The 114,449-nt window shown below is 72.3% G+C and carries 99 protein-coding genes (2 of these 99 only partly in view); 49 read left to right on the forward strand and 50 right to left on the reverse strand.

The annotated features are described in order from the left end of the window. Positions 1-1,008: the 5' portion of an aminotransferase class V-fold PLP-dependent enzyme gene (locus tag ACIBSV_RS03260; protein ID WP_395859184.1), read on the reverse strand. 390 nt of this gene lie to the left of the window's left edge; the window shows 1,008 of its 1,398 coding nt (coding positions 1-1,008); the start codon lies at positions 1,006-1,008; its stop codon lies beyond the left edge, outside the window. A gap of 259 nt (positions 1,009-1,267) precedes the next feature. On the opposite strand from ACIBSV_RS03260, the gene ACIBSV_RS03265 reads away from it, so the two are divergent. After that, the gene (locus tag ACIBSV_RS03265; RefSeq protein ID WP_395859185.1) at positions 1,268-2,290 is read left to right on the forward strand and encodes an ABC transporter substrate-binding protein; all 1,023 of its coding nucleotides are present in this window, start codon (positions 1,268-1,270) and stop codon (positions 2,288-2,290) included. A gap of 48 nt (positions 2,291-2,338) precedes the next feature. Here ACIBSV_RS03265 and ACIBSV_RS03270 read toward each other — a convergent pair whose 3' ends face one another. Both ACIBSV_RS03270 and ACIBSV_RS03275 read right to left on the reverse strand, forming a co-directional pair. Continuing rightward, positions 2,339-6,802 (reverse strand): hypothetical protein, encoded by a 4,464-nt coding sequence (locus ACIBSV_RS03270; RefSeq protein WP_395859186.1) that lies wholly within the window; start codon positions 6,800-6,802, stop codon positions 2,339-2,341. 114 nt (positions 6,803-6,916) lie between these two features. Then, complete coding sequence (locus ACIBSV_RS03275; protein WP_395859187.1) at positions 6,917-7,810, reverse strand: AraC family transcriptional regulator; 894 nt, start codon at positions 7,808-7,810, stop codon at positions 6,917-6,919. Positions 7,811-7,860: 50 nt separating this feature from the next. Here ACIBSV_RS03275 and ACIBSV_RS03280 point away from each other — a divergent pair, with 50 nt between their 5' ends. Then, a complete protein-coding gene (locus tag ACIBSV_RS03280) occupies positions 7,861-8,292 on the forward strand; it encodes a DUF2000 family protein (RefSeq protein ID WP_395859188.1) in 432 nt (143 codons plus the stop codon). Positions 8,293-8,499: 207 nt separating this feature from the next. After that, positions 8,500-9,024 (forward strand): flavin reductase family protein, encoded by a 525-nt coding sequence (locus ACIBSV_RS03285; RefSeq protein WP_395859189.1) that lies wholly within the window; start codon positions 8,500-8,502, stop codon positions 9,022-9,024. 411 nt (positions 9,025-9,435) lie between these two features. Here ACIBSV_RS03285 and ACIBSV_RS03290 read toward each other — a convergent pair whose 3' ends face one another. The 3 genes from ACIBSV_RS03290 to ACIBSV_RS03300 all read right to left on the reverse strand — a co-directional run bounded on the left by ACIBSV_RS03290 (position 9,436) and on the right by ACIBSV_RS03300 (position 12,531). Next, positions 9,436-9,933 (reverse strand): cupin domain-containing protein, encoded by a 498-nt coding sequence (locus tag ACIBSV_RS03290; protein WP_395859190.1) that lies wholly within the window; start codon positions 9,931-9,933, stop codon positions 9,436-9,438. A gap of 418 nt (positions 9,934-10,351) precedes the next feature. Next, the gene (locus ACIBSV_RS03295) at positions 10,352-10,918 is read right to left on the reverse strand and encodes an NADPH-dependent FMN reductase (protein ID WP_395859191.1); all 567 of its coding nucleotides are present in this window, start codon (positions 10,916-10,918) and stop codon (positions 10,352-10,354) included. A 302-nt stretch (positions 10,919-11,220) separates the two neighbouring features. After that, entirely contained in the window at positions 11,221-12,531 is a 1,311-nt protein-coding gene (locus ACIBSV_RS03300) for a WS/DGAT domain-containing protein (RefSeq protein ID WP_395859192.1), read from the reverse strand. A gap of 181 nt (positions 12,532-12,712) precedes the next feature. On the opposite strand from ACIBSV_RS03300, the gene ACIBSV_RS03305 reads away from it, so the two are divergent. The 3 genes from ACIBSV_RS03305 (at position 12,713) to ACIBSV_RS03315 (ending at position 15,355) form a co-directional block, all read left to right on the forward strand. After that, the gene (locus ACIBSV_RS03305; RefSeq protein ID WP_395859193.1) at positions 12,713-13,225 is read left to right on the forward strand and encodes a SigE family RNA polymerase sigma factor; all 513 of its coding nucleotides are present in this window, start codon (positions 12,713-12,715) and stop codon (positions 13,223-13,225) included. Between the two features lie 289 nt (positions 13,226-13,514). Next, entirely contained in the window at positions 13,515-14,438 is a 924-nt protein-coding gene (locus ACIBSV_RS03310; RefSeq protein ID WP_395859194.1) for a hypothetical protein, read from the forward strand. Positions 14,439-14,572: 134 nt separating this feature from the next. Further along, the gene (locus tag ACIBSV_RS03315) at positions 14,573-15,355 is read left to right on the forward strand and encodes a DUF3152 domain-containing protein (protein WP_395859195.1); all 783 of its coding nucleotides are present in this window, start codon (positions 14,573-14,575) and stop codon (positions 15,353-15,355) included. 205 nt (positions 15,356-15,560) lie between these two features. Here the strand turns inward: ACIBSV_RS03315 and ACIBSV_RS03320 are convergent, their stop codons facing one another. Then, the gene (locus ACIBSV_RS03320; protein WP_395859330.1) at positions 15,561-16,091 is read right to left on the reverse strand and encodes a helix-turn-helix domain-containing protein; all 531 of its coding nucleotides are present in this window, start codon (positions 16,089-16,091) and stop codon (positions 15,561-15,563) included. A 124-nt stretch (positions 16,092-16,215) separates the two neighbouring features. Between ACIBSV_RS03320 and ACIBSV_RS03325 the strand changes: the two genes are divergently transcribed. The 4 genes from ACIBSV_RS03325 to ACIBSV_RS03340 all read left to right on the forward strand — a co-directional run bounded on the left by ACIBSV_RS03325 (position 16,216) and on the right by ACIBSV_RS03340 (position 19,424). Then, positions 16,216-16,938 (forward strand): AzlC family ABC transporter permease, encoded by a 723-nt coding sequence (locus tag ACIBSV_RS03325; protein WP_395859196.1) that lies wholly within the window; start codon positions 16,216-16,218, stop codon positions 16,936-16,938. Next, positions 16,938-17,246: an AzlD domain-containing protein gene (locus ACIBSV_RS03330; protein WP_395859197.1), complete on the forward strand. Its 309-nt coding sequence runs from the start codon at positions 16,938-16,940 to the stop codon at positions 17,244-17,246. The genes ACIBSV_RS03325 and ACIBSV_RS03330 overlap by 1 nt, the downstream gene beginning before the upstream one ends. A 38-nt stretch (positions 17,247-17,284) precedes the next feature. Then, entirely contained in the window at positions 17,285-17,947 is a 663-nt protein-coding gene (locus tag ACIBSV_RS03335) for an SDR family oxidoreductase (RefSeq protein ID WP_395859198.1), read from the forward strand. Positions 17,948-18,503: 556 nt separating this feature from the next. Continuing rightward, on the forward strand, positions 18,504-19,424 hold the full coding sequence (locus ACIBSV_RS03340) for a DUF6777 domain-containing protein (protein WP_395859199.1): 921 nt from the start codon (positions 18,504-18,506) through the stop codon (positions 19,422-19,424). 505 nt (positions 19,425-19,929) lie between these two features. Here ACIBSV_RS03340 and ACIBSV_RS03345 read toward each other — a convergent pair. Beyond that, positions 19,930-20,127 carry a hypothetical protein gene (locus ACIBSV_RS03345; RefSeq protein WP_395859200.1) on the reverse strand — a complete coding sequence of 66 codons (198 nt, stop codon included), beginning with the start codon at positions 20,125-20,127 and terminating at the stop codon, positions 19,930-19,932. 257 nt (positions 20,128-20,384) lie between these two features. On the opposite strand from ACIBSV_RS03345, the gene ACIBSV_RS03350 reads away from it, so the two are divergent. After that, entirely contained in the window at positions 20,385-21,986 is a 1,602-nt protein-coding gene (locus ACIBSV_RS03350) for an ABC-F family ATP-binding cassette domain-containing protein (protein WP_395859201.1), read from the forward strand. A gap of 121 nt (positions 21,987-22,107) precedes the next feature. Here the strand turns inward: ACIBSV_RS03350 and ACIBSV_RS03355 are convergent, their stop codons facing one another. The 3 genes from ACIBSV_RS03355 to ACIBSV_RS03365 form a co-directional block, all read right to left on the reverse strand. Then, positions 22,108-22,866, reverse strand: a complete 759-nt coding sequence (locus ACIBSV_RS03355) for a class I SAM-dependent methyltransferase (RefSeq protein WP_395859202.1) — start codon at positions 22,864-22,866, stop codon at positions 22,108-22,110. Between the two features lie 280 nt (positions 22,867-23,146). Next, entirely contained in the window at positions 23,147-23,851 is a 705-nt protein-coding gene (locus ACIBSV_RS03360; protein WP_395859203.1) for a hypothetical protein, read from the reverse strand. A gap of 146 nt (positions 23,852-23,997) precedes the next feature. Beyond that, the gene (locus ACIBSV_RS03365; RefSeq protein ID WP_395859204.1) at positions 23,998-25,983 is read right to left on the reverse strand and encodes an ABC1 kinase family protein; all 1,986 of its coding nucleotides are present in this window, start codon (positions 25,981-25,983) and stop codon (positions 23,998-24,000) included. 188 nt (positions 25,984-26,171) lie between these two features. Between ACIBSV_RS03365 and ACIBSV_RS03370 the strand changes: the two genes are divergently transcribed. Continuing rightward, a complete protein-coding gene (locus ACIBSV_RS03370; protein ID WP_395859205.1) occupies positions 26,172-26,558 on the forward strand; it encodes a hypothetical protein in 387 nt (128 codons plus the stop codon). Positions 26,559-26,692: 134 nt separating this feature from the next. Here ACIBSV_RS03370 and ACIBSV_RS03375 read toward each other — a convergent pair whose 3' ends face one another. The 4 genes from ACIBSV_RS03375 to ACIBSV_RS03390 all read right to left on the reverse strand — a co-directional run bounded on the left by ACIBSV_RS03375 (position 26,693) and on the right by ACIBSV_RS03390 (position 30,748). Beyond that, a complete protein-coding gene (locus ACIBSV_RS03375; protein WP_395859206.1) occupies positions 26,693-26,902 on the reverse strand; it encodes a cold-shock protein in 210 nt (69 codons plus the stop codon). 221 nt (positions 26,903-27,123) lie between these two features. After that, positions 27,124-28,230, reverse strand: coding sequence for a nitric oxide synthase oxygenase (locus ACIBSV_RS03380; RefSeq protein ID WP_395859331.1), 1,107 nt, complete (start codon positions 28,228-28,230; stop codon positions 27,124-27,126). 219 nt (positions 28,231-28,449) lie between these two features. Next, on the reverse strand, positions 28,450-29,622 hold the full coding sequence (locus ACIBSV_RS03385; RefSeq protein WP_395859207.1) for a globin domain-containing protein: 1,173 nt from the start codon (positions 29,620-29,622) through the stop codon (positions 28,450-28,452). Positions 29,623-30,220: 598 nt separating this feature from the next. Beyond that, positions 30,221-30,748, reverse strand: a complete 528-nt coding sequence (locus tag ACIBSV_RS03390; RefSeq protein ID WP_395859208.1) for a gamma carbonic anhydrase family protein — start codon at positions 30,746-30,748, stop codon at positions 30,221-30,223. Between the two features lie 110 nt (positions 30,749-30,858). On the opposite strand from ACIBSV_RS03390, the gene ACIBSV_RS03395 reads away from it, so the two are divergent. Next, positions 30,859-31,245, forward strand: coding sequence for an MmcQ/YjbR family DNA-binding protein (locus ACIBSV_RS03395; protein WP_395859332.1), 387 nt, complete (start codon positions 30,859-30,861; stop codon positions 31,243-31,245). A 710-nt stretch (positions 31,246-31,955) separates the two neighbouring features. Continuing rightward, on the forward strand, positions 31,956-32,654 hold the full coding sequence (locus ACIBSV_RS03400) for an HU family DNA-binding protein (protein ID WP_395859209.1): 699 nt from the start codon (positions 31,956-31,958) through the stop codon (positions 32,652-32,654). A gap of 260 nt (positions 32,655-32,914) precedes the next feature. Here the strand turns inward: ACIBSV_RS03400 and ACIBSV_RS03405 are convergent, their stop codons facing one another. The 6 genes from ACIBSV_RS03405 to ACIBSV_RS03430 form a co-directional block, all read right to left on the reverse strand. Further along, positions 32,915-33,994: a PI-PLC domain-containing protein gene (locus ACIBSV_RS03405; RefSeq protein ID WP_395859210.1), complete on the reverse strand. Its 1,080-nt coding sequence runs from the start codon at positions 33,992-33,994 to the stop codon at positions 32,915-32,917. A 56-nt stretch (positions 33,995-34,050) separates the two neighbouring features. Beyond that, the gene (locus ACIBSV_RS03410; RefSeq protein ID WP_395859211.1) at positions 34,051-35,406 is read right to left on the reverse strand and encodes a lanthionine synthetase C family protein; all 1,356 of its coding nucleotides are present in this window, start codon (positions 35,404-35,406) and stop codon (positions 34,051-34,053) included. Next, the gene (locus ACIBSV_RS03415) at positions 35,399-38,677 is read right to left on the reverse strand and encodes a lantibiotic dehydratase (protein ID WP_395859212.1); all 3,279 of its coding nucleotides are present in this window, start codon (positions 38,675-38,677) and stop codon (positions 35,399-35,401) included. The genes ACIBSV_RS03410 and ACIBSV_RS03415 overlap by 8 nt, the downstream gene beginning before the upstream one ends. A gap of 95 nt (positions 38,678-38,772) precedes the next feature. Beyond that, entirely contained in the window at positions 38,773-38,952 is a 180-nt protein-coding gene (gene lanA, locus ACIBSV_RS03420; RefSeq protein WP_395859213.1) for an SCO0268 family class II lanthipeptide, read from the reverse strand. A gap of 443 nt (positions 38,953-39,395) precedes the next feature. Continuing rightward, the gene (locus ACIBSV_RS03425; RefSeq protein WP_395859333.1) at positions 39,396-40,643 is read right to left on the reverse strand and encodes a cytochrome P450; all 1,248 of its coding nucleotides are present in this window, start codon (positions 40,641-40,643) and stop codon (positions 39,396-39,398) included. A 140-nt stretch (positions 40,644-40,783) separates the two neighbouring features. Next, positions 40,784-42,142 carry a glutamine synthetase family protein gene (locus ACIBSV_RS03430; RefSeq protein ID WP_395859214.1) on the reverse strand — a complete coding sequence of 453 codons (1,359 nt, stop codon included), beginning with the start codon at positions 42,140-42,142 and terminating at the stop codon, positions 40,784-40,786. Positions 42,143-42,393: 251 nt separating this feature from the next. Between ACIBSV_RS03430 and ACIBSV_RS03435 the strand changes: the two genes are divergently transcribed. Next, the gene (locus ACIBSV_RS03435; protein ID WP_395859215.1) at positions 42,394-43,200 is read left to right on the forward strand and encodes an acetoacetate decarboxylase family protein; all 807 of its coding nucleotides are present in this window, start codon (positions 42,394-42,396) and stop codon (positions 43,198-43,200) included. A 97-nt stretch (positions 43,201-43,297) separates the two neighbouring features. On the opposite strand, the gene ACIBSV_RS03440 is transcribed toward ACIBSV_RS03435, so the two are convergent. Further along, positions 43,298-44,758, reverse strand: coding sequence for an APC family permease (locus ACIBSV_RS03440; protein ID WP_395859216.1), 1,461 nt, complete (start codon positions 44,756-44,758; stop codon positions 43,298-43,300). 164 nt (positions 44,759-44,922) lie between these two features. On the opposite strand from ACIBSV_RS03440, the gene ACIBSV_RS03445 reads away from it, so the two are divergent. Then, entirely contained in the window at positions 44,923-45,495 is a 573-nt protein-coding gene (locus ACIBSV_RS03445; RefSeq protein WP_331771316.1) for a MarR family winged helix-turn-helix transcriptional regulator, read from the forward strand. 118 nt (positions 45,496-45,613) lie between these two features. Here ACIBSV_RS03445 and ACIBSV_RS03450 read toward each other — a convergent pair whose 3' ends face one another. Together ACIBSV_RS03450 and ACIBSV_RS03455 are read right to left on the reverse strand one after the other, a co-directional pair. Further along, positions 45,614-46,333, reverse strand: a complete 720-nt coding sequence (locus tag ACIBSV_RS03450) for a gamma-glutamyl-gamma-aminobutyrate hydrolase family protein (protein ID WP_395859217.1) — start codon at positions 46,331-46,333, stop codon at positions 45,614-45,616. A 94-nt stretch (positions 46,334-46,427) separates the two neighbouring features. After that, positions 46,428-47,909: an aldehyde dehydrogenase gene (locus ACIBSV_RS03455; protein ID WP_395859218.1), complete on the reverse strand. Its 1,482-nt coding sequence runs from the start codon at positions 47,907-47,909 to the stop codon at positions 46,428-46,430. A gap of 224 nt (positions 47,910-48,133) precedes the next feature. Here ACIBSV_RS03455 and ACIBSV_RS03460 point away from each other — a divergent pair, with 224 nt between their 5' ends. The 5 genes from ACIBSV_RS03460 (at position 48,134) to ACIBSV_RS03480 (ending at position 52,837) form a co-directional block, all read left to right on the forward strand. Then, a complete protein-coding gene (locus ACIBSV_RS03460) occupies positions 48,134-49,594 on the forward strand; it encodes an aldehyde dehydrogenase (RefSeq protein WP_395859219.1) in 1,461 nt (486 codons plus the stop codon). 2 nt (positions 49,595-49,596) lie between these two features. Then, positions 49,597-50,514 (forward strand): catechol 1,2-dioxygenase, encoded by a 918-nt coding sequence (locus ACIBSV_RS03465; protein WP_395859220.1) that lies wholly within the window; start codon positions 49,597-49,599, stop codon positions 50,512-50,514. Continuing rightward, on the forward strand, positions 50,511-51,365 hold the full coding sequence (locus ACIBSV_RS03470; RefSeq protein ID WP_395859221.1) for a fumarylacetoacetate hydrolase family protein: 855 nt from the start codon (positions 50,511-50,513) through the stop codon (positions 51,363-51,365). The genes ACIBSV_RS03465 and ACIBSV_RS03470 overlap by 4 nt, the downstream gene beginning before the upstream one ends. A 95-nt stretch (positions 51,366-51,460) precedes the next feature. Then, positions 51,461-51,649 (forward strand): ferredoxin, encoded by a 189-nt coding sequence (locus ACIBSV_RS03475; protein WP_395859222.1) that lies wholly within the window; start codon positions 51,461-51,463, stop codon positions 51,647-51,649. Positions 51,650-51,688: 39 nt separating this feature from the next. Then, positions 51,689-52,837, forward strand: coding sequence for an NAD(P)/FAD-dependent oxidoreductase (locus ACIBSV_RS03480; RefSeq protein ID WP_395859334.1), 1,149 nt, complete (start codon positions 51,689-51,691; stop codon positions 52,835-52,837). 173 nt (positions 52,838-53,010) lie between these two features. Here the strand turns inward: ACIBSV_RS03480 and ACIBSV_RS03485 are convergent, their stop codons facing one another. The 7 genes from ACIBSV_RS03485 to ACIBSV_RS03515 form a co-directional block, all read right to left on the reverse strand. Beyond that, positions 53,011-54,261, reverse strand: coding sequence for an MFS transporter (locus ACIBSV_RS03485; RefSeq protein WP_395859223.1), 1,251 nt, complete (start codon positions 54,259-54,261; stop codon positions 53,011-53,013). A gap of 10 nt (positions 54,262-54,271) precedes the next feature. Further along, a complete protein-coding gene (locus tag ACIBSV_RS03490) occupies positions 54,272-54,841 on the reverse strand; it encodes a GNAT family N-acetyltransferase (RefSeq protein WP_395859224.1) in 570 nt (189 codons plus the stop codon). Then, positions 54,838-56,061 carry a type III PLP-dependent enzyme gene (locus ACIBSV_RS03495; protein WP_395859225.1) on the reverse strand — a complete coding sequence of 408 codons (1,224 nt, stop codon included), beginning with the start codon at positions 56,059-56,061 and terminating at the stop codon, positions 54,838-54,840. The genes ACIBSV_RS03490 and ACIBSV_RS03495 overlap by 4 nt, the downstream gene beginning before the upstream one ends. A 37-nt stretch (positions 56,062-56,098) precedes the next feature. Then, a complete protein-coding gene (locus ACIBSV_RS03500; protein ID WP_395859226.1) occupies positions 56,099-57,412 on the reverse strand; it encodes a DUF6271 family protein in 1,314 nt (437 codons plus the stop codon). Beyond that, positions 57,394-58,461 carry a phytanoyl-CoA dioxygenase family protein gene (locus tag ACIBSV_RS03505; protein WP_395859227.1) on the reverse strand — a complete coding sequence of 356 codons (1,068 nt, stop codon included), beginning with the start codon at positions 58,459-58,461 and terminating at the stop codon, positions 57,394-57,396. The genes ACIBSV_RS03500 and ACIBSV_RS03505 overlap by 19 nt, the downstream gene beginning before the upstream one ends. Before the next feature lie 1,212 nt (positions 58,462-59,673). Further along, on the reverse strand, positions 59,674-60,006 hold the full coding sequence (locus ACIBSV_RS03510) for a hypothetical protein (protein WP_395859228.1): 333 nt from the start codon (positions 60,004-60,006) through the stop codon (positions 59,674-59,676). Continuing rightward, positions 59,973-60,365 carry a type 1 glutamine amidotransferase gene (locus ACIBSV_RS03515; protein WP_395859229.1) on the reverse strand — a complete coding sequence of 131 codons (393 nt, stop codon included), beginning with the start codon at positions 60,363-60,365 and terminating at the stop codon, positions 59,973-59,975. The genes ACIBSV_RS03510 and ACIBSV_RS03515 overlap by 34 nt, the downstream gene beginning before the upstream one ends. A 329-nt stretch (positions 60,366-60,694) precedes the next feature. On the opposite strand from ACIBSV_RS03515, the gene ACIBSV_RS03520 reads away from it, so the two are divergent. Then, entirely contained in the window at positions 60,695-62,404 is a 1,710-nt protein-coding gene (locus ACIBSV_RS03520) for an amidohydrolase (protein WP_395859230.1), read from the forward strand. A 274-nt stretch (positions 62,405-62,678) separates the two neighbouring features. Here the strand turns inward: ACIBSV_RS03520 and ACIBSV_RS03525 are convergent, their stop codons facing one another. Beyond that, positions 62,679-62,882, reverse strand: a complete 204-nt coding sequence (locus tag ACIBSV_RS03525; protein ID WP_395859231.1) for a hypothetical protein — start codon at positions 62,880-62,882, stop codon at positions 62,679-62,681. Positions 62,883-63,444: 562 nt separating this feature from the next. On the opposite strand from ACIBSV_RS03525, the gene ACIBSV_RS03530 reads away from it, so the two are divergent. Next, positions 63,445-64,098 carry a DUF6230 family protein gene (locus ACIBSV_RS03530; RefSeq protein WP_395859232.1) on the forward strand — a complete coding sequence of 218 codons (654 nt, stop codon included), beginning with the start codon at positions 63,445-63,447 and terminating at the stop codon, positions 64,096-64,098. A gap of 66 nt (positions 64,099-64,164) precedes the next feature. Continuing rightward, complete coding sequence (locus ACIBSV_RS03535; protein ID WP_395859233.1) at positions 64,165-65,379, forward strand: DUF6114 domain-containing protein; 1,215 nt, start codon at positions 64,165-64,167, stop codon at positions 65,377-65,379. Positions 65,380-65,422: 43 nt separating this feature from the next. Here ACIBSV_RS03535 and ACIBSV_RS03540 read toward each other — a convergent pair whose 3' ends face one another. Then, complete coding sequence (locus tag ACIBSV_RS03540) at positions 65,423-66,367, reverse strand: ribose-phosphate diphosphokinase (RefSeq protein WP_395859234.1); 945 nt, start codon at positions 66,365-66,367, stop codon at positions 65,423-65,425. 173 nt (positions 66,368-66,540) lie between these two features. Between ACIBSV_RS03540 and ACIBSV_RS03545 the strand changes: the two genes are divergently transcribed. Further along, on the forward strand, positions 66,541-66,972 hold the full coding sequence (locus tag ACIBSV_RS03545) for a hypothetical protein (RefSeq protein ID WP_395859235.1): 432 nt from the start codon (positions 66,541-66,543) through the stop codon (positions 66,970-66,972). Between the two features lie 72 nt (positions 66,973-67,044). Here ACIBSV_RS03545 and ACIBSV_RS03550 read toward each other — a convergent pair whose 3' ends face one another. Both ACIBSV_RS03550 and ACIBSV_RS03555 read right to left on the reverse strand, forming a co-directional pair. Further along, positions 67,045-67,359 carry a hypothetical protein gene (locus ACIBSV_RS03550; protein WP_395859236.1) on the reverse strand — a complete coding sequence of 105 codons (315 nt, stop codon included), beginning with the start codon at positions 67,357-67,359 and terminating at the stop codon, positions 67,045-67,047. 222 nt (positions 67,360-67,581) lie between these two features. Continuing rightward, entirely contained in the window at positions 67,582-68,517 is a 936-nt protein-coding gene (locus ACIBSV_RS03555) for a hypothetical protein (RefSeq protein WP_395859237.1), read from the reverse strand. A 235-nt stretch (positions 68,518-68,752) separates the two neighbouring features. Here ACIBSV_RS03555 and ACIBSV_RS03560 point away from each other — a divergent pair, with 235 nt between their 5' ends. Together ACIBSV_RS03560 and ACIBSV_RS03565 are read left to right on the forward strand one after the other, a co-directional pair. Then, a complete protein-coding gene (locus tag ACIBSV_RS03560) occupies positions 68,753-69,424 on the forward strand; it encodes a papain-like cysteine protease family protein (RefSeq protein ID WP_395859238.1) in 672 nt (223 codons plus the stop codon). Between the two features lie 4 nt (positions 69,425-69,428). Further along, positions 69,429-70,241 carry a hypothetical protein gene (locus ACIBSV_RS03565; RefSeq protein ID WP_395859240.1) on the forward strand — a complete coding sequence of 271 codons (813 nt, stop codon included), beginning with the start codon at positions 69,429-69,431 and terminating at the stop codon, positions 70,239-70,241. Positions 70,242-70,438: 197 nt separating this feature from the next. On the opposite strand, the gene argS is transcribed toward ACIBSV_RS03565, so the two are convergent. The 4 genes from argS to ACIBSV_RS03585 form a co-directional block, all read right to left on the reverse strand. Further along, entirely contained in the window at positions 70,439-72,193 is a 1,755-nt protein-coding gene (argS, locus tag ACIBSV_RS03570) for an arginine--tRNA ligase (RefSeq protein ID WP_395859241.1), read from the reverse strand. Between the two features lie 94 nt (positions 72,194-72,287). After that, complete coding sequence (locus tag ACIBSV_RS03575; protein ID WP_395859242.1) at positions 72,288-72,896, reverse strand: TetR family transcriptional regulator C-terminal domain-containing protein; 609 nt, start codon at positions 72,894-72,896, stop codon at positions 72,288-72,290. Between the two features lie 244 nt (positions 72,897-73,140). After that, positions 73,141-74,520 carry a gluconate:H+ symporter gene (locus ACIBSV_RS03580; RefSeq protein WP_395859335.1) on the reverse strand — a complete coding sequence of 460 codons (1,380 nt, stop codon included), beginning with the start codon at positions 74,518-74,520 and terminating at the stop codon, positions 73,141-73,143. Between the two features lie 17 nt (positions 74,521-74,537). Further along, on the reverse strand, positions 74,538-75,062 hold the full coding sequence (locus ACIBSV_RS03585) for a gluconokinase (RefSeq protein ID WP_395859243.1): 525 nt from the start codon (positions 75,060-75,062) through the stop codon (positions 74,538-74,540). A gap of 144 nt (positions 75,063-75,206) precedes the next feature. Here ACIBSV_RS03585 and ACIBSV_RS03590 point away from each other — a divergent pair, with 144 nt between their 5' ends. After that, positions 75,207-75,935: a FadR/GntR family transcriptional regulator gene (locus ACIBSV_RS03590; protein ID WP_395859244.1), complete on the forward strand. Its 729-nt coding sequence runs from the start codon at positions 75,207-75,209 to the stop codon at positions 75,933-75,935. A 231-nt stretch (positions 75,936-76,166) separates the two neighbouring features. Next, positions 76,167-76,757: a lytic polysaccharide monooxygenase gene (locus ACIBSV_RS03595; protein WP_395859245.1), complete on the forward strand. Its 591-nt coding sequence runs from the start codon at positions 76,167-76,169 to the stop codon at positions 76,755-76,757. 82 nt (positions 76,758-76,839) lie between these two features. Here the strand turns inward: ACIBSV_RS03595 and ACIBSV_RS03600 are convergent, their stop codons facing one another. Then, positions 76,840-77,430 (reverse strand): helix-turn-helix domain-containing protein, encoded by a 591-nt coding sequence (locus ACIBSV_RS03600; protein ID WP_395859246.1) that lies wholly within the window; start codon positions 77,428-77,430, stop codon positions 76,840-76,842. Between the two features lie 145 nt (positions 77,431-77,575). Between ACIBSV_RS03600 and ACIBSV_RS03605 the strand changes: the two genes are divergently transcribed. Continuing rightward, entirely contained in the window at positions 77,576-78,232 is a 657-nt protein-coding gene (locus tag ACIBSV_RS03605; RefSeq protein WP_395859247.1) for an SAM-dependent methyltransferase, read from the forward strand. A 212-nt stretch (positions 78,233-78,444) separates the two neighbouring features. Here the strand turns inward: ACIBSV_RS03605 and ACIBSV_RS03610 are convergent, their stop codons facing one another. Beyond that, positions 78,445-80,373 carry a DUF2264 domain-containing protein gene (locus ACIBSV_RS03610; RefSeq protein ID WP_395859248.1) on the reverse strand — a complete coding sequence of 643 codons (1,929 nt, stop codon included), beginning with the start codon at positions 80,371-80,373 and terminating at the stop codon, positions 78,445-78,447. Between the two features lie 205 nt (positions 80,374-80,578). Here ACIBSV_RS03610 and ACIBSV_RS03615 point away from each other — a divergent pair, with 205 nt between their 5' ends. From ACIBSV_RS03615 to ACIBSV_RS03645, 7 genes are all read left to right on the forward strand, one after another. After that, entirely contained in the window at positions 80,579-81,775 is a 1,197-nt protein-coding gene (locus tag ACIBSV_RS03615; RefSeq protein WP_395859249.1) for a substrate-binding domain-containing protein, read from the forward strand. A gap of 119 nt (positions 81,776-81,894) precedes the next feature. Then, positions 81,895-83,229 carry an ABC transporter substrate-binding protein gene (locus ACIBSV_RS03620; protein WP_395859250.1) on the forward strand — a complete coding sequence of 445 codons (1,335 nt, stop codon included), beginning with the start codon at positions 81,895-81,897 and terminating at the stop codon, positions 83,227-83,229. A 134-nt stretch (positions 83,230-83,363) separates the two neighbouring features. Then, positions 83,364-84,269, forward strand: coding sequence for a carbohydrate ABC transporter permease (locus ACIBSV_RS03625; RefSeq protein WP_395859251.1), 906 nt, complete (start codon positions 83,364-83,366; stop codon positions 84,267-84,269). Then, the gene (locus ACIBSV_RS03630) at positions 84,266-85,210 is read left to right on the forward strand and encodes a carbohydrate ABC transporter permease (protein WP_395859252.1); all 945 of its coding nucleotides are present in this window, start codon (positions 84,266-84,268) and stop codon (positions 85,208-85,210) included. The genes ACIBSV_RS03625 and ACIBSV_RS03630 overlap by 4 nt, the downstream gene beginning before the upstream one ends. Positions 85,211-85,287: 77 nt before the next feature. Beyond that, entirely contained in the window at positions 85,288-86,268 is a 981-nt protein-coding gene (locus ACIBSV_RS03635; protein ID WP_395859336.1) for a hydroxyacid dehydrogenase, read from the forward strand. A gap of 515 nt (positions 86,269-86,783) precedes the next feature. Continuing rightward, a complete protein-coding gene (locus tag ACIBSV_RS03640) occupies positions 86,784-88,925 on the forward strand; it encodes a right-handed parallel beta-helix repeat-containing protein (RefSeq protein WP_395859253.1) in 2,142 nt (713 codons plus the stop codon). Further along, complete coding sequence (locus ACIBSV_RS03645; protein ID WP_395859254.1) at positions 88,925-89,797, forward strand: hypothetical protein; 873 nt, start codon at positions 88,925-88,927, stop codon at positions 89,795-89,797. Before ACIBSV_RS03640 ends, ACIBSV_RS03645 begins: the two co-directional genes overlap by 1 nt. A gap of 103 nt (positions 89,798-89,900) precedes the next feature. Here the strand turns inward: ACIBSV_RS03645 and ACIBSV_RS03650 are convergent, their stop codons facing one another. The 7 genes from ACIBSV_RS03650 to ACIBSV_RS03680 all read right to left on the reverse strand — a co-directional run bounded on the left by ACIBSV_RS03650 (position 89,901) and on the right by ACIBSV_RS03680 (position 97,393). Then, the gene (locus ACIBSV_RS03650; protein ID WP_395859255.1) at positions 89,901-90,509 is read right to left on the reverse strand and encodes an isochorismatase family protein; all 609 of its coding nucleotides are present in this window, start codon (positions 90,507-90,509) and stop codon (positions 89,901-89,903) included. Between the two features lie 93 nt (positions 90,510-90,602). Then, positions 90,603-91,679, reverse strand: coding sequence for a serine hydrolase domain-containing protein (locus ACIBSV_RS03655; RefSeq protein ID WP_395859256.1), 1,077 nt, complete (start codon positions 91,677-91,679; stop codon positions 90,603-90,605). A gap of 241 nt (positions 91,680-91,920) precedes the next feature. Then, the gene (locus ACIBSV_RS03660) at positions 91,921-92,109 is read right to left on the reverse strand and encodes a PASTA domain-containing protein (RefSeq protein ID WP_395859257.1); all 189 of its coding nucleotides are present in this window, start codon (positions 92,107-92,109) and stop codon (positions 91,921-91,923) included. 183 nt (positions 92,110-92,292) lie between these two features. Then, positions 92,293-92,814 (reverse strand): MarR family winged helix-turn-helix transcriptional regulator, encoded by a 522-nt coding sequence (locus ACIBSV_RS03665; protein ID WP_395859258.1) that lies wholly within the window; start codon positions 92,812-92,814, stop codon positions 92,293-92,295. Then, entirely contained in the window at positions 92,811-94,313 is a 1,503-nt protein-coding gene (locus ACIBSV_RS03670) for a DHA2 family efflux MFS transporter permease subunit (RefSeq protein WP_395859259.1), read from the reverse strand. Before ACIBSV_RS03670 ends, ACIBSV_RS03665 begins: the two co-directional genes overlap by 4 nt. Positions 94,314-94,679: 366 nt before the next feature. Beyond that, on the reverse strand, positions 94,680-95,558 hold the full coding sequence (locus ACIBSV_RS03675) for a slipin family protein (RefSeq protein ID WP_395859260.1): 879 nt from the start codon (positions 95,556-95,558) through the stop codon (positions 94,680-94,682). A 338-nt stretch (positions 95,559-95,896) separates the two neighbouring features. Continuing rightward, positions 95,897-97,393 (reverse strand): carboxylesterase/lipase family protein, encoded by a 1,497-nt coding sequence (locus ACIBSV_RS03680; RefSeq protein WP_395859261.1) that lies wholly within the window; start codon positions 97,391-97,393, stop codon positions 95,897-95,899. A 308-nt stretch (positions 97,394-97,701) separates the two neighbouring features. Between ACIBSV_RS03680 and ACIBSV_RS03685 the strand changes: the two genes are divergently transcribed. Both ACIBSV_RS03685 and ACIBSV_RS03690 read left to right on the forward strand, forming a co-directional pair. Continuing rightward, positions 97,702-98,955, forward strand: coding sequence for an ROK family protein (locus tag ACIBSV_RS03685; protein ID WP_395859262.1), 1,254 nt, complete (start codon positions 97,702-97,704; stop codon positions 98,953-98,955). A gap of 256 nt (positions 98,956-99,211) precedes the next feature. Continuing rightward, entirely contained in the window at positions 99,212-99,769 is a 558-nt protein-coding gene (locus ACIBSV_RS03690) for a CAP family protein (protein ID WP_395859263.1), read from the forward strand. A 151-nt stretch (positions 99,770-99,920) separates the two neighbouring features. Here ACIBSV_RS03690 and ACIBSV_RS03695 read toward each other — a convergent pair whose 3' ends face one another. Further along, positions 99,921-101,309 carry an MFS transporter gene (locus ACIBSV_RS03695; RefSeq protein WP_395859264.1) on the reverse strand — a complete coding sequence of 463 codons (1,389 nt, stop codon included), beginning with the start codon at positions 101,307-101,309 and terminating at the stop codon, positions 99,921-99,923. 183 nt (positions 101,310-101,492) lie between these two features. Between ACIBSV_RS03695 and ACIBSV_RS03700 the strand changes: the two genes are divergently transcribed. The 5 genes from ACIBSV_RS03700 (at position 101,493) to ACIBSV_RS03720 (ending at position 106,719) form a co-directional block, all read left to right on the forward strand. Then, positions 101,493-102,500 carry a quinone oxidoreductase family protein gene (locus ACIBSV_RS03700; RefSeq protein ID WP_395859265.1) on the forward strand — a complete coding sequence of 336 codons (1,008 nt, stop codon included), beginning with the start codon at positions 101,493-101,495 and terminating at the stop codon, positions 102,498-102,500. Between the two features lie 592 nt (positions 102,501-103,092). After that, positions 103,093-104,178, forward strand: coding sequence for a LuxR C-terminal-related transcriptional regulator (locus ACIBSV_RS03705; RefSeq protein WP_395859266.1), 1,086 nt, complete (start codon positions 103,093-103,095; stop codon positions 104,176-104,178). Positions 104,179-104,277: 99 nt separating this feature from the next. Beyond that, the gene (locus tag ACIBSV_RS03710; protein ID WP_395859267.1) at positions 104,278-104,871 is read left to right on the forward strand and encodes a TetR family transcriptional regulator C-terminal domain-containing protein; all 594 of its coding nucleotides are present in this window, start codon (positions 104,278-104,280) and stop codon (positions 104,869-104,871) included. Between the two features lie 101 nt (positions 104,872-104,972). After that, positions 104,973-105,929: a haloalkane dehalogenase gene (locus ACIBSV_RS03715; RefSeq protein ID WP_395859268.1), complete on the forward strand. Its 957-nt coding sequence runs from the start codon at positions 104,973-104,975 to the stop codon at positions 105,927-105,929. 136 nt (positions 105,930-106,065) lie between these two features. After that, the gene (locus ACIBSV_RS03720; protein ID WP_395859269.1) at positions 106,066-106,719 is read left to right on the forward strand and encodes a hypothetical protein; all 654 of its coding nucleotides are present in this window, start codon (positions 106,066-106,068) and stop codon (positions 106,717-106,719) included. 129 nt (positions 106,720-106,848) lie between these two features. Here ACIBSV_RS03720 and ACIBSV_RS03725 read toward each other — a convergent pair whose 3' ends face one another. Next, positions 106,849-107,010, reverse strand: a complete 162-nt coding sequence (locus tag ACIBSV_RS03725) for a hypothetical protein (protein WP_395859270.1) — start codon at positions 107,008-107,010, stop codon at positions 106,849-106,851. Positions 107,011-107,373: 363 nt separating this feature from the next. Here ACIBSV_RS03725 and ACIBSV_RS03730 point away from each other — a divergent pair, with 363 nt between their 5' ends. The 5 genes from ACIBSV_RS03730 to ACIBSV_RS03750 form a co-directional block, all read left to right on the forward strand. Beyond that, positions 107,374-108,522 carry an AAA family ATPase gene (locus ACIBSV_RS03730; protein WP_395859271.1) on the forward strand — a complete coding sequence of 383 codons (1,149 nt, stop codon included), beginning with the start codon at positions 107,374-107,376 and terminating at the stop codon, positions 108,520-108,522. Then, positions 108,522-109,076, forward strand: a complete 555-nt coding sequence (locus ACIBSV_RS03735; protein WP_395859272.1) for a hypothetical protein — start codon at positions 108,522-108,524, stop codon at positions 109,074-109,076. The genes ACIBSV_RS03730 and ACIBSV_RS03735 overlap by 1 nt, the downstream gene beginning before the upstream one ends. Next, complete coding sequence (locus ACIBSV_RS03740; protein WP_395859273.1) at positions 109,073-110,734, forward strand: hypothetical protein; 1,662 nt, start codon at positions 109,073-109,075, stop codon at positions 110,732-110,734. Before ACIBSV_RS03735 ends, ACIBSV_RS03740 begins: the two co-directional genes overlap by 4 nt. A 140-nt stretch (positions 110,735-110,874) precedes the next feature. After that, positions 110,875-113,766, forward strand: a complete 2,892-nt coding sequence (locus ACIBSV_RS03745; protein ID WP_395859274.1) for a bpX6 domain-containing protein — start codon at positions 110,875-110,877, stop codon at positions 113,764-113,766. A 138-nt stretch (positions 113,767-113,904) separates the two neighbouring features. Then, positions 113,905-114,449: the 5' portion of a chitosanase gene (locus ACIBSV_RS03750; RefSeq protein ID WP_395859275.1), read on the forward strand. 373 nt of this gene lie beyond the right edge of the window; the window shows 545 of its 918 coding nt (coding positions 1-545); the start codon lies at positions 113,905-113,907; its stop codon lies beyond the right edge, outside the window.

Raw genomic sequence — 114,449 nt, forward strand, 5'->3', positions numbered from 1 at the left:
GGGCCCGTACACCCGGACCATCGGCTCGCCCCGATGATGGCGCAACTCGGCCAGCCCGGACAGGAGATGGGCGGTGAGTCGATCGACCCGATCGTGCACGGCCCGCATGCCCACCTCGTCCACCCAGGCCAGGCCCTGCGCGACGTCGGGGATGGCGAGGAAGTTGAGGGTGCCGTCCTCGTAGGCGGATTCGTCGTCGGCCATGCGATGCCAGCCGCCCTGCGCGCTGACCGCCTCGATGGTGCCGCCCGCGAACCACGGCCGGCGCAGTCGGGCGAGCGCGTCCCGGCGGGCGAGCAGACAGCCCACACCGGTCGGGTAGCCGAACACCTTGTACCAGCTCACCGCGACGAACTCCGGCTGTACCGCGCCGAGATCGAGCACATTGGTGGGTGCGTACGCGGCCGCGTCCAAGAGCACGTCGTAGCCGTGCCGGTGGGCGACGTCGATCCATTCCAGCGGGTGCCGGACCCCGGTGAAGTTGCTTTGCGCGGGAAACGCGAGCAGACCTCGGCGATGGGCCAGCGCGGCGCGCAGCGCGTCGCCGTCCAGGCGCAGGTCCGGGCCGCTCAGGCCGATGTACCGGGTGCGCGCGCCGGCGGCGCGGGCGTACTCGCGAATGCCGTTGACCGAGTTGTGGTTGTCGATCGGCAGCACGAAGCGGCTGCCGCGGCGGAACGGGTACGCCTCGCCGACGAGTCGGCACGCACCGGTGGCGTTCGCGGTGAACACGGCGGCATACCGGTCGGGGTCGGCGTTGAAGTGCTCCAGGATCGCCTGGCGGGTGTGTTCCACCAGCGCGGTGGAGGCGACCGAGGCCGGGTGTTCGGAGTGCGGATTGCCGTAGGTGGCGCCGGACATCCGCGCCGCGTGCGCGCGCCACTGGCGGCGTGCGGCCAACCCCGCGCCGGTGTGGTCGAGGTAGACCAGCCCCGCTTCGTCCAGATACCCGTACTCCTCGCGTCGGATCGCGTCGAAGTCCGGACCGAGCACGTCGGCCACCACCACGGCCCCACCTCCCCGGGTGAGCCGAGTCTCGCGCCGCCCGCGAGGCGGCGTCAACGGGTTCCGTCGGGTGGATCGGCGGTCGCGGCCGGTCGGCCGGATGCCCGTTCTCACCCCTGATGGCTGATCCGCGACAAGCATCCCCTAAGGTGACAAGGTAAGGCTTACCTCAGCGGTCGAGCCTGTCCCAACAGTGCGGGCCGATCGCCGCGTCGTCGTGGTGCCCGGCCCGCGTCCCTCACGCGCCAAGGAACCAGGACCCATGCCGATACCTCGCCGCCGGATCGCCGCCGTCGCCGTGACCCTGTCCGCCGCCCTGCTCACCGGGGCCTGCGGCTCGGACTCCTCGGACGGGAACAAGGGCGGCGGCAAGCCCGCCGTGGCGGCCGGCGGCAAGGAGTTCGGCAGCGCCGGCCAGGTGACCACGGGCCTGGGCACGGACGCGGCACCCGGACAGTACCCGCGTACGATCCGCACCGCGATGGGCGACGTGACGCTCAAGGCGCAGCCCAAGCGGGTCGTCGTGCTGGACACCGGCGAACTCGACAACGTCGCGGCACTGGGTGTCCAGCCGGTGGGCATCGCGTTCACCGACGGATCGCAGGAACTTCCGGCGTACCTGGACGGCAAGGCGGGCAAGCCGGCCAAGGTCGGCACGATCAACAACCTCAACCTCGAGGCGATCGAGAACCTCAAGCCGGACCTGATCCTGGGCAGCAAGCTGCGCGCGGAGCAGCAGTACCCGGTGTTGTCCAAGATCGCGCCCACGGTGTTCTCGGTGCGTCCCGGCTACACCTGGAAGGAGAACTTCCTGCTCAACGCGGCGGCCCTGGACAAGACCGCCGATGCCCAAGCGCAGTTGCACGCCTACCAGGTCCGGGCCAAGGCGCTCGGCGACAAGCTGGGCGCCAACAAGCCGACCATCTCGATGGTGCGCTTCATGCCGGGCAAGATCCGGCTGTACGCGAACAAGTCGCTGATCGGCACCGTGCTCCAGGACGTGGGTCTGCCGCGGCCGGCGAACCAGAACATCGACGACCTGGCCGTGGAACTGTCCGAGGAGCGGATCACCGAAGCGGACGCGGACAGGATCTTCGTCGGCACCTACGGCCCGGCGGACAAGACCGCGCAGGCACGGGTGACCGACAACCCGCTGTGGAAGAAGCTCGGCGCGGTGGAGAAGGGCAAGGCCGTCACGGTCCCCGACGACACCTGGTACCTCGGCCTGGGCGTGGTCGCGGCGAACGCGATCCTGGGCGACCTGGAGAAGAACCTGATCGGCTGAGGTCGATCCGCCCGACCCGGATCGGCCGGCACGACCGGTCGATCCGGGTCAGGCGCCCGTCGGGGGATCGCAGAGACGTCCCAGGGGTTCGCGTGCCGCGTGGGCGAGCAGCGCGGCGACTCCCGCGGCCGGCCCCTCGGCCCGGCGCCAGTGTTCGTCGCGTTCGGTGAGCGCCGCGAACAGACGTTGCCAGGACCGTTCCTCGGTGCCCAGCAGGTCCGCGGTCAGCGCGCTGATCTCGGTGTAGGCCGCGTGGACCGCGACCCGTACCGGCTCGGACGGGTCCACGCGTGCCCGGGCGTCGGCGACATAGCGCAGCACACGATCGGCGTGCCCCACCTCGTGCACCAGATCGTGGCCGGTGAGCAACCCCGCCTCGATCAACCGCTCGATCTCGACATGCCACTCGGCGGTGCCGCCTTCGGGCAGCACCCACGCGGCGACGGTACGGGCCACGCGCGGCCCGCGCCGGGCCGCGGCGAACGCCTCGGCGGGGTGCAGGTCGGTGAGCATCGCCAGGACGATCTCGTCGGGCGCGTCCGGTCGGCTCGCGAGCGCGTGCCGGACCCCGGCGGGCCACGGCTCGCGCGCGTGCTCGCGGCCCAGCAGTGCCCAGTCGCGCCGATAGGGCCGGTCCAGGACACGTTCGGCGTCCGCGAGCCGGTCGCACGCGCGCAGCCTCGCCACCAGTCGGGCCGGCGAGGACTCCCGGTCGATCCGCGAGGTCAGCACCGCGACGCCGGCCCCGGCCGAATCACCGGTGTCGGCCAGGGCCTTCGCCGCGACCTTGGCGGCACCGCTGCCCAACAGGCCGCGGTCGATCAGCGCGCGCAGCCGGTGCGGCCCGCCGAAGCGCAACGCGTTGCGCGCCGCGATCAGTTGCTCGAGCAGGGACAACTTCCCGGACATCGCCTCCAGCGCGCGCTCGACGACGTCGGCGTCGGCCGCCTCCACCGTCACCCGCAGCGCGTCCGTTCGATACTTCGAGAACACCCCCGGGGCGAGCAGGCGCCCCCGCAGGGCGGGCGACAGCGGTCGCGTGTCGTCGGCCGCGCGGGCCAGGATCCGACGCCGCTCGGCCGCGTCGCCGGGTCGCCTGGCGTCGCCGTACAGCCGGTCCTCCAGCACCGGATCGCGCCGGTCGAGCAGCCGCCCGCGCACGTGCCGGGTGTGCGGCGAGCGGGCCTCGCCGTCCGCGAGGATCAGCGCGGGGGCGACGTCGGCCAGAGACAGCACGTAGGCGACCAGGTCGTCCGTGACGTGCCGGGTGCGCTCCGCGTCGCGGGCCAGGGCGCTCGGTGACCCGGGTCCGAGCAGCGGGACAAGCGTGCGGAGCACGTGCGCGTCGGCGTAGACGAGCAGGGCCGATCCGGCGCTCGACAGCGTCGCGGGCGCGGCTTCGGGGCGCGGGGCGGGGCCGGCGGCCACCCGGTCGAGCAGTTCGGGCAGCGGCAGGTCGCCGCGCTCCGTGTCCATCGCGGCGACCGCGGCCGACCAGCGGTCGCGATCGTGGCCCAGACGGGCGGCGAGCAGGGCGCGTACGGCCCGGGTGAGCGGTTCGCGGGCGAGTTGGGAGAACTCGCCCGGGCGCGCGGCGCTCAACGCGCGCGCGGGCGTCGTGGCGATCAGGTCGGCCGGTCCGACCAGACCGGCGCGGTATCGCACCGAGGCCGAGGCGGTGTCCCGAAAGCCGATCGGATCACGCCGGGCCAGCCGTTCGCGCGGCAGGTCGGACGGAGCGGCCGCGCACGCCGCGACCAGCCACACCGGGTGGCACAGGTCGGGCACGTCCGCCTCGAGGGTCTCGGCGAACACCGCGAGCACCGCCGGGTCGGTGGGTATCGGCGCGCTCGGCACGATCTCCCGCAGCAGGTGCGCGGCGGCCAGCGCGCAGCCCCGGTCGGGGGTGTTGCGCCGGCCGCGCCTGGTCGGCAGCGTCGGCCCGGCCGGCTCGCGGCCGCGGACGGTCGGCGTGTGGCGCGCGAGGCTGTCCGCGAATTCGGCGATCTCGGCGTCGCTCAGGGCTCGTTGCGCGGCATCCGGTGGCCGGCCTGCCGCCTGCGCGGCGACGGTGATCAGTTCGGCGACGGTGCCCGCGAAGGAGTCGAGCAGCCCGAGGCCGATCACGGTGGCCTCGACGTGGCCCGCCAGGTGGGTGCCGACCAGTTCCGCCAGCCGGGCGCGGACGGGCGCGGCCGCGCCGGGGGCCAGCCTGGGCAGCGCGCGCAGCACCTCGCCGGCCGGCCGGGCGGTGTCCACCAGCAGTACCGGATCCAGCAGTTCGTGCTCGACACAGTCGTTCACCCAGGCCGCGTCGGCGCGACCGAACGCGACGGTGGTCAGCCGGTCGATCGGTTCGCGGTTGAGGTCCTCGGCGGTGGAGCCGCACGAGCGGTTGACCACGGCGAGCCGCAGCAACCGGCCCGGTTCGCCCTCGGCGTGTTCGTGGCGCAGGAGTTCGTCGATCGGCTCGGGCGGGTACGGCGTCCGGCGATGCCCGGCCACCAGGCGCGGCAGATCGTACACGTACGGCTCGTGGACGAGCGTGGCCATCAGCCGGCGGGTGGCGTTGCGTCCTCGCGCGGTGGCGAAGACGCGTGGCAGCGCGTCGGGATCCTCGTACGGAATGCGCAGCGAGCCCAACCTGCCCGGCCCGTCCGGGGCTTCGAGCGCCTCCAGGACGGCGGCGGCCTGGTTCGAGTGGCCCGGCCCGCCGAGCAATCGCACCAGGCGCCGGACCGCCTCGGGCCCGCCGCGCTCCCACACCCGAAGAAACGCGAAGCCGCGCGCGTCGGCGGAGGGGAAGGTGAAGAGCGCGGCGTGCACGAGCTCGGGGTCGCCGCTGACCGCCAGCGGGGTGAGCCGGCGCTGATCCCGGCAGTCCAGCAGTTCGGCACGCAACCGCGGGTCCAACGGCACGAGTTCGGTACGCCCCGGGGTGCGCGGGACCCCGGAGGCGATGCTGCGGCGCAGGGTGAGCGGGGTGTGGTGGTTGCGGTACACGGCCGCGTTCACGAACGGGTCGTCCAGGGCGGTGAGCCGGCCCAGCTCGCGCGGGTCCAGGCAGGCGTTCTGCGCGACCGCCGCGCAGACCCGGGGATCGCGGGTGGCCAGCGCGACGTCGAGGGCGTGCGCGGGCAGCGGCCCCTTGCCCAGCAGGTCGCGCAGCAATTCGTCGCGCAGGAGGGGCAACAGGGTGCGCAGGTCCCCGGGGTCGGCGGCGTAGAGCAGGAATCGGTAGGGCCTGGACAGCGCGGGCGGCACGGTCGATCCGACCTCCGGGATCGATCCGTCGGCGATCTCGGCCAGCAAGTGGGCCAGGGTGCCCCGATGCCGCGACAGGTGCACCCGCAACGTGGCCCAACGACTCGCCGAGCCGCCCAGCCGACGGTGCAGCAGGTCGGTGAGCGGGCGGACGAACGGGAGTTCGGCCAGGGTCGCGACGGCGGTTCGGGCGGGGGTGACGGTGTCCAGGACGAGGGCGGCGTGCCGCTCGTCGGTGCGTCCGGCGGCGCCGGCCGAGGCGGCGATCCGGGCCACCTCGGGATGGCCCGGATGCTGTGCGGCGGCTTCGAGCAGGGCGGCCGAGGGGCGGGCGATCCGGGCCACCGCGGCCGGGTGGGCTCGATAGAGCTCCACGAGCAGGGCGTCCGGGCAGTCCGCGCGCGCGACCAGCGCCGCCGCGGCGGCCTCGGGCAGCGGCTCGGCGCGTTGGGCGTCCAGCAGCCGGCTCCAGTGCGGATCGCGGCGCCAGGTGGGTTCCGGCTCGCCGGCGCGCAGGCCGGCGATCAGCCCGTCGGCGCCCTCGGCGGCGGCCACCGCGGCCTCGAGTTCGTCGGTCCGGCCGCTCTCCAGCGCGCGGGTGGCGACGGCGGCCACGTCGAGCACGGGCGGGGGATGGCCGCCGACCGCCGGGCCGGTGGGCGAGGCAGTGAAGTCCACCTCCGCGAGCAGCCCGGCCAGTCGTGGCGGATCGGCGAACAGGCCCAACAGGCCCCGTAGTTGCTCCGCGGTGGTGAGCCGCGTGGCGCAGGCGCGCAGCGCGTGCTCGATCAGTGCCGGGATCTCGGACACCACGGCTGCGCCGATGAAGTGCGGGTGGTCCGGCGGGTCTTCGGCGCACGCGCGGATCTCCTCCCACAACACGCCGAGCGCGTGCGGATCCGGATGTCGGCCCGGGGCGAGCACCTCGCGGCGCATCCACGGCAGGGCGGTGGCGTGCCGGTACACCAACCGATCCACGACCGGGTCCGGCCGCTCCAGCAGCGCGGCGAGATCGCCGGTGCCCGCCTCCGGGTTGCGCGCCACCGCGCGCCGAACCAGCACGTCGGGATCGCGAACTGCCTTGACCCGTGCGGCGATCGGCAGCGAAGCGTCGGCCAGGTAGGCGGGGTCGCCCTCGCCGAGCCGGTGGCGCAGCCGACCCGCGTCCCCGGGTTCGCCGCTCGCCACCGCGAGTCCGAGCAGCACCTCGGCGGCCGGGTCGTACCGGCGCGCGGCTCCATGCGTCACTGTTCGCTTTCCCCTCGTCGGGCCGACCTGTTCGCCGTCGCCCCTCGTCCCGGGCGGTGTCACGAGGACCACCCCACCACAGCACACCGACGGTTGGCCGCCCCGGGACAAACGCTAGGGGGCGATAGGGGTGCGACGCGAGCGCCGGTCCCGGCGGTCGTGGATCGGTACCGGCCCGGTCGCCTCGTCCTCTTCGCCGGTGACGACCGGGAGCCTCCCGCCGCGGGCGAACCGCCCGGGGCTGGTGCCCAGGACGCGCTTGAAGTGCCGGTTCAGGTGCGACTGGTCGTAGAAGCCGGCGGTCACCGCGACGGTGTGCGGCGGCATTCCGTCGAGCAGGAGCCCGCGGGCGAGATCGACCCGACGTCCGGTCAGGTATTGGTGTGGCCCGATGCCGAACTCCCGGCCGAAGGCCCGCACCAGGTGGGTCGGGTGGGCGTACAACAAGCGGGCGGCCTCCGCGAGGGTGACGCCCTCGACGAATCGATCGTCCAGCAGGTCGCGCAGCCGCCGGGCCAGACCCGGATCACGCACGGCGGGCGGCGCGTCGACCCGACCCACCAGGTGTCCGCGCAGCCGTTCGGCGATGAACGCGAGCCTGCTCTCGGCCTCCAATTCCTCGCCCGGCCGCAGCAGCGAGGTGTGCAGTCGGTGTACCCGCCGGCTCAGCGCGAGGTCGGCGAGCACCGGGTGGTCCACGGCCGGGCCGATCAGCTCGTCGGCCACATGCGAGGAGTCCAGATACAGCACCCGCTTGCGGAACCCGGTCGGCGTGGCCGCGCTCCCGTTGTGCGGGACGTGCGGCGGCAGCAGGCTCACGGTGCTGCGCAGGGCGCCGTGCTCGTGCCGGTCCAGGTCGTACCTGACCATGCCGTCGTCGACGATCAGCAGCGTCCACGCGGCGTGCGTGTGCATCGGATAGGCGTGATCGGTCATGTGCGCGTGCAGGACCTCGCGCACCCCGGCCACCGCCGGCCGCCACGCCACGATCTCCGCGCCGGCAACCATGTCAGGATCGTACAAGACGGCCCCCGACCGGCCCGGACACGATGCCAGGCATGGAAACCGAGCACGAACCCGTTCGTTTCGACACCAGGATCGCCGTGCTGTTGCGCGCCGACCTGGCCCAGTGGCAGCGACTGAACGTCACCGCGTTCCTGGTCAGCGGCCTCGGCACGCGGATCCCGGAGGTGATCGGCGAGCCCTACGCGGACGCCGACGACACCGCCTACCTGCCGATGTTCCGGCAGCCGGTGATGGTCTTCGAGGGCACCAAGGAGGTGTTGACGGCGGCACACACCCGGGCGGTGGGTCGCGAACTGCCCGTCACGGTGTTCACCTCGGATCTCTTCGCCACCGGCAACGACCGGGACAACCGTGCCGCGGTCCGAGCCGTCCGGCGGGCGGATCTGGACCTGGTCGGAATGGCGGTGTACGGCCCGCGCAACGCGGTCGACAAGGTTCTCAAGGGCGCCCGGATGCATCCCTAGCGGATCGGCCGGGAGCGGAGCCGGATGTTCGCGCGGTGGGGCGTAGTGGCGGTGGCGGTGGGCAGTAGCCCCGGGTCGGGAAGCACAACCGATGATCCGACCGGTCGCGACGAGCGCGACCACCGCGCCGGTCGCGAGTGTCGCAACGGTCCGACGGTCGCTACGAGGAGGGTGGATGTGGTGAGCAACCCGCCGAAAGGTCGATCCGTGCCCGAAGAACCCGGTCCCGATGCCGATGCCGACTTCGACTCCTTTGTGGCGGCGCTCGACTACCCGATGTTCATCGTCACGGCGGCCCGGCCGGACACCGGCGAGCGCTCCGGATGCCTGGTCGGCTTCGCCACCCAGTGCGGTATCGACCCGCGGCGGTTCCTGGTCTGCGTGTCCGCCGCGAACCACACCCATGCCGTCGTCGCCGCGGCCGGCGTCATCGCGGTGCACGCGCCCGATTCACGGCAACACCCGCTCGCGGCCCTGTTCGGGGAGGAGACCGGTGATCGCACGGACAAGTTCGCGCACTGTGCGTGGACCGAGGGTCCGTTCGGCGTACCGCTCCTGAACGACTGTCCCCGGCGCTTCGTGGGTCGTGTCCTGGAGGCGATCGATCTGGGCGACCACACCGGCTTCGTCGTGGCGCCCGTCCGGGCTCCGGACCATCCGGCCCCGACCCGGCCCGACCTGCTGACCTTCTCCGACGTCCGGGACTTGGACGCGGGCCATCCCAGGGGCTGATCCGCCGCGGAACCGGGGAAACGAAACGAGGGGAGGGGGGGGGGGGCCCCCCCCCCCCGGCCCCCCCCACACCCCCCCCCACCCCCCCCCCGACCCCCCCCCCCCGCCCGCCCCCCCCGCCGCCGAGGGCCGGCCCCCCCCCCGCGACGGGGCGGGCCCCCCCCCCGGGGCCGCCCCCCCGGGGGGGGGGGGGGGCCCCCCCCCCGGGGGGCCCCCCCCCCCCCCTCCCCTGTGACAACCCCATCGTGCTTCGACGCCCGTTCCGCCACCCCGTGTCGGCGGTTCCGCCCCACCCGTGCTCGCTGCCCGCAGTCCACATCCTGGCGGAGCCCGCCAGGACGAACCATCCGTAGGGCTACTCGGCCGCGAAGCTGAGTACCGAACGTTCGTCCTGAGTACCGGCACGCCGGTTCAGGATCCGGCGAGGGCCTCGCGCCACACCGGGCTGTCCACGTAGTGGTTGTCGAACCGCTCCGAGGTCGCGCGCAGTTCGGCGACGTCGGCCTCGCCGCGGTAGACCCGCTCCAGGAGTCGGTAGTAGTCGAAGCGGTCCATCCCGGGGGTGAACACGACCAGCATCTTCGCCTCGGTGTCCGGGGCCGGTGCGAACGCGTGCGGTGTGCGGGCCGGCACCAGCAGGAAGTCGCCGGTCTCCAGGGTGACGATCTCCTCGCCGAGCAGGATGCGCATGGTGCCCTCGAGGACGTGGAACATCTCGTCGGCCCTGGTGTGGAAGTGGGCCGGTGCGCCGGGGGAACCCTTGTCGAAGGTGGCCAGGTTGGCGGTCGTCCCGGGGGTGTCGGCCAGCAACGTGATCAGGCTGGTGGGACCGTCCTGGACGACCTCCGCCTCCTGGGTGCGGACCAGGATCGAGGCGGGGACGGCGGCGTTCGAGGCGTGTGTGGACATGGTGGCTCCCGGCGTGGCTGGTTGGGTCGATCGAGGAGAACGGCCGGCCGGTCGGTGTGCGTCGAGTGACGTGTGCTTCGGCGCCCGGCCCCGCTGTTCGTTGTTATCAATCTATGGCGTGGTTCGACCCGTCGAATGGTTCACTTCAGCCACGAAACGATGGGTCAATTTCATTTCTCGCGAGCGTGCGTCCCTCGGGAGAGTCCACCCCTGGCGAGCGTGAAGTCGCGCCGACGAGGCAAGGGGTTTCGCCGCCCCGTGACGGCGAAACCCCTCCTCGCGCGCGTCCGACCGCGATGACGGTCCGACGGCGCTCCCCGCGGTCGGATCCCGGCGGCCCGGATGGCGAACAACCTCGGCGGCGGATCGCGGACGCGCCTGCCGGACCCGCCCGGCACGGCCCCGGTCGCGCGATCGCTCACTTGCCGTCGATCTTCTCCGCCAGTGCGGCGAGCAGGTCGCGGAGCAACCCGATGGTGTCCTCGTCGGTCAGGTTGCCCGCGTCGTCGAAGCGCTCGTGCGAGCGGAACGCGATCAACTCGGGCCGCACCACCACGTCGGTGTGCGTCCAGACGAACACCTGACGCAGCGCGAGCTGCGCGCGTACCGAGCCGAAGTTGGTGGGCGCCGCGCCCATGATCGCGGCGGGCTTGTGCAGCAGCGGCAGACCCTCGGTCCGGGACCAGTCGGTGCTCACCCAGTCGATCGCGTTCTTCAGCACGCCGGGGATCGAGTAGTTGAACTCGGGCGTGGCGATCAGCAGACCGTCCGCCTCGGTGATCCGCCGGCGCAACTCGGCGACGGCGGCGGGGCGGTCGTTCGCGTTGTCCTGGTCCAGGTCGTAGGGCGGGATCTCGCGCAGGCCCTCGTAGATCTCGATGTCCATGCCGCCCGGCGCGAACTTCTGCGCGGCACGCAACAACCGCGTGTTGTGCGACGCGGCGCGCAGGCTGCCGGATATCGCCAGGATCTTGACGTCACTCATCGCGAGAGCGCTCCTTCGTGGGTCTTCGATGGTCGGATCGGGGCGCCGTGCGAGGGTCGGACGGGCGCCGCACACCACCGGTGCGGTTCGGACCGCGACGGTACGACCGGCGACCGGGCCGGTCGGCGGTGCTCCCGTTCCCGGGTATGGAAGAAACGTATGTCCCGGACACCCCCGACATGGGTGGCCCGACATGCCACAGAGGGGACCGATCGCGCCGGCGCCGTCGGGATCGATGGTCGTCGTCGTGCGGTGTCGCTCGCGGTCGAACGCCGGCCCGGCCGGTGCCGACCGGGCTCCGCTCAGCGGGCCGCGGTCTGCGCCAGTTCCTCGAACTCGACGCGGATCGCCTCGGCCAACCGATCGGCCGTCACGCCGTGGGTGCGATCGGCGGTGACGCAGACGGTGAAGGCGTCCCCGAGCCCGGTGAAGCCGAAGACCACGCCCTGCGCGCCCATCAGCGGTGGGGCCACGACCAGTTCGATCGCCGGTCGGCCGAGCAGGATCAGCGGTACGTCCGGGCCGGGGATGTTGGTGCAACTCGTGTTCGCGTAGCTCGCCGACATCGTGACCAGCCCGGCGAACCAGCCGACCCGAAGCGGCAGCCGGGCGCTCACCTCGATCGCCGCCCGCGCGATGGCGGCCTGCCCGGTGGCCTTGGCGCGCGTGGTCGCCGCGTGCACCCGGGCCAGTCGCACGCCCGGATCCCGTTCGGCGAGCGGCAGCGGGACCCGGAAGAAGGACACCACGTTGCCGATCCGTGCCGCCTCGCCCGTCGCGCGTAGGTTCACCGGTACCAGCGCGGCGACGCGTCGCGGCAGCGCGGGACCCGCCGGTGCGACCGCGCGCAGCGCCCCGGCGACCGCCGCCAGGTACACGTCGTTGACGGTCGGCCGCCCACCGCCCCGGGTCGCGCGCCGGGCGGCCCGTACCGTCTCCGGGGACACCGTCACCCAGGTCACGTGGCGACCCGCGCCGATCCGGCCGTTGAACGGCAGCCGGGAATTCCGGCGGAGTACGCCGCCGGCCGTCGCCGCGAGCCCGCGTGCGGATGCCCGGCTCGGCGGTACCCGACGCACCGCCGGGCCGGGCCCCGCCGGTTCCGCCGCGGCGTCGGTCCCGGGTCCGGCGCCCATCAGGCGCTCCAGCAGCCGGATCACCGTGACCCCGTCGGCCACCGCGTGATGCATCCGCAACAGCACGGCGAACCCGTCGTGCTCGTGCCCGGACAGCAGGTACATCCGCCATGTGGCGCGAGTGGGCGGGATGCCCTCGGCGAGCAATTGCCCGACGCGCTCGCGCAGCGCGTTCGGGCCGGGCACGACCGGCGCGGCGACCACGTACCGGTCCGGTTCGAAGTCCTCGGAGACGAACCAACGCGGTCGTCCGCGCCGGCGCCCCGGTACGACCGCGCCCGCGCGCAACCGCAGCCGCGGCACGGACCCCCAGCGGTCCCGGACCAGCTCGCGCAGATCGCGCACTTTCGGCGCGGCACCGCGTAAGCGCACCAGGGCGAAGAACCAGGGGTCTCCGGAGTTCCCGAACCACTCGTGCACGACGAACGGCAGGTCGCCCGGCGCCGGATGGGTCGTACGCGGCGGGGTTCGTGGCACGTTCCGAGCCTCCGAGCTGGGTCACGGGCGGGGCCGCCGGCGTCCGGTGACCGGCGTCGAGGCGAGCCGTCGGCCCGGCGAGGAGCGGGCCGTTGCCCATTGTGACGCAGAACACGTGCATCCTCCGCACCCCCCGGCTGCGTATGGATCAGGGACGGAGGCGGCAGGAAAGGAGGTCGGGATGGGCCCACAGGGTCGCGAAGGGTTCACCGAGTTCGCCCGGACCTCGGCGCACCGCCTGTGTCAGACGGCGTATCTGCTGTGCGGTGACTGGCATCTCGCCGAGGACCTCACCCAGATCGCCTTGGAGAAGCTGTACCTGGCCTGGCGTCGGATAGAACACACCGACCAACCGCACGCGTACGCGAAACGTGTGCTCTTGAACGCCTACCTGGATCGCCGACGCCGCCGGAGCTCGACCGAGGTTCCCGGCATCGACGCGCAGGCCCTGGAGCGCCGACCCGACGAGGCGGCCGACGTCGATCTCCCGGACGTTCGGCTCACGCTGATCGACGCACTGATGCGGCTGTCACCGCGTGATCGGGCGGTGGTGGTCCTGCGCTACTGGGAGGACCACAGCGTGGAGGCGGTCGCCGAGATGCTCGGCATGTCCGCCTCCGCGGTCAAGAGCGCGGGCCCGCGCGCACTGGCCCGACTGCGCGGCACGCTCGCGGTCAATCCGCTGGTCGGTTGAGTCGGCCGGCGGGGCCCGAGGGCGGCCGTCGCACACGTCCGCGGACGACCCGCGTCCGGGACGCGCGCGGCAGCCGTCCGTCGAGGACACGCACGGAAGTCATGCACACCGAAGACACGCACCGAAGACACGCACCCCGGTCATGCACCCGGGTCACGCACCGAAGACACACGCGAGACACGCACCCGAGACACGTATCGCGGAACAGGTATCGACGACATGCGTCTGCATCGAAGGCACCCGATGGAGCCGACCGATGAACGATGACCGATCAGCAGAGGAGGTGACCATGACACCGGACAAGGCAGCACCCATACCCGGCGCCACACCCGGCACCTCGCTCGGCGCCGATCTCGAACCCGACCTCGCCGGGGGCCTCGAACCCGACCTCGAACCGGGCTTCGACCCCGATCTGGAACGTGCCTTTCGCCGGCAGCTCCACGACGAACTGGCCCACCAGGGCAACCGCCCGATGGCCGACGTGGTGGCCCGCGCGGCCTCCCGGGGCCGACGGCGCGTGCTGATGCGCGCCGGCGCCGGCATCGTGGCCTCGATGGCCGCGGTGGTGGCGATCGGAGGGGCCGCCGCGGTCGCCCTGGACCGGGCCGGCCCGAAGTCCGAGCGCACGGCCGTACCGGCGTCGCCGGCCGCCCCCCGGCCGAGCCCGTCGCCCGACGGCCGGGTGGACGCCGTTCGCCAGGCGATCGCCCGCGATCTCGGCGACGTACTCACCGCCTTGGTGCCGGGCGGGACGGGATCGACGGTCCGGACCGGGTACGTCCCGGAAACCGGGGTCTCGGCCGAGATGACCATGAACGAGGGCAACGGACCGACCGGGGTGGTGTCCGTGTCACTGCGACCCGGCACGCTGCCGGAGTGCCGATCCGACGGCCCGACCCCGGCCGAGCGCACGGACGAACACGGAATCACGCATTCCATCAAATGCCTGCAACCGGAGCGCAACGGCACGTGGATGGCCTCGGAGAGCCTGCGCACCCCGGACGGCGTCTTCCGGGGGCAAGCGGTGCTGTTGCCGATCGGCCCGACCGTGCTGCGACTGCTCTGGGCCAACGGGCCGCTGGACGGTACGCGCACGGAGGCCGTCAAGGGCAGGATGCCGCTGGCCGACGACCAGGGTGCGGCGATGGCCCGGAACGCGGCCTGGGAACCGGTCGCCCGGCGGCTCCTGGACGCCGGCACGGGTACCGGGTGAGCGGGCGCGGCACCGGACGTCGTGCCAAGCCGCGTCGCGCCGCCCGAAACCGTGGCCGCGCCCGGGCCCACGCCCGGAGCCACTCGGGTCCACGTCCGCGCGGCGTGCGACGGGTGTTGTTCGGGGTGGGCGCGGTGGCCGCCGTACTGTTCCTGCTCACCGCGCTGCCCGGGTTCTCCGGTGGCGGTGGTGCGTCGACCGTCGACGTCGGCGCCACCCCGGCGCCGGTGCCGAGTGGTGGGCCGGCGGCGGTCCCGGCGCCGGAGCAGCCGTCGGCCCAGCGGGACCTGCCGGTGCGGGCGTCCGCGTCACCGGACCCCCTCGCTGGGGCCGGCCTGCGCTTTCCGCTGGAGTCGACGCTGCGGCTCGGCGGAAGGTTCGTCACCGAGCCGGGCAAGAACTCCGGCCCGGCCGGGGCGAAGCGGGTCGACTATCGGGTGGAGATCGAGGAGGGCCTCGCGCTGGACCATGCGCTGTTCGTCGCGATCGTTCAGCAGACCCTCAATGATCCGCGCGGTTGGGCGCGGGACGGGAGGGTGTTCGACCGTACCGACGGCGCGGACGTGTCGTTCGTGGTGCGCCTGTCCAGTCCGGGCACCCTGCACCGGATCTGTTCGCCGATCGTCGGCGACACCAGCGTGTCCAATGTGTCGTGCAACGCGACCGGCACGCCGTGGGTGATGATCAACGGCTGGCGCTGGGCCCAGGGTTCGACCGCGTACGGCGACGACATCCTCGGCTATCGGCAGATGCTGATCAATCACGAGGTCGGGCACCGCCTGGGGCACCAGCACAACACCCGATGCGGGCCGGGCGGCCTGGCGCCGGTGATGATGCAGCAGACCAAGAGCCGCGAGGCGGACAACGGCAAGCTGTGCGTCGCGAATCCGTGGCCCTACCCGGCCGCCGCTGCCTGAGTCCTGCCGGCCGGTCGGCGTATCCACCCGGTTGTCGGCGGTCCCGGGCCTCCCGGGACCGCCGATGGCCGGCCGGCGTCCGGCTCCTCGACGGCCGAGGCGCCGGCGGCGCGTCCATTGCGGGGGCCATCGCCGGCATCGGATGTGCCCGGGCGTCTGACGCGTTCGGGCGTAGGAAGTGTCCGAGCGTCGGATGTGTCCGGTGTCAGATGTGTTCCGAGATCAGGACCGCCGAGGTGTCCGGTGCCAGGGCCTCGAAGACGTGCGGCGCGTCGCCGGGGTAGGCGATGTAGTCGCCGGGCGCGAGTTCGACGGGGGCCTCGACCGGGCCGACCAGGGCGCGGCCGGTGGCGAGCACCACGTGTTCCGTGGTGCCGGCCCCGTGCGGCTCGGACGTACGCGGTTCGCCGGGCTGGGCCACCACGCGGTACACGTCGCGGCGCGCGTTGGGCGGGCTCGTGGCAAGCAGCGTGGCCGCGTAGTCGGCCTGTTCCGAGTGGGTGACCGGTCCGCCGCCGGCGCGGATCACCCGGACGTTCGAGTGCGGCGGGTCCACGAGTCGACTGAACGGTACGCCGAGCGCGACGGCCAGCGCCCACAACGTCTCCACGCTGGGATTGCCGACACCGGCTTCGAGCTGGGACAGCGTGGACTTGGCGATCCGGGCGCGCCTGGCCAGTTCGGTCAATGACACTCCCGCGCGCTCGCGCTCGCGCCGCACGGACGCCGCGATCATCGCGATCGGTCCGGCGGTGGGCTCGGCGGCGGGGTCGGAGGGCAGGTTGCCGGCCACGTGTTCGCTCCAGACGTTGCATTGTTCGGCTTGACGAACGTACATCACTTCGTTCACTGTACCGGACATGCGTTCGTCATATCGAACACTCGATCGGGCCACCCTTCGCGACATCCTCCTCGTCTGCGTCGCCGACGCCGTGGTCGGCGCCTCCTTCGGAGCCATCGCCGTCGCGGGTGGCCTCGCGCCGTGGGTACCGATCGTCATGTCCGTGCTCGTCTTCGCCGGCGGCGCCCAGTTCGCCGCCGTCGGCATCGTGCTCGCCGGTGGCAGCCCGATGGCCGCGGTCCTGGCCGGACTGGTCCTCAACGCCCGGCTGCTGCCCTTCGGCTTCGCCGTCGCGGACGTACTCGACGACCGCCGGCGCGGGTGGACCCGACTTCCGGGCGCGCACCTGATCACCGACGAAACGGTGGCTTTCGCGCTGCGCCACACCGACCCGGCGCTGCGCCGCGCCGCCTTCCGGGTCTGCGGGGTCGGCCTGTTCGTCATCTGGAACCTGTCGGTCGCGGTCGGCGCGCTGGCCGGCACCGGCCTCGGCGACCCCGCCGCGCTGGGTCTGGACGCGGCCTTCCCCGCCGTCCTGCTGGCGCTGGTACTGCCCGCGCTCCGCGACCGCGACACCCGCAACGCGGCGCTCCTCGGCGCGGCCGTCGCGCTCGCCTGCACCCCGTTCCTACCCGCCGGCCTACCGGTCCTGTTCGCGCTCGTCGGCCTGACCCCCTACCTGCGCGCCTCCCGCCCCACCGCCAAGCCCACGTCCACCGACTCGACCCGGGAGCCGTCCTGATGCCGTTGCTCGCCATCGCCCTCCTCGCCGCCGGCACCTACGCCTTCCGCCTGGTCGGCCCGCTCAGCCGAGACCGCCTGCACCTCCCCGACCACACCCACCGCCTGCTCGCGATGGCCGCCGCCGTCCTCCTGATCGCCCTGACCACCACCGGCACCCTCACCGAGACGCAGGACTTCGCCGGCTGGTCCCGCCCGGCCGGCGTCCTGGTCGCGGGCATCCTGGCGATCCGCCGCGCGCCGTTCCCGGTGGTGGTGCTCGCGGCGATCGCCGGCACCGCACTGCTGCGCCTGGCGGGCGTGTCCTGATCCACGAAGGCCCCTCGGACGGGCCTAGCATGATCCACATGCGCATTGTCATCGCGGGTGGACACGGTCGAATCGGTCTGCGGCTGGGGGCGTTGCTCGCCGAGCGCGGCGACGAGGCGGCGGGGCTCATCCGCAACCCGGCGCAACAATCCGACCTGGTCGAACGCGGCATCCGACCCATCGTCTGCGATCTCGAGACGGCCACCGTGGCGGCGGTCGCCGGGCACCTGACCGGCGCCGATGCCGTGGTGTTCGCGGCGGGGGCGGGGCCCGGCAGCGGGATCGCCCGCAAGGACAGCGTGGATCGAGGCGCGGCGACCCTGTGTGCGGACGCGGCCGAACAGGCGGGCGTGCGGCGGTTCGTGGTCGTGTCGGCGATGGGCGCGGACCGCGAACCGCCGGCCGGCACGGACGAGGTATTCGCGGCCTACCTGCGCGCCAAGGGCGCGGCGGACGCGGACGTGCGGTCCCGCGCGAATCTGGACTGGACGATCCTGCGCCCGGGACGTCTCACCGACGACCCGGGCACCGGCCTGGTCACCCTCGCCGAGCACACCGACCGCGGCGCGGTCACCCGCGACGACGTCGCCGCGGTCCTGGCGGCACTCCTGGACGAACCGGCCACAGCCGGCCGCACGTTGGACCTGGTCGAGGGCCCGACCCCGATCCCGGAAGCGATCGCCGCGCTCGTCCGGGGCTGAACCCCGGGCTTCACCCCATCGCCCCACCGACCCGCGCATCCGGGCCTCCGTCCAGCCCGCGCGCCACCGCTGCGCATCGCTGCGCGGCGCAACTCCCCACCCCCAGGCGTTCTTTCGTCCGGCCCACCCGGCCCGCCGCGTTCGCCACGCCCCGGCTCCCGTGAGCGGTCGAATCCCGGGCCTCGCCCCCAACCGCCCGTCGACCCGGGCGTTCGGCTCTTCGCTCAGCCCGCGCCAGTTGCCGCGGCAACCCCCAACTCCCCGCTCCCATAAGCTCCTTCGCTCGGACCACCCGCCCCCGTCGCCTTCGCCCGCCCCGGACCGTCCGCCCCCGCCGGCTCGCCGCGCGCGTGGTGCGGTCGGGTTGTGAAAGATGGGGAATTGGCCCACCGCACGGGGCGATTTGTCGCATCATGAAGGTGAGGGCGGACCGGGAGGTTCCGCGCCGTCGTCTCGGGGGGATGCGATGGAGGCTTGGCCACCGCCTGCGCGAAGGCGAACCGGAGGCGTCGATGGACGGGTTCGCCGTCGCCCCTGGTACGCCGCGCTGGTCGCCGTGTTCACCGCGTGTGCGCTGCTGCTCGGTGCCGCGTCCGGTTGTGCGGACGCGAAGGTGTCGAAGGTGGTCGGGGTCGTGGCGGGCGACCTGGGCGCCGATCCGTTCTTCTCGGTCAACTTCGGGCTGGACGCGCTCGGTCTGCGTCCCAAGGTGTCCGCCGCCAAGCTGTCCGGCGACACCCCCGGTCTGTTCGGCGGCTCCAACAAGGCGCGGATCTGCGACAAGGAGCAGTTGATCCAATTCCTCGGCCTGGCCGCCAACCTGGTGCCCGCGACCCGGTGGATGAAGGTGCTCAAGGTCGCCGGCACACCCGCCATCCGCGCGTTCGTGACGCGGCTCACCCCGGTCGTGCTGCGCACCGACACCCTCGTGCGTAATCACACGCTCAAGAACGGGGCGCTGGTGGCCTTCGACGCGATCCTCCAAGCCGGTACCGCGGTGCTGATCGACGAGCTCGGGCAGCCGGTGGTCAAGTGCAACTGCGGGAATCCGTTGGCCGGGCCGGAGAAGGACGCCGCCCACGTACGTCTCGATACCGCCGACGCCTCCTGGAAGCGGACCGGATCCAAGCCCACGACGGTGAAGAAGGCCAAGCAGCCGGTGAAGACGTTCGTGATCACCGACCCGACCCGGCCGGACCTCGCCGTCGCCCGACCGCCCGGCAGCGCCGGGGACCGGGACGCGCCCACCGCGACCCCGCCGCCGCTGCCCGAGCGAGGCAAGAAGGCGACTCCGAGCGGGTCCACGGGCAGTGCCGGCGTCACCGGCCCGAGCGCGAGCGCGTCGTCGACCTCCACCTCGACCTCCACGGCGACCTCGACCGGCACCCGCCGGCCATCCACGTCGGCAGGCACCGGTGGCAAGTCCGCCAAGCCCGCCAGTCCGGCCGCCGCGTCGGTGGTCCCCGCGCTCCGCTGACGGCAGGGGTGGGCCGACACGCTCCCGTCGGCCCACCCCCGCGCCGCGGATCCCGGACCCGGCCGACGTGCGGGGCGGCACGTCGGCCGGGCCGAGGCCGATCAAGTGGCAGTCCGCTCTGTTCGGCGGCGGGCGCGTTCAGCCGGGCGCGCATGTACGCGTGATCCTTGCGCCGGTTAGCGCCCACTCCCTCGAAGACCCGCGGACTGGTCACGAACGCGATGCCCAGGCCCGCCATCAGTCGCCGCCGGTCCGCGAACGGGACGCCGATCACCCTGCAATGCAGCGCGGCGGAGAACGGATCCGCGTAGCCCGCGCGCAGGTCGGCCGCCGGGCCCTCGGCGATCAGGGCGTCGAGCAGCAGATCGGCCTGATCCGGCCGAAGGCCGGACCGTCGCGTCCGACACGTTCCGTGCCCACGTCGGTGCCGGGCGGCGGTCGCCTCCCGTCGGGAAACGTCCGCCGCCGTCCGGCTCGCGGGTCCGGGTCGGGGCCGGGGCCGGTGTCAGTGCTTGAGGCCGCCCATCAGCGAGGACACCGTGGCGTCGAGGGCCGCGTCGGCGCCGTCGGTCGCCGGCGGCGTGTGGTGCGGGGTGTTCAGGGCGATGTCCGTACCGGGTGCGGCGTTCGCGACCGGCGCGGCGAGCGCGGCGGCCCCCGCGGTCAGCAGAATGCCGGCCAGAATGCGTCGAGTGTGCGTCATACCCTGCTCAACGCGGAGACCGCCCCCGGGCTACGCCCTGTCACCCGCCCGGACCCGTACGCCGGGCCCGACCGGCACGGCCCGCTCGTCGGCCCGGTACACGAAGCGCCCGCCTCCGTACGCGATCAAAAAGGCTTGGACAGCCACCGGGCGTGGGTTGTTAGCCTGACCCCCATGTCTACGCCCCGACTGTCCTAGCAAGAGGACCCGCTTACACGTCACCCGTGTGTCCTCTTGCCATCTCGGAGCGTAATTCCATGATCACCCTTCGCGGTGTCGACGTACGCGTCGGCGCCCGCCTGCTGCTGTCCGACGTCAACTTCCACATCGCCCCCGGCGACCGGATCGGCCTGGTCGGCCGCAATGGCGCGGGCAAGACCACCCTGCTGGACACCGTGGCCGGCAGGGTCCGGCCGGCCGCCGGAACCGTCACCCGTACCGGCTCGCTCGGCCACCTGCCCCAGGACTCCCGCGCGGCCGACCGCACGGTCACCGTCACCGACCGGATCCGATCCGCACGCGGCCTGGACCGGGCGGACCGCGCGTTGCGGGCGGCCGAGACCGCGCCGGCCGACGCGGTCGGCCCGGCCGCGTTGGAGCGGGCGATGCGCGCCTACGTTCGGGCCGAGGCGGAATTCCAGGCGCGCGGCGGGTACGCGGGCGAGGCCGAGGCGGCCCGGGTCGCGGCCGGCCTCGGCCTGCCGGAACGGGTGTTGGACCAACCCGTCGGCACGCTCTCCGGCGGCCAACGGCGCCGCGTCGAACTGGCCCGCATCCTGTTCGCCGACCACGGCACGCTGCTCCTGGACGAGCCGACCAACCACCTCGACGCCGACTCGATCGACTGGCTGCGCGGCTTTCTGCTCGCCCACCGGGGCGGTCTGGTGCTGATCAGCCACGACACTTCGTTGCTTGCCGCCACCGTCAACCGGGTCTTCCACCTCGACCCGCAGCGCGCCGCACTCGATGTGCACAACACCGGGTGGTCCGGCCATCTCGCGCAGCGCGCCGCGGACGAACGCCGGCGGACCCGCGAGCGGGCCAACGCCGAACGCAAGGCCGCGTCCCTGCACGCCCAGGCGGACCGGATGCGCGCCAACGTCGCGACCGCGGTGGCCGCGCGCAACATGGCCCGCCGCGCGGACCGGATGTTGGCCGACCTGGAACCGGCCCGGCACGCCGACCGGCATGCCCGCATCCGGCTGCCCGAACCGGCCCCCTGCGGGCGCATTCCGCTGGGCGCGATCAGCCTGACCAAGTCCTACGGCGACCACCGCGTGTTGACCGGCGTCGACCTGGCCGTCGACCGAGGCAGCCGGCTGGTCGTACTCGGCCTCAACGGTGCCGGCAAGACCACCCTGCTGCGCGTCCTCGCCGGGCACGAGACGCCGGACGGGGGGCGCGTGGTGGCCGGCACCGGGCTGCGCCTGGGCTACTTCGCCCAGGAACACGACACCCTGGACCTCTCCCGTTCGGTCCGCGACAACCTGGCAGCGGCGGCCCCGCACCTGAGCGACGGTGAAGTACGGCAGGTGCTGGGCGGGTTCCTGTTCACCGGGGACGACGCGGACAAGCGGGCCGAGGTGCTCTCCGGCGGCGAGAAGACCCGGCTCGCGTTGGCCGGCCTGGTCCACTCGGGCGCCAACGTGCTGCTGCTCGACGAGCCCACCAACAACCTCGACCCGGCCTCCAGGGACGAGGTGCTCGCGGCGGTCGGCACCTATCCCGGCGCGATCGTGATGGTCACCCACGACCGGGGCGCGATCGAGGCGCTGCGCCCGGATCGGGTGCTGCTGCTCCCGGACGCCGCCGAGGACCTGTGGAGCACGGACTACCTGGACCTGGTCGCGCTCGCCTGACCCACCGGCGGCCGTCCGCGGACGGGTCCGACCCAGCCGGGCCCGTCCGCCGTCCGGCTCCGATCGGCCGGTCGGTTCGGCTCCGACCGGCCGCGACCGACTCCGACCACCTGGGATCCACTCAGCCGGTCCGACGCGCCTCGATCAGAAACCGCGCCGAGTGGGCGACGAACGGGCCGTCCCGTTCGATGAGTTCGTGCAGGTCACGGAGCCGGTCCCGGTGGGCGTCCACGGTGAAGCCGGGCACCATCCAGATCACCTTGCGCAGGAAGTAGACCACCGCGCCGATGTCGAAGAACTCCATCCGCAACCGCTCCGAGCGCAGATCCACGATCTCCAGCCCGACCGCCCGCGCGTCGGCGCTCTCGGTGTCGGGGTGCCGATGTTCGCGGGCCTCGGGCTGCGGCCCGAGGAAGTACTCGACCAGCTCGAACACCGACGCGGGACCGACGTGTTGGGCGAGGTACGTGCCGCCGGGGCGCAGCACGCGGGCGATCTCGGCCCACCACACCGTGGCCGGATGCCGACTGGTGACCAGGTCGAACGCGGCGTCGGCGAACGGCAGCGGTGGCTCGTCCGGATCGGCGACCACGACCGCGCCGAGCGGGTGCAACAACCGGGTGGCCTTGGCCAGGTTCGGCGGCCAGGACTCGGTGGCGACCATCGTCGTCGGCAACTTGGGCGCCCCGGCGAGCACCTCGCCGCCGCCGGTCTGGATGTCCAGCGCCGCCGCCACGCCCCCCAGCCGCTCGCCCATCAGTCGCTGGTAACCCCACGAGGGGCGCGCTTCGGTGGCCCGCCCGTCGAGCCAGGAGAAGTCCCAGCCTTCCACGGAGGCCGACTCGGCCTCGGCCAACAGATCCTCAAAGGTGCGTGACATAGCCGAATCATTACCGTGAAAGATCGAAAACACCAAGAATCGGGCCCCGTCTCCCGGCCCGGCCGGCGGGTCGGCACCGCCTGAGCAAATCCCGTCACAATCAAGGCAGTTCGATCCTCGAAGAAAGCAGCGGCCGGATCGCCGGGCAAGACGGATCACCTCGCCGGCAGGGCTTCCCGACGCGCAGGCCGCCGCCGCGGCGGCCTGCGCGTCGGGCATGGTTTCGATGTTCCGGAGCCGTTGGCCCGTTCCGACCCCGACCCCGACCCGACCGACCCGGCTACCCGACGAACTCGCGATCGCCGTGGTGGATCGTGGCCTTGGACCAGTCGCCACCCAGGGTGCCGACGAAGCGGCGGACCAGGTCGGTGTCCGCGCGGTCCGCGACCAGGATCAGTTTGCCGCCGCGCACGGTGACCGAGCCGCCGAACAGGCGGTCGCGCGCCTCGGGGTCGGCGGCCAGCCCGTCGTGCAGGCGCTGTACGGTCACGCCCGGCACCTCGACCTCGATCGCGTCCGCACGCGGCGAGTCGGCGCGCAGGTACTCGAACGTCAGCACCGACTCCTGCGCGTAGCGCTTGCGCAGCACCTCGGCGATGTGGTGGAGCCGCGCGGCGTCGATGTCGTCGACGTCGAACTCGCGCGAGCGCTCGTAGGTGGTGCTCTGCAGGTCGCCGGACCAGAACACGCCGTCGAGCAGCGAGGACTTCTCCGGGTCGGCGCCATGTGCGCGGACGATCGCCCGCACCTCGCACGCGAACCGGTTCAAGGGGGTGTCCAGCCGGGGATCGTTCGGGTCGCTGATCACCGCGGTGTTGTCGGTGACGAAGATCTCCGCGTCCGGCAGGTGTCGGCGGGTGTGTCCGGGCGAGGCGTCGGCCACGCACGCGGGAGCGTGCGACGTGGCGGCGACCGCGGTCTGGGCGCCGCCGGCGCCTATGGTGATGCCGAACGCGAGGACGAGGGCTGCGGGCCAACGCTTCATCGAGGGTCCCCCTGGGGTGGCCGAGTGGTGTGGGACGGCATGACGCCGAACGAAACGATCATGAAACGGTCAAGCTACCCGAGCGTCTCCGACCGCGGGCGGAAGGTAGCCGACTTCCGTGTCGGAGCCCGCCACCGGCCCCGACGTCATGTTCGCGCGTCCGCGCGTTCCGCCCGGAAGATGCCGAACAACACGCGCAGGACCAGGACGCAGCTCACCACCAGCAGGTTGTAGCCGAACAGTTGGTACAGGCCCACGCTGTCGCCCACCCGCGGCCCGCCCTCGGTGCCCAGCAGCAGCACGGCCATGATCCCGGCCGTCGCGCCGAGCACCGTCAGCAGCGTCCGATGCAGCATGGACGTGAGCACGCGGCGGTCGCGTTCGTCGGCCAACAACCGGACGTTGACCCCCAGCCGACCCTCCTCCAGCGCGCCCGTCACCCGCTCGAAGCGACGCGGAAGGCGGCGCAACACCGGTAGCAGATGCATCAGTTCACTGGCCGCGGCATCGCGCAGACCGGCCGGCTCCAAGCGGTCGGTGACGTGCTTGGTCGCGTAGCCGCGCGCCTCGGCGAAGATGTCGAAGCCAGGTTCGATCCCGGTCAGCGTGCCCTCGACGGTGGCCAACGACCGGAAGACGGCGGCGATCTCCGGTGCCACGGTCAACTCGAACGCGGACACCAGCCGGAACAGGTCGGTGAACATGGCCAGATCCGGCGCCAGGCCCGCGCTGAGATGGCGGGCCATGAACTGGCCCAGCGCGCGTTGCAGCCGCTGCTCGTCCAACTCCGCCGGGCGGGTCACCACCTGGAGCAGCGCGTCGGACATCGCGGCCGGATCGGCGCGGCCGAGCGCGAGCAGCAGTTCCTGGAGTCCGGCCCGCAGTTGCGCGTCGATCCGGCCCACCGAGCCGAAGTCGAGCAGCGCCAACCGGCCGTCGGCGAGCAACATTATGTTGCCCGGGTGCGGGTCGGCGTGGAAGATCCCGTCGAACATGAGCTGCCGCAACAACTCGCCCAACAACATCCGGGCCAACTCGCCCCGATCGACCCCGCGCTCGTCCAGCGTCGCGATGGCGTCGCCCAGCGGTATGCCGTCCAGCCGGTCGAGCACCAGCACCCGTGCGGTGCTCAGCTCGGGATGCAGTCCGGGCAGGATCAGCCGGGCGTCGCGCCGTCCGGCGCCGGCGGCGGTCACCGCGGCGGTGTTGCGCGCCTCGATCCGGAAGTCCAACTCCTCCCGCAGCGCCACCGCGAAGCCGTCGGCGAGCTCGACCAGGCCCAGCGCGCGCCCCCATGTGGTGCGCCGGTCCAGGCTCGTCGCCAGCCGGGCCAGGATGTCCAGATCCCGCTCGACGATCGGTCCGATCCCCGGGCGCTGCACCTTGACCACCACCTCCGCGCCGGAACGCAGCCGGGCGCGATGGACCTGGGCGATCGACGCGGCCGCGAGCGGCTCGGGATCGAACTCGGCGAACACCTCGGTCACCGGCGCGCCCAGTTCGGCGGTCAGAACCCGCTCCACCTCCGCCCAGGGCGCGGGCGCGACGCGGTGCTGGAGCAGCGCGAGCGCGTCCACGAACTCGACCGGCAGCAGGTCGCGGCGGGTGGACAACACCTGGCCGAGCTTGACGAAGGTGACCCCGCCGTCCTGGAGCGCCTCCTGCAACGAGCGGGCCAGGCCGGCCCGCCGGCTCGTGCGATCGGCCCGGCGCCCGCGCAGGTAGGGCCCGAGTCCGTGCCTGGCCGCGATCCGACTGATCTGCGAGTAGCGGCGTCCGCGCGCGAAGCGGCGGCGCAGTCCCCGGACGAACTCGACCGTGCCCGGCCACGATCCGCTCGGGACGAGCGCCTCGGTCACCACGATGAAGGTCATCGCGGCGAGCAGCGCCACACCGAGCGTGATGGTCATGAATACGCCGGGATTGTGCCGTTGGACGCTGCCGCCGAGTGCCCACGACACCACGAGTCCGAGCAGTCCCGCGGCGAGTGTGCGGCGCGTGCCCACCGGCAGCCCGAGCAACCGCCGGGCGCCCCAGGCCAGTCCGAGGGTGAGCAGGAGCGCGGTGATCGCGGTGGCCGGCCACAACACGGCGGGGTTCACATCGGCGTCGGCCGCGCTCAGCACGGGCACCACCGGAAGTGCTCGAGTTCGATGCGTCCGCCGCCGGACGGCGACAATCTTCGCGACATGCCGATGAGACCTTCCCCGAGTGATCACGCAAGTGCGCAGGAGAACCTATCGTCCGGGCGTGAACGCGACGCGAATCCGAGTACGCGTACTCAGGCCGGCCGATCCGGCGCCGACCCAGGATGTGGTCCATGATCAACCGCCGGTCGTATCCGACCCCGCCGCCCCCGGCGTGGCAGCCGCCGTCCCCCTCGCCGGTGCCCGTGCCGGTGCGTCCGCACGGCGCCTGGTACCTCGCGCCGCTCGTGTCGGCCGGGCTGAGCGGACTGTCCGCGGTGGTCGCCGGCGCGGTGTGGTTCGGCGTACGGGTGCGGAAGTCGATGGTCGACACCACCGAGTTCGGTGACGGCGCAACGGTCCCGTCGTACCCGTGGAACGACCGTCAGGGCACGGTCGACCTGTTGTTGTCCCTGTCGGTGCTCACCGCCGCACTCACCGTCGCCGGTTTCGTCGGCCTCACCATCGTCCGCCGCCGGGACCGCCGCGACCCGACCCGGGACACACCCGCCCGCGGCTGAACGCACGCCTGCCGCACCGGCGTCGGACCCGCCCGCGGCGACCCGCGCCGCCGCGGCCCGGAACGTGAACCGGGGCATCTTCGGAACGAGGGCCCGAAGATGCCCCGGTGGTCGACCGATCGACTGGCGCCGTGTCAGCCCTTGAGGACGCTGACATTCTCCGCCTGGGGACCCTTGGGGCCCTGGGTGACGTCGAACTCGACCCGGTCGTTCTCCTCCAACTGCCGGAAGCCGGTGCTCTGGATGGCCGAGAAGTGTACGAATACGTCCGGGCTGCCGTCGTCCTGCTCGATGAAGCCGAAGCCCTTATCCGCATTGAACCACTTCACTTTGCCTGTTGCCATCGATCCATTCCTTCACCTGATGCCACGACGCGCCGTGGGGGACGCGTCGGCCGGAGCCTCATCGCGACCGCGGCCCCCGAGATTTCCCGCCCCGACATCGGCGAAACACCCAAGTGGCGGGCGCCCGGGGGCGGACCGGGCCCTGTGCTCCCGGCTCCGGCGGACCGGGCGGGATGCGCCCGGTCCGCCGGATTCACTCGATCGCCCGACCGGCGGGCGGGTCAGGGGTGCCGGCCCGCCGAGCGGCCGGCGGCCGCCTCGTCGAGCAGGAAGGCCGGGCTATGGGTGGTCTCGTCGTAGTCGTCGTAGTAGCGGTGATAGACCGGCGTCAGGCCGCCGGAGACGGGCGGCACGATCCAACTCCAGTCCGCCGGACACGTGCGGCCCGCCTCCGCCTCGCGTTGCACGTGACGCAGGAAGCGGTCGGACTCGGTGTGGTGGTCGGTGATGGTCGCCCCGGCCGCGTCGAACGAGTGCAGCACGGAACGGTTGAGCTCGATCAAGGCACGGTCCCGCCACAGCGTGCGCTCGCTGGAGGTGTCCAGGCCGAACAGCGCGGCGATCGCCGGGAGCATGTCGTAGCGATCCGCGTCGACCAGGTTGCGGGCACCGATCTCGGTGCCCATGTACCAGCCGTTGAACGGCGCCGCGCTGTAGGAGACGCCGCCTATCTCCAGGCGCATGTTGGAGATCGCCGGGATCGCGTGCCAGCGCAGGCCCAGCGCGGCGAACCCGGGGTGCTCGGGATGGGACAATTCCACCTCGCGGATCGCGTCCGAGGGCAGTGCGTACGCGCGGAGTCCGCCGCCCTCGTCCTCGACGATCAGCGGTAGCGGGTCGAAGTCGGTGCCGGCCCCGTGCCAGCCGAGTTCGCACGCGAGTTCGGTGATGCCCAGGTTGCGGCCGTCGCCCACGAGGCTGCCGTCCGCCCGGCGGTAGCCGGCGTAGCGGATGAGCTGCTCGTTCCAGATCCGCACCTTCGGCCCGGTGGGGGTGTCGGGCGCGAAGACGGTGATCGTGGGCCGGATCCGGCCGCCGCGCCAGGTCTCGCGCAGGTGCCCCGCGCACTGGGCGGCCACCTCGTCCGGGCGACTGACGTGCCGGCGGTCGCGCACGGACAGGCTGTTCCAGTACAACCGGCCGATGCAGCGGGCCGAGTTGCGCCAGGCGACCCGGGCGCCCCAGGTGAGTTCGGCCGAGGTGTGGGTGTAGGTGCCGGTCTCGCGGATCTGCTCGGCGATCTCTCGCCGGCGGGCCTCGGGATCGGTGGGCGAGTTGCTCTCCTGATGGAAGCGGTCCAGGAACGAGAGGGCCTGCGCGAGATCCACGGTGCCGTGCGGACGCGCGGGCTGGGCGGGTGGGGCGGGCGGGGCGGGCGGGGCGGGTACCTCGTGGCGCGGTTCGGGGCACGACGGCTGATCACCGCGGAGCCGGGTGATGCTCTGCTCGGTCAAGGTTCTCCTGGGAACCGGCTCGGTGCGACCACGGGGTCGCGGGAGCCTGTTTCGGATCTGGTGGGGTACGCGTGGGCGTCGGCGGCCGAAGGATCAGCCCGGCACCTCCGCGCCGACCGGGGTGGCCGACTCGGCCGCGACGTCGGTGGCGTACGCCCCGACGACCGGGTCGTGGTGGATCTGTCTGCGGCTCAGGCCGAGCCTGCGCAACACGCGCGCACTGTCCAGCACCATCGCGGGCGGCCCGCTCAGGTACGCGTCGCAGTCGTAGCGAGGCCCGTATTCCTTGACCACGTCGGAGACCCCTCCGCTGATCCCCGCCAAGGTCAGGTCGTCGAGCGCGGGCCGCACCCGCAGCCAGGACACCCGCTGGGACAGCCGCAGCAGGTCTTCGAGCCCGTACAGGCCGCTGTGCGCGCTGGCGCCGTAGAACAGGTCGACGAAACGATCGGTGCCGTAGTAGGCCATTTCCTCGACCATGGCCTTCAGCGGCGCCAGTCCCGTACCGCCCGCCACGCACAACACCGGGTTGGGTGCCAGGTGGTCGACGACCATCTCGCCCATGGCGGCGCCAAGTTTGATCCGATCGCCCGGTTTCGCCTTGTGTACCAGGGCGTTGCTCACCCAACCCGCCGGCACCGAGCGCACGTGGAAGGTGAGCAGGCCCTGCGGGTCGGGCGCGTTGGCGATCGAGTACGCCCGCCATACCCGTGGCCACCACGGGGTTTCCAGGAACGTGTACTGGCCCGCCCGGTAGGGAAACGGTACGTCCGGACGCACCGTGACCACGGCGATGTCGTCGGCGGGCTTCTCGTGTGCGACGATCTCCGCGGCCCAGTGTGGGGGGTTGGTCCGGGCATCCTCGTCGGCCGCGCCGATCATGATGCCCGCCGCGGCGCCGTACGCGCGCACCCAGGCGGACTGCACGGCGTCGTTCCAGGTGTCGCCGCTGAATCGCGCGAGCGCGGCGACCAGGCACTCGCCGACCAGGTCGTAGTGCTCGGCGATGACATCGAACTTGCGATGGTCACGACCGAGTTGGCCGAGGAATCCGCTCAGTGCCGGAGCGTTCTCCAGGTCACCGACGATGCGGATCAGTGCGTGCAGCAGACGGTCGCGCTGGACGTCCATCGCCGGGGGGAACAGGTCGCGCAGCGCGGGTTGCCGCAGGAACAGGAGAGCGTAGAAGTGGGACGTGACATCTGCGGCCTGGGGGGCGACGGCCGCGAGATTTTGTCGGATGAGTTCTGCGTCTTGAGATTCCAAAATCGGCCCATCGGTAGCCCTTCCGCATGAGGGTTGTCCGGCCGGCTCCGTCGAGAGTCCTTCGCGGAACACCGGCGGCCGGAACACGATCATGGGCTCGTCGTACCGGCGTCAAGTCGAAGGCCCGGTTCCGGTTATGGATGAACAGAAGTCTTTGATGCGGTGTTTGGTGATGATTCGCACCCCACTCTCCGCATCCATACGGTCACGTATGGCTGGGACAAATTGCCTGGTGGGAGGCCGAATTCAAGCCGGCACCGAAGCACGGGCGAAAGCCGCGAAGAGGGCCGGATGGGCCGGCGCGCGGCCGGGTCGGTTCGGCGACGGCGGCGGTGAGGCATGGGGGTGTCGGGCGCGGCGCTCGACCCGGATCGAGGATCCGGAGGACGGACGCCCGGGACCTCGGGTTCCGGCGGCGCGCCGACCACCGCCGGCCGGGGCGCCCTTGCGCGCCGGCCGGCGGTGGGGTTGGATGCGGTGTTCCGCGACACGGGTCCGCGCAACACCGGGACGCGGCGCGCGTGCCGACGCGCGAACTCCGCCGAACCCGGCGGGGTTCGGCGCAGCGGGAACGGACGTCGGCGGACCGGAACGCACGTCAGCGCGGGGTGATCTCGCCGTGGGCTTGGGCCAGGAATCGGTATCCGGCACCGTTGACCTTGATGCCGGCGCGCTCGTCCTCGGTGAGTTCGCGCTTGATTTTGGCCGGTACGCCCGCCACCAGCACGCCGGGCGGCACCCGCATGCCCTGAGGGACCACGGCGCCGGCGGCGACCAGGGCGCCCGCGCCGACGTGCGCGCCGTTGAGGACGGTGGAGTTCATCCCGACCAGGACGTCGTCCTCGATCGTGCAGCCGTGCAGCACCGCGTTGTGGCCGACGGACACGCGGGCGCCGATCACGGTCGGGAACTCCGGGTCGCTGTGCACGGTGCAGTTGTCCTGGATGTTGGTGTCCGGGCCCACCACGATCGATTCGGCGTCGCCGCGCAGCACCGCGCCGTACCAGACGCTCGCGCCGACGGCGAGGGTGACGGCACCGATCACCGTCGCGTTCAGGGCCACGAACGCGCCGGGGTCGATCTGCGGTTCCCGATCGCCCACGGCGGCGATCAGCGGGTTCGTCATGGTCCTCCTCCTCGGCGGATGGGCCCCGCTCGGGCCCGTCGCGGTCGCACTTTAGTGCGGTGGACGGGCGCCATACTGGCGGGATGGTCGACAAGCAGGGGTTGCCGATGATGGGCGCGGAACGGCTCCGGGGGATGTGCCTCGGGTTCAACGGGGCCGTGGAGGAGTTTCCGTTCGGGCGCAGTCCCGACCTGTCCACGTTCAAGGTGGGCGGCAAGATCTTCGCGTTCTCGGTGCTGACCGACCCGGAGCCGTTGCGGGTGAGCCTGAAGTGCGACCCGGAACTCGCGATCCGGCTGCGCGCCGAGCATTCGGCGATCGAGGCCGGCTACCACCTGAACAAGCGGCACTGGAACACCGTGACCCTGGACGGCTCGCTGCCGGAGACGCTGGTGCGGGACCTGATCGAGGACTCGTACGACCTCGTGGTCGCCCAACTGCCGAAGCTGCAACGCCTGAAACTGGACTGGCCGGGTCAGCGGCCGGAAGGGGTCTAGGCGACCCCGGGGGAGCCGAAAAGCCCTGCCGGGCGGGCGTGCGCGGCCCACCGAGCGGTGCGGAATCCGGCCGGGATGGTCGATTCGCCCGCCGGGCATCGAAGCGCGCCTTCCGGCGGTCCGGCAAGATATCCGGCGGACCGGTATCGGTGCACGTCAAAGGCCCTTTCGGGCGGTCGAGGAAGGTCCGGCGACGGCCGATTCGAGGGTTGCCCGGCGGTTCCGGAGGACGCGGGACGCGGACGATCGATTGTGGGTCGGATTCGGTGAGTTGCCGGCGGCTCGGAGCGCGGATCAGGGCCACGAACGGCCGTTGCCACGCCGAATGTGCGAAATCCGTTCGGCGGATGCGCGAGTCGGCGCGTATTTCCCGATTACCGCACCCCCCGAAGGCCGCCGCCGGGTCGGGATCACGACCGGTCCGCACCGCCTCGGGCCTTGTGCCACAAGGGGAAACCGCCCCTCGCTCGATCAACATCGGGACCGGGCACCAGGATTTGTGGAGCGTTGCGCGGATCTCCGCACGGGCCCTCGTCGTTGATCCAAGGGGGTGTTTCGAGCACCACTTTGCTGCGGTTCGAAATGCCCCCCGTGTGACGGAGAGTTACAGTCATGGAAATGGGTACTGGCGCAACGGCGTTCGACCCGATCGGTCGGATGGTCCGGCCGATCGAAAGCGATCGGTACCCCCGCACCACGAAAGGCGTCTCATGAACAAGGCACAACTCGTCGAAGCCATCGCCGACAAGCTCGGCGGCCGGGCTGCGGCCGAGGAAGCGGTCGACGCGGTCCTGGACACCATCATCCGTTCGGTCGTCGCCGGGGACCGGGTCTCGGTCACCGGCTTCGGCTCGTTCGAGAAGGTCGAGCGCGCCGCCCGGTACGCCCGTAACCCCCAGACGGGCGAACGGGTTCGGGTCAAGAAGACCTCCGTGCCGCGCTTCCGCCCCGGCCAGGGCTTCAAGGACCTCACCGGCGGCACCAAGAAGCTCACCCGGGGCGAGACCGCGATCAAGAAGGCCTCGCCGGGCACGGTGACCGGTGGTACCACCGTCGCGGGCAAGAAGGCCGCGGCCAAGAAGACGACCGCGAAGAAGGCCACCGCCAAGAAGACGGCCAAGAAGGCGACCACGCGGGCCACCGCGGCCAAGACCGCCGCCCCGGCCCGCAAGACCACGGCGAAGAAGGCCACCCCCAGGGCGGCCGCGAAGACCACGGCCGCCAAGACGACCGCGGCGAAGAAGACCACCGCCAAGAAGACCACCGCGAAGAAGACCACCGCGACGGCGGCGGCGAAGAAGACCACCGCCAAGAAGACCACCGCCAAGCCCACCACGCGCAGCACGCCCGGCCGCAAGACGACCGGGGCCAAGCGCACGACGAGCGCTCGCACCGCCAAGCGCGCCTGAGGACCACCCGGTCGGATGCGATGGTCGGACCGCCCGCGCCGGGCGGTCCGACCGGGGGCGCCGCGACGGAACGCCTCGGGGGTCCCGACGGAGCGTTCCGACGGCGGTTCGACCGGCACCCTCGTGTCGCCGGTCAACGCCGCCGTCGGAGCCCGTGCGCTTCGGCCCGCCCCTCCGCTCCCGCTCGCCCATTCGTGCGGGTCGGGCCCGGGCGTGCGGCCCGGCCCGGTCACCCGTACGGCCCCGACCCGCCGGACCGCTCAGCCCGCGTTCAGCTCCGCGACGATCGATGCCGGCGAACGCCCGCTCCCGTCGGACTGCCGATGGAAGTCCACGGCGACGAAGTTCGGACTCCGGCCCGCGGCCGTCCCGCACTGTTGTGCGATGCGATCACGCAGCTTGGTCCCGTTGTCCAGGGCAGCCGTCCCGATCGTCGGCACATTGCGGAAGTGACTCATCACGAACAACCGACGAAAGCCCGGCTCGGTTCGGTTCAGCGGCACGTCCGACCATCGGCTCGTGCAGGCCAGGTCGTTGCCCAGGTCGCCCAGACTCCAGTAGTTCTGCACGGTCCACTCCTTGTCGTACATCACCCCCAGGCCCTCCTTGCCGGGCTTGTCGGAGAACACCAGCAGCCGCTTGTTCGCGGTGACCAGGTCCGCCACCCTCGGCCAGCCGGTGTCCCGCACCCCGGCGGTGTCCGGCCGGAAGAGCAGCTCCGGCAGCCCGCGCACCCGCTCCAGGGATCGACGCAGCCGATCGGTGTCGACGTAGTCCTCCAGGAACACGGTCACCACTTCCAGCGGATTCGCGTTCAGGAAGTCCACCACGGTCTGCATCGTCGCCGCGAAGCTCTGCCGGGGCAACGCGTAGGTCACCCCCGCGAACGCCTTGCAGTCGCCGTGGCACAGGTACACGTCGCTCGGGTAGCAGTCGCTGCCGAAGCTGATGATGCACAGACCGGTGCTGTGCTCGTACCAGTGCGTGTCGAGCATCAGCCCGCGCACGCCGCGATCCAACTGTCCGCGCACCGACTCGGACTGGTTGACCGAGGACCACCGCGAGTCCTCGTAGTTGGTGAACGAGTTGTGCGTGGTCAGCGAAGTGACCTGATCGAGCCGGTCGTTGCCCCACCGTTGCTCCGCGGCGGTGAGGGTGGCCGCGGTGGCGTGGGTGGTTGTGGCGACGGAGGCCGTGGACGGGACGAGGGCGGCCAGGAGGGCGAGCACGACCACCACGAGCGCGTTCCGGGGCCGGCCCCCGGGGCGGGAGGCGCCGGGGGATCGAGCAGGCCCGCCGGATCCGGGCGGAGCGGCCGATATACCGCTGGAAGAGTCCATGGCAGGGGAACGTACACGGGACCATCCGGCTTTTGACCCCTCTCCGCGCACCGGCGTCACACCACCAGGAGCGCCTGGTCCCAGCCCGCCGTCGTGCGACCCTCGGCGTACGCGTCCAGGGCGAGCACGACCCCCGCGGCACCCTCCAGGAACGCCGGTACGTCCACGCCCTGCGCGGCGCGGGTCATCGTCGAGCGGAAGCCGAAGCGGTACTCGTCACGATATTGGGCGAGCACCAACGCGGCCAACTCGTCCCGGACGGCGGGTAGTCGGGCGTCGTCGAGGTGTTCGGCCAGCAGACCGAGCAGGTGCATCAGTCCGCCCCAGCCGTGGCACAGCGCCGGATCGTCGATGCCCCACTCCGCGATCGGAGTGCCGAGCAGACCGGACACCGAACGCCGGGTGAGTTCGTGCCAGTCGGGCCGGTCGAGGGCGAGCGCCGCCAACTGCACCGCGCGCGACACCCCGGGGACGCCGTAGCACCAGGACGGGCGCTGTGCCGGGGAGTCGGGGTCGGGCTCGGAAGCCCACTGCTCCAGGGTGCGATAGGCCGGCCACCACAGGCCGTCGCCGGCGGGGACCGCGCATCGGGCCAGCAGCGCCACCAGTCGCTCGATCGCGGCGGGTTGCCCCGGCACCCGTACGCCCGCGCGCCAGGTCAGCGCGAGCAGTGCCAGCGGTCCCGCGACGCCGTGCGACAGGCCCAGGTTCAGATGCCCGGCGGGCATCTCGACCTCCTGGCCCAGCTTGGGCGCCGCCAGGGTCCACCAGCGCGGCACCTTGCGACCGCGGTGGAGGATCTCGCCTTCGGCCAGCCCGACCAGGTAGGACAGCACCATCCGCAACTCGTCGCCGTCGGCGTCGCGGGCCAGCAGGTAGCGGCCGATCCCGGTCAGTCCGCGGACGGTCTCGAACTCGCCGTTGGTGGCGAGCGGTGCGGTGCCGCGCGGGCGCGGCAGGGCCGCCCGGACCACCCGGCGCTGGTGCTCGTCCATCCGGGTCAGCGCGCTCACGTACCCGCCGGTCGCCCGGTGTGCGACCAGGGTGGCGAAGGCGACCGACCCCGGACCGGTGAAGATGCCGCCCGCCGGGAAGCGCTCCCGGGCCAGTACGGCCATCGCCCGAGCCAGGTGGGCGTGCGCGCGCTCGGCGTGCCCGGGACCGCGCCGGGTGCTGCCGCTGAAGGCCAGGGAGACGCCGGGGAACCCGCTGGAGAGCGACAGGTCCGTCCACAGCGGCTGCTCGTCGCCGTCGCGGGAGGCGTCGGCCAGCACCTCGGTGTCGGCGGCGACGGCCGCCGGATCGGCCAGCCGGTCGAGCACCCGGGCCACGATCGACCGGGCCCGTTCCGCGTGGCGGGGTTCGGTGCTCGTGCCCACCGCCGTGCCGCCGGCCGCCGTCGGTTCAGCCATCCCGACCGCCCCTCTCCGCGTCGTTCGTGGCACCGGAACCCGTGCTCGCGGAGCCGGTGGCACCCGTGTTCGCGACGCTCGACCGCGTCGCGCCCGCCTTCGTGGCACCGGGCCGCGCCGGCGCGTGCGCGAGCCGTCCCAGGTGGTCGCACGCGATGCCGCGCAGGATCGCGTAACCGCGCTGTTCGCCCGCCCGGTCGATGCCGAGCAGCCGGTTGTGCTGCATGTGCAACAGCCCGAGTACGGCGTTCTCGTGCGCGGCGCCGGCCGGTCGGCGACCCGCGTCGGACAGCACGATCTCCCCGTACGCCCGGCCGTACGGCGGCCGGGACCACAACTCGGCCAGCGCCGGGACGCCCAGGCGCTCACCGACCGCCGCGGCCGTGCGGCCCGGCCGGATCAGCTCCCGGACCAGGGCGCGATGCCGACGGAACGCGCTCTGGTCGGGTTCCTTGGCGAACGCGTACCGCACCCACGAGGGCCAGTCCCAATCGCCCAGGCTCTCCAGGAGCAGTGCGTGGTTGACCGCGATCAGCACCTCGTCCGGCACCGCGAGCGCGCCGCGTGCCCGCAGGCCCAGTTGGGCGAGTACCGACCTGCTGTCCAGCGTGAACAGGCGCTCGGCGGCCGCCAACGCGTCCGGCCCGCCGTAGCGTTCGGTTTCCGGCTCGTACACGTCCAGTGCCATCGTGCGGATCGCGCCCGCCTCGCGCATCGCCCGTACCCGTCGCGCCAGTTCCGGCAACACGTGCTCGGCCAGCGCCGCCGGATCGCCGTGCAGCCGGATCCGGATGTGCGGCTCGGGGTCCAGGTAGCGGATGAAGAACCAGCGGTCGACCCGCTCCCCGACCTCGGCGAGCAGCGCGGGCAGGTGCATCCGGAGCAGCTCGTCGTGCGTGTCCGAGGTCGCGTACAGCTTTGCGAACAACCAGTCCTCGCCAGGCAGACGGTAATCGGCGGCGGCAGGTTCCGCGCCGCGCGAGGGCGTTGCCCGGGCGGTCGCGGTCGGTGTGCCGGCCTCGGGTCGGCGGGTCAGCGGGAGGACCACCTCGGTGCCGTGCCCGTCGGCCCAGCCGAAGCCGCGACCGTCTTCGGTCAGGTCCTCGAACAGGGCGAGCCGGCCCTTGCGCACCTCGTGGCGCAGCAGCGTGCGATGCCAGGACTCACCCAGGTCGAGCCCGTAGACCCGGTCCCAGTGCACCACCTGGACCCGGTCCGGCACACCGTATCGATCGCTCCATTCGCGCAGCGCGCGGTCGAACTCGCGCGGATCCTCGACCGCCGCGCGCATCGCGTGGTCCGGGGTCCAGCGGCGCGGCGCGGCGACGACCCGGCCGAAGCTCACCCGGGGCAGCAGTGGCAGCGCCTCCAGGCCCGCCCAGTCCCAGCCGGTCCAGGTCCGGGACCGGCCGAAGACGATGTCGACCATCAGCCGGACCACCCTGGGCGCCTCGCGATCCAGCGCCAGCATGTGCGGCACCACGGGCATCACGCGTTGGCCGGTCTCGGCCAGGGTCAGCGTCAGGCCGCGGGCGTCGACGCCCACGAGCAACGTGCGCCAGTCCAGACAGTGCGGATCGCGCCGATCGGCGTACACCCCGACCGGGATGTGGTGGGGCAGCAGTTCGGGTACCTGGATCATGTTCAGCGCCCGGGCGGTGTGCGGCCGGAACGTCACCTGGGCGGGCAGCGTGCCGGGGTCCGCCGCGGCGTGCACCAGCCTGGCCAACTCTTCGGTACTGTGCGTGAGTTCGGCGAAGCGGCCGGCCATCGAGCCGGCCACCCACGAGCCCGCGTGCGGGGTGGCGACCAGCTTGAACCGGCCCCGGTCCAGGTCGGCGACGTCGTGCGCGAGCAGTTGGAAGCACAGGTCGAGCGAGTTCGGCGGCGCGGCGGGCTCGCCGTGCTCGGACTGTGCGGTGTCGGCCAGCCGGTCGATCAGCTCCGGGGTGAGCCGCAGTTCACGGTCCTCGCGCAGCAGGGCGTCCTGGACCAGTTCGGCGGTCAGTACGCGTCGGTCGCGGCCGGGCCGGTAGCCGGTGGTGGGCCGGTCGCCCACGGCGAGGCGTTCGCCGTAGCCGGTCGGGAAGCCCAGCCCCCGGTGCGGGTCGACGAGTTCGGCCAGCGGGACGGTGCGGGTGGTGCCGTACCGCTCGACGAAGCGGTTGCGGTAGTCGCGCATGTGTTCGTGGGTGACCCACGCGTCGGACAGTGCCCACATCGCGCCGGCGTAGCTGCCCGCCTCCTCGGCCACGGTCCGGGGCAGGGTGAGTTCGGCGTCCATCCGCAGATCCACCTGGACCGGCGGATGGGCGGCGTCGGTGTGCGGATCGACCAGGGCCATCAACCGGCGCCAGGGCGCGGTGCCCTCGCCGGGGCGGGCCTTCTCGTACTCGCGTACGGCGGTCCGGGTGGCGCGGAACTCCCGGGCCGCGTCCGGCAGGTCCTCGACGGCGCCGTCGATGCGATCGAGCAGCGCGTCGTCCAGGCGGTGCGGGGTGATCGAGCTGAGCAGGAAGCCGTGCCGCAGCAGTTGCGCCACCGAGGCGTCGAGGCGATCGCGCGGTGCGCCGGGGAAGGCCGCGCCGACCCGGTCGAGCAGGGTCTCGTACGGGACGGGGTGGGTCGCGATCGTCCGCAGGTGCGCGACCAGGGGGCTGTGTCGTACCGAGATCTCGCGTTCGGGTCCGGCCAGCATCAGGCGGTCGCCGCGCACCCGGCACAGGTCGTTGAGCATGACGTCGACGCGGCGTCGGACCTCGGGGGCGGCGAGCCAGTCCCGCACCCGCTCGTCGAGTCGACCGGCGTCCAGGCGGACCGCCTTGCTGCCGGGGCCGTGCACGCGCACGTGGGCGGACGCGCCCAGGCGGGCCGCGGTCACGCCCGCGAACAGGCCGAACGGGGTGGGTCGACCGGCCATCCGCAGCGCGTACCGGGTCACCGACAGGGCGGTGCCCGCAAGCCGCTTCGGGCCGGGGTCGATGCCCTCGTCGATCCGGTCCAGGGCGGCGGACAGACTGCCGCTGGCGACCCTGACGGCCTCGCGCAGCAGCGGGTCGGCGGTGATCCGCCGCAGTCCCGCGAGGGTGTGCGCGTCGGCCGTGTCCCGGACCGGCTCGACGCGGTCCGGACCCGGGCCGGTCTCCGCGCGCGGCACACTCGCCATGCGCACGAAGACGAGGCCGGCCGGTTCGTATTCGCTCTCCGGCGCGTCGTGTCGTCCCTCGTTCGGACCGTCGTCGCGCCCAGGATTCCGCTCGGAGTGTCGCACCGTGTTCCGCACCGACCCCATGCCCGTGTGACCGGCTCTCGCCGGAGGTTGACACCCGGGGGCGGGCAGACCCGCCCGCCCCCGGAACTATCAGGTCAGGCGCAGCAGATCGGACAGCGCGACTGCACACCGTACGTGCTCGGCGACGTCCAGCCACCGCCGGCCGAGCCGAAGGCGGACGCCTCGAGCTCGCCGTCCGCGATGCGGACGTCGAGGTCCAGGTCGGCGAAGTCGCGCGTCTCGGTGGTTTCTTCGAGCAGAATCTTGTCGTTCATGACAACTCCCGCGATATCGGTCGCAGTGCTTTGGTGGGCACTGCGATTCGAGGAGATCTGTTTGATCTCGGGGAGGACGCTAAGCGTTGAATAGGCGGCCGAACAAGAACGATTATTGGCCATTCGGACCGGCTGGAAATCTCCCTGTGGAAGCCGCGATCAGGCTCCTACCCTGCAAGGATGTCGGGCGGGCGGAGTCCGTCCGGCTTCTTCACGAGGGGGTCGCCTTCGCCTCGACGAGATCGATCGGTGAATCACCGTTAACCGATTTCGTTGACAGATTCTGCGTCGCGAACATTCCACGCGGCAATTTTTCGGCCCTCGCCGTAGCCTCCCGTTCAATTCGTTCGAATGATCCGCCGGATCGAATCGGAAATGATCTTCGGGGGCGATTCGGCGCCGTTCGGGCCGCGGGGGTCGGCTCCGGGCCCGCGGCTCGGGCGCTAGGCCAGGGTCACCGTCACCGGGAGTTCCTTGATGCCGTTGACGAAGTTGGAGCGGACCCGGCGGACCTCGCCCGCCAGGCGGATGTCGGCGACACGCGGCAGGAGTTCCTCGAACATGACGCGCATCTCCAGGCGGGCGAGCGCGTTGCCGAGACAGAAGTGCGGGCCGCCCTTGCCGAAGGTGACGTGGTCGACGTGGCGGCGGGTGACGTCGAAGTCGTACGGGTTCTCGAACACCGCCTCGTCCCGGTTGCCCGAGGCGAACCACAGCACCACCTTGTCGCCCGCGCGGATCGACTTGCCGCCCAGTTCGGTGTCGCGTGTCGCGGTGCGGCGGAAGTGGTAGACGGGGGAGGCCCAGCGCAGGAACTCCTCGACCGCGTCCGGCATCAGCGCGAGGTTCTCCCGCAGCAGTTCCAACTGCCCCGGGTTGCGCAGCAGCGCGAGCATCGAGTGCGAGATGGCGTGCCGGGTGGTCTCGTTGCCGGCCACGACCAGCAGCAGGAAATAGTTGTCGAAGTCGTGTCCGGACAGCGGGACACCGTCCGAGGGAGCCTGGTTGACCAGTCGGCTGACCAGGTCGGTGCCCGCGCCGCCGCGCCGCTTGGCGGCCAACTCCCGCCCGTACTCGAAGACTTCCAGGGAGGCGGGGCTGCGGAAGGGTAGTTCGCGGTAGCGCTCGCTCTCGCTGCTCTCCAGGAGCACGTCCGCGTAGTCCGGGTCGGTGTTGCCGATGATCCGGTTGCCCCAGTCGATCAGCTTGCCGGTGTCCTCGCCGGGCACGTCCAGCATCTTGGCCAGCACGTTGATCGGGAAGTCGGCGCTGACCTCGTGCACGAAGTCGAAGGTGCCCTTGGCCAGCGCGGTGTCCAGCGTGCGGGCGGTGAGCCCGCGCAGGAACGTGCCGTAGTCGGCGATCGCGCGCGGGGTGAACTGCTTCCGGAGCAGCTTGCGCAGCGCGGTGTGGCGTAGCCCGTCGGTCTCCAGCAGCGAGCGGCGGATGGCGATCTGCGAGTCGTCGACCTCCTCGAGGTTGGTGAACCGCGTGGAGGTGAAGGTGTCCGGGTCGCGGTCGACGGCGACGATGTCCGCGTGCCGGGTCAACGCCCAGAACCCGCTGTTGGGGGCCGGTTCGGGTTGCCAGTGCACGGGGTCCTCGCGGCGCAGCGTGTGGAACATCCGCCACGGGGTTTCGCCGTCCAGGAAACGGTCGTTGTCGGCGAGGTCGATCTCGTCGAGGGGCATCGGCTCGGGGACCGCGGCGGCGGTGGTGGGGGTGCTCACGAAGACTCCTCGCGGGGGGATCGGCGGGGGTGCGGGCGCGGTCGGCGGTCCGCGCGGCGGCGCGGTGCGCGGGGTGCGCCGGTGCGCCGGCGCGGACGGGCTCAGAGGTGGTAGGCGTACTCGGCGAACTCCCAGTCGGTGACGTGCCGGCGAAAACGGGTGTCCTCGTCGCGCTTGTAGGTCAGGAACGCGTCGGCGAAGTCCGCGCCCAGCAGCGCGGTGAGCGCGGTGTCGGCCTCGAACGCGTCCAGCGCCTCGGTCAGCGTCGCGGGCAGGATCGGCGCCTTGGCGCTGTCGTAGCCGTAGCCCCGCAACGGCGGCGGCGGAGTCGTCTTCTCGCGCAGGCCCAGGTGCACGGCGGCGAGCAGACCGGCGACGGCCAGGTACGGATTGGCGCTCGCGTCGCCGAGCCGGACTTCCAGGCGGGTGCCGGTGCCGCGCTCGGGCGGTATCCGCACCATCGCGCTGCGGTTGTCCAGGCCCCAGTCGATCAGCCACGGCGCGAGTGTGTCCGGGCCGAAGCGCTTGTAGGAGTTGACCGTCGGGTTCAGCAGCGCGGCGAGCGCGGGGGCATGCGCCAGGACGCCGCCGATCGCGTGGTGCGCGGCGGAGGACAGGCCGTGCGGGCCGGTCGGGTCGTCGAAGGCGTTGGCGTCGTCCGGGTCCAGGCAACTCAGGTGCAGATGGAAGCCGGAGCCGCCCTCGTCGTTGAAGGGCTTGGCCATGAAGGTGGCCAACCGGCCCTCGCGGCGCGCGAGTTCCTTGATCGAGGCCTTGAAGCGGAAGGCCCGGTCGGCGGCGTCGAGCGCGGTCGAGTGGTCCAGGTTGATCTCGAACTGGCCGGAGCAGTACTCGTGGTTGCCGGTGGTGGCGCCGATGCCCAGCGCGCCCAGGCTGCGCAGCGTGCGCAGCAGGTGTCCGTCCGGATCTCCGCGCCGGCCGGCCACGTACACGTTGCCCGGGGCGTCGCCGTAGCGCCGCCAACCGCCCGGGCGGTCCGGGTCCGGCTCGCACAGGAAGTACTCCAATTCCGGTCCGACCACCGGTCGCAGGCCCACCTCGTCGGCCATCCGGGTCAGCACGTCGCGCAGCAGCGAGCGCGGCGCCTCGGCGGCGAGCCGACCGGTCGCCGGGTCCGTCGTCTCACCCAGGCACCACGCGACTCCGGGCTCCCACGGGATCGCGACCAGCGTGTCCAGGTCCGGGAACACGCAGATGTCCGGTAGGCCCGCGTCGATGCCGCCGGCCACCGGGACGGTCTGGCCTCGCGGGGTGGTGTGGAAGACCGCCCGACAGAAGGCGAGGCCGTGCGCGCACACCGAGGGCAGGTGGTGCACCAGTACGTCGCGCCCGCGATCGGTGCCGATCAGGTCCGGGTAGGCGATCCGGACCACGTCGATGCCCCGCGCCTTCAGGTCGGCGACGACGTCGTGGGCCCGGTCCACTGCTGATGGATTCACCGGTTTCTCCTCGCACGGGACGGGCGGCGGCAGGACGGCCGATTCGTTTGAGCCCAAACCATATGGAGGTCGCCGGTGTCGCACAAGGGGTTGGGGCAAGCCTTTGCGCGTGTGGCGACGGGAGGTGGGCGGGTGTCGGCGGGTGGTCGCGCGCGCGTGACAACGAGCGACCGGAGGCATATCGTACGGACCCAAACGATCAATCGGCTCCGAACCCGTTCCGGGCCGCACCGTGCTTCGAGGGAGTCGCCATGACCGGTGTACACGGTTTCTTCCACCCCAAGACCGGCACGGGCCGGTCCTCGATGATCCCGGCACCGCCGTGGCGGTACTCGGGCGACCTGCTCACCATCGAGTACCGCACCGACCCCGCGCGGGTCGCCGAACTGCTGCCGCCGCAACTGTCGCTCGCCGACGAGGACCCGGGCGCGGTGGCGCTGATCTGGGCCGACTGGCAGTCCTGCTCGACCGCGGGCGCGGAACTGCTCGACCCGGTGCGCGGGCAGTACAAGGAGTGCTTCGCGGTGGTGCGCTGTCGGTACGCGGGGGTGACCTACTCGCGCTGCGTGTACATCTGGGTCGACAAGGACTTCGCCATCGCGCGCGGCCTGCACCAGGGTTATCCGAAGAAGCTCGGTTCGATCCACCAGACCCGGCCGCATCCGTACGGCCCGGCGCCGCGGATCGAGGCGGGCGCGATGTTCGGCGCCACGCTCGCCGCCGCCGACCGGCGGCTGGCCGAGGCCGTGGTGACGTTGCGCGAACCGTCGCCGACCAGCGGCTTCGTCAACGGGCACCCGATGGCGCACCACCGCTGGTTGCCCTCGATCGAACCGGGCAAGGGCCTGGCCCTGGACGAACTCGTGGCCACCGGTGCCGAGTCCGCCGAGGGCGGTGGGGCCTGGGCGGGCGACGCGGAGTTGACCCTGTTCGAGGCGCCCACCGAGGAACTGGCCCGACTGGAGGTGCGCGAGGTGATCGGCGCGTACTACCGCCAGGTCGGCGTGGTCTGGAACGGCGGCACGCTCCTGGCGAGTGGCGGCTCGGGCGCCGCGTAGGGCGCGGTACACGCACGAGGGCCCGAGCACCGGATCGCGGTGCTCGGGCCCTCGTGCGCGCGTGTTCGGCTCCGGCCGCGGGCGGGTGTGGTCGCGGTCAGTTCCGGCCGCGTCCGATGCCCGCGTACACGCCCGGCTTGGCCGCGCGCAGGTACAGCGCGAACAGCGCGCCGACCACGCCCGCGCCGAGCACCAGCGCGGGCAACACCCAGCGCAGCGCCGAGCCGGAGTCCACGCCCAGCAGTACGCCGAAGTTGTCCAGCGCGGCGACGAACACCGCCGCGAGCAGCAGCGCGGATCCGGCCGGCGCGATCAGCCGACTCCACGCGCTCTCGCCGTCGGCGCCGTTGCGCACGAAGAACGCGACCACCGCGAGCGAGGTCAGCACCAGCAACAGCAGTACGCCCAGCGCGCCCAGGTTGGTGAACCAGTTGAACAGCGTCGCCATCGGGTCGCGATCGAGCGCGGCGAACAGGATCACCACGGCGGCGGCGAGCGCGGTCTGGGTGGCGGAGCCCAGGTGCGGCGAGTCGGTGCGCGGGTGGGTGCGGCCCAGCGCGGTGGGCAGCACTCCCTCGCGGCCCAGCGCGAAGAAGTAGCGCGCGACCGCGTTGTGGAAGGACAGCAGCGCCGCGAACAGGCTGGTGATCAGGAACACCTGGGCCAGGTCCGCGAAGCCCGAGCCGATCTGGTCGCCGCCCAGGACGAAGATCAGGTTCGGCCCGTGTTCGGTCGCCGCGTCGACCGCCTTGTCGGTGCCGGCGCCGCTCATCAGGGCCCACGCGGTGATCGCGTACAACACGCCGATCACGCCGACCGACACGTACGTCGCGCGGGCCACGGTGCGCTTGGGGTCCACGCACTCCTCGCCGTAGATCGCGGCGGACTCGAAGCCGGTGAAGGACGCCATCACGAAACAGAACGCCGCGCCCATCGAGCCCGAGGTCAGCGCCTCCCAGGAGAACGGGTGCAGCGAGATGCCGTCCGGCGCCTGGGTGAACGCGCCGATGTCGAAGACGAGCACGGTCACCGTCTCGGCGATCAGCAGCGCGGCCAGCACCCGGGCGTTGAGGTCGATCCGCAGGTAGCCCAGCGCCCCCACGACCACGATGCCGACCAGGACCACCACCCACCACTGCACGTGCCACCCGAGCTTGGCGTCCAGGAAGTCGGCGGTGGTGAAGCCGAACAGGCCGTAGATGCCGATCTGCATCGCGTTGTAGGAGATCAACGCCACGAACGCGGCGCCCAGTCCGGCCGCCCGGCCCAGGCCCTGGGCGACGTACGCGTAGAACGCGCCCGCGCCGGTGATCCGCCGGCTCATCGCGGCGTAGCCGACGCTGAAGATCGCGAGCAGGGCGGCCAGTACGAGGTAGACCGCGGGGATTCCCGAGGTGCCGGTGACCGCGAGGCTCTGCGGGATGCCGCCGGCGGCGACGGTGAGTGGGGCGGAGGCCGCCACCACGAAGAAGACGATGTGCGCGACACCGAGTGAACCGCGTGCGGGGGCGGCCTCGGGGTCGGTGGTGCGGGTCGTCGACGCTTGTCTGGATGCCATGCCCGGCGCCTCCGAGGGGCGGGAACCCATTCGTTTGGGTCCGTACGATCTGCGAGTGCCGCTGATCGTACGGATGCAAACAGGTCCCCACAAGGGCTAGATTTCGGGGTGTGCAAGGCGTAACGGGGCACCCTCGGACGCGAACGACGAAGAAGGCGGAGCACGTGGTCGGCAAGCGGTCCATCACCGAAACGGAGAAGGCCGTCCAGGCGCGCCTGGGCGACATCCCGCTGCGGCGCGAGCAGATGGCCGCGGTGTCGAACATCTACCGCGCGGCAGCCGCGGTGCGCCAACACCTGGAGAACTCGGTGCTGCGCGACGCGGAGTTGACCTGGACCGCGTTCACCGTGCTGTGGGAGGTGTGGATCTGGGGCGAGAGCGAGACCCGACACGTCGCCGAGGAGGCGGGCATCTCCAAGGGCACGCTCACCGGCGTCGCCCGCACGCTGGAGACCCGCGGCCTGCTCACCCGTGCCGCGCACGCCACCGACGGGCGGCTCGTCCTGCTCTCGCTGACCCCCGCCGGCGAGGACCTGATGGCCAGGGTCTTCCCGGCGTTCAACGCCGAGGAGGCCTTCGTCACCGACGACCTCGGCGCCGACGAATGCCTGACGCTCGCCGACTCGCTGCGCCGCATCGTGGCCCGCCTGGAGGCCAAGGGCGAGGAACGCCGCCAGGATCTGCTGGCCGGCAACACCCCCAAACCCCGACGCGGCGGGCGGCGGGCGAAGGGCTGAACCTCGGTCACGGGCCCGCCCCCCGACCAGGGCGGACCCGTGTCCGGGTGAGGTCGTCGGGGGCACGGCCTGTCCTTTGTCGCTCCATTTCGGCCACGCGGTGACCGGTTCGAGACGGCTAAGCCGCGTGCGGGCTCTTTTGGGCGGCGTAGCGGTGGGCCGATTCGGCGAGCGTGTCGAAGAGGGATTGTTGGGGTGGGCTGGTGGGGGCGGTGTCCTCGGGGTGCCATTGGACGGCTACGAACCAGCCGGTGGGGGCGAGGGGTTCGAGGGCCTCGACCGTGCCGTCGGGCGAGCTGCCGGTGATGCGGAGGCCGGGGGCGAGGCGGTCCACGGCCTGGTGGTGGTAGCAGGAGGCGTCGAGTTCGGTGGTGCCGGCGGCGCGGGCGGTGGCCGAGCCCGGGGTGAGGGTCACCGGGTGGATCACGTGGCGGTGGCGGACGGGCATGTCCTGGGTGAGGGTGCCGCCCAGGGCCACGTTGACCACCTGGAGGCCGCGGCACACGGCCAGGGTGGGCAGGCCGACGGCGAGGGCGTACCGGGCGGCGGCGAGGTCGAAGGCGTCCTGGGCGGCGTCGACGTCGTACACCTCGCCGTGCACGGTGTCCGCGCCGTAGCTGCTCGGCGCCAGGTCGCCGCCGCCGGGCAGCAGCAGGCCGTCCGCGCGGGACAGCCTGGACGCGGCCTCCTCCGGTTCGGCCGGATGCATCATGAACGGCTCGCCGCCCGCCGCGTACACCGCCTCGGCCAGCGCCCGGGCGGTCACCTCGGCGGCGTGGCGAAGCGCGGACGTGGTGGCCGCGAACCGGCACGGCAGCGCGATCAACGGACGCAGCACAGCGGTCTCCGCAGCTCTCGGGGACGGTGTGGACAGTGGGGGCGGTGTCGACGGCGGGGACCTCGGGCGCTTCGGGGACGTCGAGGGCGGCCGGTCACAGTGCGATCCAGGTGGTCTTCAGGTCGGTGTACTTCTCCAGCGCGTGCAGCGACTTGTCCCGTCCGTGGCCGGACTGTTTGACCCCGCCGAAGGGCACGTTCAGGCCGCCCTCCTCGTAGCAGTTGACCCATACGGTGCCCGCCCGCACCGCGCGCGAGATCCGGTGCGCGGCGGACAGGTTCGTGGTCCACACGCCCGCCGCGAGGCCGTACTCGCTCGCGTTGGCGAGCCGGATCGCCTCGTCCTCGGTATCGAAGGTCAGCACCGCGAGCACCGGCCCGAACACCTCCTCGCGGGCGAGCGCCATGTCCGGGGCGACCCGGTCGAACACGGTCGGCTCCAGGTAGTGGCCGGCCCGCTCCAACCGCGCCCCACCGGTGCGCAGCCGGGCGCCGGCCGCGTGCGCGCGGGCGATGTGGTCGCGGACCCGGACCAGGTGCTCCGCGCTCACCAGCGCGCCCATCGTGGTGGCCGGGTCGAGCGGGTCGCCGACGCGCAGGGCCCGAGCCCGTTCGACCACCGCGTCCGTCACCCGGTCCGCGATCGAGGAGTGCACGAGCAGGCGGGACGGCGCGGTGCACATCTCGCCCTGGTTGAAGAAGACGCCCCACGCCGCGCTCGCCGCCGCGGCGAGCGGGTCGGCGTCGGGCAGCACGATGTTCGGGGACTTGCCGCCCAGTTCGAGCCAGACCCGTTTGAGGTTGGAGTCGGCCGCGTAGCGCAGGAAGTGTCGGCCGACCGCGGTCGAGCCGGTGAACGCGAGCACGTCGACGTCCGGGTGCAGGCCGAGCGCGCGGCCGGCGGTGGGGCCCTCGCCCGCGACCACGTTGAAGACGCCCGGCGGCAGGCCGGCCTCGGCGGCGAGCCGGCCCAGTCGCAGCGCGGACAGCGGTGATTGCTCGGCGGGCTTGAGCACGACCGTGCAGCCGGCCGCGAGCGCCGGGGCGACCTTCCAGGCGGCCATGGTGAGCGGGAAGTTCCACGGGACGACGGCCGCGACCACGCCGACCGGCTCCCGGGTGACCAGCGCGAGCGCGTCCGAGGCGGTCTGCGGCGCCTCGTCGACCAGTTTGTCGGCGATCTCGCCGTACCAGCGGAAGCAGGCCGCCACCGCGCGCAGTTCGATGGTGTACGCCTCGGTGACCGGCTTGCCCATCTCCAGCGCGATGGTCAGCGCGAGTTCCTCGCGGTGCGCCTCGACGGAGTCCGCGAACCGGATCAGCGCGCGGCCGCGTTCGGCGGGCGCGAGTCGGGGCCAGGCCCCGGTGTCGAAGGCGCGGCGGGCGGCGGCCACGGCCAGGTCCACCTCGCGCTGCCCGGCCCGGGCCACGTCGGCGAGCGGTGATCCGTCGCGCGGCGCGACCACGGGGAACGTGTCGCCGTCGCCGGCGTGGTCGGCGCCGTCGATGTGATGGACGGTCATCGGGCGCAGCCGCGCCGCCCGTTCGAGCCAGTCCTGGTGGGAGAGCCGCAACATGCTGCCCGCTTTCGCCGACGGGATTGTTTGGGGACAAACGATACAACGGAACCCGGGTACGGGGAATGCGAGGCGGGCTCCGCGAGGCCCGAGTGCGGGAGCGCGGAGCCGGCTCTGCGGACTCGGGCCTCGGGGGCGCGGGGCGGGTCCGGGTGCACCCCTTGACCGCCCCGATCGCGAATGGCTAGATTGTTTGGGGTCAAACGACTTGGAGGGTTTTCCACATGACCGAGGTCACCGTTGCGGGCGTCCGCGTCGACACCCGGCACTGGATCGGTGGCGAGCGCGTCGGGTCTTCGGACACCTTCACCGACGTCTCGCCCATCGACGGCACCGTCATCGGCGAGATCGCCCGGGCCGGTCGCGCCGAGGCGGACGCCGCCGTCGCCGCCGCCCGCGCCGCGTTTCCGGCCTGGGCCGCGACCACGCCCGCCGAGCGCGCCCGCCTCCTGCACGCCATCGCCGACGGGGTCGAGGCCCGGCTCGCCGAGCTGGCGATCGTGGAGACCACCGACAACGGCGCGCTGCTGCGCTCGCACCTGCGCGGGGTGATGCCGCGCGTCGCGCACAACTTCCGCTTCTTCGCGGACTGGCTCAGCGGGCAGTTGCGCCACGACGACTTCGACACCCGGGGCCACGACAACCACGTCTCGTGGGACGCCGCCGGGCCGTGCGTACTGATCACGCCGTGGAACGCGCCACTGATGCTGGCCACCTGGAAGATCGCCCCGGCGCTCGCGGCGGGCAACACGGTCGTGCTCAAGGCCGCCGAGTGGACACCGCTGACCGCGTCGCTGCTCGCCGACATCACCGCCGAGGCGGGCCTGCCGGCAGGGGTGTTCAACGTGGTCCAGGGCTACGGCGAGGAAGTCGGCGCCGCGCTGACCGCCCACCCGGACGTGCGCCGGATCAGTTTCACCGGTTCGGTGCCCACCGCCCGCCACATCGGTGCCGCGGCCGCCGCCAATCTGACTCCGGTCGGTCTCGAACTGGGCGGCAAGTCACCGCTGTTGGTCTTCGCCGATGCCGACCTCGAGCTGGCCGTCGAACTCGCGGTCGAGCAGTACGACAACGCCGGCCAGGTCTGCCTGGCCGCCACCCGGCTGCTCGTGGACGCCTCGGTCGCCGCCGAGTTCACTACCCGCTTCCTGGCCAGGGCGCGCACCCTGGTCCAGGGCGACCCGCGCGACCCGGTCACCGACGTCGGCCCCAACATCCACGCCGAACACGTGGACCGGGTGGACGGCTTCGTCCGCCGCGCACTCGACGCCGGCGCCAAGGCCCTGCTCGGCGGGGGGCGCAACACCGAACTCGGCGGCCTGTACTACCGCCCCACCCTGCTCACCGACGTCGCCCAGGACGGCGAGATCGTGCAGGAGGAGGTCTTCGGCCCGGTATTGACCCTGCAGACCTTCACCACCGAGGCCGAGGCGATCAGGCTCGCCAACGACACCCGATTCGGGCTCGCGGCGACGCTGGTGACCGGAGATCGCGAGCGCGCGAAGCGGGTCGGCGCGGAACTCGTCGCCGGGACGTTGTGGGTCAACTGCTTCTTCGTCCGCGACCTGCGCGCCCCGTTCGGCGGCTCCCGGCAATCCGGCGTCGGCCGCGAGGGCGGCACCTGGAGCTTCGACTTCTACTGCGACGTCAAGAACACCGTCACCGCGCCGAACGGGTGGCACTGACCATGGGCGAGATCGTCGGTGCGGGCATCCTGGCCCACTCGCCCACCATCATGCTGCCGCGCGAGGTCCGCCACGAGCTCAACGAGGGCAGGGAGATCAGCCTGGTCCCGGCCCTGGCCGAGCTGCGTGCCGAGGTGTTCGAGCGGCTCGACTACGACACGGTCGTGGTCTTCGACTCGCACTGGGCGACCACCGTCGAGTACGTGATCGCCGCGCAACCGCACCGCAGCGGGCTGTACACCTCCGAGGAACTGCCGCGCGGCATGCGGCAGATCCCCTACGACTTCCCCGGCGATCCGGAACTGGCGCACGCCACCGCCGGCTTCGCCGACCGACACGGCACCTGGATCACCCCGATCGAGGACCCGTACCTGCCGATCCACTACGCCACCGTCAACCTGTGGCACCACCTCGGCGTGCCCGGCAAACGCTGGATGGGCATCGGTTGTTGCCAGACCGCGGACGTCGAGGACAACCTGCGGTTGGGGCGCGCGCTCGCCGACGGCATCGCGGCCACCGACCGCAAGGTGTTGCTGGTGGCCTCCGGCGCCTTCTCGCACACCTTCTGGAACCTGCGCGAACTGCGCGCGCACGAGGCGTCCGACCCGATCCACGTGCGCACACCGCAGGCCCGCGCCGCCGACGAACAGCGGATCGCCTGGATGGAACACGGCGACCACGCGAGCGTGCTCGCCGGCATGCCGGACTTCCTGCGGTACAAGCCCGAGGCCCGCTTCGGGCACTACCTGATGATGCTCGGCGCGCTCGGCGAGGAACGCTGCACCGCGCCCGGCCGGCTGGTCGGCGACTACGAGAACGCCACCGGCACCGGCCAGGCCCACGTCTGGTTCGACCGACCCCTCGACGGCTGGACCGCCTCCGCCGGTCCCACACCCACCAGCCAAGGACACACCACATGAGCCGCACCACCGAGTACCGCCGCATCCTGCTCGACGGCGCGATCGTCGAAGTCTTCCGCGACGGAGGCGAGTTGGTCGCCGCGGACGGCAGACGGACCAAGACCGCCGACGCCCGGCACCTGCCGCCGGTCGAGCCCGGCAAGATCATCGCCGTACACCTCAACCACCGCAGCCGGGTGGCCGAATTCGGCACCTCGCTGCCGTCCGCGCCGACCTACTTCCACAAGCCCACGTCGTCGCTGAACGCCCACGGCGGCGCGATCGTGCGCCCGGACGGCTGCAAATACCTCAACTACGAGGGCGAGATCGCCATCGTGATCGGCCGCACCTGCCGCAACATCGCCCCCGCCGACGCGGGCGCCTTCATCCGCGGCTACACCGTGGCCAACGACTACGGCCTGCACGACTTCCGGGACACCGACGCGGGTTCGATGTTGCGGGTCAAGGGCTCGGACACGCTGTGCCCGTTGGGCCCGGGCCTGGTCGAGGGCTGGGACTTCCGCGGCAAGGCGCTGCGCACCTACGTCAACGGCGAGGTGGTGCAGGAGGGTTCGACCGACGAGATGGAGTGGGACATGCACTACCTCGTCGCCGACATCGCCCGCACGATCACGCTCAGCCCCGGCGACGTGCTGCTGTCGGGTACGCCGGCCGGCTCGCGTCCGGTGCAACCGGGGGACGTCGTCGAGGTCGAGGCGGAAGGACTGGGCCGCCTCACCAACCACATCGTCGCCGGCCCGACCCCGATCCGTACCGACTGCGGCGCCCAGCCCACCGAGTCCGAAGAGGTGCTCTCCACCGCGCTGGGCGGCGACTGGGAGTTCCGCGGCATCCGGGCGCCTCGGCGCTGACCGCGATCGTGCCCGGGCATCTCCCGCGACCCGCCCGCGCACCGTTCCGCATCCCGCCATCCACCTCCGCACCGATCGCAGGAAGGGATTACACCGTGAAGGTCGTCGTCGACATGGACCGCTGTCAGGACCACGGGCAGTGCGTGTTCTCCGCGCCCGAGGTATTCCGGATCAACGCCGCCGGGCGACTGGAGTTCGTCGGCGAACCGGACGAGGCGCTGCGCGACGCGGTCGAAGAGGCCGCCGACGTGTGCCCGCTCCAGGCCATCACGATCGAGGACTGAACCGTGACCGCTGCCCGAGTCGTCGTGGTGGGCGCCTCCATGGGCGGTCTGCGGGCCGCCGAACAACTGCGCGCGGCCGGCTGGACCGGCGGGATCACCGTCGTCGGCGACGAGCCGCACATGCCGTACAACCGGCCGCCGCTGTCCAAGGACGCGCTCGCGGGCGGGGTCTCGCACGCCTCGCTCGCCTTTCGCCTGCGGGCGAGTTGCGCCGACGTGGACTGGTGGCTCGGCCGGGCCGCCGTCGCGGCCGACCTGACCACCCGGCGGATCCGGCTCGCGGACGGCGAGTGGTTGTCGTACGCGGGCCTCGTGGTGGCCACCGGCCTGCGTCCACGCCGGTTGACCTGTCCGGGGCCCCGGGACGGACGGCACGTCGTGCGCACGCTCGACGACGCGCGACACCTGCGCGCGGCACTCGGCCCGGGCCGCCGGGTGGTGGTCGTGGGCGCGGGCTTCATCGGCTGCGAGGTGGCCGCGACCGCGCGCTCGCTCGGCGCCGAGGTGACGGTGGTGGGCCCCGAGGCGGAGCCGATGTACCGCCCGCTCGGCGTCGAGTTGGGCGCGGCGCTGCGCAGGCGGCATCTCGCCCGCGGCGTGCGGTTCGAACTCGGCCGCACCGTACGCGAGTCGACCGGGGATCGGTACGTCGCCGGCGTGCTGCTGGACGACGGCCGGGAACTGCCCGCCGACGTCGTGGTCGAGGCCGTCGGCTCGATCCCGAACACCGAATGGCTGGCCGGAAACGGCCTCGATCTCGACGACGGGGTGCGCTGTGACGCGCTCCTGCGCGTCGAGTCCCGCCCCGACGTGGTCGCCGTGGGCGATGTGGCCCGGTTCGTCAATCCGCGCTACGACGACGTACCGCGCCGGGTCGAGCACTGGAGCATGCCCACCGACAGCGCCAAACGTGCGGCCCGCACGCTCGCCGCCCACCTGGCCCGCACGGACTGCGACCCGACGCCGTTCGCGCCGTTGCCGACGTTCTGGTCGGACCAGTACGACGAGCGCCTCCAGTCGTACGGCGCCCCGGGCCTGGCGGGCACGGACGTGCGCCTGCTGGAGGGCGATTGGGACGGGGATTGCGCGGTCGGCTATCACCGGGACGACGCGCTGGTCGGGGTGGTGGCGCTGGGCGGCAAGGCGGTCGCGCTGGCGACGAAGTACCGCCGGGAGCTGGTCGGTTGACCTACGCCCGGCGGCGCCGCACCCCATGCCGACCACGCGGCATCAAGCACCGGCGTCGGTCACCCGGCAGCAAGCGCCGGCATCAAGTACCGGCGCCGAGCGCCGACTTCAAACGCCGACTTCAAACGCCGACTTCAAACGCCGACTTCAAACGCCGACTTCAAACGCCGACTTCAGGCACCGGCGTCGGTCAACGGCTCGACGTCGGCGACCGGTTCGGCCGGCGCGACTGCCTTGGCGATCGGGTCCTTCTCACCCAGGTCGGTCCAGCGGATCCGCGTGGCGCACACCGAGACCAGCAGCGCCGAGGCGGCCACCGCGCCCATGCCCCACACCAGGCTGCTGCCGCTCGCGATGAAGCCGATCAGCGCCGGTCCGGCCAACAGGCCGGTGGTGCCCATCGCGGCGACCAGAGCCAGCGCGTCCGAGCCCGCCCGGGCCGCCGCGACGTACACGCACGGGGTCACCGCCGCGATGCCCAGGCCGACGCAGGCGAAGCCGATCAGCGCCGGCACCACGCCACCGACCAGCAGTGCGACCGCCAGCCCCACCCCGGCCAGCGCGCTGCCGACCCGGACGATCCGGCCGTCGCCCCACCGGCTGCGCCAGCCGTCGGCGAATACGCGGGCCAGCACCATCATCACCGAGACCACCGCGATGCCCAGCGGCGCCACCTCCGAGGCCGCGTGCGCGACGTCCTTCATGTAAAGCGCGGACCAGTCGTTCATCGCCCCCTCGGTCACCGTGCCGAACGCCATCGCGCAGCCCATCCAGATGGTGATCCGCGACGGCAGGGTCAACCCGCGCCCGCTCCGCTCCGGCGACTCCTGTGGCTCGGCGGACTTCTCCGCGGGTCGATCCTCGGTCAACAGGCCCGACCGGGCGAAGCCCAGGAGCAGCGACAGCAGCACGCAGGCCACCGCGAAGTGCGCGGTCAGGTTCGATGTCACCGCGTTCATCCCGGACGCCAGCAGCGCGGCGCACAACGAGCCGGCGCTGAACGTCGCGTGCAGTTGGGACATCGCGGTGCGCTGATGGGCGACTTCGAGCGCGGCGCCCTGCGCGTTCATGGCGACGTTGAGGCACCCGACGGCCACCCCGTCGCAGCAGATGATCACCAGGGCCACCGGATAGTTCGGTGCCGCGGCCAACGCGAGCAGGAGCAGGCCGAGCACCGAAGCGGACAACAGCGCGAGGAGTCGCGAGCCCAGGCGCTTGGTCAGGATCGCCACGAGCGGGAACGAGGCCGCCGCGCCCGCTCCGCACGCCATCAGCAGCAGGCCGACCTCGGCCTCGCTCAGGTCGAGCCCGGTCTTGAGCGCGGGCAGCCGCGAGGCCCAGGTGGCGTACTGGAGCCCGAGGAAGCAGAACAGGGCCGCGATCGCCACCTGGGCCCGGCGGAAGTCGTCGCGAACGCGAAACATGGGTATGCGCCTACTTCGTCGTGTGGGGACGATCCGCGGCGCGGACCATCGACGGGTGTTGCCTTCTCGATGCGGGGCCCGGGTGCACCGCCGTGGACATGTACACCGCGTGCGCGCCGTAACTCGCGGAAAGCGGGACGTCGGGAACGGCGGCGAAGCCGTTCGCCGCCCAGAACGCCTCGCTGCCGCGGACCGCGATCAGGGAGAGGCGTTCGTACCTCTTGGTCCGCGCCGTCGTCATCAGCCGGTCCAGCAGATCGCGCGCGAAGCCGTTGCCGCGATGACGCTCGGCGACGACGAGATCGTGCAGGTGCAGGTTGCGCGAGTGGAAGACCACGTCCTCCGCGCGGGACAGGTCCGGATACCGGAACATCGGGTACGGCAGGGCCAGCACGTAGCCCGCCGGTCGTCCTTCGACGTCCAGCACGAAGCACGTGGCCGGCGACGAGCGGGCGCGCGACTCCAGCGCGTGCCGCTCCTCGGACAGCGCGCCGTCGGCATACGTGGCGGCCTCCAGCGCGACGATGTGGTCCCAGTCGTCCTCGGTGATGTGTCGGATGCGTGCGCGTGGGCCCGTCACCGCAGACCTTCCAGGACCAGATCGGCGCGCCGGGGCGGATTCCGGCGCCGAACGTTGTCGCGATCGTCGGAGTCGCCGTCGGTCCACGTGTAGGGAAGCGGACCGAAACCGTTGAACCCCAGGGTGGTGTAACTGGTGACGTACGCGCCGCAGGAGACGATCCAGACCGGATCCCCCGAGGCGACCGACTCGGGCACCCGGGTGAGGTTGTCCCGGTGCGGGTAGGCGTCGTCGCTGTCGCAGGTGGGGCCCGCGACGACGGCCGGCACGAACTCCGCGTCGTCGTGCGTGGGAAAGACCAGTCGATACTGCAACTCGTCCATCTCGTAGAGGCCGTTGAACTTCCCGCAGCTCAGGTACAGCCAGTACTGGCGCTGTCCGTCGAGTTGTTCGCGCGCGGACAGCCGGGAGACCCGGGCCCGGATCGCGCCGTTGTCGGCGACGAAGTAGCGTCCGGGCTCCATCAGGAAGTCCAGCGGGGTCGCGGACACCTCGCGCAGGCGCGCGATGCCCTCGCGGATGACCGAGAACATCTTGTCCATCGGGGGGTGCAACGGCCGGCCGTGCCGGTCGAGGTAGCCCAGGGCCGGCAACCCGCCGCCGAGATTGACGTGGTCCGGGAATATCCCGCGCCGATTCAGGTTCGCGAGCACGACCGCGATCCGGTCGCAGGCGTCTCGCCAGGGCTCGGTGGTCATCTGTTGGGAACCGACGTGCACCGACAGGCCGGAGGGGATCAGGCCCAGCGCGTGGGCCTCCTCCATGACGAGCACCGCGTCGGCAGCGGAGCAGCCGAACTTGCGGCTGAGACCCCACAGGGCTCCCTCGCCGCTGGTGGCCAGTCGGCAGAAGACCCGGGCGCCGGGCGCGTGGGCGGCGACGGCCCGCACGTCCTCGAGGCTGTCGGTGGCGAAGTCCCGGACACCGAGCCGATATGCGTCGGCGATGTTCCGGTCGGACTTGATGGTGTTGCCGTAGTGGATGCGATCGATGGGTACGCCGGTGGCGATCGCCTGCTCGATCTCCCGCGGGCTTGCCGCGTCGAAGCCGGCGCCCTTGTCGGCCAGACAGGCGAGCACCTCGTCCACGGGGCAGGCCTTCATCGCGAATCGGACGGAGATGTCGGGCAACTCGCGCAGCAGGGAGTCGTATCGCTCTTCGATGCCGGCGAGGTCGAAGACGATTCGGTCGTCGGTGGAGGCCGCCAGGGCGGCGCGCATACGTGCGTTTACGTGCATGATGTCGGTCCGGGTCCCACTATCGGTGCGGTTCGTGGACGCTCGTGGCCTTGCTCGCGTGGATCAGCGCCGCCCATGCCTCGATCAGCAGCGCGAAGTCTTCGATGTCCGCCTGGGCCTCGTCGAGCAGTCGCGGGCCGCGCTCGGCCAGCGTGTCGGCGAACGCGGCGTATCGGCCGCCCAGCCTTCGGTAGGACCGGTCCAGACTGCGCAGCCGTCGCACATTCTCGGCGTGGTCCAACCGGGCGCTTTCGCGGGCGAGTTCGGCGATCGAGTCGGGACGGACGTGTCCCTCGGCGTCGAGGAGCGCGTCGCCCTTCGTCGCCATCCGGGCGTAGATGAAGTTGAAGTGCAGCATCGACAGGAAGAACTTCGTCAACCGGAGCTGGTAGGCGACGAACCCCGAGTCGGTTCGCCGTTCCGGCGTGTAGAAGTTCACGATGTGGCGGTTGTGCAGGACGCCCGGCAGCGCGGCGTCGTGCACCAGGTGCATGAGGAAGTAGTCGCTGCCGATGGTGTCGGTCGCCGGCGGCAGCGGAACCCGCTCGTACACCTGGTGGTGGAAGCCGATGTTGCACATGTCGATCCGCATCGGGTCGACGATGGTCAGCGTCGAGTGATCCCGGACGAACGGGGCGGTGCCGGCTCCGGTGAAGGATTCCGCGACCAGGGTGCGCTTTTGCTGCTCCGACCACTCGGGCGGGGCCCACAGGCCGACGATGTCGTGGTAGGCCACGGGGTCGATGCGCTGGATCTCGCCGATGTCGACGGAGAGTTCACCGACGAACGAACCGCCCGCCAGGACCACGGGCTTGTCCGCGTGTGCCGGATCCAGCGCGGTCTCGCTCACGCCGGACGCCGCGTCGCCGGCGCGCTTGCCGAGCGATGTCAGCTCGTGGTGGATGGGGAAGACCGGTTCCCCCTCGTGGGTCTGGTAGGTGCTGTCCGAGTCCCGGCGGTGGATCGACGCGCACCCGAGCGCGGCGGCGATCAGGAAGGCGCGGTTGGTGCAGGCGCCGTACGACACGGTGTTCGGCAACATCAGGTCCAGCAGCAGATCCGGTTTGCCGACGCCGGCGCGGTCGATCACCGCGCACAGGAAGTCGCGCTGCCGGGCCTCGTCGAGATGGTGCACGATCACGTTCGCCGACTCGGGCGACGCCTCGACGACTTGGGCGTGAGCCGCGTACGCCCGGGGGTCGGAAGAATCGAGAATCAGCAGGTGCACCTCGACGTCGAAGTGCTGTGCCGCATAGGCGGCTTCCTCGCCGATCGCGGAAATCGTGGCGGCGCACGCCCGGTTGGTGGGCAGGGTCAGGCAGATTTTGCGCATGCCGGCTCTCCGGTCGCCTGTTCGTTGTCGAGTCCGCTCCAGGACCGCAGTCCCAAAAGCTTCTCGCCGAGGTCGTCGAGGGTGGCGGTGCCGTAGCGCAACGATTCGTGCTTCGTCGCGTCGCCGACCAGTGTCTTGTTCCAGTCGGGTGTGCTCAGGTGCCGCCACGACTCGACCCGGGATCGACGCTGCTCGTGGTGGGACTCCAACGCGGGCATCATGGACAGGTACTGGACCGCTCGCACGCCGTTCACCGAGGTGTTTCGGGCCACGCCGTGGGCGAGCAGACCGTTCCAGATCAGCAGGTCGCCGGCTTCGAGTTCCGGTCGGATCACCGGGAACTCGGTGCGGTCGACGGCGGGTCGGATCGGGTCCCGATCCGCGGGCTGTCCGGCCTTCCACTCGCCGAAACGACGGAACAGCTCCGGAGAGCACTGGAATCCGCCGTGGTCGGGTCGGGTGTCGTCGAGCGCGATGATGCCCTGCACCCGCTGCGGCGGTATCTCCAGGGTGGTGTCCACGTCCCAGTGCAACTCGATGTCGAATCCCTGGTCCGTGGGCGCGATGAGGGCCCGATCGCGGTCCCGGATGTTGGGCGGGTTCAGATTGAGCCGATCCAGCGTCACCCACAACTCCTCGCAGTCCCACACGTCCACGAACGCGTCGTAGACGCGCCGGGTCTGCCTGCTGTCCCAGATGAGCTGGTGGTGGTAGGCCTCGACGAAGCCGTAGATGTGCAGTTCCCGGTCCAGGTCGGAGCGGAACTGCCGATCGTCGCGGTACCAGTCCTGCGGTCGGTCCGGGTCGAGCCCTTGGAAGTCCCACGCGAATTCCAGCAGGCGGGCCGCCGCGGCGGCCGGGATGGCCTCCTTGACCACGACGTATCCACAGGTCTGCCAGAAGTCGAAGTCCTCCTCGGACAACACCCGCAACGGCCTCGACTTCTTCAGATCACGCAGCGGTGTCGGCGCCAGGTACGTCTCACCGTCCGCGCTGTAGTAGGGGATATCCGAGGCTGCTCGATACGGATACGGGTCGGGCGTCGGCATCTGACCACTCCAGGGCTCGAAGTTCTTCCGTGTCTGAGCGAATCGACCGCTCTCGGCGGTGGTTCGGGCAGGGGGCATCGCGGCCCGTGCCGAGTACGACCTCGACGTGGTCGCCCTCGTCGTCCGGGCACGACAACGAGCGCCGAGCAGGCGGACGCGCCGGTCCGAGTACGGTGAGCGCAGCTGAGTCGCGGTCTGTGCAAGGGAGTTCGTCCCGGGCGGGCGCGGCCGAGGGCTGCGATCCCGACCGACGGGCGACTCGCCCCGGTCCGACCGAGGGCAGCACACACCGCAACCTCGGCGGGCCGCTCGTGCCGCGGGGAGTCGCCGGCTGTCGCCGGTCGCGGAACGAGCGTCGAGTGAGGCTGCCCGGGTGCTGTGAGAGCTCATCCGTACAGCGGTGAGGGCCGTCGCCCCGAGACGGTGGCGAACGACGGATCGCGATGCGTGGACCCTTCGGTGATCCCCGAGTCCCCCGACCCGCGGTGGAATCTCGCGAAGGGCTGAACGGGCTTTACGGCAAGCAGACTTGGTAAGAAAGCGCACCACCGCGCCCGGTCGGTCGCGCCGCGGAGGTCGTGGTTCTCCGCGATGACCGAGCCGGGATTCCTACCTCCTTGTACTCGGTGCCGCGCACAGGGCGCGCACACCCACAGCGGACGTACGGTCCCGGCCCGCGCTCGCTCGATCAGCGGGCGGCCATGCCGGAACACACACCTCTCCGATCCCCGCTCCACTAGGTTGGTCTAGACCAACTTTCAGTGTCAACCCCCACGTTGATCCTTTTTGCAACCGTCCGCGGACGCGCGGTGACGGACGCGGCGGGCCCGCGCGACGGGGTACGGTGGGCGTGCCCCGAAGTGTCGATCGGGCTTTCCGGGCAAGGCAGTTCGTAGTCGAACCCGGGATGAACGCGGCGGATTCCGCCGGTGTCGGCGGCTCGAACACCGGGTGTCCGGGGCATCGATCCGGTCCGCCGTGCTCCTCGCGCACGGATTCGCGGGCCGCGCCTATCCATCGGCGCGGCAGCGCGTGGCCGAGAGGCCCCGATGCGGCGGCGAGGCCCCCGCGATCCTCGCGAGGTGCCCTCGGATCCTCCGAAGCGGCAGCAGGAGGCACCGGGCCCGAACCGGCCCCTCGGTGCGCGTCTCGATCAGGGCACCCACCGAGGGCGGCCTTCCGAGGGCTCTCGGCCGGCGGGCCGGCCGCGGCTCAGAGCTTGGCCACGTCCGCCGGGAACGCGTCCGCCGGCGCGTCGGCCCGTTCCCGGCCGCCCGCCTCGATCCGGCGCAACTCCGCGACGTTCAAGCCCAGGTCCCGGGCCAGGGCATCACCGCCGCCGTCCAGCCAGGCGCCCACGGTGTCCGGGGTGACCTCGGGGTGGAACTGCACGCCGAGCGAGCGGCCCAGCACGTACGCCTGCGGTCCCGCCGGCGAGCGGGCCATCTCGCGCCCGTCGGGTGGGACGGTGAAGCGGTCGAAGTGCCAGTGGTACCACGGGCAGGCGGAGATCAGGTTCGCTCGTGCGATGAGACGGCGTGCCATCCGTGCTCGAACCTCGGCGCCGGCTCGGCGGTTCCGCCGAGCGCCGCGGCCGGCGCCTGGGCGCCGAAGCAGATGCCCAGGACGGGTACGTCCGCCCGGACCGCCTCGGCCGGCAGCGCGAGTTCGTCGCCGATCCAGGTGCCGATCGCCTCCGTGTCGTACGCCGACCACGGCGCGCCGAGCGACATGACGACGTCGAAGTCCGTCGGGTGGGGGAAGGCGACGCGCACATCGGGGGAGTGGAAGCGTTGCGCGGGGACGACGGCCACCTCGTACGGCGCGAATCCGCGTTCGGCCAGTCGCGCACCGACGTACCCGGCATGCGAGACGTGGTCGTGGCGAATGATCAAGGCGCGCACCGGAACCCGACCTTCCGTCGACACATCACGACAAACCGACCCCACATGATCCGAACAGGACCGAACTCCATCGAACCGAACCCAGTCGTTTCGATGCGTTCGGAGCCCGATCCCCTTCGGGGCTTATTTGAATCCAAACGATAGGTGGGTCGTCCGCCGATCGCAAGGCCGGGTCGTCGTTCGGTGGATCGTGCCCGCCCGGCTCCTCGTTCGGCGTCGAAGAATCCGCTCCCGGGTCTTGTGGTGGGTCGGGGTCCTCCATATCGTTTGGCCTCAAATAATATCGGATGTCGACTCCCCGGTGTGTCGTCGCAACCCAAGGAGCCCGGATGCCGGACCGCGCCGATCTCGTCCTGACCAACGGCCGCGTCCTCACCGTGGACGCCGAGTTCACCGTCGCCGAGGCACTCGCGGTACGCGCCGGCCGGATCGTCGCGGTCGGGTCGGCCGTCGAGATCCGGCCACTGATCGGCCCCGGGACCGAGGTGATCGATCTGGCCGGGCGTACCGCGCTGCCCGGGATCAACGACTCCCACCTGCACGCGTGCGCGTTCGGCGCCACCCGCCCGCCGCTCGCCGTCGACGTGTCGTACCCCGCCGTCGATTCGATCGCCGACATCGCGGTCGCCGTCGCCCGACACGCCGAGGCGCTACCGCCGGACGCGTGGGTGATCGGCAACGGCTGGGACATCGGCTACCTGGCGGAGTGCCGGGCGTCGAGCGCGTTTGACCCCCGATCCCCGCACCGCCGGGACCTGGACGCCGTGGTCGCCGATCGACCGGTCCTGCTCTACGAGTTCAGCGGGCACACCGCGTGGCTGAACACCCGCGCCCTCCAGGTCGCGGGCATCGACCGGAACACGATCGCGCCACCCGGCGGCATCATCGAGGTGGACGCCGCCGGCGAGCCCACCGGGCTGCTCCGAGAGGGCGCCCAGAACCTGGTCAACGCGGCCGTGCCGCCGATGACCCGGGCCGAACGCGAGCGGGCCGTTCGTGCGGCGGTCGCGATCTGCCACGCCGAGGGCATCACCAGCTTCACCGAACCGGGCCTGGGCCCCGGCGGCGGCTCGTTGTTCCTCGGTGCGGCCGGCCCGGAGACCCTCTCGGTCTACGCTGATCTGGCCCGCACCGGCGAACTCGACGCCAGGGTGAGCGTGTTGCTGCTCCCGCTGGCGATGGGCGAGGCAGCCGACATACTGCCCGAGCGCTTGGCCGAGCCGCTCCCGGACGGGATCGCCGACCTCGACCCCCGACTGCTGCGAATCCTGGGCGTCAAGGTCTTCGCCGACGGGATACCGCCGAGCCGTACCGCGTGGATGCGCGAGGAGTACGTCGGCGGCGGCAACGGCTGCCTGTGCATGCACGGCGACTCGGACACCCTGCGGGTGGACGAACTGCGCGCCATCGTCGGGCACGCGCACGCCGCCGGACATCAGATCGGTGTCCACGTCACCGGCGATCGGGCCATCGACGCGCTGGTCGAGGCGTTCGAGGAGGCCGCCCGCGCGCACCCGCGGCGGGACGAGCGCCACTACGTCATCCACGGCGACTTCTGCACGCCGCGCAGTCTGCGTACCCTCGCCGAGCACGGCTGGGGGGTGAACATGAACCCGGCGATCAAATGGACGATCGCCGACCTGATGGACGACGTGGTCGGCCCCGAGCGGTCCGCCTACCAGTGGCCGGTACGCAGCGCCGTGGACGCGGGCATCGCGGTCACCGCGAGCTCGGACGCGCCGATCACCCACCCCGACTGGCGCCGCGGCGTGTCCGCGATGATGCTGCGCGAATCGAAGGCGACCGGTCGGGCCAGCGGTCCCGAGCAGTGTGTGGACCTGGCCACGGCGGTGCGCGCGTACACGATCAACGCCGCGCGTCAGGACTTCGCCGAGGACTGGAAGGGCTCCCTCGAGCCGGGCAAGGTCGCCGACATCTGTGTCCTCGACGGCGACCTGACCATCACCGGCCCGCGCGAGATCGCCGATCTCCCGGTCGCGCTGACCATCTTCGACGGCCGGATCGTGTATGCCGCGTAGGTCGGCGTCGCCCCCGAGGAAGGAATGCCCATGCCCGCCCCACGCCTGATCCTGGTACTCGGCGAGAACTGGACGCCGACCGACCCGCGCGACCTGCCGGCTCTGCCGCGGATCGCGGTCGAGGCCGGAGTTCACGGCGGGCGTGGCCGCGCGCATTTCCGGTTCGGTGTACCGCGAGCTGACCGGCACGCCGCATACGCAGTCCCTGGAACGGCCCGACGCGGTCGGTGCCGCGCGAGGACCTCCTTCCGCGCTGCTGACGCGAGCCCCGCCGCTAGGGCTGGACCGCCAGGTGTGTCGGGGCGACCGGGACGTTGACGGTACGGGTGCCGCCGAGCAGGCCCCGCAGGGTGAAGGCGACCTCGACCTCACCGCCGAACAGCTTGGCCACCACGTAGCCCTCGGCGTCCGCGGGCACCACCTGCCGCAGGCCGCCGTCGAGCAGCCGGGTCGTCCTGACCTTCGTGCCGATCTCCATCGCGTTTCTCCCGCCGTCGGATCGAGGGGCGAACCCAGTACCCCGAAGCCCGGCGAAGAACACGGCGATTGCGCCGAACGGAGGGCCGAGGCGGGGACGGCGGCCGAGCGTGCGGTTCAGCGCGCCCGGCACCGCCGATCGGCACCGGCGGCAAGGCCGGGGAGGCGTTGCGCACCGCCACCGCCGACGGGGAGTTCGTGGTGGTGCTGCCGACCGCGGCGGGCATGATCGGCGCTCTGCTCGTCACCCTCGCCCTGCACCGGCCTCCCACCCCTCGAGAGCGCGGAGAGCACCGCCCCGATCCGCGAGGGGGTACGAAATGGCGGCAAGTTATGCGGAGTTCGTTGACTTTTATTCAAATCGAAGCCTACTCTCGGGCCCGGCACGGTATACGCACAGCGTCGAAGGCAACTCCGCTCCGCCGTCCCACCGCACTCGAGTACGGCCCACTCCATCGCTCCGCCGCGCCGCCCTTCGGCGTCCACCGTGCCGTGCGTGCGTGCGTGCGTGCGCGTCGCCTCGGCGACCCGTGAACGGCCAGGTCCCACGAGAGGGGAACACAGTGTCCGCACGAAACGGCTCGGCCGCACAATCCCACCTCGACACGGTCCCGTCGGCGGAGGCCGACGAGGGTGGCACCGGTTGGCGGCGCGCGGGGGCGCTCGGCATCGTCGGCCTCGGCGCGGTCGGCTTCCTCACCCTGGCCATGGCCCAGGGTGCGTTGGCCGCCTCGTTCGCCGTCTCCGGGGCAAGCTTCCAGGTCAGCTCGGGCAAGCTGACCAGCGCCGGACTGTCGTCGTACGTGAGCACCAACACCTCGCTCGACGGCAAGGGCCACCCGGTCTCGATGCTCGCCATCGGCGATGCCACGCTCAGTGACATCTGCCAGTCGGCCAAGGTCAAGACCCCGCTGGGGGACATCACCTTCAAGCTCACGGCCGGCGGCGACGCGGGTGAGGTGACCGCGAAGAACCTCATCATCGGTGCCGAAGACCTGGTCGGCGACGCCCGGTTCGGGACCGTGGAGATCGGCCGGGACGCCTCCACCCTGGACAAGGTGCCGGGTGCGCAGGGTGAACGCGGCACGTTCGGACTCCAGGCCGGCGACGTCACGGTGGCCGGCGTGCGCTCGCACGCGTGGTCCGCCACCGGCGGCACGTTCAACCTCAAGGGACTGCGGGTCGGGGTGAGCCTCGACGGCCGGGGCTGCTTCTGATCCCACGTCACCGCTCTTGCGAACTGTTCCTCCGATCCCACGTCACCTCCGGAGAACGGAACCGACATGGAGCCGAGATCGTGGTTGGACCGGCATCTGCCGTTTCGGGCCGAGCGCCGGGTGATTCGCCGCTGGCGGCGGACCAGGCCGTTCTGGAGCGGCGTGTACCTGATCGCGGGCGGCCTGGAGATCCTGGCCGTGCCGCTGTCCCCGCTGCCGGTGATGGTCAGCCTGGGCATCGCCGGGATCGCGAGTCTGGCCATCGGCGTGATCCTGATGGTCGCGGGCCTGTTCATGTGGTTCGCGGCGCAGCACCGGCACTTCGTGGGCATCGTCGCGCTGGTCGCCTCGATCGCGTCGTTCGTCGTGGCCAATCTCGGCGGCTTCCTGCTGGGCATGCTGCTCGGCGTGCTCGGCAGCGCGATGGGCTTCGCGTGGCGGCCGGTGCGTGCGGTCGGGGCGACCGAGTCCGTTCGGGAGAAGCCTCGTTCGCGGCCGAGCACACCGCCCGCGCCGGTCGGGTCCGTCACCTCGATCACGCTGCTCGGCGGGCCGGGGCCCGGGCCCGGCTTGGTGCCGGACCCCGCCGCGCGGTCGGACGAGGAGCCGGACGAGGAGCCCGACCGGAGGGCGGATCAGGGGGCGGATCGTCCCGCCCCCGCGAAGGCTCGGCGGCGGTTCAACCGGCGCCGCGCCGGCGGCGCAGCCTCGGCCCTGGCGGTCGCGCTGCCGTTGCTGATCGTCGCGTCCGTACTCGGCCCGGACGGGAACCGGGCCCAGGCGGCCGAGACCGCCTCGAAGCCGTGTACCGCGCGGGACACGGCCGAGGCGTGCGGCGGCACCAGGGCGGCCGCCGCGCCGGCGCCGACGACGACCAGGATCGTCGTCGGCGCCACACCTCCGACCATCACGGCGAGCTTCTTCGCCCCGATCGGCTTCGCCCTCGCCGGCGTGACCACCCTGGAGACCGCGCGCGGGCCGTTGCGGGTGCTCGTGCTGACCATGCGGGCCGCGCACCTGCGCGACTACCGCCTCGCCACCCGCGACGGCGCCGGCCCGAGGATGCGGATCGACACGACCCGGCTGGATCTGGACGGCAACGTACGGATCTACCTCACCCGCCTGCACGGCTGTATCGAGGGCCTGATCTGCCTCGATTTCGCCGCCGACGGGCTGCCGCTCCCACCGATCATCCCGCCGTTCGTCTTCATGACCGACGTGCGCGCCGAGCAGGCCCTCGTCCTCACGGACAAGATCACCACCGACTTGAACCTGACCTGATCCGACCCGACCGACCCCGACCCCACGCCGCCCGAACCGCGTGTCACGGGGTGTCGAACAGGGCGCTGACGCTTTCTCCGTTGTGGATGCGGCGGACCGCCTCGGCGAGGGCGGGGGCGATCGACAACACGTGCAGCTTGTCGGTGTGTTCCTCGGTGGGGATCGGGACCGTGTTGGTGCAGACGATCTCCAGCACGTCGGGCTGATCCGACAGGCGCTTGAGGGCGCCGGCGGCGAACAGCCCGTGGGTGCACGCGACGCGAATCGAGCGGGCGCCCAACTCGCGGAGACGGTCCAGCAGTTCGAGCACGGTACTGCCCTTGGCGATCTCGTCGTCCAGGACGATCACGTCCCGGCCGGCGACCTCGCCGATCACCGCGCTGATCGCCACCCGGTCGTCGGCGAAGCGCTGCTTGGCACCCGCCGCGACCTGGGCGCCGAGCATCCGGGCGAACGCGGCGGCCTCCTTGGCGTTGCCCAGGTCCGGCGAGACCACGGTGGTGTTGGACAGGTCGTGGCGCCGGAAGTGCTCGGCCAGTTCACGCAGCGCGTGCAGATGGTCGACCGGAACCGAGAAGAACCCGTGCACCTGCGGCGAGTGCAACGTCATCGCCAGCACCCGGCTCGCACCGGAGGCGACCATGAGGTCGGCGACCAACCGACCGCCGATCGAGATGCGCGGCGCGTCCTTCTTGTCCGAGCGCGCGTAGGCGTAGTGCGGCATCACCACGGTGATCCGGCCCGCCGACGCACCGCGCGCGGCGTCGCACATCAGCAACAACTCGACCAGGTTCTCCTGCACGGGAGCGACCAGCGGCTGGATCAGGAAGACGTCGTGCTCGCGACAGTTGGCCTGAAGTTGTACCTCCAGACAGTCGTTCGCGAATCTGTTCACCCGGGTCGGACTGAGCGGCACACCCAGGTGCGCGCAGACCTGGGCGGCCAGTTCGGGGTGTGCGCTACCGCTGAACACGGCGATCTCTCGCACGAACCGCTCCTTGTGTCATCGAATCGCCGCACTCGAGTCGGCATTCCGGCCACATGCTAAGGCCCACCCCCCAACCCACCGAACCAACGGCCCCGACGGACCCGACGGACCCGACGACGGACCGATCCCGGCGGGCACACCCACCGGGACGGCCGACGGACCACAATGCCCTCATGAAGACGCTACGAAGGTTGGCGGCGGGGTCGGCGATGGTGGTCGTCGTGCTGGAAGCGCTCTGGGCCCTCGGGTTCGTGTGGTTCATGGGTGACGTCATGGTGTTCGGCTTCGGGCCGGAGGGCGACGGGCCCGACTCGCGCGAGGTCTTCGTGTCGCGGGCCCTGATGTGGACGGTGGCCGCGGGCGCCTGCGTGCAGGCGGCTTGGGTGTGTCGTTCGCTGGTTCGGCGGCTGCGGGTGCACGGCAGCGCCCGCCGGGGCATCGGGGCCGCGATCGTGGCCCACGGCGCGGCGATCGCCGTCTCGGCACTGGCCGGCTCCGGCCTGGTGGCGCCGCTCCTGCTGCCGCCACTGGGCGTCCTGCTGGTCGCGGCCGTGATCACCCGAGGCGGTCGCGATGTGTCCGCGCGATTCGCCGTGCCTGCCTGAGCATCGGGCGCACCGGGCATACGTCTGCTCGACCGCGCGTGGGTTGCGCGTGGCGAGCGGGGGCGGGGCGCTCTACGGCAGTCGGGTGCCGATGCGGAGGATTACGTCGCCCGAGCCGTCGGGGGATGGGTGTGTCGACCAGACCCGTTCGGAGATGGTGGTGCCGCGGGCGGTGGTGTACTCGGCCACCCACAGGGTCGCCCGCTCGTCCGGGTCGATCAGCACCTGCGCGGTCGTTCGCGAACCGTCGGCGAACAGCAGGTCGCCCGGTGCCCTGCCGGCTCGGTGCGGGTCCGTCGTCCCGGGCGTGTGCAGGCGCACCAGCGCGCCGGGATACAGATGTGAGCCCGCGGCCCGCAGGACCGGCCGCTCCGTCGTCTCGCTCACGCGTGTCGTTCCTTCCTTCGGGTGCGCGGATCGCGCGCCGCGGTCGTCGCGTCCCGGCCGTCGAGTGTCCGTCCGGTGGTGGACGGGTGGGGCTGCCCCGGTGGTCGCCGGCGATTTCCCGCCCATCCAACGTCATCCGGTGCGGGATCGCCCCCGGTGGTGCGCCCTTCGGGTGAGCGGGTCCGCGCGGGCGAGTGCCGGGCGCTCGGACGCCGACGGCGATCAGGTCCAGTCCCAGCCGATGCCCAGGATGCCCGGGGCGACGTCCTGTTCGGCGAGGTGGACCACACAGTGTCGGCCGTTGAGGGTCAGGTCGCGCCGTCCGGTACGTGGGGCGCCTGCCGTGGTCCGGGCGAAGCGACGGCAGTGCACCGGTAGGGCGGTGGGATCGAAGCGGACCTGGAGCACGTACTGGCCGCACGGGAAGGTGAAGCCGCGCACGTACTCGTCGCTGGGTCCGCCGGTGCCGTCCTCGAAGCCGTAGCCGAAGACGTAGGTGTCCCCGGAGCGCAGCCGCGCGTCGAACAACAGCTCCGCCACGAGCACGGCCGCGTCCCGGCTCCAACGCACGCGCCCCACACGGCAGTTCTCGGTCGCCCGGACACGCACTCGCTCGGGCGCGCAGCCCCGGTCGCCGATGTGGATGGCGAGATAGCGGTCCACCCCGTCGCGATGCGCGCGCACCACGTGCTGCGAGGCGCGATCCAGGAGTTCACGCCGGGGCCCGACCCGGACCTGTTCGAGCTGGCACACGGTGTGCAGGCCGCCGTCGGCGGGTGATTCCAGGTCGGTCAACAAGGGGCCGAGCGAGCCGGACGCCTCCACCACCGCGCGATAGGACCGCGACGCCGTACGCTCGGCGACCGCCGGCTCCAGCAGCCTGGTCAGCGCGTGCGGCGGCAACTCCAGGACCTCTTCGAGCGCCCGCACCGCGCGCAGCGACTCGGCGCGCTGCGGCCGCCGGGCCCCCTGCTGCCAGTAGCTGAGACTGGTCACCCCCACCTGCACGCCGCGCTGGGCCAACCGGTGCTGCACCCGGTGCAGGGCCAGGCCGCGGGCCGCCAGCGCCGCGCGCAACGCCAGATGGAAGGGACCGACGCGCAGGACCCGCGCCAACTCCGCCTCGGCCGGGTCACCCCGAGTGTCGGTCCGCGGCATCGCTCGCCTCCCTTGTGAACGTTCACGGCGGACCGGCCGGGACCGCCGCTCCCGACCGAGGTGTTCCAGTCGACCGGTCACGAGCCGTTCACAGGCCGGTCCAGGCGTTCACACCACCGCTTCACCCCGCATTGAAGCGTCTTGAAACACACCACGACAACACCCGATGCTCCACCTTGCAGCGTCCGGACGCGCGCCACGCCCCACCCCGTCCCTCCGTTACGGAAGGAACGCCATGACTCGAACGTCCCCACGAACGAGCCCCGTGTCCGGCCGCCGCGCCGGCGCGCTGACCCTCACCGTGTTCGCGCTGCTGTCCGCGCTGTTCGCGGTGCCCTCGGCGGCGTCCGCCTCCGCCGCCGGCTCCTTTGCGCCGGCCGTCCAAGCGCAGAGCCCCACCCCGGAACAGGCCCAACCGCTCGCGCTCGCCACGAAGAAGCTGAACATCACCATGCAGGCCCAGCAGAAGAGCAACTGGTGCTGGGCGGGTGCCGGCAACACGATCGCGACCTGGTACGGCCGCAACTACAGCCAAAACCAGTTCTGCAACGCGGCGTTCGGCCGTTCGCAGAGCACCGAGTGCCCCAACTCGCAGGCGACGCTCGGCAACGTGCAGACGGCACTGCGCTGGGCCGGGATCAACTCCGGCTCCTACGTGAACGGTTGGCTCCAGTACAGCACCGTACAGACCGAGATCAACGCGAACCGGCCGATCGAGACCCGGATCCAGTGGTCCTCGGGCGGCGGGCACATGCACGTCATCCACGGCTTCGACACCGCGCAGAACTGGGTCTACTGGGGCGATCCGTGGCCGGACAACCACCGCTACAACTGGGCCGCGCACAACTGGTACGTGAACAACAACGAGTTCTCCTGGACCCACTCGCTCTACCGGATCGGAGCGTGACGCCATGACCACAGGCGGCATCAAGCGCCTGTTCGCGGCGGGTACCCTCGCGGCGGCGCTGACCCTGACGCTCACCCCCCAGGCCGCGCACGCCGCGTCCGTGCCCGCACCGCCCGCGCCGGACGCGATCAGCGTGGGCGCCGCGCGCGACGTGATCGCCGCGCCCGGCACGCTCGACACGTTGTCCAGGTTCTTCGCCCGGGACGGCGCGCTCGCGGCGGCGGACGCGGCTCCCCGGATCGACGGCGACGTGGTCGCCGTGTACACGCTGGCCCCGGAGTTCGTCGCGGCCCGTCCGGGCGCGCGGCCGGTGCCGATCGCCCGGCAGGAGTTCCTCGCCGCCACCGTGGTGGCCGCCGACGGCCGCAAGGCGTCGGTGTGGACGGTGGACGGCCCGCAGGGCCGACAGGTGGTCAACATCGCGGACGGCGACGACGAGGCGCGCCACATCGCGGCCGGCGCGCGTCTGCTCGCGGGCGGGGTCGTCTTCCGCGAGCCGCAGATCAACGCCTGGTACGTGCAGGGCGGCGACCGGGTGTTGCCGCTGAACGCCGACGCGAAGCGTGCGATCGGCGCCGGCGGGACCACGGTCTCGGCGTACCGGGACCGGGTGCACCGGGCCTACGCGGACAAGCTGCCCGGCTCCGGCTACGACGCCAAGGGTCTCGCGGGCGGCTTCGGGCCGACCGACACCGGTACGGCGCGCACCGACGGCGACCCGTTCGGCGTCGGCCCGACCGCGATCGCCGCGGCCGGTCTGCTCGGCGTCGCCGGCGTGGGCGGCGTGCTGGTCAAGGTCCGGCGCCGCCGCGGCTGATCCCCCTGCCCGGCGGCCCGATCGGGGCCGGGGCCTTCCGGCCGGGCGGGGTCGACGCTCCCTCACGTCGACCCCGCCCGGGAAGGTTCTGCCACGACCGCACGCGCGCCCGCCGAGCACGCGGGCGCGGGTGCGGTCGGCTGCAAACAGGTCGCTGCAAACAGATCGCTGCGCACCGGTCGGCGTCGACCGCTCGGCTACATCCGCTCCGGCGCCTCGATGCCCAGCAGGTCCAGGCCGCGCGCCAGGGTGCGGGCGGTCAGGTCGCACAGGATCAGTCGCGAGTGCCGGATCTCGCCCGTCGAGCGCAACACCGGGCAGTTCTCGTAGAAACCGGTGACCGTGGTCGCCAGTTCGAACAGGTGGAGGGCGAGGCGATGGAAGTCCAGCGATTCGCCGACCTCCGCGATCACGTCGGGGAAGGCCAGGAGGCGCAGGGCCAGGGCCCGTTCGGCCGGCTCCCCGATCACCAGCGGCCCGGTCGCCCGCGGCGCCTCGGCACCGGCCCGACGCAGGATCGAGCGGGCCCGGGCGTGTGCGTACTGGAGGTAGGGCGCGGTGTTGCCGTCGAAGGACAGCATGCGGTCGTAGTCGAAGCGGTAGTCCTTGCGCCGGTCCCCGGACAGGTCGGCGTACTTCACCGCGCCGATGCCGACCGCCCGGGCCACCGCCGCCCGCGCGTCCGCGTCCAGGTCCGGGTTCTTCTCGGCGATCGTGGCGGCGGCCCGGGACACCGCCTCGTCGAGCAGGTCGACCAGCTTGATCGAGGCCCCGGCCCGGGTCCGCAGGATCTTACCGTCGGAGCCCAACACGTAGCCGAATTCGACGTGTTCGATCCGCGCGGGCGCACTCGGCCGGTCCGCGTCGCGCGCGGTCGCATCGTGCCATCCCGCGTCGCGCCCGGTCGTGAAGACCATCTCCAGGTGCCCGCTCTGCGGTGTGCCGACCACGTACAACAGTCGGTCGGCCGCGAGGTCTTGCAACCGGTGCCGCAGGGTGGCCAGATCGGTGGCGGCATAACCGAATCCGCCGTCGCTCTTGCGCACGATCAGCGGCAGCGGTTCGCCGTCGCGATTGACGAAGCCCGCGGGGAAGACACACTGCGCGCCGGCGCTCTCCCGGAGCAGTCCCAGCTCCGCCAACTCCGCTACCAGCGGCGCCAGTCGATCGTTGTAGCGGCTCTCCCCCACGAAGTCGTCCGCGGTCAGCCGGACACCGAGTCGGGCGTAGACCGCCATGAAGTACTTCTTGGACTCGGTCACCAGCACCCGCCACAACCGCAACGTGGTCGGATCGCCCGCCTGCAACGCGACCACCCGCTCCCGGGACCGGACCCGGAACTCCTCGTCTGCGTCGAAGGCACGCCGTGCGGCCTGGTAGAAGCCGGTCAGGTCGCCGACCGACAACTCGTGCGCCGCCTCGGTCTCGCCGATGTCCAGGAGGTGCTCGATCAGCATCCCGAACGGGGTGCCCCAGTCGCCGAGATGGTTGCGGCGCAGCACGGTGTGGCCCTGCCACTCCAGTACCCGCACGGCGGCGTCGCCGATGATCGTCGAGCGCAGGTGGCCGACGTGCATCTCCTTGGCGGTGTTCGGCCCCGAGTAGTCGACGACGATCGTCTCGGGCCGGTCGGTACGCGGCACGCCGAGTCGTTCGTCGGCGGCGATCCCGGCGAGCGACCGGCCGAGCGCGGTCGGCGCGAGGGTGAGGTTCACGAAGCCGGGCCCGCTGATCTCCGCCGCGGAACACAGGTCGTCCAGCGCGGCGTACCGGAGCACCTCGGCCGCGATCTCGCGCGCGTCGCGGCCCAGGCGTCGGCCCAGGGCCAGGGCCCCGTCGCACTGGAAGTCCGCGTGCCGGCTCGGGCGGATCGTCGGATCGGCGGGTGTGCCCGCGACCCGTGCGAACGCCGGGGCCAGCCGCTCGATGAGCAGCTTCTCCGGAGTGGTCATGCGGGGAAGCTAGACGACCCGGGGGTGCGGACTCATGTCATTTTCCGCGCGTGCGGCGGTGGAACGGGCGAGCCGGGTGGTCTGCGGGGTGGATTCAGCGGGCCTCGGGGTTCGGGCCGGGACGGGCGATCCGGTCGAGTTCGGCGTCGAGCGCGCGGGCGGCGGCGGTGCCGGACATGCGCTCGGGGTAGAGCAGCGCGTGCACGCTCAGGCCGTCGATCAGGGCCAGCAATTCGGCCGTGACCCGGTCCACGTCCACGCCGTCGATCAGTTCGCCGTCGTCGCGGGCGTCGCGCAGGACACCGCGGACGATCACGCTCAGGTCCTCGCGCTCACGGCGGTTGTTCGCGGCGATCTTGGGGGAGACCAGGCCGCGGTGCCACATGGCCACCTCGAGGACGGTCTCCTGAAGGCGGTCCTCGTCCAGGGGGAGCAGGTCGATCAGGCCGGCCCGCAGAGCGGCCAGGCCGAAGCGACCGGCGGTGAGGTCGAAGAAGCGCCGGGCGATCCGGCGATGCGACCAGTGCACGGCGGCGAGCAGTACGTCGTCGGGGTCGGTCAGGCCGAGTTCGACGGGCGGAGGATCGAGGGTGGCGGCGACCTCCTCGGGGGTGACCGGCGAGCCGCCTCGGGCCGATACGAGGCGGAACGCGGCGGCGCGTACCCGGTCCTCGTCACGAGCAGCATCCTGGGGACCCGACATGCCGGCAGCTTAGGGCCTGCCCGGCCGATCGTGGCGGACCCGACACCCTTCTCCACGCCGCGCCGGATCGTGCCGGGCGTCGGCGGGGCCGGGCCCGGCGACTCGCGGGGTGCGGGGACCGACCACCGCGTCGCGCGTGGCGCCTTGCGCGACACCACGACGTCGCGCCCCGCGCCGGCTGCGCCCCGCCCGCCGCGCCCGACGCCCCGCGCCGTCTACCGCTCTCCGGGCACGGGTGTGTGCGCTACAACACCAGCGACAACAGCAGCACGAACCCGCCCGCGACCACCGAGATGATCGTCTCCATCAGCGACCAGGTTTTCACCGTCTGGCCCACGCTCATCCCGAAGTACTCCTTGACCAGCCAGAATCCCGCGTCGTTGAGGTGGCTGAAGAACAGCGAGCCCGCGCCCACGGCCAGCACCAGCAGTGCGGTGTGTGTGCTGCTCATGTCCGCCGCGAGGGGTGCCACCAGGCCCGCCGCCGAGATGGTCGCCACCGTCGCGGAACCGGTGGCCAGTCGGATCGCCACCGCGATCAGCCATGCGAGCAGCAGCGGCGAGATGGCCCAGTCCTCGGATATCTCCAGGACCATCCGGCCGACGCCCACATCGATCAGGGTCTGCTTGAAGCCGCCGCCCGCGCCGACGATCAGCAGGATGCCCGCGATCGGCAGCAGTCCCTTCTCCACCGTGCCGGACAGCCGCTCCCGGGTGAATCCGGCGGCCCGGCCGAGGGTGAACATCGCCACGATCACCGCCGAAAGCAGCGCGATCAGCGGTGAGCCGACCACGTCCGCGACCCGCTGGACCCGGTCCGCGGGGTCGTCGACGACGATGTCCACCAGCGCCTTGCCGAGCATCAGCACCACCGGGAGCAGCACGGTGCCCACGGTGACGGCGAAGCCGGGCCGCTGCTGCGGATCCGCCGAGGAACGCTCGGGGGCCAGGCCCTCCGGTGGCGCGATGTCCACCCAGCGCGAGGCGTACCGGCCGAACAGCGGGCCCGCGATGGCCAGCGTCGGGATCGCGACCAGCACGCCGAGCGCGAGCACCACGCCCAGGTCGGCGTCGATCGCGTCGATGGCCGCGAGCGGGCCGGGGTGCGGCGGGACCAGACCGTGCATCACCGACAGGCCGGCCAGGGCCGGGATGCCCACCCGCATCAGCGAGTGGTTGCCGCGCTTGGCCACCAGGAGCACGACCGGGATGAGCAACACCACGCCGACCTCGAAGAACAGTGGCAGGCCGATGATGCCCGCGATCAGCGCCATTGCCCAGGGCATGGTGCGATCGCTCGCCTTGGCCAGGATGGTGTCCACGATCTGGTCGGCGCCGCCGGAGTCGGCCAGCAGCTTGCCCAGGATCGCGCCGAGCGCGATCAGTACGCCGACGCCCGCGACGGTGGAGCCCAGGCCCGAGGTGAAACTGGCGATCGCCTTGTCCATCGGGGCCGCGGCGACCGCGCCGAGCACCAGCGAGCCGATTGTCAACGCCAGGAAGGCATGCAGCTTGAAGCGGCCGATGAGCAGCACGATCACGCCGATGCCGACGAGCACCGCGAGGCCGAGTTGGGCGTGTCCGGCCGAGGTGATCGGCGCGGCCGGCGCCCCCGCCGCCACCATCGGCAGGGCTATGGCGGTCACGAAGTTTCCTGATTCGGTTCCAGGCGGCGCAGCGCGATGACGGCCTGCTCGGTGACGGCGTCGGGTCCGGGCGATATGTCGAGCACGAGGCCCGCCTCGTCCGACTCCAGCGGTTGCAGATCGGCGAACTGCGAGGCCAGCAGGGTCTCCGGCATGAAGTGGCCGGTGCGCCGGCGCAGGCGCTCGGCGATCAGGGCGCGGTCGCCGACCAGGTGCACGGTGATCAGCTCGGGCGCCGCCAGCCGCAGCCGGTCGCGGTAGCCGCGCTTGAGCGCGGAGCAGCCGACCACGCCGCCGGACTGCGCGTGTGCGGCGAGCCAGCCGCCGACGGCGTCCAGCCACGGCGCGCGGTCCACGTCGTCCAACGGGATCCCGGCCGACATCTTGGCGATGTTGGCGGGTGGGTGGAAGTCGTCCGCGTCCGCGTAGGGCACCCGCAGTTCGGCGGCCAGTAGCCGACCGACTGTGGACTTCCCGGTCCCGGACACACCCATGACCACCACGACGTGGGGGGCGTTCATCGATACCTCGCTGTCCTTGCCCGGCTCGCGCTCGGGCGCCGTCCCATACCCAAACTTATAGGTAGTACTTAATCAAGACTTCTGAACAATTAAGTCATACGTAATCTGATCGGCTCACGGCACCCCGCCCAGTAGGCTGCCGCCATGGAGAACGAGGGCCGGGGCTTGCATATGAAGGTGCTGGAGTCCCTCGGGCCGGCCATCACGGCCGGCGCCTACCCCGCCGGCACGGTTTTGCGCACCGACGAGCTGGAACACCGTTTCGAGGTCTCGCGCACCGTGGTCCGCGAGGCGATTCGGGTGCTGGAGTCGATGCAGTTGGTCGAGTCGCGGCGCCGGGTCGGGGTCACCGTCCGGTCGGCCGAGCAGTGGAACGTCTTCGACCCGTACGTGATCCGCTGGCGGCTGGCGGGCGCCGACCGCCCGCGTCAACTCCGGTCGCTGACCGGACTGCGCTCGGCGATCGAGCCCGCGGCGGCGGCGCTGGCCGCGGCGTCCGCGACGCCGGCCCAGTGCGCCGCGCTGACCGAGCACGCGCTCGGCATGGTCTCCACCTCGCGCGGCCGGCAGTTGGAGGCGTACCTCGTGCACGACATCGCCTTCCACCGGGTGATCCTGGCCGCGTCCGGCAACGAGATGTTCGCCCGGCTAGGCGACGTGGTCGCCGAGGTGCTGACCGGCCGCACCCACCACCACGTGATGTTCCCGGACCCGGACCCGGCCGCGGTCACGCTGCACGTCCGGGTCGCCGAGGCGGTCCGCGAGGGCGACGCGGCCGGCGCGGAGCGACTGACCCGCGAGATCACGGTCGGCGCGATGGCGGAACTGGAAGTACTGGCACCGGAGTCGCACGCCGAAGCCGATCGCGTCTGAGCGTTCGATCCCCGCTCGGAGCGACCGGCAAAAATTGGCAAGATCATCAATCTCCGTGTCCGGAAAGGGACTTCATCTTCGTTGCTGTGGTCCAGACCATTGACCGAGTGGTCTGGACCTCTTAACTTGAGGAACGCACTACGGATGTGGGCATCCGGTGAAAAAGGCGTACGACGCGGACCCGGACCGTTCGAACGTCCTTCGCATTCACTCGTCCCCAAGGAGAGTTCCATGCGTAAAAGGACCATCCTGACGGCGCTGACCATCCCCGCCGTCTCGTTCCCCCTGATGATGGCCGGCACCGCGGGCGCGCACGGTTGGGTCACCAGCCCGCCGAGCCGTTCCGCCTACTGCGCCCAGGGCACCGTCACCAACTGCGGTGAGATCCAGTGGGAACCGCAGAGCGTGGAGGGCCCCAAGGGCTTCCCGGCGCGCGGACCGGCCGACGGCCGACTCTGCGCGGGCGGCAACAGCCGCTTCGCCCAACTCGACGACCCGCGTGGCGGCGCGTGGCCGAGCACTCCGGTGAGTTCCGGATCGAGCAAGACGTTCACCTGGAAGCTGACCGCGCGGCACGCCACCACGACGTTCCGCTACTTTGTCACCAAGGCGAGTTGGAATCCCAGCCAGCCGATCACCCGGGCGCAGTTGGAGAGCACCCCGTTCCTGAGCGTCCCGTACGGCGGGGTCCAGCCCGGCGCGACCGTCTCGCACACCGGCACGCTCCCGGCCGGCCGCAGCGGCAAGGCGGTGATCTTCGCGGTCTGGGACATCGCGGACACCGGCAACGCCTTCTACCAGTGCACCGACGTCACCTTCTGATCCCACCCGGCACGTCCCATGCCGGTACGAACGTGCCGGAGGGTCGCCGCACCGCGACGACCCTCCGGCACGCGTGGGCGGCTTACCCGCCGCCGCCGGGCCGGGCCCGTACGTGCATGCGCTCGCCCTGGGTGCCGTACAGGCTGAGGAACTCCACCGGCTCCGGCCCGACGCAGGTGAAGGCGTGCGGGGTGCGGGTGTCGAACTCGGCGGCCTCGCCCGCCACCAGCACGAGTTCGTGCTCGCCCAGGTACAGCCGCAGCCGGCCGGACAGGATGTACATCCACTCGTAGCCCTCGTGCGTCTGCAACTCGGGTGCGCTCCCGCCGAGTCCGGGCGGCAGGATCTGCTTGAACGCGTGCAGCCCGCCGCTGTACCGGGTCAGCGGGATGATGGTCATCCCGTGGCGCTGGATCGGGCGCGCGTGTACCCGCGGATCCCCGGTCTCCGGCGCGTCGACCAACTCGTCCAACTGCACGCCGTACGCCTTCGCCAGCGGGAGCAGCAGTTCCAGGGTGGGTTTGCGCAGCCCGGACTCCAGCCTGGACAGCGTGCTGGGCGAGATCCCGGTGCTCTCGCTCAGGTCGGCCAACGTGGTGCCTCGTTCCAGGCGCAGGGCTCGCAGGCGCGGGCCGACGGCGGTGAGGACCGAGGTGAGCTCGCCATCTTTCATGGCACCATTTGCCGACTCGGCAACAAGGTTTGTCAATCGCCGGGCGTCGGGCGGACCATTTTGGACAGGGCGGCGGACCACGTGCCGCCCTGCCTTGGCCGGACACGGCCGGGCGCATTCGCCACCGTCACAGAGGACTCCCACGATGACCGACGACCAGCTTGCGGAGCACGCCGACCAGCCCTCGGCGGCGGAACTCTGGGACGCGCGCTACGCGGAAAGCCACCGGATCTGGAGCGGCAACCCGAACGCCGCCCTGGTCCGGGAGACCTCCGACCTGCCGCCCGGCCACGCGCTGGACCTGGGCTGCGGTGAGGGGGCCGACGCGATCTGGCTGGCCAAGCGCGGTTGGCGGGTGACCGCCACCGACGTCTCCCGGATCGCGCTGGAGCGGGCCGCCGAGCACGCGAAGGAGGAGGGGGTCACCGACCTGATCGACTGGCAGTGGCACGACCTGGGCGCGACCTTCCCGGCCGGCACCTTCGACCTGATCTCGGCGCACTTCCTGCACTCGCACGGCGAGTTGGACCGCGACGCGATCCTGCGCACCGCAGCCGCGAACGTCGCGCCCGGCGGCGTGCTGCTGGTGGTCGGCCACTGCGGGTTCCCGGCCTGGGAGACGAACCCGCACCCGGACGTGCGGTTCCCCGCCCCCGACGAGGTGCTGGCCGCGCTCGAACTCCCGGAGGGGCAGTGGGAGGTGCTCCGCAGCGAGGAGCACGAGCGCATCCAGAACGACCCCGAGGGTCGGCCCACCACCCGCACGGACAACACCTTGATGGTGCGCCGCCTGGCGGGCTGAGCCGGTCGCCCGGGCGCCGCCGGGCGACCCGGACCGAGCGGTCGCGGCGCTCGCGGTGGGCGCGGCGGCGCTTCGGTTCGGGCGTGTTCGTGGGTCACCGGGCACCGTCCGCCCGGTCCGCCCGGTCCGCCCGGTCCGCCCGGTCCGCCCGGTCCGCCCGGTCCGCCCGGTCCGCCCGGTCCGAGCGGGCAGGGTGGCGGCGGCGCTTCGGTTCAGACGTGCTCGTGGGTCACCGAGCAGCGGTCCGCCCCGTCCCGGCGGATCCGGCTCGTGCTTCCGTCGGCCCATGTCACGTGCACGCCCGACGCCGTCGCCAGCACTCGCGGCGCCGCGACGGGCGCGGCGTCCGCCCAGGTCAGCGACAGCACCGTGACCAGCGGGCCGGCGGCCACCGTGCCCTCCACCACGGCCAGTTCGGCGACCTCGCCGAACGCGGTCCCGTGCGGCGCCGAGTCGACGCGGGCCCGGTCCCAGCCGTGCGCGCCGGTCAGCGTGCTGTGTACCGACGCGGTGGCCACCCGCGCGCCGAGGCCGTCGGCCGCGGACCGCAACTCGTCGCGGGACGAGGTCGCCGGCGCCCACCCGCTCTCGCGCACGGCGGCGCCCTCGGGCGCCCGGACGTGGTGTACGCGTACCTCGTACGGCCCGCGCGCCACGCTGATCGACACGATCCGGGTGTCCGGCACCGGCTGCCCGGCGAGCGTGGGCAGGTGCGCCGAGGCCGCCCACCCGGGGCCGGCGCCCAGCGGCTCGATCCGGCCGCGCCCGGTCGTCCCGCCGGCCAAAACGAGCCCGATGTGGTTGTCCGCCGGATCGCCCTCCCGGGTCGGGCCGGTCAGCGTCGAGTAGGCCAGCCGGGCGTACAGCGGATCGTCCGCGTCGAGGCCGGCGGACGTTGTGGTCGCGGCGGCCGGCTGGTGGTCGGCGCCGTGGTTGACCAGCCGTCCCACGCCGTGCCCGGAGTGCACGAGCAGGCCGGGACCGGGCAGGCCGAGCGCGGGGTCGACGTCCACGTCCTCGGCCGGTCCGGCGCTCTCCCGGGCGGTCCACACCTCGTGCCCCTCGGGCAGCAGCAGGCCGACGAAGCCCTTGGCCGCCCAGTACGGCGACGCCGAGCCCGAGTACGCCTGCACGGTAGCCGGGTCCGGTCCGTGCCAGCCCAGTGACAGCAGGCCGTCGCGGGCCGCGCCGCGGTCCAGGAAGTGTCGCAGTACCCCGCTCGCCAGCCGCCGGGTGGTGCCCGGCGGGTACGGCGTGGCGTCCACCAGGGCGCCCAGCCACAGCGGAGCCGCCGCCGCGAACCGGTAGGTCAGTGAGCGTCCCTGGTGCAGCGGCGCGCCGGTGCGGTCGAAGAGCCGGCCGTAGCCGGTCAGGAACTCGCGCAGGCGCGCGCGCCGGACGGGATCGGCCGGCGCGCCCGCGACCGCCGCGCACAGCAGCGGGTACAGGTGCATGGCCCAGCCGTTGTAGTGGTCGAAGTAGCGTCCGGCGCCGTCGGTGTACCACCCGTCGCCGACGTACCACTTCTCGATCCTGCCCAGCCCCCGTTCGATCGCGGCGTGGGCCTCGTCGCGGTGCCGGTCGGCCGCCTCCAGGAAGGTGCCCACCGCGACCGGGAAGAGCCACCAGTTGTTGTCCACCGGCTCGTGCCGCAGTGCGCCCGCGAGCCAGTCGGCCGCCCGCTCGCGGGTGGACTCGTCGAGCCGGTCCCACAGTTGATCCTTCGTCAGGTGCAGGGCCAGGGCCACCGACGCGGACTCGACCATCGCCTGACCGCGGTCGACCACGGCCGGCCAGGACTCGGGATCCGCCGTACCCGGCGCGGCCGTTCCCGCGCGCAGGCCGTCGGCGTACGGCTCCAGGAGGCCCGCCGGGACCGCGCGGCCGGAGGCGGCGGTGCCGGCCGCGCGCAGCGCCGCGAGCAGGAACGTGCGGGCGTAGCCCTCCAGTCCGTCCGATCGCTCGCCCGACCAACTCGTGCGCCCCGGAAGGGTGATCAGCGCGCCGCCGGGGGAGCGGTACGGGCGCACCGCGGCGAGCAGGCCGTCGGCCACCGCCTCCCAGTGCGCGCGGGTCCAGCCGGTGTACGGGCTCAGCGCGCGATCCTCCGGAGGGAGCACGAAGGGGTGCGGTGTGTTCACGGATCTCCTCGACTGGACGCGCGCGGCCGTCGACACGCTAGGCGGGGTCGATCGATCAGGTCAAGAGTCGGTTTGATCGAACGATCCTTTTCAATCAAAATCGAATGGCGATGCCCTAGGCTGAGGCGGCGGCCGGACAGCAGCCGGACGCAGGGGGGCACGGCCCGGTCCGGGCCGTGCGCTGAACGGAAGGACGACGTCCACGGTGTTGGCGGAACAGCGGCAGGAACTCATTCTCAGGACGGCCCGCGAACAGGGCAGCGTCAAGGTGGTGGAGATCGCCGAGGAACTGGGCGTGTCCCTGGTCACCGTGCGGCGCGACGTCACCGCTCTGGTGGCGAGCGGCCTGTTGGCCCGCGTGCACGGCGGCGCCACCCTCCCGCATGCCCGCCCGTCCGCGCCGGAGCCGGGCCGGCCGCCCGCGAACGGCCACGACGGCCCGACGGTGGGCATGCTCGTACCGTCCGCCACCTACTACTTTCCGGAGGTCGTGCGCGGCGCCCGGGACGCGGTCGAAGCGATCGGCGGCCGGCTGGTGCTGGGCATCTCGCGCTACCTGCCCAGCGAGGACCGGGACCAGGTGGACCAGTTGTTGCGCGGCGGCGTGGACGGGCTACTGCTGACTCCCTCGCGCGCGCCGGGGCCGGGCGGCGAGGACGCGTGGATGGGACGCCTGCCGGTGCCCGTGGTGCTGGTGGAGCGGCGCGCCGAGATCGGCTCCGGGCTCGAACACCTGGACCGGGTGGCCTCCGACCACGCGCTGGGCGCGGCGCAGGCGGTTCGCCGACTGGGCGCGCTCGGCCACGAGCGCATCCTGCTGGTGGCCCGGCTCGGCAGTCCCACCACGCCGGCCGTGCACGCCGGCTACACCGCCGCGATGGCCGCGCTGTCGTTGACCCCGCCGGATCCGGCCGGGGTGGAGACACCGCATCCGGGCGAGGACGCGGACGGCTTCGACCGGGCGGTCACCCGGGTGATCGAGGCGGCCCGCTCGGGGGCCGCCACCGCCGCGCTGGTGCACAACGACCAGGACGCGCTGCTGCTGGTGTCCCGGCTGCGTGCGGCGGGGCTGGAGGTGCCCGGTGACCTGGCGCTGATCGCCTACGACGACGAGGTGGCCGCGTTGGCCGATCCGCCGCTGAGCGCGATCGCGCCGGCCAAGCACGAGGTCGGCCGGATCGCGGTCGAGTTGCTCGCCGCGCGGTTGGCCGACGGCGACGACGGGCGCGCGCCCCGACACATCTCGCTGGTGCCCAGGCTGCGGCTGCGCGCCACCACGGAGCCGAGCGCAGCGCAGCCGAGCGACCCGAAGTCGGCCGGCCCGGTGCCGGGCGACGCGAGCGATTCGACCGACCCGACCGATTCGATCCGAGCGAGCGAAAGCGAACAAGCCATTCTGTGATCGAACGATCATAGCGAGTTTCGTTTTTCATCGATTGTTCATTTGCTCTTGACGCTGTTCGCTCCTGACCGAATGATGCTCGCTATCGCCTTCGATGCAGGTTCGACCCAGGAGCATCCATGCAGCGCACATCCACCAGACTCGGCACGGCTCTCGTCGGCATAGTCACCGCCCTGAGCCTCGTCACCGGTTGTGGCGGCGGCGACGACAACAAGAAGGACGCCGGGGCCGCCCCCGCCGCGGGCGGCGGCCCGGGCCAGAAGCAGGAGCTCACCTTCTGGTCCTGGACCAAGGGCACCCAGGAGGTCGTGGACGCGTTCAACAAGTCGCACCCCGACATCCAGGTCAAGTACGAGCAGATCCCCTCCGGCAACGCCGGCGGCTACGCGAAGATGGCCAACGCGGTCAAGGCGGGCAACGCCCCCGACGTGCTCACCATCGAGTACCCGCAGCTGCCGGACTTCGTCAGTCAGGGGGCCGTGCAGGACCTCTCGTCGAAGGTATCCGGCCTCAAGTCGAAATTCCCCGCGTCGGTCAACAAGCTGACCGAACTCGGCGGCAAGACCTGGGCCGTGCCGCTGGACGCGGCGCCGATGGCGCTGTACTACCGCAAGGACTTCTTCACCGACCACAACATCCCGGTGCCCAAGACCTGGGACGAGTATCGGGCCGCCGCCGAGCAGGTCAAGAAGGCCGACCCGAACGCGCGGATCGGCACCTTCTACCCGGACGACCCCAGCACCATGGCCGGGCTGACCTGGCAGGCCGGCGGCTCGTGGTTCGGCACCGAGGGCGACGCCTGGAAGGTCTCGCTGACCGACCCGAGCTCGCGCAAGGTCGGCGAGTACTGGAACAAGCTGGTCTCCGACGACCTGGTGCGCGTGCAGCCCTCGTTCAGCCAGCAGTGGAACGCCGACCTCAAGAGCGGCGGCACGGTCGGCATCGTCGGCGCCTCGTGGAGCGCGGGCGTGCTCAAGAGCAGCCAGCCCGACCTGGCCGGCAAGTGGGCGGTCGCGCCGCTGCCGGACTGGGGGACCGCGTCCAACGGCATGCTCGGCGGCTCGACCTTCGCGGTGAGCAAGGACAGCAAGAAGACCAAGGCCGCGCTCACCTTCATCGAGTGGATGACCACCACCAAGGAGGGCATCACCGCGCGGATCGCCAGCGGCACCTCCAGCGCGTACCCCGCCGCCACCGAGCTGGTGCCCACCGCCGCGCAGTCCTTCGACACCGGCTACTTCGGCAAGCAGGAGATCTACCCGCTGTTCACCGAGGCCACCGGGAAGATCGGCACCGGCTGGACCTGGGGCCCGTCGATGACGCAGACCAACACCATCCTCAAGGACCAGTTCGGCAAGCTCTCCAGCGGCGGCAGCATCGTGGGCGCCCTGGAGGAGGCCCAGAAGACCACCGTCGAGGACCTGAAGAAGCGCGGCATCTCGGTCAAGAGCTGACCGCTCGCCCGCGACGGGCCGAGAGCAGACCGCTCGCCCCGCGAGGCCGTCCTTCGGCCCGACCCGTGATCCGCAGGCCCCCGGTGCGCCCCGCGCCACCGCGTACCGGGGGACCGCCACGAGGAAGCAGTTCCATGAACACATCCCTGCGCGCCGGACGCCGGCGCCGGAAGACCACCGCCGCGCTGTTCCTGACCCCGTTCTACGCGCTGTTCATCGCCACCATGGTCGTGCCGATCGGCTACGCGATCTGGCTCAGCCTGTTCACCGAGAAGACCTCGGGACTGGGCTTCGGCGGCACCAGACGTGTGTTCAGCGGCTTCGGCAACTACGCCGACGCGCTCGGCGACGAGAAGTTCCGCGACGGCTTCGTCGCGATCGGGCTGTACTGCCTCCTCTACATCCCGGTGATGGTCGGCACCGCGCTCGCGCTGGCCCTGCTGCTGGACTCGGCGCTGGCCCGGGCCCGCCGGTTCTTCCAACTCGCGCTGTTCCTGCCGCACGCGGTCCCGGGCATCATCGCCGCGCTGATCTGGGTCTACCTCTACACCCCGGGCCTGAGCCCGGTTATCGAACTGCTCGAATCCGGCGGCATCCACTGGGACTTCCTGGCCTCGGACACCGCGCTGTTCTCGATCGTCAACATCGCCACGTGGGAGTGGATCGGCTACAACATGATCATCTTCTACGCCGCGCTCCAGGCGATCCCGCGCGAGGTGGTCGAGGCGGCCACGGTGGACGGCGCGGGACCGGTGCGCATCGCGGTCTCGGTGAAGATCCCGATGATCCGCGCCGCCGTCGCGATGACGATGTTGTTCACCATCATCGGCTCACTGCAACTGTTCACCGAGCCGTCCATCCTCAGCGACGCCAACCCCGCCGTGGGCAGCTCGTGGACACCCAACATGTACGCCTACTCGGCCGCCTTCCGCGCCAACGACTTCGGCCTCGCGGCGGCGGCATCGGTGCTGCTCGCCGTCTTCGCCGCGGCACTGTCGTTCGGCGTCACCCGCCTGTCGTCCGGACGGAGGACCGCATGAGCACCACCGTGCAACAACCGGACGGGGCCGCGGCCCCCGCTCCCGCGCCGACCCGTACACCCGCGGCCAAGCCCACCCGCCGCCCACGCGCCAAGGGCCGCGCCACCGAGGCGCTGATGGGCAAGGTCGCCGTCAACGGCGCCCTGGTGCTGGTCACGCTCTACATGATGTTGCCGCTGGCCTGGCTGCTGATCGCGGCGACCAAGGACATGGGCGGCCTGTTCGGCGGCGACGGCTTCGCGTTCGAGGGGTTCCACTTCACCGAGAACGTCAAGGCCGTCAGCACCGAGGGCGACGGCATCTACTGGCACTGGTATCTCAACAGCCTGCTCTACGCCGGCGTCGGCGCGGGGCTCGGCTCGTTCATCAGCGTGCTCGCCGGCTACGCGTTCGACAAATTCGACTTCCCCGGCAAGGAGAAGTTGTTCGGCGGCGTGCTGTTGGGCGTGCTCGTACCCACCACCGCCGTCGCGCTGCCGCTGTATCTGCTCGCGTCCAAGGTGGGCCTGGTCAACACCTTCTGGGCGGTGTTCATCCCGGTCATCGTCAACCCGTTCGGGGTCTACCTGGCCCGGGTGTTCAGCGCCGGATACGTCCCCGGCGAGGTGCTCGAAGCCGCCCGGATGGACGGCGCCGGCGAGATCCGGACCTTCTTCGGCGTCGCGATGCCGATGATGATGCCGGGCTTCGTGACCATCTTCCTGTTCCAGTTCACCGCGATCTGGAACAACTTCTTCCTGCCCCTGGTGATGCTCTCCGACCAAAAGCTCTACCCGGTCAGCCTGGGCCTGTACTCGTGGAACACCAACGCGCACGCCTTCCCCGAGTTCTATCCGCTGGTGATCACCGGATCGCTGATGGCCGTGGTTCCGCTGGTCGTCGCGTTCGTCTCGCTCCAGCGCCACTGGCGCTCGGGGCTCTCCGCGGGGAGCGTCAAGTGAGCGACGGCACCACCCGATTCGAGTCCGCCGGCGGTACGGGCGCGCCGCGCCGGCACCGGCCGCGACTGCTGCTCGCGATGGACCCCTCCGTGGCCACGCGCATCCTCGACGGCGAGGCGCGGGCCCGGCTGAGCACGCTGGCCGACGTCGATCTCGACCTGATCGCCGCCGACTTCGACACGCCGGCCGTGGCCGCCGCGCTGGCCGAGGCGGAAGTACTGTTCACCTGCTGGGGCAGCGCGCCCTTGGACGCGGCGGTACTGGCCCGGGCCCCGAGACTGCGCGCGGTGGTGCACGCGGCCGGTTCGGTCAAGCACCACCTCACCGACGCCGCCTGGGAGCGCGGCCTGGCCGTCTCCTCGGGAGCCTCGGCGAACGCGCTGCCGGTGGCCGAGTACACGGTCGCCGCGGTGTTGTTCGCCAACAAGAAGGTGCTGCGGATCCGGGACGCGTACCGCGCCGAGCGGCGACTCGTCGATTGGGACGCGCGTTTCCCGGGATTCGGCAACTACCGGCGCACCATCGGCATCGTCGGGGCCTCGCGGATCGGTCGCCGGGTGCTCGAACTGCTCCGCCCGTTCGACTTCGAACTGCTGCTGCACGACCCGTACGTGAGCGCCGAGCAGGCCCAGGCACTGGGCGCGCGTCGGGTGGACCTGGACGAACTGGTCGAGCGCTCGGACGTGGTCAGCGTGCACGCGCCCGAACTGGAGTCCACCCGGCACCTCCTGGACCGTCGCCGACTGGCGCTGATGCGGGACGGCGCGACGCTGATCAACACCGCGCGGGGCTCGCTCGTGGACCAGGACGCGCTCACCGAGGAACTGGTGGCCGGTCGCCTCGACGCGGTCATCGACGTCACCGAGCCGGACGTCCTCCCCGCCGCCTCCCCGCTGTACGACCTGCCCAACGTGCTCCTGACCCCACACATCGCCGGCTCCCTGGGCGGCGAACTCCGCCGCATGGTCGCCCTGGCCCTCGACGAACTCGACCGCTACACCAGGGGCCTCCCCTTCACCCACGCGGTAGAACCAGCCACCCTCACCCACTCGGCCTAACAGGCCCACGAACGCCGGCCGAACCCACCCCCCACCCCGGCCGGCGTTCGGGACCACCCAAGGCCACCGATTCACAAGACATGGCCAACCCCAGCCCGACCGGCGTTCGGGGCCCCGAGGCCCCCGATTCGCGAGATCCGGCCACATCCAGCCAGGCCGGTGTTTGCGGCCACCTGAAGCAATCGACCCGCGAAGCCCGTCGAAAGACGCAGCTCGGCGAGTATTCACGGCCACGCGAAACAACCGAGCCGGCAGGTCCGCCGAAACCTCAACCCGGCGTCCGCGGCCCCCGATTCGCGAGATCCGGCCACATCCAGCCCGGCCGGCGTTTGAGGCCACCTGAGACAACCGACCCGCGAGGCCCGCCGAAAGAGATTCAGCCCGGCCGGCGTTTGAGGCCAACGCAGCCCGACCGATGCCGAACGTCGGCCGAAACGAAGCCGTCGGGGACCTTGCCCACACAACTTCCGGCCCCAGCCGGAGGCACCTGCACGACCCCCCAGACCGGAGGTCACATGCACGGCACCAGACCCCTGACCCTCGCCTTCTCGGCGACCCTCCTGGCCACCACGATCGGCCTGGTCTCGGCCCAAACCGCGAGCGCCACGGCCACAACCGCGCCCACGGCCACAACCGCGCCCACGGCCACGTACGTGGATTGCGGCGTCGGCCGACCGAACGCCACCGGGACCTCGCCCGACGACCCCCTCGGCGACCTGAACCTCGTCAACACCCGCACCCACCAACCCGGCGACCGCATCCTCCTGCGCGCCGGCACCCTGTGCACCGGAACCCTCACCCCGAAAGGCTCGGGCACCCCGGGCCACCCCATCACCATCGGCGCCTACGGCGAAGGCCCGCGTCCCGTGGTCCAAGGCACGGGCGGCCCCTCCACCGTGCGCCTGGTCGACCAGAGCTGGTGGACCGTCCAGGGCCTGCACGTGACCAACCCGGCGCCGACCCAGGCCCTCCGTACCGGCGTCCAGATCGACACCACCACCCCCGACCGCAAGTACGGGATCGTGCTGCGCGACCTGGAGGTCTCCGACGTCGCCGGCTGGAGCGACAAGACCGGCGCCAACGCGGGCTGGTTCTCCGCCTCGGCCGGCATCGTCGTGCTCGGCCGGGCGAGCGCCGGACCGATCGAGGGCCTCACGATCGCCGACAACCAGGTGCACGACACCGGTGGCGGCGGCATCAAGATCTCGGTCAAGCCCGCCGACTTCCACCGCGACGTCCTGATCCGGGCGAACACCGTCCGCGGCGTGGGCGGCGACGGGATCGTGGTGCACGGCTCGGACGCACCGCTGGTCGAGTACAACCTCTTCGACGACGGTGGCGGCGGCAAGTACCCGTACGTCAACGGCAACTTCGCGGGGATGTGGCCGATCAACTCGCGCGACCCGGTGTTCCAGTACAACGAGGTCACCCGGCAGCGGCCCTCCATCTTCGACTCCACCGCGTGGGACTGCGACGGGGCGATCACCGGCTCGTGCACTTACCAGTACAACTACTCGCACGACAACGGCGGTGGCTTCTACCTCGGTTGCCAGAACTGCACCGCGTTCGGAAACTTCCACGCCACCCAGATCCTGCGCTTCAACATCGCCCAGGACGACTGCCGGATCCGGGCCAACGCGTCCGGCGACAACACCAGCCCGCTGCGGATGTACAACAACACGTTCTTCTGCCCGAGCAAGAAGCTGGACGTCGAACTGCCCAACGGCCCCTCGGCGAACACGCTCGTCGCCAACAACGTGTTCGTGGCCGGTCAGGGCGCGCTGCCCACCGGGGCGGGCGTCAGCTACCAGGCCAACGTCTACCACGGCGGCTTCACCGCGCCGACCGGTGACACCTCGGCGGTGACCACCGATCCCGGCCTGGCCGCACCCGGTACCGCGACCGGCCGCGGCGACGCGGGCGGCTACGCGCTGCTCGCCGGATCTCCCGCGCTGGGCACCGGAGTCGCGATAGCCGGCATCGGCTCGCGCGACTACTTCGGCAACCCCGTCGCGGCCGGCGGGGCGGGCGTCAACCGGGGCGCGTACAACGGCGCCGCGGTGAGCGCGCCGCTGTATCCGTCGATCGCCGCCGCGTACAACAACGTCGGAGTCGGCGACGACGCCAACCCCAACACCGGCGGCCTCGGGCTCTCCGGGCGCAGCTACTCCGGACCCGCGCTGGCGGCGGCCGGATACGTCCCGGGAGGTAGGGTCACCGCGGGCGGCGCCGCGTTCACGTGGCACCCCCGTGCCTACGGCCTGCCGGACAACGTCAAGGTCGCCGGCCAGCGGATCGCGCTGACCGGCAGCGGTAGCCGCCTGGTGGTGCTGGGCGCGGGCGCCTACGGCGCGCAGAGCGGCACGGTCACCGTCACCTACACCGACGGCACGTCGACGACGGCGACGCTCGCCCTCGGCGACTGGTGGAGCACCGCGGCGGGCCCCTCCGACCAGGTCGCGGTCCGGGCCGCCTATCACCACAAGCCGCAGACCGACTACCGCAATCCGGCCACGGCACGTTCCGAGGAGGACGTCACGGTACGCGTCGCGTCGCTCGCCATCGACCCCGGGCGGACCGTGGCGTCGGTGACGCTGCCGGCGGGCAGTCCGATCGCGGGACCCGGACTGCACGTGTTCGACCTGAAGGTCGTCTGATGTCCCGCCGGGGACGGGCCGTACGGCCACCACGCGGGACCGGGTCGCGGACGAGCGACGTACGTCGTCGTCGGCGACGCGGGCTCGGCCGGCCCGCCGTAATCGCCGCGTCGCTCGCGGTCGCGGTGGTGGGCATCCTGGTGGCCCTGCTCGGCCCGTCCCCGGCATCCGGACGGGCGACACCCGACCGCAACCCCGCTCCCGCCCCGGGCTCGGCCTTGCCGGCCGCCGTCGTGGATCGGGCCGTCGTGGTCGCGACGGTGGACGAAGTACGGCTCACCGCCGGTGAGTTGCGTCGGGCCGTGGTGCGGTTGCGGGCCGAGGTGGTGGCGGAGTTCCCGATCGCCGGTGCGCGTGCCGACTATTGGCATACCCCGATCGTGGGTCGCACGCCGCACGAGGTGCTGCGGGAGCGGTCCTTGCGCGCGGCCGTCGGGGAAGCGGTGCTGCGCCGCTGGGCCCGGCAGGCCGGTGTGTCGACCGACCCGTCCGAGGCGGGCTTCCGGGCCCGCCTGGACGCCGAGAACGCCCGCCGCGCGGCGGCCCGGGCTCAGGGGCGCCCGATGCCGGGTGTACCGAGCTATGACGAGGACGGCTTCGCCCGCAACGAGGTGGCCGAACTCTCCGCCTCGCTACGGGAATCGCTCGCCGGCCAGGTGGACCTGTCCGAATCCCGGCTGCGCGAGCGATACGCCGAACTGCTCGCCGCCGCTTCGCCGTCGGCCGGGGCACCGGCCTTCGACCAGGCTCGCGATCGCCTTCGACTCGACCTTCTGTCGGCCGCGTTCGACCGCGAACTGGCGCGACGGGTGGCCGCCGCCCGAGTCGTGCCGCTGCCGACCGCCGACACGGTGATTCGCGCGGCCGAGTAGGCGGGTGGCCTCGATGCGTGCGGTGGTGGTGCCGTCGGTGCGTGATCCGAACGGCACCACCGGGCCCTGCCCGGCACGGGGCCACCGGGTTTCCGGGTCGGCCCTATGCCGGTGGCGCGGGGCTCTCGGTGTGCGTGGCGTCCTTCGCGGCGGTGAAGGTCACGTCGTCGGCGTGGGCGATGATCTCGACCTCGTCGCCCAGGGCCCATTCGGCCACCCGCGAGACCATGTGGGCCGGGACCGCCTCGCTGATGCCGGGCGCGGCGGGGATGTCGTACGTGGCGTGGGCGTCGTGTGGCAGCACCACCCGGTGGTCGCGTTCCAGCGCCGCGCGTGCGGTGGCGCCGACGCACATCTCCGACATCACTCCGCATACGGCTAGGTCCGTGACGCCGGCGCGGGTCAGCAGGTCCTCCAGTGGTGTGCCGTCGAAGCCGTCGTCCTCGGTCTTGCGCACCACGAACTCGCGGGGACCGGGCCGTACCGGAAGGCGCAACTCCCAGCCGGGGGTGCCGACTTCGTCGTCCGCACCGACCGGCCCGTCGTTTTGCAGGTGCACCACCAGCGCGCCGCCCGCCCGGGCGCGGTCGACCAACGCGGCGGCCCGGTCCACCACCCGCTCCGCCGCGGGTACCGCGCCGGCACCGGTGACGAATGCCATCTGGACGTCGACGACGATCAGGGCCGACACGGGTTCCGTCTTCTCCGTCATGGCACCCCATCCTGCCCGGTGGCCGGTTCGGCCGAACCGACGGGGTCGACGACCGCCGCGACGCCGCGGACGGGGCGGCCGGGTGCGCGGCGGCTACGCGTCGAAGGCCAGGCCGCGGAACGTGTCGCGGATCGTGTTCAGTGGTTCGCGTTCGCGGGAGTAGTAGACCTTGTTGGTGAGCAGGACCGCCCAGCGGTGTCGTTTCGCGGAGACCCACATGGCGGTACCGGTGAAGCCGTAGTGGGTGTAGATGCCTTCGGTCGGGTGTGTACCGGGGGCGGGGTGCCAGAACAGGCCCCGGGCGGGTTCGAGGTCTCCGGTGTGGACGGCGAGCGATTCGGCGACCCAGGCGGGGCCGAATCCGGGTTCGGCTCCGCCGGCGGCCGAGGGCGCGCCGAGCAGTCGACGGAGGAAGCGGGCCAGGTCGTCCCGGACGGTGAAGGCACCCGCGATGCCGCAGACGCCGCCGAGCAGGCGCGCGGACGGGTCGTGCACCGTGCCCCGGAGCCGGACCCCGGTGGCCGGATCGGGCTCGGTGGGCGCGCAGCGGGCGGCGAGTGCGGTCGGGAGCGGGCCGAACCGGGTGTCGCGCATCTCGAGCGGTCGCCAGATCCGGGACGTGGCGACTCGGTCGAGCGGTCGGCCGGCGAGGTGTTCGACGAGGTAGCCGAGGATGAGCGCGGCCCGATCGGTGTACTCGACGGCCTCACCGGCCGGCCGGTGCAGGACCTCGCCCAGTACGCCGGCGCGGATGTGCCCGGGTTCGGTGCCGTAGTGGCTCGCCAGGTCGGCGTGCGGCGGGACGCCCGCGGTGTGGGTGAGGAGTTCGCGCGCGGTGACGGTGCCGAGCGGCCGGTCGTCCACCTCCGGCCAGTAGGTGGCGAGCGGAGCGTCCAGGGGCAGGACGCCGTCCTCCCACAGGGCGCCGACACAGGCCCAGGCGGCGATGATCTTGGTCAGGCTGGCCACGTCGAAGATCGTGTCCGGGGCCGGCTGCCGCCGGTCGCCGGCGGCGGTGGGCCCGAGCGGGTCGAGGGTGCCGGTGGCGCCGGCCGCCCGGGTTCCCTCGGTGTCGCCGAGGGCCCACACCGCGCCGGGGTAGACCCGCTCCCGGACGCCGGTGCCCACCAGACGTTCGATGGCGGCGATGTCGGTGTTGCCGGGTGCCATCGTCCTCTCGCCTCCCTGTCCCGCTTCGGCGCGCCGCCGGGTGTGGTCGCGTCGATGGTGTGTACCCCGGGCGGGGGCGGTCGGTGCGGTGATCCTGTGGGCACGCCCTTCGCCGGCGTGTGCGGACTCCGCCGATCCGGTGGTCCTCGACGAGCCCGCCCGCCCGTGAGTTGCCGGTCGTCGCGCTTCGGGGTCCGTGGTTGCCGGACCTTTCGCGGGCGGCCTTCGGCGGCGCCTGCCGTCAGCGGATGTCCGGGATGCCGAGGTGGACGGTCACCGCGGTGAGGACCGTGACCGACGTGCCGGCGGGGTCGGTGCGCAGTGCCTTGCCGTGGTTCCGCGAGTCCGGGGTCTTGGTTCTGGTGAAGGTCGGGAGCAGGCCGGCGGCCTGGATCCTGGTTCGCGCGTCCTCCTCGCTCGGGCCCGCCACCGGCGGGACCGGCGTCTTGGCGTCCCGGACCCGGTGATCGGCCGACCCCGGATTCCCCGGTGGGCCGGCGGACTGCCCGGGGTGACGTGGCCGCGGTGCCGACCGGTTCCGCGCGGGGGTCGGTTCGCCCGGGTTCGAGGGAAGGTCCCAACCGGACGACCGGTGCCGGGTGGCGGAGCGGGTCTACTCGTTCGCGGTCGAGCCCGTGGCCCCGTCGGCCCCGTCGCCGTGCGGGGAGTGCGATGGCGCGGGGTGGTCCGACTCGACGAGAGCGCCGATCACCCGGTCCAGGGTGGCCAGATCGGCCGGCGCGAGGTCGCGCAGGGACTCGGGGGGCTCGTCCAGGATGCCGCGCGCGATGCGGGCCAGGCGCAGACCCTCCGGGGTGGCGGTGAGCATGCGCTGGCGGCGGTCGTCGGGGTGCACGGTGCGTTCGATCAGGCCGCGGCGTTCGAGATCGTCGACGACCAGCGTCGTGTAGGGCTTGTCGGTGGACAGCCGTGCGGCCAGTTCGCGCATGGACATCGGACCGGCGGCCACCCGGCGCAGCGCCTTGACACGGACGAAGCTCAGCCCGGTGGCCTCGGTGACCTCGCGACGGCGGTCGTGGCGTTCCACGACCAGGGCGCGCATCCCGATCCAGACCCGTGCCGCGGCGTCGGCGGGGGTGTCGCTCGCGGTGTCGCGCGCGGGGGAAGCGTTCATTGCCTCACGTCCGTCGTATCGCGTGCCTGGGCGGGCGCGGCCGCGGGCATCAGTTCCGCGCCCGTGCGCTCGGCCGTGCGCCGGGCCCAGCGGCCCGTGGTGAGCATACCGAGGCCCGCGACGGCGACGCCGCAGCCCAGCACGATCCACCACCCGGTGTGCGTGGCGGCGGCCAGGCCGGCGGCGCCGGGGGCGGCCAGGACGGACGCCATCGTGGCGCCGACCACCGCGACTCCGAAGGCCTGGCCGACCTGGCGACTGGTGGACGCGATCGCGGCGGCGACGCCGGCCTGGGCGCGCGGCATCCCGGACACCGCGGTGTTCGTGATCGGCGCGTTCACCAGTCCGAATCCACTGCCGAACAGGGCGTAGGCGGTGATCAATCGAGCGGTGGAGGTGTCCTCGCCGAGTCCGACCAGCAGTCCGGCACCGGCCGCCATCGCGAGGCCGGCGGCGATCAGCGGTAGGCGCGGGCCCACCAGGGTGAGCAGGCGCCCGGAGATCGGCGAGAACACGACGGTCGCCAACGCCATCGGCAGCGTGTGCAGACCGGCCTCGGTCGGCGAGAAGCCGCGTGCGTCCTGGAGGTAGAGCGTGTTCAGGAAGAGGAATCCGGACATCGCCGCGAACGCGCACACCGCGATCACGGTCGCGCCGGCGAACGGCACGCTGCGGAAGAAGCGCAGGTCGATCAGGGGTTCCGTGCGCCGGGGTGCCCAGCGGAGCAGGCCCGCCACGCAGCCGGCGGCGAGGGTGAACAGCGCGATGATCGGGGGCGAGGACCAGCCCGCCTCGGGGCCTTCGATGATCGCGTAGGTCAGGAACAGCAGGAACGCGAACACCAGTACCTGGCTGACCGGGTCTGCGCGCCTGGGGTGCGCCGCCTTGGACTCGGGGACGAACAGCGCGGTGAGGACGATCGCGGCGAGCGCGACGGGCAGGTTGATCCAGAACACCGAGCGCCAGCCGGCCGCGTCGACCAGGGCGCCGCCCACGATCGGACCCAGTGCCATCGCCATCCCGACCACCGCGCCCCACACGCCGATCGCGCGGGCGCGTTCGCGGGGCTCGGTGAAGGTGTTGGTGACGATCGACATCGCGACGGGGGTGAGCATCGACCCGCCGACGGCCTGCACCACCCGGAACACGATCAGCCACTCGAGACCGGGGGCCAGGCCGCACAGCAGCGAGCCCGCGGCGAAGAGCACGAGTCCGGTCTGGAAGACCCGGCGCCGGCCGATGCGATCGGCGGTCGAGCCGGCGAGCATGAGCAGTGCGGCGAGCACGAGCGTGTAGGCGTCGATGGTCCATTGCAGTTGGGACACCGAGGCGTCCAGGTCGCTGCGGATCGCGGGCAGGGCGATGTTCAGGATGGTGTTGTCGAGGCCGACGATGAACAGGCTCAGACAACAGGTCACCAGGACTACGAGCTTCCTGCGCCGACCGACCGACCCGTCGCCGCCGCCTCCGGATCCGGCCGTGCTCTCGGCGGAGGACATGGACCAACCCCAATCGTTATAGCAATACAATCATTACTGTTGTACAACCAAATGAAGCGAGTGGTCAACCGATGGTCGATTCCCCCCACGCCTCGATTCCGGGTCGGGGGAGCGTGTCGTCGTCGGGTCGGTTTGCCGGGTGCGGGCGTTGACAGGGCGCCGGCAGGAGAGGTGAACGGGGCGGAACCCCCGTGGCGTCACTCCGGTGGTGGCCCGGCTGCCGGCACTGACCGAGACCGAGGGCCTGCTCGGGAGACGGATCGCGGCCCGACCCCGCCCGCGCCGGGCGATGTGACCTTCGACCCGACGTGCGACGCGTGTCCGCCGGGGTGGCCGGGTGGACGCTCGCGCCCGGGTGGCGGGCGGTTACGCGCGGGTGGCGAGCCTCTCGTCGCCGGCCGGTACGTCCCGATCCGGCCCGGTCGGCCGAATCGCACGGGTCGGCGGCGGATCGGGCCGGGCCGAGGGTGCCGCGGCGGCCGTTTCCCGGGCGATGAAGGAGCCGAGTTCGGCGATCGTGCTCATCAACGGCGCGGGGAAGACGACGGTGGTGTTCTTGTCCACGCCGAGCTCGACCAGGCTCTGTAGGTTGCGCAGTTGCAGGGCGAGCGGGTGGGCCGTCATGGTGTCCGACGCGTCGCCCAGCGCTGCCGCCGCGAGCGACTCGCCCTCGGCGTTGATGATCTTCGCGCGCTTCTCCCGCTCCGCCTCGGCCTGTTTGGCCATCGCGCGCTTCATCGTCTCCGGCAGTTGGATGTCCTTGAGTTCGACGAGGGTGACCTGGACGCCCCACTCGGCCGTGGTCACGTCGAGGATCCGCCGGATGTCGAGGTTGATCGTGTCGGTCTCGGACAACGTGTCGTCGAGCGTGTGCCGGCCGACCACCTTGCGCAGGGTGGTCTGCGCGATCTGGTCGATGGCCGCGTGCACGTTCTCGATCGCGACCACGGATTTCACCGCGTCCACGACCCGGAAATAGGCGACGGCCGACACGTCGACGCTGACGTTGTCGCGGGTGATGATGCCCTGCGACTGGATCGGCTTGGTGATGACCCGCAGCGACACCCGGTGCAGGATGTCGACGAACGGAATGATCAGGTGGAATCCGGGCGCCCGGACCCCCCTGACCCGGCCGAGCCGGAACAGCACGCCCAGCTCGTACTGCTTGACGATCTTCACGGCGAAGCCGAACCACAGCAGGAGGAGAACCGCCAGAACGACGCCCAGAATGATCAGGATGGCCACGATGCGCCTCGGTTGCTCGGTCGTTCGTATGGCGCACCCCGACCCGGCGGCGCCGATCCGAGGGCGCGCCTTCAAGTGTTGCGCGGCCGCCACCGTGCCCGAATCACCCACCGCTCGGGCCTTCGCCGACCCGTCGGGACCGCTCCGGTCCGTCCTCGAACCGCTTTTCACGATGCGTGTGCCGAAGGGCCGTCACACTTTCCCGGCGGGGTCCGTGAAGGCTGTGTCGAGCACATCGGGACAGCCGGAAGCCGGACGGTCGGCCGGTCGGCGGGTCGGCGGGTCGGCGGGTCGGCGGGTCGGCGGGTCGTTCGTGCTCGGCTGCGGGGTCGCTGGACTCAGGCGGCGGGTGCCCGGCGGGTGTTCCAGATCTCGCGTTCGGCGCCCAGGGGGTCGCGGACGACGCGCGGGGTGGTGTCCCACACCATTGTGTGGCGGTGCTCGTGGGTGTAGCGCGGCCACTGGGCACCCGGGTCGAGGTCGCGAATGAAGGCCACCCAGGCGCCGTGCATCGCGTCGGCCAGCTTCTGCGGGGCGTCGGGGCCGGTCGCGTTCTCCGCGCCGTCGGCGGCGAGCAGGTCGAAGGCGAACGGCAGGTCGAGGCAGTGGAACGCCTTGCCGCCGAACATCGGCGCGCTGGACAGCCATTCGAACGTGTACAGCCAGGTCGGCCGGTCCTGACCCGCGCGGGCCTCGGCGATCGAGACGGCGGCGCCCCGAAACAGCGTGTCGGTCAGCGCCTGGCCGATCACCTGGGCGGGGGTCGCGCCCTCGTGCAGGGCGAGATACGCCTCGATGCCCTCGGGCGGCAGGCCGACCGAGCCGAGGATGCCCACGGCGGCCTCGATCGGAGCGTTCGGCATGCCGAACTCGGCGGCGGCGTTGAACTCGTGGTGGGTCGCGCCGAGCATCAGCGGCGCGGGTGTGGCCGAGCCGTCGCGGAAGGCCGCGTGTACGTCCTCGGGGACCAACTCGCCGTCGGTGAAGGGCGCCAGGAGCAGTCCGGGCAGCGCGGCGGAACCCTCCTCGGGCGCGGTGACCAGGTCCTGCAGCCGTTGCATCTCGTCGTGCGAGACGTCGCGCAGCGCGGCGGCGGTCGCGGGCAGACCGGTGCGGGCGGTGAAGAGTTCGGACACGGCGAGGCCGGCCGCGCGGCTCTGCGGCTCCATCACGGCGCCGGAGACCGAGATCGCGGCCCGGAAGAGGTCGTGCGCGGACGGCGTGACCATCAGCGTCTGTACCGCGCCGCCACCCGCCGACTGACCGGCGATGGTGACCTTGGCCGGGTCGCCGCCGAAGGCCGCGATGTTGTCCCGGACCCAGCGCAGCGCGGCGATCCAGTCCAGCACGCCTCGGTTGTCGGGGGCGCCCTCCAGGTGCAGGAAGCCCTCGATGCCCAGCCGGTAGCCGAGCGAGACCAGGACGACGCCGTCCCGGTTGAACGCGCCGCCCTCGTACCAGGGGCTGGCGGCGGAACCGGCCACGAAGCCGCCGCCGTGGATCCAGACCAGGACCGGCAGCCCGGCGTCCGTGTCCGGGCTCGGGTTCGCGCTCGGGTTCGGGGTGAACACGTTGACGCTGAGCACGCCGTCACCGGGGATCGACGGTTCCGGGATGATCGTCGGCCCGTCGCCGAAGCTGCGGCGCTGGGCGGTGGGGCCGTACGCGGTGGCGTCCAGCGGCTCGGTCCACGCCTCGGGGGCGTCGGGCGCGGCGAAGCGCAGGTCGCCGACGGGAGGCTTGGCGTACGGAATGCCCAGGAAGCGGGCGGACCGGCCCTGCCACGAACCCCGGACGGGGCCGAGGGTGGTGGTGACGAGCGGCTGGTTGGACACGGGTTCATCCTTTGCGCGGAGGGGTCGAGCGGCCCACACGGGGGCGAATCCCGAGCGGTCCATGGCCGAGTATCGACCGCGACTCATAAATATTACAAGTCTTGAAAAAAATATGACCGGCCACGCGAGCAAAGAGCCGCGGAGCCGCGGAGCCGCAGAGCCGCGGAGCCGCGGAGCCGTTGGGCCACGGTGGCGCCGAGTTGCCGACCCACGGGTCGGTGGGACCGCGGGGCGTCGCCCGACCTCGGCACCATCGGCCCCGATGTCGACCGGAAGCGTCCGGATTCGACTGGGGCAGAATCGTTCGGGTGAACACCCCCGCCCCCGCCCCCACCGACACCGCCGCGGTTCGCCGGCACAATCTCGCCCTCGTGTCGCGTGAGATCGCCGCGCACGGCCCCTGTGCGCGTACCGAGGTCGCGACGGCCACCGGACTCGTGCCCGCCTCGGTCACCGGCTTGGCCGCCGACCTGATCGGGCGTGGTCTGGTGGCCGAGGTGGGCTCCGCGTCCTCCGGGGGGCGGGGTCGGCCGCGCCGGTTGTTGCGCCTGGTGCCGGAACGGGTGGTGGCGATCGCGGTGCAGGTGACCCTGGAGCGGGTCGAGGTGATGGCCGCGGACCTGGCCGGCACCGTGGTGCACCGCGCGTCTGTGCCGCATCACGCGCCGTTCGGCGATCCCGAACCGCCGGCCGCCGTGCTCGCGCGCGAGATCGGCCGGGCCGAAGCGGTGGTGCGCGCCCGACCCGACGTACATCTCGCCCGGGTGGTGATCGCGATGGCGGGGCCGGTGACCGGGCCCGGCCACACCGTTGCCGCCGCGATCGACTTCGGCTGGTCCCGGACCGACCTGCGCGCGCTGGTGCTGGCGCACCTGCCCGACCTCGCCTGCCCGCTCGACGTGGTCAACGACGCGAACGTCGCGGCCCTGGCCGAATACCACGCCCGGGCCGAACCGGGCGGCGAACTCCCTTACTCCGTCGCGTACATCAAGGCCGACACCGGCGTGGGCGGCGGTCTGGTGGTGGACGGCCGGATCCACACCGGTACGCACGGCATGGCCGGCGAAGTCGGCCACATCCCGCTCGCGTTCGACGGCCCCGACTGCCCGTGCGGCGCGCGCGGGTGCCTGGCGATGTACGTCGGGCCCGAGCCGCTGACCGCCGCCGCCGGGCTCGCCGACCTCGCCGCCCGGGACGGGATCGACGCGGCCCTGGCCGAACTCGACCGCCGACTGGCCGCCGGGGACCCGCGGGCGGTCGACGCGCTCGCCGTCGCGGGCCGCGCGGTGGGCGCGGCGGTGCTGGCGATCTCGGGACTCGTGGACCCGGGCGAGGTGATCCTGGGCGGCTACCTGGCGACGTGGAAGGCATGGCTGACCCCCGGGGTCGACGCCACGCTGGCCGGCCGCCGCGCGCTCGCGCCACGCTTGCAACCGGCCATCGTGGCAGGGGTGTTGGGCCCGGACGCGACGCTGCGCGGAGCGCTCCGGATCAGCCGGGAGTCGACCCTGGCCAACGCGGCCGACGTCCCGGCGCTGGGCGACGCGGCCACGACGACCTGACGTCGCCCGCGCGTGCTCTCCGTGCTCTCGCGCCTCGCCGGCGCCCGAAGCCGCTTCCGACCCGCTTCCGACCCGCCTGCGACGCGTTTCCGATCCGCTTCCGATCCGCTTCCGCCCCGCCTCCGGTCCTGCTCCCCCGGCCGTTCACCCTGCTCCGGACGGGTGAACCCACTTCGAGTCGCCCGTGCCGCCCCGCGCCCGAGCCCATGCTGAGCCTGCGGTCGCAACCGGCGGTCCGGGATCGAGAGGGACACGCGTGCGCAAACGCTTCGGAGTCATGGTCGCGGCAGCGTTGTTGGTGGTGGCCGGGGCCGCGCCCGCGTACGCCCGGCCCGCGCTGCCGGACGCCACCGACGGTGCCTACCTGAACGAGATGTTGACCGCGATCAACACCTACCGGAGTCGGCACGGCGCGCCGGCCGTGCGGTTCGACCCGGAGCTGAACGCGTACGCGAAGAATCGCGCGGCGCGGATCTCGGCCTTCGAGGGGCTCTCGGAGGACCATCGCGGGCTGGACCCCGGCACCGGCGAGACGCTCTATTGGGGCGGCGCCACCGCGCCGGGCCCGGTCTCGGCCCGAGCGGCGGCGCGGGCCTGGTACGACGAGGTTGCCGCGTACGACTTCGAGGCCGGCCGATTCAGCGGCGCCACGGGCAACTTCACCCAGTTGGTCTGGAAGGGCAGCACCAGGATCGGCGCGGCCCGCTCCGCCGGTCGCGGCTCGAAATGGTACGAGACCTACATCGTGGTCAACTGGCGGGCACCGGGCAATCTGACGGGCTCCTTCACGCAAAACGTGGCACCGACCCGCTGACGCAAGGGATCGGCGGTACGCCGGTCGGCGGTCCGAGCGCCGGTCGTGGCCGAATTCGTTCGGCAGCCCGAGCGCCTGCGCCGGCCGAATCCCTGCCGATCTGCGTTGTGGCGAAATACCCGCCTCAGGTGGGTTGTTGCCGCGCCATGTGTCATCCTCCCGAGGCCGCGCGCCCGTTCGTCCCGGTCGGCCACAGTGCCGCGCTCGCCGCGAGTGGTGGTAGCAGCGCGACGAGGGCCAGGGCCCGCGCCGGGTCCATTGTCTCGGACAGCGCGCCGACCGCTGCCGCGCCCATCCCGCCGCCGACGAAGTACATCTGGTTGAGCAGTCCGACCGCCCCGCCGCGTACGGCGGGATCGACCAGAGTGGCTACCCGCCCGGTCGTGACGACCTGGCTCACCGCGAAGGCCACGATGCACAGCGACGCGGCCACCACGATCACCGCCGCGCCCGAGCTCAGGCCCACCGCGAGCAGGCCCGCCGAGGCCGCCACCGTGGTCGCCGCGAACAACCCGCGCCCGCGCGATCCCACCGCCCGACGGGCGAGCACGAAGCCGATCAGGCCGCCGGGCAGCAGCGCCGCGCCGACCTGGAGCACGCTCCACCCGTACTCCCGGACCAAGAGTTGCGGCGCCGCGTACATCACCGAGAACAGCGCGCCGAACACGCCGATCCCCATCACCGCCGTGAGCACGATCGTGCGGTCGCCGATCAGCGCGCGCGGCACGAAACCGTGCGGACGGCGCCGGGTCCACCAGGTCAGCGTGCCCAGGGCGAGCGCCGCGCCGGCGCCCAGGGCCGAGACCGCGGGCGTGCCCAGGGACAGCGTGGGGGACTGGATCAGCACCAGCGACGTGGTGGCCGTGAGCGCGACCAGTCCGGCACCCACCGCGTCCACCGCGCGGCGCGAACCGGTCCCGGCACGGCGGATCAGCGGCAGGCACAGGGCGATCACCGGCAGGGACAGCGCGGGCAGTACGAGCGTGGCCCGCCAGCCGATCCACTCGGTCACCACGCCACCGACCAGGGTGGCACCGGCCCCGAAGACCGCCATCGTGCCGCCGAAGCCGCCCAGGATCCGGGCCCGCCGAGCCGGATCGGCGGCCACCGCGAGCGCCAGTGCCGCGGAGACCATCGCGCCCGAACCGGCCGCCGCCAGGAACCGACCGGCGACCAGGACACCGAGGTTCGGCGCCCCCAGGCACACCGCCATGCCCAGCGCGAGCAGCGCGCCGCCCGCCGACAACGAGAACCGCACGCCGCGCGCGTCCGCCAGCCGACCGAACACGGCCGTCCCCATGCCGAGCGCGAGCGCGTGCGCGGTCAGCACCCAGCCGACGGTCGTCGGCCCGGCGTCCAGCGCGCGACCCACGTCCGGCAGCGCGACCCCGGCCGAGGTGACCCCGAACACCGAGGGCCCGCCGAGCAGTCCGAGCCGGATCCCCTCCCCGCGAATCGCACCGGGCTCCGCTGCCGTCCGGATCGGCACCGGCCCCGCTTGCCCGGCACTCCCGTCCGGCGCCGCCTGCCTCGTCGTCACGACCGTGCTCCTCGTCCGCGATGCCGCCGGGGTGTCCTCGACCATCGAGCCCCGGGCACCGACCCGGGCCACTCTCGGCCCGCGCCCGGCCGCCGCCCATCCCTCACCTGGGGGATGGGCGCGTGCGGCCGGGACGCGCAGGATCGACGACGTCCGCATCGATCCGGCCGAGGAGTACGCGTCGTGCAAGCCGTCATCGCCACCGCATACGGTGGTCCCGAGGTACTGACCGCCGTCCACGCCCATCCCGAACCGCGTCCCGGCCCGGGGCAGGTGCTGGTGAACGTGGCCGCGAGCGGGGTCAACTTCATCGACATCAGCCAGCGCCGCGGTGTGTTCGCCGTACCCACGCCGTTCGTCCCCGGCGTCGAGGGCGCCGGTACGGTCGCCGAACTCGGCCCGGACGTGACCGGCGTCGCCGTCGGCGACCGGGTGGCCTGGGCCATGGACGGCTCGGTGACCACCGCGTACGGCGGCTACGCGCAGCGCGCCGTGGTCTCCGCGGATCGTGCGGTGCCGATCCCGGAGGGGCTGAGCGCCGAATCGGCCGCCTCGGTGTTGATGCACGGGATGACCGCGCACTACCTCACCCACGACACCCACCGGATACGCCAAGGCGAGACTGTCGTGGTGCACGCGGCGGCGGGCGGCCTGGGCGGACTGCTCACCCAGTACGCGGTCGCCCGCGGCGCGCGGGTGATCGCGACCGTGTCCGACCCGGCCAAGCATGCCCGGGCCCGCGCGGCCGGGGCCGATCTCGTTTTCGGTTACGACGGGTTCGCCGAGCGGGTCCGCGAGGCCACCGACGGACGGGGCGCGGACGTGGTGTACGACGGGGTCGGCGCGGCGACCTTCGACGGCGGCCTGGCGAGCCTTCGTACCCGCGGCACCATGGTGCTGCTCGGCGGTGCGAGCGGCCCGGTACGAGACTTCGACACCGGCCGTCTGCTCGGCGCGGGCTCGTTGTACCTGACCCGGCCCGGCATCGCCGACTACCTCCGCGACCGTGCGGAATTGCTCGCCCGGGCGCGCGACGTGTTCGAGCGCACGCTGGCCGGCGCATTGCGGCCGCATGTGGGCGGGCGCTACCCGCTGGCGCAGGCACGTCGGGCACACGAAGCCTTGGAGAGCCGGCGGACGACGGGGAAGCTTCTGCTCATTCCCGGGGCTGACGCCTTCGCCGGGGGGTGACCCTGCTGCCCCCTGCTGCCCCTGCCGGAACACCGTCCCGCCACCTGGCCGGGCATCGCCGACTACTTCCGCGACCGTGCGGGATTGCTCGCCCGGGCGCGCGACGTGCTGGAGCGCACGTTGTCCGGCGCGCTGCGGCCGTACGGGGGTGGGCGCTGCCCGCCCGGCGCGGGCGCGTGGTGTGCACGGGGCCCGGGGAGCCCGCGGACGACGGGGAGACTTCTGTTGATGCTCCGGGTCGATGCCGTGGCTGGGGGGTGAGCCCGCCGACGTGCCGGCACGCCGAGCCGCCACCCGGCCGGGCTTCGCCGGCTGTGTCCGTGGCCGCGTGGAATTGCTCGCCGGATGCGCGACGTGTTCGAGCGCACGTTGTCCGGCGCGCGAAGAGCCGGCGGACGACGGGGAAGCTTCTGCCGATTCCCCGGGTTGACGCCTTTGCTGGGCTGACCCGCTGACCCGCTGACCCGCCGGCACACCGACGGCCGACCGCCGACTCACAGTGCACCGACTCGGGCCCACCGACCCGCCGACCCGATTGCCGCGCCGGCCTTCGCCTGCGCCCGAGATACCCGACCAGTGAACGGAAGCGCCGATGACCCGCCGACCCGACACCGACGGCTGGAAGCGGGACGAACTGCTCGCCCGCGCCGCCGAGGCGCCCGACGCGCTCGCGCTGTTCGCGACCGCGTCGGTGCGGCTGCGGCGCCTGGTCCCGTTCGACGCCGCCGTGTGGCGTGCGACCGATCCGCTCACCGGGTTGATCGCCGCGCCGATCCGGGTGGAGAACATCGACGCGGGTGGCTGCGCGGCGTTTTGGACCAGCGAGGCCGACCCGGGCACGATCAACGCTTTCCGTACCCTCGTGGACGCCCGGGTTCCGGCGGCGGCGCTGCGTGAGAGCACGGGCGATCGGCCCGAGCTCGGTCCGCTCTACGACGCGTACCTGCGCCCGCGCCGGTTCGGTGACGAACTGCGCGCGGTGCTGCGGACGGCGGGTCGGCCGTGGGGCAGCGTGAGCCTGTTCCGGGACCGGGATCGGCCGGCCTTCACCTCCGCCGACACCGAACTGGTCGCGGGTCTGTCCGCGCCACTCGCCAGGCGGCTGCGCGGCTTCCTGCGGCCGGGCGAGGTCACCGTCGAGGAGGTGGCCGGCACGGACGAGGCGACCGGCGTACTGCTCTTCGACCGCGCCGGACGCCTGATCTCGGCCAACGCGCAGGCCCGCGAGCGAATCGCGAGTGTGGCCGGCGAGGACGCGGAAACCACGATGCCGATGTGGATCGCCACCCTGGCGGCGGCCGGGACCGGTCGGGTGCGGGTGCGTACCCGGGCCGGACGCTGGCTGGTGTGCCACGCGTCCCGGCTGAGCGGCGACGACCCCTTCACGGTGGTGATGATCGAGGCGGCCCCGGCGTCCGAGGTGGCCGCGATCATCGTCGAGGCGTACGAACTGACCGGGCGCGAGGCCGAGATCACCCGTCTGATCGCGGGCGGCCTGGGCACCGACGAGATCGCCCGCCGACTGCACATCTCCAAACACACGGTGCGCGACCACATCAAGTCCGTCCTGTCCAAGGTCGGCGTCACCAGCCGCGGCGAACTGGTCGCCAAACTCTTCACCGAACACGTAGCCCCAGCCGCCACAGCCCAGGTCTCCCGCGTACGAACGGCGAGTTGATCGCACCGCGGCCCCGCCCGCGCGGCGCGGCGCCACGGTGGGGGCGTTGTCGGGAGGAGGGGCGTTGACAGAAGCAATATGGTCGTCCATATTGGAGTTATGGCGAGGGCATCGAAGAAGGAACAGATTCTGGACGCGGGGACCGAGACCGTGCGTCGGTTGGGGCTGGTCGGGGCGAGTGTGCGGGACATCACCGGAGGCGCGGGCGTGCCGCTGGGGTCGTTCTCGAACCACTTCGCCTCGAAGGAGGCGTTCGGGCTGGCCGTGCTGGATCGCTACTTCGCGGATGTGCGGACGATCGTGGCGGCGACGCTGGAGGACGCGAGTCGGCCGCCGGTCGAGCGGCTGCGTGCGTACTTCGACGTCGTCACCGAGAGGTTGGCCGGCCGCGAGTGGCGGGACGGCTGCCTGATCGGGAACACCGGCGTGGATTCGGCCGAGCACAGCGAGGTGATCCGCGAGCGCCTGGTGGAGATCTTCGCCGAATGGCGCGAGCCGTTCGCGCGGTGCCTCGCCGAGGCCGAGGCGGCCGGAGAGATCCGTACCGGGCTGCCGCCGCTCGACCTGGCCGACTACCTGCTCGCGTCCTGGCACGGCGCGATGTTGCGGATGAAGGTCGAGCGCGACCCCGGGCCGTTGGAGCGGTTCAAGACCGTCACATTCGCCACCGTGCTCGCCCCAGCCGCCGGCTGACCGGCACGCAGCGCCCGACGGCCCGGCCCCGACCCGGCCCACATCACCACCACACACACCCATGGCGCGCTCGGTCCCACCGAGCGGAATCGGAGTCAGTCATGTCCCATGTCGATCCGACCACCCTCCCCGCGATCGCCGCACACGACCCGCACCCGCGCCGCCGCATCCGGGTGCTCGACGCCTACATGTCCTACGTCGACACCGGCCCGCGCCCCGACGACGGCAATGCCGACGATCCGAACACCGGCCCCGGCCCCGTGGTCTTCCTGCACGGCAACCCGACGTCGTCCTACCTCTGGCGCAATGTGATCCCCCACCTCGCCGACCGACGACGCTGCCTGGCACCCGACCTGATCGGCATGGGCGCCTCGGACGCCGCACCCGACGGCGCCTATCGATACGCCGACCACGGCCGCCGGCTCGACGCCTGGTTCGACGCCGTACTGCCCGCCGGTCCGGTCACTCTCGTGCTGCACGACTGGGGCTCCGCGCTCGGCTTCGACTGGGCCCGCCGGCACGCCGACCGGGTGCGCGCCATCGCGTACATGGAGGCGATCGTGCAGCCCCGGCTGTGGTCGGACTTCCCGCCGGGGCGAGACACCCTGTTCCGGGCGATGCGCTCGGACCAGGGCGAACAGCTCGTCTTGGAGGAGAACTTCTTCATCGAGACGGTCTTGCCCAAGAGCATCCTGCGCACGCTCGACGAGACCGAGATGGATGCCTACCGCGCGCCGTTCCGCACCCGCGAGTCCCGCGTGCCCACCCTGGTCTTCCCCCGCGAACTTCCCATCGACGGTACCCCCGCCGATGTCGCGAACACGGTGGAGGAGTACGGGAGGTGGCTTGCGCACAGCCCGGTCCCGAAGCTGCTGATCACCGCCGAACCCGGGGCCATCCTGGTCGGCCGCGCACTGGAGTTCGCCCGAAGCTGGCCCCGGCAGAGCGAGGTAACGGTCGCCGGAAGCCACTACGTCCAAGAGGACTCGCCACACGAGATCGGCGCGGCGATACGGGAGTTCGTCCTGGGTGTGGAGGCCGACCGAACGACCGCCTGAGCCACGCCCCGCGGCACGCGGCGTGATTCGCCCGAGCGGACAGGAACTCCTGGCCCGCTCCCCACGGTTGACCCGATGACAGGCGGCCGGCCCCGGACACGGAGCCGGCCGGCGACGGGGGACGAGAGGCCGGCTCGTGGACGCATCCGCACTCGTGGCGCGACTCACCGCACCGGACACCCGGGCGGACCCCTACCCGCTGTACGAACAGGTTCACCGACTCGGCCCCGTGCTGTGGGTGAGCGACACGTTCGTCGTGGTGACCGGCTACGCCGAGGCCGATCGGGTGCTGCGCGACCGGGACTTCGGCGTACTCGACCGCGAACCGACCGCGGCCTTGTTCGGCGGGACCGAGGAACCGCCGTCCTGGGGGCTGCTCGGCCGCTCGATCCTGCAGAGCAACCCGCCCGTGCACACCAGGTTGCGCAAGCCGATCGCGGCCGTGTTCACCGCGCGCCGGATCCCCGCGCTGCGACCGGCCGTCGAGAACGCCGTGGACCGACTCCTGGCCGGGATGGCCGAGGCGGGGCGGGACTGGTGCGCGGGCCTGGGTGTGGTCGCGCCGAACACGTCTCGTGTGAACGGCACGTTGTCCGACGGGTCGCTGTTCAAGAGCTGGACCTCGCCGCCGGACCAACAGGAACCCGAGGCCGGACACCGGTCGACCGGAGGGCTTCGGCGCGAGCGTGACCCGCGCGGACGGCCGGAGCATCGAGATCCACGTCACCGCCGGCATCGTCGGTGGTCCGACCCACGGCCCACGGCCCGCCGCTGCCGGCGCCGCCGCTGAATCAGGCCGAATTCTCCCGCGCGGTACGCGACTCGGCCTGGTTCCGCCGATGAACCGCGCCGGCCGGCCGGGCCGACGCCGGACGCCCGGTTCTCGGGCGTCCGCGCGGCCTCGGGCCGACCGGGTCGCTCAACTGCCGGTGTCGCCTCGGCCGGCGCGCTCGTAGACCCGCTTGTCGGCGAGCGGTGGCAACTGTGGCTTGGGGTCCGGGAGGACCTCGGCCAAGAGCCGCTCGAAGTCGTCGTGGTCGAGCCACTCGGGCTCGCCTTCGGGCTGCGGATGCTCGTCCATGCCACGATGCTGCCACGCGACGGCGCGGTTGGCTGCCATCGGATCCGAATCAGTCCGTAATCAACCGGTTACCCGGCCGATTCGAGACTTCCCCGCGATGGCACGGGCCGGCCGCCGCATACCGGCCGACATCGGGTCCAACGGGTTGTCGGGGCACCCGCATCGACTCGTGCCCTGCCCGGAGTTCGACGCGGCGACGGCGTGAAGGCCGCACCGGCTCGGGCCGGCCTGCGACCCGCCGGGACGGGCGATGCGGCGCTTCCGCCGCAGCGCTTCGTCGGCTCCGACGTGGCTTGGCCGGCTCCGACGCGGTGCTTCGGAAACGCGAATGTGCGTGTGGGGCTCGATGCATAGACTTCGCGGATGATCGCTTCGGAGCCGACGCAGATGGGGGAGGACGCGCTCGCGGTGCGGGCGGCGTTGGCCGCCGCGCGGGTGGGTCTGGTCGATCGCGAGGTGGTCGCCGAGGTGGTGACGCTGTGCGCGGTCGCGGGTGAACATCTGCTGGTGGTCGGTCCACCCGGGACGGCGAAGTCTTTGGCGGTGCGCCGGATCGCGGAGCAGCTCGGCGGGCGCTACTTCGAGTACCTGTTGGGCCGATTCACCGAGCCGAACGAGATCTTCGGCCCGGTCGACCTGCGCCGACTGCGTGAGGGCGTCGTCGAGATCGAGACGGCCGGCATGTTGCCGGAGGCGGAGATCGCCTTTCTGGACGAGGTGTTCCTCGGCTCCACCGCGATCCTGAACACGCTGCTCGGGCTGCTCAACGAACGGGTCTTCCGGCGCGGCGCAACCGTGCTGGCGGCGCCGCTGCGGGTGTGTGTCGGAGCCGCGAACCACGTTCCGGAGGATCCCGCGCAGGCGGCTTTCGCGGACCGGTTCCTGGCCCGGGTGTTCGTCGAACCGGTCGCGGACGCGCGGCTGGAGGAACTGCTGGAGGAGGGCGACACCCGCGCCGCCGCTCGGCCCGAGGTGCCGGCCCCGCACGCGTGGGCCGGGCTCGATCGCCTCGCGGCGGCGGCGCTCGCCTGCGAACTCGGTTCGCTTCGACCGGTGTTGGCCACGGCGATCCGGCGCATGCGGGCGGCGGGCGTACCGATCACCGACCGGCGGGCGGTGCGCTCGCAACGACTGGTGGCCTCGGCCGCCGTCCTGGACGGGCGGGTGGTCGCGGAGGCCGGCGACCTGTGGACGCTGCCGCTGATCGCGCCGGACCCGGCTGCGCAGACGGCGGCACGCGAGGTGTTGGCCGACCTGATCGGCGACGCGGCCAACCGGGGCCTGTTCCATGCCGCCGAGGAGTACTCGCGGGGCAGCGCCGCCCGGGCACTGCGCCTGGTGGCCGCCGGCCGGGACCTGCTCGATCGATATGGGACGGAACCGGCCGACGAGGACCGGAGGTTGCGGCTGGAGGCGGTGCTGCGCGAGATCGACGCCGGTTTTGCGACACCCGACCTCGGCGCGGAACTGGCGGCGATCCGCGAGCGGTTGATCGCGGCCGTGGGGTCGTGATGACGGACGCCGCCGAGCCGACGAGGCACGCGGAGGGCGGGCACGCGCGATCGCCGGGGCGGATCAACCCGGCCGGCCCCGCGGAGGTGATCGGCCCCCGGGACCCGGCCGGGTCCGTGCCTGCGACGGCCTCCGGTCCACGCGACGAGCCGTTCGCGGCCGGCCCCGCCGCGCCCGTGTGGCATCCCCGGGAACCGCCGCTTCCGATCGCCGCCGTCCTGGCCCGCGGTTCGGCCGTGCCGGGCCTCGCGCTGCGCATCGTCGATCGGTTGGAGCGCGGGGACGTCCTGCGTGCCGTCGGTGATCGGGACTGGCTGGTCGTCGTGGGGGAGGACCTGCCCTGGCTGGACGGGCTGCGCTATCTCGGGTGGGACGGGGAGGCCCTGACGCCCACCACGATGCGGCCGGCGCCCTCGGCCGAGTTGTGGCGTCTCGCGCTGGGCCCCCGCGACCTCGTGGTTCTGCTGCCGGACGGAGTTCTCGTGGCGCCGATGCCCGCCGGTCCGGCGGACCGGGACGCGCTGGCGACCCTGGCTGCCGGCGGCGCCGGGTGAGGCTGCCGGACGCGCTCGCGCCTTGGGCCGGTCCGTTGCGCGCACTCACCCCCGAACTCGGCACCGCGTTGGGGCCGATGATTCGACGACTGGACACGATGTTGTCGGCGGCCGAACCAGGCGCCGCCCCGGCCGGGGAGTTCGCGGGCTACGGCGGGATCGGCCGACGCGGACACCCGGAGCGGCTGCTCGCATCCGAGTGGTTGTGGGCCCAGGAGTGCGGGACGGAGTTCCTGCGCCGTGCGGTGTCCGGTGAACTGCTCTACCTGGAGCGTGGTTTCGTCGACCCGCGACCGACCGGTCGGGTGGTCGTGCTGGTCGATGCCGGACCGCTCCAGGCCGGTGCGCCGCGTCTGGTGCAACTCGCCTGCCTGATCGTGCTGGCGGCGAAGGCCCGGGCGCGCGACATGGAGCTGGTGGTCGAAGTGCTCGGCACGGATCCGGGCACCCGGCTCACCGGTGATCTGCGTCGGATCCTGCGCTCCTGGCTGAACATCCGTCTGGATCGGCCACCCACACCCGGGCAGGTCGCGGCGCGCGTGGCCGAGACGGACGCCGCCGACGAGGTGTGGATCCTGGGCACCACCGCCACGGGACCTCGGGTGATCACCGCGCGCGAGGCGGAATGGACCGCCGCGGGCGCGTCGCGCGTCCTGGTGTCGATCGCCGGGGCGACCGTGGAACTCCCCCTGCCCGCGCCCGAGATCGCGGTCCGAGCCTTGCGCGGACGCGAGTTCGCCGCGATCGTGTCGACCCCGCCGCGGCCCCCGGTGGGCCCGCTGCGGCTGCCCGCGTTCACCGGGGGGTCGCGATACCTGCTGATGCGCGGCGAGGGGCCGGGCGAGCTGCTCTCGGTGTACATCCCCACCGACGGCAGACCGTTGGGCCGACCGACCCGGCACGGCTTCCGCGGCACCGTCCACGCCGCGTCCTGGTGGGGCCGCCGACTGATCGTGGTGACGCTCGCCCGAGGGGAGTTCGCCGTACACGTGATCGGGCGACCGTTTTGGGACGCGGAGGATATCGGTGGGCCGATCGAGGGGTTCGACGCGGACCCGGGCGCGATGACCGGTGACGATCCGATCCGGCCGGTCCTGCACGTACCGGGGGCGGTGCTCTGGCGGATCGGCGACGCGTGGTGGCGGTTGTGCGCGCGGGAGTCACCGGTTCGGACCGAGCAGGTCTCGATCGCGCCGGGTGTCGGTTCGTTCCGGGACGAACCGCTGATGACCGCTCCGACCGGCACCCGACATCTGCGATTCACCGGCGGGCCCAGGCCGATCACGGCGGTCGACGTCACCGATCACCTGCTGGGCGGCGGCGCGTTCGGGTGGTGCGCCGAGGATCCGACCAGGTGGCGGATCCACACCGCGCCGGACGCCCCGGAGCAGGTGTTGCACGTCCCGCTCGGGGTGCGACCCATCGGTCTGGTCGTCGAGGACGGCAGGGCCGCGATCGTGAGCACGTCGGCGGGCGATGCGCTGGTGCGCGCGCACACCTCGGACGGCGACCGGGTGCTGGGCGCCTGGTCGGACGCGACGGACCCGTTGACGGTACATCCGACGCTGCCGCTGATCGCCATGCGGGACCGGACCGGGCGGATCAGGGTCGGCCACGCGGTGACCGGCCGGGTCCTGGCGACCTTGGCGGCGGTATGACGGGCGCGACAGGGGACCGGACGCGGGACGGGGCACCGGGAGGGGCGCCGTGCGGGACCCCCGATGGGTCGTCGGACAGGTTGCCGTGCGGGACCCCCGACGGGTCGCCGGGCCGCGGCGCGACCGGGTATCGCGGTTCGGTGCGGGCCGCCGGATTCCTCCTGGACGTGCCGGTCCTGGGGCGGGACGAGGCCGCCGCCCGGGTGTTGACCCTGTGGGACCCCGCCGCCCGGCTGTACGCGCTGCCGGACGGGCGCTGGTTGATGCGGCTCGGGGCGGAGCGTGTCGTGCGGGCCGAGCACGCGCCCGGCACGCCGCTGTGCGGGATCGATCAGGCCCTGGTGGAACCGGGGTTGCGGCCAGGTCCCGGTGACCGGGGATACCTGGTGGGACGTTCCGGCGGGCGGCGGGTCACCGTCGCCCTGGCCGGGTTGCCGGTCCTGACGCCCGCGTCGTGGCTGCGCGTCGAGGGGTTGCCGATCCGGCGGTTGCCCGCGCTCGACGCGGTCGAGGCCCGCCCCGAAGCCCCGATCGAGCCGGCTCCGGAAGCCGCTTCGGACCTGCGGGCGAGGGCGGGGGTGGGCCGGCGCGACGAGCGGGCGGAACGGGTCGCGGCCGAGTTGGCGAACCCCCGCGTCGGCGGCCGGGGTTCGGCGAGGTTCGGGCGAGCCTTCGCGGGGTTCGGGCGAGGCTCCGCGCGATCGCTGCCGCACGCGGGGCGCGAACCGTTCGCCTTCCTCGGGATCGTCGCCTCGGTCGGTGTCCTCGCCCTGGTCGTCGGTGGCGCCGTCGCGGTCCTCGGCACGGTGACCGACGGCCGAGCCCCGACCGCGTTGCTCGGTGCCGTCCTGGTGTCGGCCGCGCTGCTGTGGCGTCGACGCTCTCGCGGCGCCCCTGCGGGCCGGTACACGACGGCCGATCGAGGCACCGGGAAAGCGGAGGCCCCTCTCGTCGGTGGCTCCCGGGACGGGACCCGCCCTCGCCGTCCGCTCGCACGGCTCCTGGGCGCCCCCGGCGCCCGCCTCGCCGAGTTGCTGATGCGAAGCCCCATGGCCCGCTTGGTCGCCGATCGGCAGGAGCGCTATCTGCGTGACCTTGCCCGGCAGTTCGAGCGCGGTCGTTACCACGAGGGGCTGCGGAACGGCATCGCGCTGTCCGAGGCGTCGGCCGAAGGGCGGCGGGTTCCGCCGGCGCTCGGGGTGCCGAGGCCGCGAACCGGCGACCTGAGGCCGGCCGTCCGGGTCGGCCCGGTGGGCGCCGCGCTGCGGGCCGAACCGGCGATGTTCGCCCGGCTGCGCGTGTTGTACACGGATGCGGCCGAACGCCTCGAGCGGGACGACCGGATCGACGAGGCCGCGTTCGCGCTCGCGGACCTGCTCGGCTCACCGGACGCGGCGGTGGCCCTGTACACCCGCCACGGTCGCTTCCGTGAGGCCGCCGAACTGGCCGAGAGCCGCATGGCGGCACCGGACCTGGTGGTGGGGCTGTGGTGGCGCGCCGGCGAGCGGGAGCGGGCGGTGCGGCACGCGCGGCTGCACGGCGCGTTCGCGACCGCGATCGGACGGCTGACGCCGACCGACCCGCAGACGGCCGCCGCGTTGCGTGCGGAGTGGGTCGCGGCCTGCCGGGCGATCGGCGATCATCTGGGCGCGGTGGAGGCCGCCTGGCCCGACCGCGACCTGCGCCCGGCGGTGGCCGCCGATGTGACGGCCGGCATCGCACTGGGCGGCACGACCGGGGCACGGCTGCTGGCATACCTCGCCACGGAGGCGCCGGTCGAGCAGGCCAGGCCCGCGGTGGTGGCGTTCCTGGACGCGGACGTGGGCGCGGACGTGGGCGCGGGCGGGGCCGAGGCGCGCGACAGCGGGGTCGAGCCCGGCGACCGGGCCTCGACCACGGAGTCGGCAGCCGGAAGCGGCGCCGGCTCCGGACCGATCGCGGTCCGCGCCGACCGCACCGCGCTGGACACCTTCACGTCCGCACTGGCCGAGTTGTCGGCCGCCGACCCCGCGTGGGATCGCGAACTGGCCACCCTGGCCGCCCGGGCCCTGGCCCGCGCTTCGGGACGGCCCGCCGGGATGATCGCCGCGCCGCCCGGAAGCGTGCGCCGTCGATTCGACGCACTCCGCGTCCGCGCCGATCCGCTCGCCGCGGTCGATCTGCGTCCGCCCGAGGAACCCGGGCGCGGGCGGCGGGACGGCCCGGTCGCGGTGACCGCCGGCGACCTCCCGGGGCGGGTGTCGGTCCGAAGTGCCGCCGCCCTGCCCGACGGCACGGTCCTGGTCGCGTGCGGCGCGGCCGGTACCCGACTGTTCGGCCCCGACGGCCGCGAGCGGGTTCGCTGGGACGTGCCGGCGCACGGGATCGTCCTGGCCGACCACGGCGCCGTCGCGTTGTTGGTCGCCGAACGCGGCGTGTCCCGTGACATCCACCGACTGGAGGTGCTCACCCGTCGGATCCGCCACTGGGCCACCGTGTCGGCACGGGAGTTCCCCGACTCGTTCGACGGCGCACACCTGGTGACGTTGGATCAGGGGGTGATCACGGTGCTCGACACGACCACCCCGCGACCGCGCGTGGTCTGGCGTGAGGACGCCGCACCCGCGCCGTTCCTCGGCGTGACTCGGACCGCGACCTCCTGCGCGGCCCTGGCACAGACCCGGGAGGGTGCCGAACGGATGACGGAACTCGTCAAGTGGCGCTGGGACATGCCGGGATGGACGCTGCGGGAACGGTCCATCCTGGAGGGCGCGATGCCACCTTCTCTGGTCACCGGTACCGGTGTCGTCGTTCCCACCGTCTTCGAGGCGGTCCTCGTCTCCGGTGATGCCCACCTGCTCGTGTCGAGCGAGGGCTCGGCGTCGGTGTACCCGGGCACGGACACCGACGCCATCGCGGACATCGCCTTTCCCGGTGCCGCCCCCGACACCATCGGCTTCCGGGAACACGCGGGCCGGATCACCGCCTGGGACCGCTCGGGCCGGATCGTGGTGTTGGACGGCCCTTCCGTGCGCGCCCTCTTTCGAACCTGATCGATCATCAGGTCGCTTTGTGACCAACCCGGATGACGGCACATCAGTTTTCAGGTGATGTCCTCGGTCCCCTTGGCGGCGGATCCCGGCAGTGCTTCAATGTGACTCGTCCTTGTTAGGAAACTTTCCTAACAAAGGATGGACACGGAGCCCCCCGAACGTGGCCGTAGAGCCGGAACGGAGACGCACGTGCACTCTCACCTCGGACGAAGCCGCAAGCGCCTGACTCTGCTTGTGGCCGCCGGACTGCTGATCGCGGTACCCGGGCCGCTGGCCCACGCGGCGACGAACGACGCCGCGCAGTCGGGTTCGACCGGCGCGGCGGCCCAGGTCGCCGCCGCGCGGATCGGATTGGACGACCCGCACAAGAAGGACATCGCCATGCAACTGGTGTCCAGTGCGGAGAACTCCACCCTGGACTGGAAGGCGCAGTACAAGTACATCGAGGACATCGACGACGGGCGCGGATACACGGCCGGAATCATCGGCTTCTGTTCCGGCACCGGTGACATGCTCGACCTGGTCGAGTTGTACACCGCGCGCAAGCCCGGCAACGTGCTGGCCAAGTTCCTGCCCGCACTTCGCAAGGTCAACGGCACGGACTCACACGCCGGCTTGGGCAGTTCGTTCACCAAGGCCTGGGTGACCGCCGCCGGCGACGCCGACTTCCGCCAGGCACAGAA

Source organism: Embleya sp. NPDC050154, assembly GCF_044460165.1.
Taxonomy (GTDB): domain Bacteria; phylum Actinomycetota; class Actinomycetes; order Streptomycetales; family Streptomycetaceae; genus Embleya.

Excerpts from the sequence above, each read along its gene's own strand:
- ACIBSV_RS03455 (WP_395859218.1), bottom strand. The coding sequence starts at position 47,909 with ATGTTGCGGCTCTCCCACCAGGACTGGCTCGAACGGGCGGCGCGGCTG.
- ACIBSV_RS03275 (WP_395859187.1), bottom strand. The coding sequence starts at position 7,810 with ATGGTTGCCGGCGCGGAGATCGTGGCGTGGCGGCCGGCGGTGGCCGGG.
- ACIBSV_RS03520 (WP_395859230.1), top strand. The coding sequence starts at position 60,695 with ATGCCGGACCGCGCCGATCTCGTCCTGACCAACGGCCGCGTCCTCACC.
- ACIBSV_RS03650 (WP_395859255.1), bottom strand. The coding sequence starts at position 90,509 with ATGACGGAGAAGACGGAACCCGTGTCGGCCCTGATCGTCGTCGACGTC.
- ACIBSV_RS03580 (WP_395859335.1), bottom strand. The coding sequence starts at position 74,520 with ATGGTGGCGGCGGGGGCGCCGGCCGCGCCGATCACCTCGGCCGGACAC.
- ACIBSV_RS03335 (WP_395859198.1), top strand. The coding sequence starts at position 17,285 with ATGCGCATTGTCATCGCGGGTGGACACGGTCGAATCGGTCTGCGGCTG.
- ACIBSV_RS03370 (WP_395859205.1), top strand. The coding sequence starts at position 26,172 with ATGATCAACCGCCGGTCGTATCCGACCCCGCCGCCCCCGGCGTGGCAG.
- ACIBSV_RS03435 (WP_395859215.1), top strand. The coding sequence starts at position 42,394 with ATGACCGGTGTACACGGTTTCTTCCACCCCAAGACCGGCACGGGCCGG.
- ACIBSV_RS03425 (WP_395859333.1), bottom strand. The coding sequence starts at position 40,643 with ATGCCCCTCGACGAGATCGACCTCGCCGACAACGACCGTTTCCTGGAC.
- ACIBSV_RS03330 (WP_395859197.1), top strand. The coding sequence starts at position 16,938 with ATGCCGTTGCTCGCCATCGCCCTCCTCGCCGCCGGCACCTACGCCTTC.
- ACIBSV_RS03620 (WP_395859250.1), top strand. The coding sequence starts at position 81,895 with ATGCAGCGCACATCCACCAGACTCGGCACGGCTCTCGTCGGCATAGTC.
- ACIBSV_RS03470 (WP_395859221.1), top strand. The coding sequence starts at position 50,511 with ATGAGCCGCACCACCGAGTACCGCCGCATCCTGCTCGACGGCGCGATC.
- ACIBSV_RS03730 (WP_395859271.1), top strand. The coding sequence starts at position 107,374 with ATGATCGCTTCGGAGCCGACGCAGATGGGGGAGGACGCGCTCGCGGTG.
- ACIBSV_RS03345 (WP_395859200.1), bottom strand. The coding sequence starts at position 20,127 with ATGACGCACACTCGACGCATTCTGGCCGGCATTCTGCTGACCGCGGGG.
- ACIBSV_RS03350 (WP_395859201.1), top strand. The coding sequence starts at position 20,385 with ATGATCACCCTTCGCGGTGTCGACGTACGCGTCGGCGCCCGCCTGCTG.
- ACIBSV_RS03505 (WP_395859227.1), bottom strand. The coding sequence starts at position 58,461 with ATGCCGACGCCCGACCCGTATCCGTATCGAGCAGCCTCGGATATCCCC.
- ACIBSV_RS03595 (WP_395859245.1), top strand. The coding sequence starts at position 76,167 with ATGCGTAAAAGGACCATCCTGACGGCGCTGACCATCCCCGCCGTCTCG.
- ACIBSV_RS03725 (WP_395859270.1), bottom strand. The coding sequence starts at position 107,010 with ATGGACGAGCATCCGCAGCCCGAAGGCGAGCCCGAGTGGCTCGACCAC.
- ACIBSV_RS03525 (WP_395859231.1), bottom strand. The coding sequence starts at position 62,882 with ATGGAGATCGGCACGAAGGTCAGGACGACCCGGCTGCTCGACGGCGGC.
- ACIBSV_RS03440 (WP_395859216.1), bottom strand. The coding sequence starts at position 44,758 with ATGGCATCCAGACAAGCGTCGACGACCCGCACCACCGACCCCGAGGCC.
- ACIBSV_RS03500 (WP_395859226.1), bottom strand. The coding sequence starts at position 57,412 with ATGCGCAAAATCTGCCTGACCCTGCCCACCAACCGGGCGTGCGCCGCC.
- ACIBSV_RS03735 (WP_395859272.1), top strand. The coding sequence starts at position 108,522 with ATGACGGACGCCGCCGAGCCGACGAGGCACGCGGAGGGCGGGCACGCG.
- ACIBSV_RS03635 (WP_395859336.1), top strand. The coding sequence starts at position 85,288 with ATGGACCCCTCCGTGGCCACGCGCATCCTCGACGGCGAGGCGCGGGCC.
- ACIBSV_RS03670 (WP_395859259.1), bottom strand. The coding sequence starts at position 94,313 with ATGTCCTCCGCCGAGAGCACGGCCGGATCCGGAGGCGGCGGCGACGGG.
- ACIBSV_RS03625 (WP_395859251.1), top strand. The coding sequence starts at position 83,364 with ATGAACACATCCCTGCGCGCCGGACGCCGGCGCCGGAAGACCACCGCC.
- ACIBSV_RS03480 (WP_395859334.1), top strand. The coding sequence starts at position 51,689 with ATGGGCGGTCTGCGGGCCGCCGAACAACTGCGCGCGGCCGGCTGGACC.
- ACIBSV_RS03355 (WP_395859202.1), bottom strand. The coding sequence starts at position 22,866 with ATGTCACGCACCTTTGAGGATCTGTTGGCCGAGGCCGAGTCGGCCTCC.
- ACIBSV_RS03535 (WP_395859233.1), top strand. The coding sequence starts at position 64,165 with ATGGAGCCGAGATCGTGGTTGGACCGGCATCTGCCGTTTCGGGCCGAG.
- ACIBSV_RS03265 (WP_395859185.1), top strand. The coding sequence starts at position 1,268 with ATGCCGATACCTCGCCGCCGGATCGCCGCCGTCGCCGTGACCCTGTCC.
- ACIBSV_RS03485 (WP_395859223.1), bottom strand. The coding sequence starts at position 54,261 with ATGTTTCGCGTTCGCGACGACTTCCGCCGGGCCCAGGTGGCGATCGCG.
- ACIBSV_RS03400 (WP_395859209.1), top strand. The coding sequence starts at position 31,956 with ATGAACAAGGCACAACTCGTCGAAGCCATCGCCGACAAGCTCGGCGGC.
- ACIBSV_RS03290 (WP_395859190.1), bottom strand. The coding sequence starts at position 9,933 with ATGTCCACACACGCCTCGAACGCCGCCGTCCCCGCCTCGATCCTGGTC.
- ACIBSV_RS03565 (WP_395859240.1), top strand. The coding sequence starts at position 69,429 with ATGACCACAGGCGGCATCAAGCGCCTGTTCGCGGCGGGTACCCTCGCG.
- ACIBSV_RS03460 (WP_395859219.1), top strand. The coding sequence starts at position 48,134 with ATGACCGAGGTCACCGTTGCGGGCGTCCGCGTCGACACCCGGCACTGG.
- ACIBSV_RS03605 (WP_395859247.1), top strand. The coding sequence starts at position 77,576 with ATGACCGACGACCAGCTTGCGGAGCACGCCGACCAGCCCTCGGCGGCG.
- ACIBSV_RS03560 (WP_395859238.1), top strand. The coding sequence starts at position 68,753 with ATGACTCGAACGTCCCCACGAACGAGCCCCGTGTCCGGCCGCCGCGCC.
- lanA (WP_395859213.1), bottom strand. The coding sequence starts at position 38,952 with ATGAACGACAAGATTCTGCTCGAAGAAACCACCGAGACGCGCGACTTC.
- ACIBSV_RS03710 (WP_395859267.1), top strand. The coding sequence starts at position 104,278 with ATGGCGAGGGCATCGAAGAAGGAACAGATTCTGGACGCGGGGACCGAG.
- ACIBSV_RS03405 (WP_395859210.1), bottom strand. The coding sequence starts at position 33,994 with ATGGACTCTTCCAGCGGTATATCGGCCGCTCCGCCCGGATCCGGCGGG.
- ACIBSV_RS03575 (WP_395859242.1), bottom strand. The coding sequence starts at position 72,896 with ATGTCGGGTCCCCAGGATGCTGCTCGTGACGAGGACCGGGTACGCGCC.
- ACIBSV_RS03585 (WP_395859243.1), bottom strand. The coding sequence starts at position 75,062 with ATGAACGCCCCCCACGTCGTGGTGGTCATGGGTGTGTCCGGGACCGGG.
- ACIBSV_RS03305 (WP_395859193.1), top strand. The coding sequence starts at position 12,713 with ATGGGCCCACAGGGTCGCGAAGGGTTCACCGAGTTCGCCCGGACCTCG.
- ACIBSV_RS03600 (WP_395859246.1), bottom strand. The coding sequence starts at position 77,430 with ATGAAAGATGGCGAGCTCACCTCGGTCCTCACCGCCGTCGGCCCGCGC.
- ACIBSV_RS03495 (WP_395859225.1), bottom strand. The coding sequence starts at position 56,061 with ATGCGCGCCGCCCTGGCGGCCTCCACCGACGACCGAATCGTCTTCGAC.
- ACIBSV_RS03360 (WP_395859203.1), bottom strand. The coding sequence starts at position 23,851 with ATGAAGCGTTGGCCCGCAGCCCTCGTCCTCGCGTTCGGCATCACCATA.
- ACIBSV_RS03715 (WP_395859268.1), top strand. The coding sequence starts at position 104,973 with ATGTCCCATGTCGATCCGACCACCCTCCCCGCGATCGCCGCACACGAC.
- ACIBSV_RS03590 (WP_395859244.1), top strand. The coding sequence starts at position 75,207 with ATGGAGAACGAGGGCCGGGGCTTGCATATGAAGGTGCTGGAGTCCCTC.
- ACIBSV_RS03555 (WP_395859237.1), bottom strand. The coding sequence starts at position 68,517 with ATGCCGCGGACCGACACTCGGGGTGACCCGGCCGAGGCGGAGTTGGCG.
- ACIBSV_RS03375 (WP_395859206.1), bottom strand. The coding sequence starts at position 26,902 with ATGGCAACAGGCAAAGTGAAGTGGTTCAATGCGGATAAGGGCTTCGGC.
- ACIBSV_RS03665 (WP_395859258.1), bottom strand. The coding sequence starts at position 92,814 with ATGAACGCTTCCCCCGCGCGCGACACCGCGAGCGACACCCCCGCCGAC.
- ACIBSV_RS03545 (WP_395859235.1), top strand. The coding sequence starts at position 66,541 with ATGAAGACGCTACGAAGGTTGGCGGCGGGGTCGGCGATGGTGGTCGTC.
- ACIBSV_RS03395 (WP_395859332.1), top strand. The coding sequence starts at position 30,859 with ATGGGCGCGGAACGGCTCCGGGGGATGTGCCTCGGGTTCAACGGGGCC.
- ACIBSV_RS03410 (WP_395859211.1), bottom strand. The coding sequence starts at position 35,406 with ATGGCTGAACCGACGGCGGCCGGCGGCACGGCGGTGGGCACGAGCACC.
- ACIBSV_RS03640 (WP_395859253.1), top strand. The coding sequence starts at position 86,784 with ATGCACGGCACCAGACCCCTGACCCTCGCCTTCTCGGCGACCCTCCTG.
- ACIBSV_RS03465 (WP_395859220.1), top strand. The coding sequence starts at position 49,597 with ATGGGCGAGATCGTCGGTGCGGGCATCCTGGCCCACTCGCCCACCATC.
- ACIBSV_RS03320 (WP_395859330.1), bottom strand. The coding sequence starts at position 16,091 with ATGATCGCGGCGTCCGTGCGGCGCGAGCGCGAGCGCGCGGGAGTGTCA.
- ACIBSV_RS03280 (WP_395859188.1), top strand. The coding sequence starts at position 7,861 with ATGGAAACCGAGCACGAACCCGTTCGTTTCGACACCAGGATCGCCGTG.
- ACIBSV_RS03310 (WP_395859194.1), top strand. The coding sequence starts at position 13,515 with ATGACACCGGACAAGGCAGCACCCATACCCGGCGCCACACCCGGCACC.
- ACIBSV_RS03705 (WP_395859266.1), top strand. The coding sequence starts at position 103,093 with ATGACCCGCCGACCCGACACCGACGGCTGGAAGCGGGACGAACTGCTC.
- ACIBSV_RS03630 (WP_395859252.1), top strand. The coding sequence starts at position 84,266 with ATGAGCACCACCGTGCAACAACCGGACGGGGCCGCGGCCCCCGCTCCC.
- ACIBSV_RS03325 (WP_395859196.1), top strand. The coding sequence starts at position 16,216 with ATGCGTTCGTCATATCGAACACTCGATCGGGCCACCCTTCGCGACATC.
- ACIBSV_RS03295 (WP_395859191.1), bottom strand. The coding sequence starts at position 10,918 with ATGAGTGACGTCAAGATCCTGGCGATATCCGGCAGCCTGCGCGCCGCG.
- ACIBSV_RS03510 (WP_395859228.1), bottom strand. The coding sequence starts at position 60,006 with ATGGCACGCCGTCTCATCGCACGAGCGAACCTGATCTCCGCCTGCCCG.
- ACIBSV_RS03645 (WP_395859254.1), top strand. The coding sequence starts at position 88,925 with ATGTCCCGCCGGGGACGGGCCGTACGGCCACCACGCGGGACCGGGTCG.
- ACIBSV_RS03655 (WP_395859256.1), bottom strand. The coding sequence starts at position 91,679 with ATGGCACCCGGCAACACCGACATCGCCGCCATCGAACGTCTGGTGGGC.
- argS (WP_395859241.1), bottom strand. The coding sequence starts at position 72,193 with ATGACCACTCCGGAGAAGCTGCTCATCGAGCGGCTGGCCCCGGCGTTC.
- ACIBSV_RS03390 (WP_395859208.1), bottom strand. The coding sequence starts at position 30,748 with ATGACGAACCCGCTGATCGCCGCCGTGGGCGATCGGGAACCGCAGATC.